Source organism: Rhodococcus sp. H-CA8f, assembly GCF_002501585.1.
GTDB lineage: Bacteria > Actinomycetota > Actinomycetes > Mycobacteriales > Mycobacteriaceae > Rhodococcus_F > Rhodococcus_F erythropolis.
The window spans coordinates 217,668-301,603 of the sequence record NZ_CP023721.1; the positions used below are offsets into that span (position 1 = coordinate 217,668).

Below are 83,936 nucleotides of genomic sequence, written 5' to 3' on the forward strand. Positions count from 1 at the left end.
TGTCGTCGGCGCTGAGCGCCGATAGGCCCCGCCCTGGCAATGCAAAGCGGCGCCCGCCCATCCGTGGAGGATAGGGCGGGCGCCGCTGGTTTAGGCGCAGTCAGCGCGTGTAGATCGCGGTGTACCAGCTCGTGCACTGCTCGGGGTAGATATTCGCGCGGTCGAGGCGGAGTCGCAGCTCCTCCATCAGCGCGTAGTCGCCGTAGTCGGGATTGAAAGCCGCCGCGTGATCTCCGCCGTCGTGAGTGATGATCAGCTGCGAACCGAGACCGTACTCCTCTTCACGGTCCCGCCATTGCTGCGGCGTGTAAAATTGCCCGCCGCCGCCGTGATCGGTGAGGCCCTTCTCCACGAGCAGCGTCCGAATGACCTCTGCAGCTTCCTTGCCTTCTTTGGACAGTCCTGCCGGTATCGGCCAATTGTCTGCCATCTCAATTCCTCCGTGAGAGTCGTGGTGTGTGTCGATGAGCGTAGTGCGAGAACCGAAGCGGTTGTCGGAGTTGGTCAGTGAGGTGTGCGTCGAGAACGCGAGGACGCCGGAACGAGCGCTGCTCCGGCGGCCCCATCGTTCATTCGCTCTGCGACTCGAGTGGTCGGATTCCGGTGTACCAACTCGCGTAGTGCTCGGGCACCAAACCGACTGTGCTCAGGCGGTGTCGCAGTTCGGCCATCAGCGAATGCTGTTCGTACGCTTCGTTGAAGGCAGCGGAGTGCGCTCCGCCGTCGTGGGTGATGATCAACAGCGACTTGCGGCCCCAACGCTGGTTCCACTCCGCCGGTAAGTGAAATCGGTCGCTGTCCCCGTGCTCGGTGATTCCCTTGTCGACGAAGAACTGGTAGATCAGTTCCGCGGCAAGACGTCCTCGCGGATCGAGACCTTCAGGTATAGGCCAATCGTTCGCCATGTGCGCCCCTCCTGGTGCGGTCGTGTCCATGTCAGCGTATCGCGCAATCCGGATATGTTGGCGCCCGCAGCAATTCGGGTGACGCACCGCGGTCCGCCCGTTCCCGTCGGGTGAACCACGGACCGCGCCGATGTGGAAGTCTATGGACGGCAACACGTTGCGCGACGCAATCAACCATGCAATTAGGGGAGACCGGTCCGAATCCGGCGAAGCCCGGTTCCCGCAGGATGACCGAACCGTCCACTATTGGCCCGTACATGCGCGCACCCCTTCACCTGAAAGGCCATACACCGATGGAACAACCACAATCGAAAGGCCCGCTCACCCGAGCCGCTGACGGAACCTACGACCTGAGTACACCCGAACCCCGCGCGGTCGTGACAGTGAAGTTCCGGGGCAAGGCGCCCGGCGGAGGCAATTCGACCTACGAGCGCACCGAACGCCTCCGTGCAGCGAACCAACCCAGCAGCGTGCTCGTCCCGATGCTCGAAGCGATGGGCGTGCACGTCGAGGAGATCCTCGACGTGACGTTGGTCTGCGAGGCCTGCCATTACCCGGCAGACGGACTCGTCCACACAGGCTGCTGACGATGAGCGAAACAGTGAGCGATGTTCACCCCGAAGGATTCATTCCCCGGTCGGCGGACGGCACCTACAACCTGAACACCAACTACCCGAAGGCAGAAGTGCGAGTGCGATTCGTAGCATCGAATCCCACCCCGATCAGCAATAAGTACAGCGGAACCGAATATCTGCGCGCAGCGAACCTGTCCAGCAACACGCTGATTCCGATGCTCGAAGACCTCGGCCACTACGCCGTCCAGATCGTCGACGTCGTCCTCGTCTGCCAGTCATGCCAGTTCCCGATCGACGGCATGACGCACCCCGCCTGCTGAATCGAACCCGAGAAAGAAGACAGATCCCCATGCCTGAGTCATCACCCGTCCGGCGCAGTTCGGACTACACCGTCGAGGAAAAGCAAGCGCTGGTCGGCCCCGGCCTGACCATCAACGGCCACCCAGCCGTCGTGAGCGGATACCAGCACGAATTCGCCACCGTCACCCGCAAGGACGACGGAATGTCCGCCGAATTTGCCTGGGGCACAATCGAACGAGCCCGATCCGCCGGAGCCGACCTCACCACCTGAACACGCTGGCAGCAGTAACCGCACCCCGACACACGAGAATGAGGCTGCCTATTGCGGCCGACACAGAGCGAATGACCACAGTGTGTGCGTGTCGAAGCCCGGATGCGGTGCGGCCGGATCGGGAGCGGGATGTGGAGACGAAAGGCGCTGAACTGCGAAGCTGGGCTCAGCGCCTTGTCGTCGCGGGTGGCGCGTCGGTGGAGCTCACCGTTCGCGGGTCACGACGCGTCCGGCGAGGTCGCTGATGGACACACGAAAATGTTGCTCGCCGTCAGGAAACTCGTCGTCGAGGTGAGCGACGGTGTCCGGAACATCGACGGACAGGACCGCATCGCCATAGCCGTCGGCCTCACCGCCGGACTGGGCGCTGGAAAAGTACACCTCCTGAGTGTTTTCCCTGCTCACCCATGATTGCGCCGCGACGATCGCGTCGGCCGCGGCCTCCGTAGTGCGGTGATAGAGCTTCATATGGCGATCCTCCGGCTGAATGGTTGGGCGTCGTCCATTATCGCTGTGCACTTTCGCGGCCGAGTGGGCGGGATTCGTCGTCGGCATCCGAGTGGGGCGGCGATGGGTTGGGGCCGAGCGGCTCTCCGTCCGTACCGTCGTCGAAGTAGCGAGTGAGCCGCCCTCGCCGTGGGTGGAGAGTGAAGGCCGACAACGGGATACGCGTTGCGCGGTATGGTTGTTGTTCAGTCGCTTGATCTTTGACAGAACTCGGGGGCGGATAGATGAACAGTCGATGGACAACGCGAGCAGTGACCACAGCGATTGCACTGACCCTTCTCGGGGCGACAAGCGCGTGCTCGACTCCCGGCACCGCTGCACCCGAATCGACACGTGGCGCGACGCGCCCTTCGGCGCCGGGCGCAGCGGCGATCACCTTGCCGTCGTTCTGGGATGGCCAGGACGGGGGAGTGTTCGAATTCTCCTCGAGCAAAACGGTGTACACCCCCGACGCCGTCCTGACCATCGGGTCCGCGAAGACGCCGGTCCTGTGGAGTTGGGACGGACAGTCGACCGCGCTCGCACCGGCCAGCACCGGCGACAGTGCGATCGAGGACTCCTACATCTTCGACCGCGACGGACAATGGCTTCTGGCGACGCTCTGGCGCGGCACCATACCTGCAGTCGGCGACACCCCGGCCGGTTCGAAGGTGACGCTCAACATCTCGACGTGGAACAGCAAGGGTCAGAGTCTCTTCCAAGGCCCAGTGGACAAGATCGATGTCAGCCTCGATCAGAGCGCACCCTGGTCGGCCTCGGGTGGGATGCTCGTGCGCGGCGCGGGTCTCGCCGAGAAGTCGTTCGGCGATTCGCGGGACGTGCAGATCAGCCCGCTCACCGGGCAGGTCAGCCGCGGGCCGGAACGCGTTCACGGCGACAGCGATGCTCCGTTCTCCGCCGACAACGGGCGCTCAGGAACGAACCCGAACCTGATGATCGAGCACGCAGGCGCCGCCGCGCCGTGGCGGATCACGAACACCACGACCGGCGCTGTCACCGATCTCCCCACTGTCGACCCCTGCGAGCCCACTTCCACTCCGACAACGCTCGTATCGTCCTTCGACGGGCGCTACCTCGCGTTCGGGCGCAACGTGATCGACAGCAAGGACGGCACTGCTGCATGCCTCGACGGCGGTGGATCCGCGAACTTGACCGCCATCACCTCCGGCGGCGTCGGGTACGGAACCGATACCCGCAACGGACAGAACGCGACCGTCTCGTACGACTTCGCCCGCGCTGAGACGACACAGCTCAACGAGCAGGCCATCGCCCCTGTCTTCGTCGGCCCCGATGACGTCGCTGTCGTCGCCGGATCCGCGACGAACGGTGCGTTCAGTGTGTACCGGACCGCCGAGTGAGCGCGATGAGCAGCAATGTCGTTGCTTTCGCCGGGGACTGGCATCTGTCGGGGAACTGGGCCAGGCACCGTATCGCCGAGGTCGGTGCCCGCGGGGTGCGGACCCTCTTCCACGTCGGTGACTTCGAGATCAGAGCAGGCCTGCCCGGCGAACGGTTTCGCGCGGTCGTCGACGAGGCCTGCCGTGAGCACGACGTCACGATCTATGTCACGCCCGGCAACCGCGAAGACTGGCCGATGATTCTGGGTGCCTCAGTGGACGAACGCGACGACTTCGGCCCGCTGGCGTGGTTCGGTGACCGGATCGCCGTTTTGCCCCGCGGACACCGGTTCACGCATGGTGGCCGCAGCTTCGTCTCACTCGGAGGTGCGCCGTCGATCAACTTCGAAACGTGCGTTCGAGGTGTGGACTGGTTTCCGGAGGAGATGATCACCCGGGACGATGTCGCCGCTGTCGTCGCGGGCGGACCGGCAGAGGTGATGATCGCGCACGACGCTCCGGATGCCCCGTGGCAGACCGGGAAGGTCGAGGGGATCTGCACGCACAACCCGGGCGGCTGGTCGGCGATGGCGTTGGCGTACGCGGCGATCGGGCGGCGCCGCATCACCGAAGCATTCTTAGCTGTAGCGCCGGAACTGTTCGTCCATGGGCACTACCACGTCGACGAGTCCCGGATTGTGGAGCTGCCCAGCGGCGACGAATGCCGGATGGTGTCGTTGGACTGTGACGGTACGGATGGGAGTCTGGCGTTCGTCGACCTGGACACTCTCGGACCGGCCGCAGGGTCGTAGCCCGGTCCGCTGGGCGTGAGGGGCGCGGCGTTGCTGGGTCAGTGACGCCGCAAAGTAGGGCGTGAGGGGCGTTGAGTTGCGATGCAGCTCAACGCCCCTTCGTCGTTTCTGAGGGAGTTTCGGACCGGAGGCCGTACTCGCGGCTCTTCGCCGTTCCGCGGACGGGCCGATTCGGGAAGGAACAGGGGTCGATCGACCCCTACCCACCCAGGCCCCGGACCTGGATGGGTAGGTGGCTGTGGGGGCTTGACTTCCAGCCTCCCCGATGGGCCGGAAAGTCCGAAAGAGATTGAAATGCAGCGGATTTCGGTACTTGTGTTGTGTCGGTGGGTGTGTCTAGAGTTCGTGGTGTCCCAGTTGATTGCGGGCACTGCCGACTGACCTCCGGCGGTCCCGCCCAGTTGTAAAGGATCTCCGCGATGTCTGTTGAAACTTTGACGTGGCTGAACACGAACACTCTGATCGGTATGACGGATGAGCGAGGCGAGTCGTGGCATTACCGAGCCGAGGAACAAGGGGAGCGTTCCAATCACTATCCGGGGGCGATTCCGGTGGGGGATGTGGCGGATCGTCTGTTCCACTGGGACGCGATCAAGATTCCGGTGTTGGCGGAATTTCCAGCTGATGTGGACACGATGACACGTCTCGACGACCTCGGCTATCCCGTTGAGGTGAAGCGCCTTCCGGCATTGGTGGCTGTGGCGCGCAGCGACAATCGGCATGTCTTCAAGGTGTTCTCCGACGGGTACGAGCCGCATCAGTATCGGGAATGGCTGTTGGGTGCGGTGTCGAACGTGCTCGGGGACACCCTGGTGGTCACGTCGGCGGGACTGCTGCGCAAGGGCGGGCAGGCGTGGGTCGAGGTGTCGGTGCCGGAGACGATGCACGATTCGCGCACGGGGTTCGCGTACCGGCCCAACGTGTTGGCGGCGACCTCGCTTGACGGCAGTCTTGCCACGACCTACGGGCGGACAGTGACGGCGACCGTGTGCGACAACACGATGTCGGCGGCGCTGGCGGAGTCGATCGACCAGCGTGTGAAGTTCCGTCACAGCCGCAACTCGACCTTGCAGAGCGCAAAGGTGCGGGAAGCGTTGAATCTGCTGGAAGTGACGTCGGACGAGTTCACCGAGACGTTGCACCGGCTGTCGGCGATGACGGTCACCGATCGGCAGTGGTTCGCCTTCCTCGACGCGTGGCATCCGTTGCCGGTGGAGGAAGGTCGCTCGCGTACGACGTCGATGCGCATCCGTGACGAGTTGGTCGACATGTACCGCAGCGATGTGCGCGCGAACACCTGGCGTGGAACTGGTCTGGGTGTCGTGCAGGCCGTCAACACATGGGCGCACCACAAGCAGGCCGTCAAGGGCGCTACGCGATCCGAACGCAACCAAGAGGGCGCGATCTCAGGCCGCTTCGAGAAGTTGGATTCGTCGGTGCTGACGACCCTGAATCGGGTTCTCGCAGCGTGACGACACCTCGGGCCGGGCGGTGTGCGAGCGCGCATCGTCCGGCCCTGCTGGCGGGCTGTCAGAACTACCTCGCCAGCTCCACGTACACCGACAAACGCAGTTGTGAAAGGGCGCAGACGATGAGCCAGAACTTGATTATGGTGCTTCACCGTATACCGTTTCTTCCCCGCACCACCGTGGATGGGGAATGGGATCTGTGCGAGCAGTATCGGTCCGCTATCGAGCGCACCGCCCCCCGATGGATTGCCGATGCGATGGTCGCAGATCGAGACTTCGACGTCAGCGACTTCGGTATCGACGACGACGATTTCCACGATGGCGCTGCCGACGCCGTTCGGGAGCTCGAGCAGAATCCGGACGGGATCGCCGCGGCGCGGAGCCGTCTGAACGAGATCGCCGAGACGTATGCGATCGGGTATTGCGGCGCACGGGCTGAGTTCGTGATCTCGGGCATGTGGGTCGCAATGTACGGCGGATTGTCCTGGGGGGATGAGCCGTTCGAGGGGTACGGCCAGGTGTGTGCGCTGGCGGCGTTGCCGGAGTTGGCTGTCGGCGCAACCAGTTACGTCCCGACGGCGTTGCAGGCGAGTGTCGTGGACAGTCTTCTCAACGACGGTTCCCGGCCCGCGGCGCAAACTCGCTGGATCGATGACAACGCGCTATTGGTGTCGGGGTGGATTGCGGCCGAGGTCGATGCCCGTGAAGCGGTGATCGCCGAAACGGTGCGATCGGCAGTTGATTCCGTCGAGTTGGATGTGTTGGTTGCGGTGTCGGAGAAGGTCGCCGAACACTGCGCATAAGGCTCCGGCTGTTGCTGTGCGGCGCCATCCCGACTGTCAGGGGTGGCGCCGCTGCTCGTTCGCGGACTCTGTACAGGGCGACGGTGGCCCGATCACGATTCCGTCGGCACCTCCAGACCATGCGGCCAACCCATTCCCCACGGCCCCGGACCCGGATGGGCTGGCGGCTCGGACACTTGACAGGGGGAGTTGACCATGGCGGATGTGCGGCTTAAAGCGGTTGGTGGACAGCGGGTTCCGGTCTTGGTGTCTGTCGGTGGGTGTGACTATGGTGTGGGAGTCCCAGTTGGTTTCGGGCGGTTGCCGACCACTTCCGCTCGGAGTAGATCCGCGACGACAGTGCGCGGGAACGGAGAGATCCCATGACGAACTCGACTAGCAGTGCGCCGGGCGCGACGACGAATCTGTGGAGGCTCGGTTACGACCGAGAGGTTGTGAGCGCGTTGATCGACGACGGCGAAATGGATGTGACTGCAGCGATCGTTTCGGCGAACCAGCGCACTTCTGACGGACTCGGTGTGATCCGAGAGATCGTCGAGGCGGTGAGCCGGTGCTCGGCGTGGAAGTGGGGAGACCGTGACACTGATCCCTCTGTGACCGTGTCCGCCGACTTCACTTGCGATGAAGAGGGATTCATTGTCAACGACAGCTATCTGACCCTGTCGGTTCTTCTCCCGACCGGCGTCTGTCTTGCGGACACCGGCCTTCGGCGACTCGGGGATCTGCCGTGGACCCGTTTCGACGACGCCCACGACGTGCTCGCCGGAGTGACCGAACTGCTCACCGACCTGGCTGAACGCGCTATGCGGGCATTCGCCCCGGCGGCAGTGGTGGCCAGCGCAATCGAGTGCTCGTTCCACGACGGAGACGAGCGCAGTCCTCTCGCATGCGTCTGCGCCGACGCGACGATCTCGGCGGGAGAGTAGAGATCATGGGTTACTACGTCTCTTCACGTGGTGGCATCGACCTTCCGGAGGCATCGCTCGACGCGGTGTGGGCTGATCTGGTTGCGGCAGCCGCGGAGAACCGGGTGGACCTCGCGGACGCTGACGATTGGAGGGCCGAGTTCGGTGTCGAGGGAATGATCGCCGTGGTCATCGCGGCTGCGATCGGCTCCGATTGCCCCCGCGAAACCTGGGAACGCGGTGGCAACGAAAGCACGGTCCATTTGGAGGTCTGGGGTGACGGCGATGTCGGCGAAGCGATGGAGGTGCTCAGCATCGTCGCCGCAGGTGGCGGCGTGGGTGTCATCTATTCCGACAGCGACGGCAGCAAATGGCGCTGGCGGCTGGAAGATGGCGAGGCGCACGACGAAACAGGGCGCACGTGTTACGGCGACGAGGTAGACGCGACCGCCTGGGTTGTCCAACTTCAACGCCCAGGACAGGGGGCTCTCGATCGTGTCGCGGTGGTGGCGTCGGAGGCCGCTGCGACGGCGCAGCTCGCTGCCTGGGTTCGCCACGACTATCCGGAGTGGAACCAAAGTGGTGAGGGCGGGGCTGATCCGATCGACTCCCAGTCCGATGCCGCGGTCCTCGAAGCTATGTCCGTCATCGGCGGCGGTATCGGCAGCCACATGATCCGCATCGGCGATATGGTCCAGAACGTCCCCGCCATCCCCATTGAAAGGCAAACACAGTGAGCGGCAACGAAACACAGAACCTCCGAGTAGTTCTGGACACCCTCGACGCATTCTTCGCCGGGGGTGCCGAGGACATCGAGTCATTGGATGGACTCCGCGACAAGGTCCGCACAAAACTGGCGTCATCCGACTAGCAAGCAGGCTCGCGCGGTCCGTTCGGCGCCGAGCGGACCACACGAGCGACTCGGCCACTATGGTCTGTGCCGAGGATACTCACGCGATCAAATGGAGGAGTAGACAATGGAATTGACGATCACAGGCGAATGGAAGCGACCACTTCCCGAGGACGTGCTGCACTTGGAAGTCGGCAATTACACGGCCATCGCCCACGACAAAGGTGACGTCATCGAGTGGTCGGCGAAGCGCGCTGGCGTCGAGTTCGCATCCGGTGTCACCGACGACATCGTGGACGCCCAGGATGCAGCCGAAACGGCGATCCGCACGGACAATGCCTGACACTGTGATGCGGAGCTGACCGCCGCTAGGCGAACGCTGGCGAGGGCCGGACCCGGGCAGAGGAAACGTAGCTTCGGGTACGGCCCTCGTCGCTGCCACTGACGACTTTCGATGGCTGTGGCCGCGCCATCCTTCTGCGCTCAGAACACACACATGCGAGGGGGTGGAGTTGCGCCGGAATCGATCAGGGCCGCGGTGCGGTGCTCGGGCGGGACAGGTTGGCGCAGCGCCTGATTGTTTATTGCCGTCCCGCCATCAGGACCTTCTCGCAGCGGGGCGCAACTGCGAGCTGAACCAACTCCGCGTCCCCGCGACGGTCAGGCCCTGCTTCGCGACGTCGCGAAGTAGAGGTTCACCGGCGGCTGTCGCAGCACGGAACTCGTCCTCGGCGTACGCGACGATGCGACCGTCGTTGCCAGTCCACATGGTGACCAGTCGGGCGAGTTCGGTTAACCGTTCTTCCCACGCATCGTCCCCGCCGTGGACAGGGGCAGCGGCGCGCACCAGAAGCAGGTCGATGTCGCTGTCGAGGTGCATGCGGCCGGTCGCCGCCGATCCGAACACCGCGGCGTACCGCAACGTCTTGCCCCACCCGTCCAGATGCTCTTCCAGGCGCCCGAGGAAGGTGGAGTTCAGTCGCGAGAGCGCCATTATGGGCTCGGCCGCGAGGTGCTCGGAGTTGAGGCGGTAGGTGTTGGTCCTACCCACCTGGTCGTGCAGCACCACACCCTGTGCGACGAGGCGGGTGAGGACCTTCCGGATGCCTTCGCCCGAACGGGTGGCGAGGATGCGCTGGACCTGGCTGACCGTAAGGGTGACGCCCGCGCTCGCCAAGACAGTAAGCACGTCGCCATCCAAGGTCGGCGTCACCGTTGTGAACGGCCGGTTCAGCTGCATGACAGGCGCCTCCTCGGTTCAAACTAAAATTAGACTATGCCCACTATAGTTGGCGTAGTGCGTGAGAAATCGAGCACGACGACAGCTCGGCCAGTTCCGCGTCGGGCACAATTCCCTGACCGGCTCGCGTCAGTCATTGGACAATGGAGAAGGGTTGAGCGGACCCGCTCGACGAGGAAAGTGAGGGTACGTCGGTGGCGAGATCACTGAAAGTGTACGGGTGGCGCGGATTTCGCGACGGCACGCAATCGCGCGAGGTGATCGCAGCTGAGTCCATCGCAGACGTGTTGCGCCGAGCCGGGATCACCCGAGCAGACTGGAAATGGTCCGGCGGCGAGACCGGCAACCCTGAGGAGGTTGCAATTGCGACCGCCAATCCCGGCACAGTGTTCTGGCATCCACTCGACGAGCACCCGACGGACCGAGCATGGCGTGAGGGTTCTGCAACGACGTGACGTGCGAGGTTGCGCCGATACGTGCGCCTCGGATGGACCACGAAAGCCGCCGTCTCCCTGCGGATGACGGCGGCTTCGTCGTTGAACGAGGCAACGGAGACGTCAGTACACCTTCGGCCCGACGGTCGCCCAGTTCCACAGCGCGAAGATGCTCAACATGACCTCGTCGATGCTGCCGAGGTCGGTATCGCGTTGCGCGAGTTCCTCGCCCGAGACTTCGGAGACGGTCAACCACGAGGCAGAACTACCTGTGTGTGCAGTGATGTTCCACGAGCCAGCGCCCTGATTGACGGTGGTCAGGACGCCGTCGGCGTTGACATGAGCGAGCGCGCCGGGGGCATAGTCCAGCGTGGGGTCGCTCTGCGTGATCTCGAAGAGTTGGTCGGCGTGAGCCTGGTTCAGTGGCACTCGCTGGCCTTGTCTGCCCACGAGGTCCAGGTCAGGACGTTCGGCGCTCACGGCCTCGAGGCGAACTGCGAAATCGGTCGGCATACGTGGTCCCTATCGTGCAGTTGGGTGAATAGCCAGGCATGCGTAGTCTATTCGCGTTTCGAGTGCGGTGGCATCCTCGTGGTTTCTGTGGAGGCGTTATGGAATGCGGTGCGCACTCTGGTGGACACTCGGTGAAGTCGGGAGGCGGAGCGGCAGGCGGGCGTCAGTGGACGGCCCGTCGGGGGTTCGGGTGCCGTGCCACTCGTGTTCCGCCGGGAAGTAGTGCTGTGACACAGACCGTTTCGAGTGAGAGCATTGCCCTGGACGGCGCCACTGTGCTCCGGCGTGGAGTGGCTCCGGCGTGGAGTGCGGGTGAGCTCGGCCGGATCGCGCTGATCGGCGTGATCGCAGGATGTTTGGAGGAGAGAAGACAGTGGCAGAGAAGCAATGCGGGTGTGGGCATGGGGAGACGTTGCACGATGAGGACAATCGTTTCACGAACGGGCGAAAGCGTCACTGCAGCGGCAGCAACGGGTACACAACGGCGGGTGGCGAGACCCCATGCCGGTGCAGGGGATTCGAGAAGGCATGAAGTCAGCGTCGAGCGGGAAGGCGGCGACGGACTCGACGGCGGTCCGCAACGGTGTGACGGTGACGGTTCGGCGGTGGGATGGAGGGTCGGTTGTCGAAGCGTCGTGCGAGTGTTTCGGGTTGGCCCTGCGGGTTCACAGCCAGCCGTCCTGCCCGAATCGGCGATCGAGCTAGGTAGCTGATCGTGGCGTGACGCGCTGGCGGTGGTATCGGGTGCCGCTTCGTGTCTGCAGGTGATTCTGCCTCCGGCCCCGGACCTGGATGAGCAGGTGGCGTGTGGGGCTGGTGCAGTCGATGTCTTCTTTCACAATTTGTGAAGTAATCTTCTGCATCAGTGAAGAGAGGTTGGGGGAGGTGCGGCGTGAAGGTGTACTACTGGCGCAAACCGCGCGATCGTCGGCTTTACCTGCAAGCGGCAGTGAACAAGGCCGAGTTGGGGCGCATCAACGCTATGACCCGGAACGACCTGCAGAAGGCCGGATGTGAAGAACTGACGGTCGCAGATGGCAGCGCCGCGATCGGCGACTCCGAGGACGTCAGGACGGCATTGGACCTCGCTCTCGGAAATCCGGGAGTGCGCTTCCAGAAGGCCGTACGAGGCAAGGGGGAATGGCAGGCCGACTCCACTCACACCAGCCCTGCGTTGGCGTGGTCGAGCATGGGTGAGGGACTGCCTGCTGCACTCAGATCGAGGACGGACAAGCCGCAGAAGGTTCAGGCGGCTACCGGCGGTGACGGTGCTGTGTACGTCATCGCAGGCGCGGAGAAGACCAGCGGCGGGGACACCGTCTGGGTGTTGTTCCTCAACGGCCGACTGATTGCCCGGATGCCGCACAACCGCGGCACCTTGACGGGTTTCGCGGAGTGGCTCGCTGATCCGTCGCCGGAGAAGGAGCAGCTCCGCGACCGCTACCGGCACCTGCTCGGACTGCTCGCCGACGCAGACATCGACCGCGCCGAGATGCTCGCGGAGGCGGCACGACTGTTCGGCGCCGAGGAGCAATTGGCCCCGAACGGCATGAAGATCGGACAACGGGTGTGGGCTGGCAGTGACCGTTCCCGCACACTCCGTATTCGCCGTATCGACGCCTACGACTGGACCCGAGTGACGGTCACTCCGGTGGCAGTGATGCCGACGGTGGAGCTGACCAGCGCCATGAGCTGGTCCGAGGGTGAGGCGGATCGGATCGCCGAACACCGTCGAACTCTGCCCCAGTATCGGGACAGGCCGGTGATGTCGCCGAACGGATTGATCGAAGAGGAACCTGTCGTGTGGGGTGACGGATTCCGCGGGGAGATCGTCCGGCTGCGTAAACCGGGTGGTGTGACGGCAACAGTTGCGGTGTCGCAGCGTGGCTCGAGCCTGCTGGCGCAGGAACTGGGCTTCGACGAGTTGACCTTGCCGAACAAGATCAGCCTGCCGTTGTTCCGGTCCGACACTCAAGCTGCGGTGCTCGCTACCCTCTACGCCGATCCCGGTGCGGAACTGACTCTTTCGGAGCTGGCGGAGCGTACGGGAGCGGCATTGTCGGGGATTCACCGCGAGATCGCACGCCTCGCAGACGCGGGTTTGATCTGTGAGCGCAGACAGGGCACGAACCGTCTGGTCCGGCCGAACCTCGAGCACCCTGCATCCGAACCTATCCAAGATCTGTTGGCGCTGGCATTGCCCAGCGAGAGCGGTGAGTAGCCGTGCGAGCGCACCGCTGGTTGCGCTTGCACCCTGGGACTCGGTCCGCACTCATCCGAACCCTCCCAACCCGTCGACAGAGGACGCGTCATGAGCGCGAAGGATGCACGACTCGACAAGGATTCGCCCTCTTCTCCGCTATCCGGAGTGCGGTGTGAATCTCGTACCCGGCACCGCCGCCAAGCGTTGCTCGAGGATTTCAGCACGGTGGCCATCGCCGTCGGAATCCTCGTGACGATGGTGGGGGTCGCGGTGTTCACCATTTCCTCTGTGGTGTGGCTGGCGGAGTCTCGCGATCTGCTGCGGTATGTGGGGATCTCGACCGATGGTGAACCCGGAGGCTTCCGGGATTCCGAAAGCCGGAATATTGCACTTCCTGCCGCGATCGTGGGTGCGGCGCTGCTGGCTGTCGGTCTTGTCGCCGATTCGGTGCGCACGTCGCGGGGCAATCGCACGGACCGGCGGTGGGGTGGCGCGGCGACGAACGTCCCCGTCGATCCATCGCCGGTAGTCCGCACCCCCATGCAAACACGTGGACCCTCCCGAAAAGCTCCTCATCTCGAAATGTCCCCTACCGCTGAACAATCGGCACAGCCGATACGAAGAACGGACACCTGGTCGTGAACAACTCGAACAATACGCCGAAGCCGTCGGTGGAACGAGCGCGATACGTACGGAAGCAACCGCGGGCGATCGCCACCCATGAGCGAGTCGTGTCCGGGTCGGCGAAACTTTTCGACGAGATCGGATTTGCCGCCACCAGCATCACCGACATGATCGACAGCACAGGTCTGTCGAAAGGTGCAGTGTTCTATCACTTTGCGTCGAAGGAGGCCATTGCGCAGCACATTGTCGGGCGGTGGTCCGAGGCCGTCACCGGCGAGTTCGCTGTTGCTGCGCTGAGCGCGGAGTCGGTGCCCACGAAACTGCGGGTCGTCTTCACTTCCCTCGCCGAACGAGTATCCGGCGACGTGCCGTGCCGCGCCGGGCTGAAGCTCGGTCTCGATTCCGGAGTGGAGGGAGCCGCCGACGCGTACCGACACTTCATGGAGATGGCGTCGGCGCTCGTCGGCTGCGGCATCGACGACGGAACATTCCTGGACGAGCCACGCACACGCCGACTCGCCTTCAACTTGTGCAGCGGCTTCACGGCGGCGGTGCTGCTGGGCGGAATGGAGGCGGGCGGACCCGATCTCGTGACCAGAGTCGAGGACGTCGTGACGGCGCACCTGGCGGCGGTCTCTGCGCCCTGAGCGACCCGATGCCACGGCACTGATAACCCCCTTATCAATGCGCGTGGGTTCGGCAAAGATGTTGCGGCGCAGTTCAGGACGTGTATGTAGTCGTGGTCGGCGCACTACACTCATGCGCACCAATCACCGACAAGAAGCAGGAGAGCGCATCATGGCTGTAGAGCGCAGGACCGTCACGATCGTGGCAGTCCAATACATGTCGTCGAACAAAGACGGCAACCCTCGATTCAGAGTGACCACGAACCAGGGCACCTGGACGACGGCGCCAGGGGCGTCGGTGGGCCGTGCGATCGAGAACTCCGAGTATCAGGGAGAGGTCATCGTCACCATCGACGGAGGAAACATCGTCGGGGTCAGCACGGTGGATGGGACGATCACCGCCGGGCGTCAGAGCTAGAACTCTGGCGAAAAGTGGGAGCGCGCACATTATCGAGGATCTGTATATTCGCCCGGGGTGAGCGATCCGAGCTTCCGTGTTCTCGCGGGGTGGGCCGAGGCAGTTGCACCCACTGGTAGGGGTGGACGACTTCGATTGCTTTCTTTGCAGAGGGTTGCCCTGAGGGCGAATATGAGCCGGACGGCAGCGGCCGGAACAGAAGATTCTGTTCTGGGAGATACGCTTTCGTCCGGCTCGTGTGCCATGTCCGAGGTGATGTCAGTACTCGCGGACAACGGTGCGGAATTCGCCGTTGTTGATGCGCAGTTTCGTTCCTGCTCCGCCGTAGTAGCCGACGGACAACATGATGTCGCCGAGGGTGGGGTCGCCGTGGGTGTCGATGGTGGGTGCGGTGAAGGTGACGTCGTTGCCGTCGAGGGTGGATGTTCCGGTTGTTGCGATGACTCGATCGACGTTGTCCCGGAAATCTTTCGCCTGCCCGGGCTCGGGAAAACGGGCGAGGAAGACGGCGTTGCTGACAGTTTGTTCGGGCATGGTGGTGTCCTTCCGTTGGGTGCTGTTTCCGATCGAGGTGTGACGGCCGTTGTGACGACGTCACGTCCGTTTGCGGTCGTGGGGTAGATGTTACGGTCAGAAAGTGGGCCGTGGTCGGGTGTGACGGGTGGCCCGTATTCGGTTGCACTCCGGCGATATTCGGCAGAGTTCGAAGTTGACTGTGGTGCGTGCGATGGGGCGTGGGGCGCGCAGTGTTCGGTCGACTGTGAATGCACGGCTAGAGGATTTGGTCCTATGATGTAACTCTCAAACCGTCGGGTCTGGTTGCCGATTGTTAACGAGTTGTCGTTTACTGACGTATGTAGAACCGGGCATAACACGTACATCGATAGCGGCGAAGATCTTCGCATCGCGAAACGGAAGGTTGCAGGACACATGCCACGCACGTTGAAAGCTGTTGCTGCAACCAGTGTTCTCGCGTTTGTAGCTGCCGGAGCGCTCCTGGTGGTCGACACTGGAGCAGCCGCACCTGCGCGCACTGACCAGGGGGGCGGTGAATCATCGCTCGTCCAGGTAGCCCCGACCGCCACTGGCCTGCCTGTCTCGCAGTGGCTTGCCGGTCTCGCGCAGTGCCCGCCGGGTGAGGTGGACCCGGTGGATCCCTGTGCCGCCCTTGCGGATCTGAACCAGGCATCCTCTGGGGACTTCGAAATCACTGTTCCGGCAGGCGGACACGATCTCTCGGTGATGTACCCCGCGGGATAACACTGCCTTCAGTTCGGAGTCGGCGCCCCGCGGTTCGATGCTGCCGGACTCACGCGATTCTTTCGTTAATTGTTGTTCTCACAGTCAGGAATTCGTCATGCGTCTTCGTCTTGCGCTGGTCGCAGTTGCAGCAGCCGTCATCGGAGTGACGGCCACCGGCGGCGTCGCTGCTGCTGCCCCATCGGTAGCGCTCGGCGGCGGATCGGGCATTGTCCTTCCCGACGCCGACCCCTCCGATCGGGACGTCGTCGGCCTGTGCACCCTCACCGCCGTCGGCTACGACAACAGCGGGTCGCTGGTCGCGTTGACCGCCGGGCATTGCGGTGTCCCAGGCGATCGTGTGATCGCCGAGTATCAGCACGGCGCCGGGGTGATCGGCCGTTTCACGTACTCGAGCCCCGTCTCGGACATCGCTGTCATCGACCTCGACGATGCCAAGGTGGCTCCGCTGCGCACCGTCGGCGGCGTCACCATCAACGGCATCGGAGCCGCTCCCGCACTGGGGACGATCGTCTGCAAAGAAGGACGGACCACCGGCAACACCTGCGGAATCACCTGGGGCTACGACGCGGTCTACGGGGAGATCATCGAGCATGCCTGCTCGATGGGCGGCGACTCCGGTGGTCCGCTCGTCGTCGGTGACCGCCTCGTTGGCCTGGTCAGCAACGGATACACCCCGGGCTGCTTCGATCCCGGCCCGCCGCCGTTCCACGCCCCGATCAACGCGGCAGACATCAATGTCGGTATCGCCGACATCAACGCGCACGGTGGCGGCTTCCGCCTCTTCTGACCCGCTCGTTCGGGTCCTGCCGCCGGTCGAGTGCGCTTCCCCGGCCTCGTGTGAACGATCCCGACTCGAAGGAAGGACTGACTGTCATGACTAACTGGTCGTCGGACCACGGTCCATGGGGTCCGCCCGGACGGACCCCCGCTCAGGCAACACCACCGGTGGCGAGTGCGAACTGGGTGTACGACAACCCCAACTACTCGCAGGTCTACCCGCAAGCGCCGATGCCCACCGAGTACGCGTTCTGGGGTCGCCGCGTCGTTGCATCCCTCGTGGACTCGACCTTCGCCCTCCCGTATCTGGTGTCCTACAGCGCGATGGCCGCGACGATCGACTATGGGACGTACAACTCCCGTACCGGCGTCTTGTCGGGTGGGCACGGCCCCGACGGAACCCTGGCGATCCCGACGCTGATCCTCGCGCTCGCTACCTTCGCCTTCGGGATCTGGAATTTCGTGTTCCGGCAGGGCAAGACCGGATCGTCGATCGGAAAGAGTGTGCTGGGTATTCGGGTAGTCGACGAATTCACCGGTCAGCCGATCGGGCCGGGGAACTCGTTCATCCGCCAGCTCGCCCACATCCTCGACGCGCTCGCCTGCTATATCGGGTACCTGTTTCCACTGTGGGAGTCGAAGCGTCGTACCTTCGCCGACATGATCATGAAGACGGTCGTTGTGCGCGGCATCGACAACACGCGTCCCCCGTACTGACACGACGGGACCGGAGCTCAACGAGTCGTCTCGCGGGCTCACTTCCCTCCGGAGGAGTGGACCGGTCGACCCACCCACACTGAATGGGTTTGTGCGACAGCAATCCCTGCTGCGTGGCGACCTCGGAGAATCCCGAAGCGGGTGCGGCCCTCGACTACCTGCAGCCCCCTGAGGTCGGTGTCGATAGCGCTGCGGTCCAGAAGAATTGGTCGTCGTACCCAGGTGCCGTCCTGTTCCCATGCCGTACGAACTTCGGGGTGGGCATAGTCGCGTGTTCCGATCCAATGCTCGTGATTCTGTGCGTTCTCGGCTATTAACTCGGCTTCGCTCGGTCCGGTCGGGAGGCCGACGAGGGTCGCTGTGGCGATCGCCTCGCACGTCCGGCGGATGGTTGTGAGATCGACGGTCCCGTAGTCCTCGAGGAACGGGATATGGCGACCGTGATCCCAGAGCCAGTCGCGCAGGACATCGTCCGGACAATCCAACATCGACACCTGGTCGTTTCGTCTGAATGTTTCGTACTCGCCGCCGGATCCGGCGCGGGGGATGTCAGAGAGGGAATGCAGTGTGAGCATGATGTTGCCTTTCATGGTCGTTCGGGAGTCTCCCACTATTGCTCGGAGCGTACAAAGTGAGGGTGCACACCGGCGGTGTGGCCTTTTCGTGGCGAGGGATATCGGCCCGGGTGCGGCCGGGATGGGCGGGCGCGAAGGATCCGACCATGCGGCGATATTGTGTGAAAGACTCTGTCGCACAGCGCTACTGCGGCACCCGGGCTCAAGAACCTGTACGGCACGGCTGGTTGCATCAGCGCATCCTGTTCCGATTCACGCCACGGGGAGAAACTGTGAGCATCGAAACCTTGCCCTACCCGGACCCGCGCGTACCCGTCGCGGGTTACACCGCAATCGCCGCTGGGGACGTCATCCGGTATGCCGCGCGAGATCGCTTCGGGGGACCGACCGACACGCAGGACTGCATCGTCCGGGATGTCGAGACAGAGCCGCGCGATTTCGCGACCGGTGCGGCGTTTCCGGCGTCATGCCGCCGACTGCATGTCACGGTCCTTGACGTACCTCCAATGACAGTGCAGCCGCGGACCATCGGTGACGTGCGTGTGAGTGCGGAGTCCACGCTGATAGTCGATGATGACGACGTCTTCGTCCGCGCTGACGAGAAGGATGCGCCGATGCTCGTCAAATACGTGGACTCACTCCGGCGATAGGGCGGCGGACGGCAGGCCCGGACGTTCGACGTGGGCAACGCTTGACGGGCTGCTGACGGCCGGTGAGTTCGGCGAGCTTGCGATGTGACCTGTTACTCAAGGGCGTTGTGCTGCGCGGAACTTGGGCCGGACTGCTCTGCTCGGCACATCGCAGGCAATCGAAACTTGGGCGTGAGGCGGTGCGGACGGATCGGGTGGCGCGATCAACGCATCCGACCCCTATCACATTGCAGTCCAGGTTGGTTCGGACGTCGGCAGATTGGCTACCCGCGCGGTTGCGGAGGAGCGCAACCGGTGACATGCCAATGGGTGAGCGGATCTCGCTACATTGTGGTTACGATGACACGCATTGATGCGCCGGAAATGTCCGCAATGGTGGCACGACCGAAGGCTTGGAGAAGAGAGAAAAAGATGTCGAATCCAGTGCAGGAAAACGTGTTCCGTCTGCAACTCAATCGGTTGATCGATGACTATCCGATGAAGCTGACCAACGCGTTCATCGTGGGCCGACTGGCAGAGCGTGGATGCGTGATCTCCGCTCCGTACCTGTCCCAGTTGAGGACTGGCGTTCGAACAAATCCGTCCGCTGAGGTGGTCGGTGCACTGGCGGACCTGTTCACTGTCCCCACCGAGTACTTCTTCACGGACTCGGATCCGAAGAAGACCGGCGAGGCCCGTGACCGGGACGCGAGCCTCGTGGAACGGATCAGCGATCCGGGTATCCGCTCGCTGCTGAGCCTTGCCTGCGACCTGTCGGACGACGCACAGAGGTTGCTGGTGGGGTTGGCGGTCAAACTGCGTGCCTCGGATCAGTTGGCCGTCGTGCCGCCGGACGCGCACGAGTATGTCCTGCAGGCGCCGCCGCACCCGACACGTGAAAAGGAGGCCGCATCCTGATGGCGGTCGCGAGCAGGTCCGGGGGCGTGTGGCGCGCCGTGGTGGCCGGTGTGTGGCTGGGGGTTGTTGCGGCAGGGGTGAGTTCCTGCGCGTCCGACAGTGCTCGTGGTGAGCTGGTGGCGCAGTCTGATCCCCAGATCGCTTCTGACTGTGGTGATCTGTGTGCGGCCTTCGGGATCGAAGCGGACGTGCGGTGCAGCGTCAGCCCGGCTGACTGTGAGGCGGCGCTGAACAACAAGGCCGCGTTGATCGTCGAATCCCGAGATGCGCTGTCCGTCCACCCGGACCCTGGTTGGGGGCCGAGTGCGGCCGTGACGATCGAGAAGTTTGAGAGCACGGTCGACAGCTACACCGAATCGGGCTGTCCGCAGGGTGGTTCCGAACCTGACGCCTGCGCTTTCCTTGCCGCCAGCGCGGAACATCATTTCCAGGCGATCAGTCTCATGCTCGCGAACTGAGGGTTGCGCGACCTGGATCGGTGTGGGGCAGGGGGGGAGCCTCTTTTGCGGCGGGCGTCAGGTTTCAGTCCGTTGGACCGCATCGGGGAGGTAACGGGACCATAACGGTTGAAGTTTCACGCACCTGGCCGCGGATCCGTTGACCGGCCATGATTCTGAAATAGTGCTTGGTTCAGCAAAGTTCGGCCTGTGACCTGCCTCTCAACCTCGTGTTAGTGGTTGCTGTTTGTTTGCCTGATGGAGTTGACTGTGACAGAGAGAAACAGACAATGCGGTCAGTACGGTTAACTTGGAGAGCCGCACCCGGCCGCTGACGAACAGGACACTCACCATGCGACTTCGCAAGACGCTCACAGCCGCGGCCATCATTCCCGCAGGTATCGCAGCAATCGCGCTCAGCGGCGCTGGCGCAGCATCAGCCATCGCCCCCGTAGCCGAAGGCGGACACTACGGTGTCCAATTCAACGCAGGAGAAACCGCGTTCCTCGGCCAGATCAACGCAGGCGACGCCATCGAATCCGTGACCTCCCGCAACCAGTTCGGTGTCCAGCTCGCTCCGGGATCGCGCTACGACAACGGAACGGGCAAGGTGTACGCGAACCTGGATTGGCTCGTCGACGAAGCTGCCTCTCGTGGCGGTGAAGTGTCCCTCACCGTCAACGACCCGGCACTGTGGCGTAACCAGTTCTCCTTCGCGCAGCACTGGTAGACAACAGGACTCCGCCGCGGGCACGTACACGTTGCCCCGATCGCAGAAATCACGCCTCGCCCAGGTTTGTACCTGCGCGAGGCGTGTTTCGTTTTTCGGTCGCCGATTCTCGTCCCTGTGCTCCTGCTGGCGCTGAGCGCAGCGGCCGAATCCTCACCCCACCGAGACCGCGCCCGCCGCAACTTCTGCGCCGGTGCGGGCCGCGAGCGAGAGAATGGCATCGCTCACCACTTCCGGCTGCTCCAGATGTGCGAGATGACCAGCCCGGGGGATTCGAACGAACTCCGAATTGCAGTTCAGTCCCGACACAAGATGCATCGAATTCCGCAGCGGCGTCACGTAGTCGACGTCACCGCACGCCACAACCGTGGGAATCGCGCTCAAAGTTTCGAGAGCATCGGAAGTGTCCTGGTGTTGAAGCGACTCCAAAAAGCCCCTGCACGTACTCAGTCTGGTGCTGGTGATCACGCGATGCGTGTGACGACGCACCGCCTTCGGGATAGCGCCGCGGCCGTACGTGATGTGGTCCAGGGCAATCGGCGGAATTACCGCGGAGAGTGGACATGAGCCGAGAGGGAGACGAGCGCTGACGGCGCGCAGGGTATTGATGACCGGCGTGTTGACGATCGGAAACAGCCCGGCCGTAGCGAGCCCCCGCGCAGAGGTGGAGATCAGTGCAGCTCCCGCGACGCGCGATCCGATCATCTGAGGGTACTGGCGAGCATGCGAGAGGATGCTCATCCCTCCCATCGAGTGTCCGACGAGCAACGTGGGACCGGACGGAACGAACGCATCGAGAACGGATTGCACGTCGCGACCGAGCTGGTCGATGGTGCACGAGTGCGCCCGTGGAGTCCCCGATTCGCCGTGTCCGCGCTGATCGTAAGCGACGAGTCGCACCTCATCACCCCAGCGGCTGCGCAGGTACGCCAATTGTGGAGCCCACGTTGAGGTCTGCAAGCAGAATCCGTGGGAGAAGACCACCGTGAGCGGGGCGGATCGTGGTCCCCATTCCCTCACTCGTAGCCGCACACCGTCTTCCGTGGCGACGGTCGAAGCCTCGCCAGACATCAGCGTGGTCGTTGCTGTGTGATCGATGACGTTCATGGTCAACTCCTACTGGACGATCGGTGACTTGTTGAAAAATCCAGTGATGCAAGCGAATTGCTTGAAGTCAGTGTTGCAGATTTCGGGGCGCCGTTGTCGTGATGTGGCGCAGAGCGATCGATGCATACCGTGCACGCGAGAGTCGATGTCCGCCGGTGCGTCTAGATCTCGCGTTGCCGCTGGAAACGCGCCCGGCTGTGCGCCCACGGCTGCATGAACCGCGGGCGGCGAGACCTTACTACGATGGTCGAGTGCGGAGACTTGTCCTCACAATGGGGAATCTTGATGATCGAACGGATAAGGGTGGGGCGAGTGGCCGTGTCATTGCGATCCGATATGGACAGTGGGCGTGCGACATTCAGTGTGGTCGTGCAGACGGCGTGTGAAGATGCGCTGTCGGGTGGGGAGGCGATCGAGAACGTGTCCCTGTGGCTTGATGATGGAACGGTTTTCGAGAATGTGACGGTGGAGGCGATCCGCGGGTCGGTGCTTTTCGTCGACGGGTACGGAGGAGAAGTTCAGGAAGTGAACGCGGACAGTGTTATCAGGATGGTCGTCGGCGCTGCCGCGGACGTCCTATGTGGTGGTGTCTCGCGCTAGAAGGCCAACGCGCCAATCCGTTCCAGAAAGTGGGTCACGACATGACGAAAGAGCTCTACACCGGTGTGACGGTCGCAGCGATGGTGTTCGCTGCGGGTATCGTCTTGACGGGGTTCGCCCTGAACGCATGGACGGTCGTCGCCGGGATTGTCGCTATCTGCGCGGGTTTCTTCGCCTGGATCTATGTCCGAGGCGATGTCGAGAGAACCGATCGCAGTGGTGAATTCAGGTTGTCGAAGGAACAGCGAAAGACCGTGAAGAGGCTCGACGCTAAGCGCAAATTTCAGGCGGCGATCCCGCCCGAACAAAGAAAAATGAATCGGACACCCCGGTTCAGTGAGAATTTCGGACCCATCCAAGGCGAGGACGGTGAATGGTACTTCCCGAAATCTCCCATCCGCCCAGGCGACCCGGGTCCGCCCGAGACGAGAGAATAGCCATGTCCCCCAATGAGTGACTCCAGGAAACCGGGATGGATTACCTGCGCTGCCTTCGCGGCGGTTGCACTCACGGGGGCGTACGGATTCCTCGAAGAAACAACCATCCGGACAACCATCGCAGCCGCGGTACTGAGCGGGTTCGCGGCTTTCCATCTCGTCGCAGTGTTCAAGATCCTCCGGCAGAAAGCCAGACCAAGGACGGCAGCCGCTGCATCAGAAGTCGCGCTCGATTCCAGCGTCGTGGCCCGTGCCTCAGTGCCGCTCGTGCATGATCGAGCCGCCTCGCAAACACGGGCGGACGCTCTCGCCGAGATAGGCAGGGGTGATTGGGCATCCTCGAAGGCCGGGTTGCGATGGTTCGTCGAGAACGCGACCGGAGAACAGGACTGGCAGATTCTCGTCGAAGGGCTGCGCTTCCCGAACAATCTCGCGCCGCGGGAGATCGCCGCTGAGGCGTTGGTCAAGCGCTACGGTACCGAAGGACTCAACGAATGCCTGCGGTATCTGGACCGCGAGGATGTCGAGGGGAACACTCACTGGCACATCCAATCTGTCCTCGAAGAGCTGTACCTCGTCGAGGACATTCCGATACGTGCGATGTTGCTCGAGATCAGCACCGCCGCGAAGTACAGCGATCAGAAACCGTACGCTGACGAACTGCTGAACATGCACAACCTGTCTGCAGGCGGGCAGGGCGTCCTGAAGAAGACGACGCAGTGAGCCGCGGTCTTCGTCCGAGGTAATCCATTTGGCGCCATCCGATTTCGGACCGGCCCGCGAGAGGGTCGGATGCGGTTCTCCTGCTGGCGAAGCGACCAGTTTCAGTAAGAGTCGGTCGAGTGTCCCGCATAGGCGCGATTCAGCGCAGGAAGGCGCGGGTTTGAAGTCGTTGCGCGTAAGGCGGGAGCCCTTTCGGTGCAAATGCAGCCAGGCTGATCAGGTGTAGGTAATTCTGTTGTCGGGGCATTTCCGTAGGTGTAACTACCGACTGATAATCACCTACCGGATCGTGCAGGGTGGGGGCTGAGTGACGCCAACGAAGGGGGACGCTAGCTCATGTCCGACAACGCATCAGCAGCCACGGATGACCATCTGACCCACCTCCCAGGGCTGCCCGCTTTCGACCCGAACGACGAGGTCGAAAACGCGATCATCGGTCGGCTCGCATCGAACTGGCACCGACGTGCCGCCGTGAAACGCCACGAACCTGATCTGGACGATCTTTTCGACCTGACCCGCCCCGATTTCCGTGAGGACATGGTCCCGATCAGATCGCACCCTATTTGGGACACCCTGTCAGAGGAGACCCGGTCGCGCCTGCTGAGTTGGGGGTGGGTGTCCTACAACCGAAATACCGTCCTGATTGAGCAGCGGATCGTGAATCCGGCTTTCGAGAAGGTTCTCGACGGAGCGTTTCCGGCTCTCGGAGGACCGGCGCTCGAGATTGCGATAGCCCAAGCGATGGTCGATGAGCAGTACCACTCGTTGATGCACATGAACGGGAGCGCGGTGACGCGGCGAAAGCGTCGGGACAGTTTCTCCGATCATGTGCTGCCTGAATCCCACATCACACAGATTCATCGGCGTCACCGTGACGAACACACCGAGGGATGGCAGAAGAATCTGACGTCGTTGGCGTTCGCCACGGTCGCGGAGATCTCGATCAACGCCTATCTGGATCTACTTGCCAACGATCAGGAGATTCAGACGATCAACTCGACGCTCGTGAAGCTGCACAACAGGGACGAGTACTGCCACGCATCTATTGCCGACGAGATGGCCAAGCAGGTCTACGAGCGTCTTACTGCGGATCAGCAACGTTTCTTCCTGGGGAAGCTGATTGCCGGGATGGAAGCGTTCATTGCGCCGGACTTTCAGACGTGGGAAACGATCCTCGAGTTCGAAGGTGTGAAGGGGTGGGAGCGGGCGGCAGCGGACGTTCGTGCTTCTCAGTCCGGCGTTCACCTCGTGCAGGACCATTCGGGATTGCACACGTTGCTCTCGGAGATGGGGGCCCTCGACGCGGTCGAGTTCGGCTGGCATTCGGTGGGCGTGAAGTAGTTCGTCGGCGAAACGTAAGTAGGAGGGGAACTTTCGTGAACGAACCTGCATTGCGTGAGGAAGCTGACGGTCTTCGTGATCTGTACAGTTTTCTGCACGACCTCGGTTTGGACGGCGACGTGAATCCGTGCTCCGGAGCGATCGGCGTCGTCGACGAGACGCGGTTGGCTGACACGCGACGTTTCCGTGTGTTGGTCGAGCGGTTGGGGTTGTGTGACGCCCTTGCCAACGTCCTCGATGTTGAACCACCGGATGTGCGATGCAGTCTGGTGTATGTGCCGGGCACCGTGGACGGCGACATCGACGACATGACGGCGATCGTGTCGAGCTATCACAATGCGACACCCTTGACGCTGGACGAGGTCGTGCACGTCGCGTGCTGGCGTCACCGTTCCGGGAAGCACGCCGTATTCGTGAAGGTGAATCATCTCATTGCGGACCTTCCCGATGTCACGTATCTGGTGGAAGTGTTCCGGGACTATCTGCAAGGGGTGTACGAGCCGGAGGGCGCCGACGCCGTGCCGCTCGGTGACTACTACCGCGGGCACGGGGAAGCTGTCCGGCGGTACGCGGGCCTGCCTCGGGCAGACGTCGCTGCCGTCGAAACCTCCCTCGGCGGCGATGTGGTTCCTCGGGTGAAGGGCATCCCCACGATCTCCGCCTCGACAGGGTACTGGCTGCCTGTGCGAGAAGGAGTGCGCTTCAACGAGATTCTCAGTGTGGTGAGTGAGTTGCTCCTCGAAACATTCGACAGCGACTTCGTGTTGCAGTACCCGTTTTCGCAGCGGACGATGAACGGCTCAGCCGGTTACTACGGTGAGATCCGGCCACTGGTGATACGCGCGGAGCAACGGGGAACGTACGACGTCGCGCACTTCCGGCGAGCACGCGCCCTCTACGAGTCGGCGGGCCGGTTCACCATGTCGGACCTGCCCGCGTTCGCCGGAGGATTCACCCGCGGACGAGTCCCGCGAATCGTCGTCTCCGACACCACCTTCATGCGTCCGAGGCCGGATCGCTGGGATTGGGTACCGGTCCTGAGCGCGCGGACGTTCGAAGACCTCAAGTTTCTCATCGACAGGTCCTGGCCAGGCCCTCCGCTGATGCGGGTGCAGTACAAACGCAGGTTCCTGCCAGCCGACACAGCCACCACCATGCTCGGCAAGCTCGAGCAACGGATTGGAGTTCAATGCATCTCGCAGAGCTACTGACAGAGGTTTTTCGTCGCCACGGGGACGATGCCGCACTCCGCACCGCGGATCGCGTGTGGTCGTACGCCGAGCTTGACCGGATCACCTCCGCGCTCGCCGATTTCATTGACTCGCACTGCGCACTCGACCAGCGCGTTGTTCTCGTCGGTGATCACTCGGCAGAGGGGGTCGTATGGGCGTTGGCGGCGATGCGCAGCCGCGCGATCTACACGCCGATGAATCCGGAATGGCCTGCGCAGCGTGTGGATGATGCACTCGCGTTGTGTGAACCGGCGCTCGTGGTGTACTTCGACCGCGCCAGCGTCATCGCGTCCGCGTCGACGACTGCGGAACGTGTTTACGCCCCCGAGGTCGGATTGCCCGAGGCTGCGGATGTTGGTTCGGTCAGGCCCGCGCCGCGGTATGCGTACTCGATCTTCACGTCGGGATCGACCGGGGCGCCGAAGTTGGTCAACATCGGGCACGACGGCATCGAGAATCTGTGCCGAGCGTTGCATCGGACTCTCGAGATCGGCGCAGGGGATTCGATGCTTCAGTTTTCGTCGCTGTCGTTCGATGCATCGATCTCGGAGATCCTCGCCGGTCTCTACAGCGGTGCCACAGTCGTTGTGCCACAACAGTCACAAGGTTCCTGGCTGGGGTCTGTGTCCGCGCACCTGAAGGCAGAAGGGTGTGATGTCCTGATGATCGCGCCGTCGATCTATGCGCGGCTCGACGACGATTCGAAGCGCCGGATCGGGAAGGTGCAGTTCTCGGCGGAGGCGTTGAAGAGAGCGCAGTTCGAGGAGGCGAGGAAGTACAGCGCGGTCTACAACGCGTATGGCCCGACCGAGGGATCGGTGTGCTTCTCCATTGCTGCTCTGGACGAGTTCGAGGACACGATCGGTTCGCCGATCGAGGGGTTCGAGGCGTTCGTTCACGCGGAGGAATCCGGCGCACTCGACAACGTCGGTGAAGGGGAGCTCGTCATTGTCGGGGCCGGGGTTGCTCTGGGCTACGAAGGTGCCCGTGAGCAGGACCGCACCGTCTTCACACGGATCGACGGGCGCCGTGCGTACAAGACGGGGGATCGGGTCAGCATGACCGGCGACGGTCGTCTGAGGTACCTCGGCCGCATCGACGAGCAGATCAAGCGTTTCGGGCATCGCGTGAACATCGTGCACGTCGAGGCGGACCTCGCGACGAAGCTGGACCATCCTGTGGCGATGGTGGCGTTCGAGGACGAGCTGGTTCTTGCCTCACCTCCCGGCCGTGGTGATGCGGGCGCTCTGATGAAAGAAGTCCGCGAGATGCTCCCGTTCTGGGAGGTGCCGGACCGGATCGAGATCCTTGACGAGCTGCCGCTGGCGACGAGCGGGAAACTCGACAAGTCCGCGCTGCGGAAACAGCTCGAGAAGGCAGTGGTCGTCACCGCGCCGCTCGGCGACGTTGAGGCGGAGCGCGCTGCGGTCGAGGAAGTTGTCAAAGATGTACTCGGAGAAAGCATCGACCCCGACGCGTCGTTGTTCGACGCGGGCGGCAACTCGCTGGCGATGATGCGCATCCAAGTCCGGCTCGGTGATCTCTACGGCGAAGACGACGTCGAGAACGCTTTCGACGCCATGGAATACGACTTCTCCATCAACGGGTTTCTCCGCTGCATTCACGGTGGGGACGCGCAGGCCCGGCCGTCGACGGTGCAGACGGTGCACGAGAAGGTCGCGGCGCGACTGTCCACGTTGCGCACTGAACTGGCGGACCTCAACAGCGGCAGCGGCGGAGCGGGCACCCCAATTGTGCTGGTGACCGGAATCTCCGGGTTCGTCGGTGGTCACGTTCTCGATCACCTCCTCACGGAGAAGGCCGCTGATGTGCTTGTCGTCAGTGCCAGCGATCCGGAAGAAGGGCTTCGGCGGCACGGTCAGCGGTTCGACCGTCTCGACGGCGAATACCGCAATGTCCGCACCATGACGTACGAGGATCTCGCAGCTGCAATCGAGAACGGCAGTGCCCCGGCGGTTTCGGCGGTCGTACATTGCGGTTACGACGTCAATCACCGGCTCCCGCTCGAACAGCATCTCGCGAGCAGTGTGGAGAACTCGGTGGTGGTGGCGAAGGCCGCAGCTGCAGGTGGTGCTGGGTCGTTCACGTTCCTGTCGGCGGCGTCGGTCGGCGAGGAGTTCGGTCCGTTCACACGGGAAGGGTTGGCGTCCATCGCCGATCCGTACTCGCAGTCGAAATTCGTTGCCGAAGCGTACATCGGTGCTCTACGCGAAGTGGGGTGCGAGGTGAACGTCCTCCGTATCGCTCTGATTTACGGTCACCAGGAAAGTGATCGGCGGTTCCTCGTCGACGATTGGTTCAGCGCGGTGTTGCGTTTGTCGTCGGAGTTGCAGGTCTTGCCACGCTTCGGTGGCTACATCCCGGTCTGCGATGTCCGCACGGTCGCCCGCAGTGCTCTGTCCGCAGCGCACGGGCTTAGCGCCGGGTCCGCGGTGGTCGTACATCGCACGTACTCGCTCGACGAGGTCATGGAGCTGGTGGGGGTCGAGGAATCGGCAGTCGTGCCCGTCTCGGAGTGGCTCGACCGCGTCCGTGATCATCCCGGGACCGATCACCGGCTGGTCCCAGTGCTGCAAGCAGCTCTCGGGGGAAGTGGATGGCAGCATCCGGTCGCCGGTCACGATCTCGACATCTTGACCGATGTGGTTGCCCTGCTGGCCGCCCCGGCACCCGTGTGAGCGCGCGTACCCGCTGCGCTCTGCCCTGACCCACATCACCTGAACCGAAAGAGTTCCCTGATGAACTATTCCTTGCGCTCGAACATCGCGGTCGAGCCCGCGATCGGCGGCTGGTACGCGTGGTCGTACCTGGTTCCGCCCCATACGCTGGCACGCTTCATTCACAACCGCTTCATTCCGATCATCGAGTCGTATCTCGAGGACCCGCAGGTCCACGCCATGGCCGTCAAGCAACCGAAAATGCACGGCGGTCCGTGGATACATGCCTACGAGCACTACGACCAGATCAAGAACTGGTACGAGAGTGTGCGTGGCAGCTATGACAGGCCACTCGAATTGTTCGAAGCGATCAAACACTTGGAAGAGAAGATCCTCCCCGACTACACCGGCGAAAGCCTCGACTCTGTCTATCAACGGCTTCCGCTCGCGTTGGCGGGGCGGGTCGAGGTGTTCTACGGACGCGACAACAAGACGCCGGACTACCGGTTCATCGAGCCGTTGATGTACGCATCGGACTACTACGACGAATCCCTGCAACAGGTGCGATTCCGTGAGATCACCGCCGACGCCCGCGAATTCGCCCTCACCACACCAATTCTCGAGTACACCGACCAAGAGCTCGTCGTCGACGTCCCCTTCAAGTCGCCGTTGCTCGACAGGTTGTTTCGCGGCGATCTCTCGGAGAGCGACCTGACCCAGCTCGAACACGACCTCGCGATACCGGCCGAGCGTTCGGCATTGTTTCGCAGTTACTTCGAAGCCGCGCCGACAGTGAACAACGAAACCGGCAGTGACCGAATGGAATACGTCGGACACGCATCGGTGTACGCCCAGTACGAAGGGACGACCTTCCTGGTCGACCCCGTGTTGAGCTACGGCGGATACGAAGGCGCGGCAGAGGGGAAGTTCTCCTACGATGATCTGCCCGCCGCGCTCGACTATCTCCTGATCACTCACAATCACACCGACCACATGCTGTTCGAAACGCTGCTCCGTATCCGGCACAAGGTAGGAACCATCCTCGTGCCCAAGTCGTCGACGTCGAGCATGGTCGACCCCGGCCTGGCCAGGATCTTGCGGCACCTCGGATTCACCGATGTCATCGAATTCGACGACATGGACACCCGCACATGCGGATCCGTTCAGGTGACCGCTCTGCCATTCCTCGGCGAACACGGCGACCTGCAGATCAGGACGAAGGCGGGTTGGCATCTTCGATTCGGTGAGAAGACGGCACTCTTCGCTGCGGATTCGACCAACATCTCGCCGACGATATACGCGAAGGTCGCTGAATTGATCGGCCGCGTGAACACGGTCTTCATCGGCATGGAAAGCATCGGCGCCGCGGCGAGCTGGATCTACGGTCCGCTGTTCAGCGCGCCGTTGGCGCGGCGGTCGGACCAGAGCCGTCGCTTGAACGGTTCGAACTTCGAACAAGGCCGAGACATCGTCGACGCTCTCGACCCGGACGAGGTCTACACCTACGCGATGGGGTTGGAATCGTGGATGGGGAATCTGATGGCCATCGACTACGACGAAAACCACCCCGCGATCATCGACAGCAACGCACTGACCGACTACGCCGTCAGCAAGGGCCGAACCTCGAAGCGGCTCTTCATCCGAGAAACACTCCCACTGTGACGGCCACCGCCTTCCCCACCGCCGGACCCCACAACCCGACCGATCCGACGACGAGGTGCACGCCGACCATGCGCATACTTCTGATCGACAACTACGACTCGTTCACCTACAACCTCTATCAGTACATCGGTGAGGTCAACGGCGCACCACCGACGGTGGTCCCCAACGACGCCGACTGGGCCGAAATCGGCGTCGACCAATTCGATGCGATCGTCATCTCACCCGGGCCCGGACGACCGGATCGACTACGCGACTTCGGAATCAGCCGAGACGCCATCGTCGACAGTGGCCTCCCGGTCCTGGGTGTGTGCCTCGGACATCAGGGCATCGCGCATCTGTTCGGAGGCCGGGTCGAGCTCGCCCCCGAACCGATACACGGCCGCGTCTCGCAGATCGAGCACCACGGGACCGACCTCTTCGAAGGGATGCCCTCACCGCTCGCCGTCGTCCGCTACCACTCGTTGGCCGTGACCGAACTGCCGCCGGAGTTGGAAGCGACGGCCTGGACTACAGACGGCGTACTGATGGGTTTGCGGCACCGCACTCAACCGATCTGGGGCGTCCAGTTTCATCCCGAATCGATCGAAAGTGACCTCGGCCGTGAGCTACTCACCAATTTCTTCGCCCTCGCCGCAGGTGTGCAGGAAAATCAGCAACCTGCACCAGTCGACTACGAGATCCACCATCGCCGCCTCGACGGGCTGGCCGACAGTGAACTGATCTACCAGGAACTCAGTCGAGGACAGAGCACCGCGTTCTGGCTCGACAGCAGCGCCGTCATCGACGGGACATCAAGGTTCTCCTTCCTCGGCAACACCGACGGCCCCCTCGCCGAATATCTCACCCACGACGTCAGCACCACCACCGTCTCCATCCGCACCGCCGACGGTCAGACCAGAGGGATCCGGTCCACGTTCTTCGACTACCTGGAAACCCAACTGCAGCAACGCCGAATCCCGGTCCCTGACGGGCTGCCCTTCGAGTTCAACCTCGGATACGTCGGATATCTGGGGTACGAACTGAAATCGGAAACGATCGGCGAGGACGCACACACAGCTCAAACCCCCGACGCGGCAATGATCTTCGCGGACCGCATGATCGTCCTCGATCACCTCGACCGCTGCACTTATCTCCTCGCATTGAGTCGCGACGGCTACACCTTTCCTGCGAACGAGTGGCTCGACGAGATGACAGCGCAGTTGGCGACCTTCGCCACGATCTACAGCGACCGCACCCCGACACCGCTCTCGACAGGTGACCCCGACGTTCACAGCTTCGGGCTCGACGTGGAACTGCGGCACCAGAAACAGGTCTACCTCGACCGCATCGACGAATGCCTCACCGAAATCTCGCAAGGCGAGTCGTACGAAATCTGCATGACCAACATGCTCAGCGCACCCTCGGACGCAGATCCGTTCGCCGTCTACCGAGCCCTCCGCAGCATCAGCCCCGTCCCCTACGGGGCGCTCCTCGAGCTGCCGGAATTGTCGGTCCTGAGCGCCTCACCCGAGCGTTTCCTGAGCATCACCGCCGATGGATCCGTGGAATCGAAACCCATCAAAGGGACCAGGCCGCGGGGCAGGACCGCCGCCGAAGACCGTGCGCTGCGCGAGGATCTCCTCGCCCACGAGAAGGACCGCGCCGAAAATCTGATGATCGTGGACCTGCTCCGCAACGACCTCAACCAGGTGTGCGACATCGGATCCGTGCACGTGCCCCTGCTGTTCGACGTGGAAACGTACGCACCCGTCCATCAGCTCGTCTCCACCGTGCGCGGCACCTTGCGCCGAGAGCTGTCCGCAGTCGACTGTGTCCGAGCTGCCTTTCCCGGCGGCTCGATGACCGGCGCTCCCAAACAACGGACGATGGAAATCATCGACAGACTCGAAGACGGCCCACGCGGGGTGTACTCGGGTGCGCTCGGATGGTTCTCCCTCGCCGGAGCGGTCGATCTGAACATCGTCATCCGCACCCTGGTCATGGCAGACGGGCGGGCGAGCTTCGGTGTCGGCGGCGCGATCGTGTCGATGTCGGACCCGCAGGAGGAGTTCACCGAAACGCAGGTCAAAGCGCGGGCCTTGCTCACGGCACTGAGCAGCGCCGCCGTATCCGACTACGTCGCCGACGCTGTATGAACGCGCCCGAACGGTACGTAGTCGTCGGCGGCGCAGGAGCGGTCGGGGCGATGATCACCGAGCTGGCGCGCAGCCGCGGGATGGACACACTGGTCGTCGACTCCACCAGCGCCGTCGACGGACTGCGCGCCGACATCACCGCACCCACTGAAGAATTGAGGAAGGCCCTCGAATCCGCCGACGTCGTCGTTCTCGCAGTACCGGAGGACGTCGCCGTCGCGGCGCTACCCGTGATCACCGCCGGGCTTCGGCCGGGAACACTACTGGTAGAGACGCTGTCGGTGAAAACCGTTCTCACCCCGCATCTGTGCGGGCATCAGGACATCGAAATCGTCGGCATCAACCCGCTGTTCGCGCCGTCCCTGGACCTCCACGGCCGCTCGATCGCAGTCGTCGAAACAGGGTCCGGCCCACGGTCCGAGCGATTCCTGCGCCTGCTCACCGACCGCGGCGCGAGATTGCTGTACACCACCGCCGACGAGCACGATCACGCTGCCGCGACCACACAAGCGCTGACACATGCGGCGGTGTTGAGCTACGGACTCGCCCTCTCTCACAGTGGGTGTGAGATGACCACCCTCCGCGACTTCGCCACCCCACCGTCGACGATGCTTACTGCGCTCCTGGCGCGCATGACGGTGAACCGGCCAGAAGTGTACTGGGACATCCAATCCCGCAACCCCCATGCCCGCCGCGCGCGGGCCGAACTGGCAGAGAGCCTGCGAAGCATTGCCAGCGCCGTCGAATCCGATGATCCCGCCCAGTTCGCAGCGCATCTCGCCACCGTCGAAACCGCGTTCGGCGATCACCTGCAGTGGTACCAGCGGATCTGCGCCGACACCTTCACCGGTCTGACCGATGGCCCCGAATCCGACTTGATCACAACGGAAGTGACTGCCGATGACTGACCACACCACTGCTGTCGACGGACTCGAACTGCTGCGCAGCGAGCTGGACGACATCGATGCGACCTTGCTCGACACCCTGCGACGCCGTCTCGAATGCTGCATCCGGATCGCACGACACAAAGCCGAACACGACATCGCGATGATGCAACCAGCCCGTGTCGGCCTCGTAAAGGACCGCGCCGCGCACTACGGCAGCGAACACGGCATCGACCCCGCCTTCCTCGTCACCCTCTACGGCGTCATCATCGACGAAACGTGCAGAGTCGAAGATCTGGAGATCGCCGATGCGACCGCACACTGACGGCCTCGACACACTCGCACCTGTCGACGGCACCGACCGCGCAGGTGCGCAGCCGGTCGCCGGGTTCCTCCCCGAACGGCGAGGCGTCGTCGCGCAACAGCCGGACTGGCCCGACGTTCAAGCAGTGGCACTCGTCGAGGACCAACTCACCAGCATGGCTCCCTTGACCGCCGACCATGAAATCGAGGCGCTGGCCGGTGGTCTCGCCATGGCGGCGCAGGGCCGGGCGCTGGTCTTCCAGGGCGGTGATTGCGCGGAGCAATTCGTCGACGCGCGCAGAGATCTCGTCCGCCGCAAAATCGATCACCTGCAGGGGCTCAGCGCCGGGATGCGCGCGAGTACGCAACTGCCGGTGGTGACGATCGGACGCATGGCCGGTCAGTACGGCAAGCCGCGTTCGTCCCCGACCGAAATGAGTCGGTCTGGAGAGCTGATTGCCTCGTACCGCGGGGACGCGGTGAATTCCTTCGAACAAGATACCGCCGCCCGCGTCCCGGACCCGACACGGCTGCTGACCGCCTACCGGTGCGCGGCGACGATCCTGGACGAGCTCAGGCAGTCCTGGTCGGGTCGGGACCCACTCGAGCGTGTGTATGCCTCACACGAGTTGCTGCTGATGCCGTACGAGTGCCCGCTCGTGCGGGAAGGTGCCCGCGGCACGTACGCGGGGTCCACGCATTTCGGGTGGATCGGTGAGCGCACCCGCGGACTCGACGGCGCCCACCTCGAATTCGCTCGGTCCGTGATCAACCCCGTCGGAATCAAACTCGGACCCAGCGCCACTCCGGACGATGCTGTGGCGATCAGTCGGCGACTCAACCCTGACGGCGTTGCCGGTCGACTGACGTTCATCGTGCGCGCCGGGGTGGGCCGCGTCGAGGACATGCTGAGCCCTATCGTCGATGCCGTCGCGGCGGACGGACGTCCCGTCGTGTGGATCTGCGATCCGATGCACGGCAACGGTTACGTGCACGACGGGGTCAAGACCCGCGCGTTGACGTCGATCGTCGACGAAATCACTGCCTTCGTACGTGTCATGCAAGCAGCGAGGCAGTGGCCTGCGGGTCTGCACCTGGAAGTGACCCCCGACCCCGTCACCGAATGTGTGGCCAGGGTCGAGGGTGCACATACCTTCACCGACTACCGATCGACCTGCGATCCGCGACTGAACGCAGAACAGTCCGCCGAAGTCGTCTCACGTTTTCTCGCGCTGCTGTAACCGCCGGAACTCAGGAGAAGGAGTCGACGCCGATCGCGTCCGCGGAGTAACGCCACAGGCGAGCGGCCTCGTCGGCGTCGGAGGCGTAGTTGCGGACACCGACGAACGGGCGGTCGTCGTGGGCGGGAACGGCGATGTCGCAGTCCTCGAGGTACAGGCCACCGAGACCGGTCAGGTCGGGTGCGGTGGCCGCCCACACCGCGGTCGCCGCCCCTTGTTCCACGGTTTTGAAGGAGCTGTCGACCGGAATCCCGTCGTCGTCGATCCAGCCGAAATCGACCATTTCCTCGTGTGGGAGATGCCGCAGCAGAGGTGTCATGATCGACCCCGGATGTAACGAGAACGAGCGGACTCCATGAGCACCACCCAGCGCGTCGAGGTGGACGGCGAACAAGGCGTTGGCGGTCTTCGACTGCCCGTACGCGAGCCACTTGTCGTATCCGCTCTCGAACGGCACATCCTCCCACCGCATCGGTGAGAAGTGATGGCCCGAGGACGAGACGGAGACGACCCGTGAAGCGCCCGCCGACACCAAGGCGGGGAACAAGTAGTTCGTGAGCGCGAAGTGGCCGAGATGGTTGATCGCGAACTGAGAATCCCAGCGTCCGATTCGGTTCAACGGGCAGGCCATCGTGGCAGCGTTGTTGATCAAGATCTCCAGCGGCCGACCAGAGGCCAAGTACTGATCGGCGAACTGCCGAAGAGAGTCGATATCAGCCAGATCTGCGTAGCTCACGCTCACAGCGTCACCGAACTCGGCGAGAGCTGTCCGCGCGATGTCAGGACGGCGAGCAGGGACGACGACGTGTGCCCCTCCGGCGACGAGGGCGCGGCTGATCTCGATACCCAGGCCGGAGTAACCGCCGGTGAGAACCGCCGTCTTCCCACTCAGGGCTCCGCTCTCGATGATGTCCGCGGCACGGGTGTAGTGCCCGAAGCGGGTGCCCAACGGACTTTGTCGTGTCAGTGTCACTGGGGTGAAGCCTTTCGTCGGTTGAAAATTCAGGTAAGGACAGTGAGGGGAGTGGGTCAGCTGGCGGCGAGGTGCTTGCTCTGCATCCACCGCGCGACGACACCGGCACGGCTCCGGACGCCGCAACGATCGAACACGCGTTGTAGGTGGGACTCAACGGTTTTCGGTGACATGCCGAGTAGACGTGCAACTTCTTTTCCGGAATAGCCTTCGGCGACCAGTTCGATGATCTGTTCTTGGCGCTTACTTAATCGCATCACGGTCGCCTCATGCGAGGGCGTGGCCGGACGCTGCGGGAGCGACGCACGTCTTGCGTCCAGTGAGGACGTGGGGGTCAGCGCAGTGTTGGTCGTGTCGTTCTCTACAGACATGTTCTGAGTTCTCCAAGGTCGCGGGAATCGAACTCACTGAGCACGTATCGCTGCGCAGAACAGTGAGTTCGCGTGAAAGAGACTGGGGCAGAGCGCCACACACCTGGTGGCGCTGGCCGTCGGTACGACCCGAGTGCGCGGTGACTACTGAGCGTGCGCAGAGCAGCCACCGCGCTCACAGATCCTGGTATCTGGTCAGGCGGGGACGGATTCGTGGACAGAGGCTGGTCGCCGCCAGAGCGACAAGGTGGCTGCGCCGATGACGATCGCGAGTGTCACCAGCGCGGCGCTCGTCCAGAGCGGGGCGCGGTAGCTCAGGCCCATGCCGATCGCCAGCCCGCCGAGTGCCGGGCCCAGTGCAGCGCCGACATTGAACGCGGCCGTCGCGAACGATCCACCCAAGGTCGGCGCCGCGTCGGCGGCGTAGAGCACCTGGGAGATCAAGGTCGAGCCGACCGCGAAGGACAGAGCGCCCTGCACGAACAGCATCACCAATGTCACCGCGGGGTGGGATGCCGTGAGAGCGAAGACGATCCACCCTGCCAACAGTGCTGCGGATCCCACGGCGAGAAGTTGGAACGGCCGGGTGTCGGCGAGTCGACCTCCGACGCTGACGCCGATGAACGATCCGAGCCCGAACAGGCCCAGCAGCAACGGAATCCAACGGGAGTCGAAACCGGAGATGTCGGTGAGAGTGGGCGCCATGTAGGTGAACGAACAGAATGTTGCGCCGTTGATCAGCGCCCCGAGGACAAGCATCAGCTGGAGCTTGCGTGAGCGCAGCGAGGACAGTTCACGCTGGGCGTTCGGTGTGGATTCTGCTGGCGGCTCGGCTGGGGTGGCGAACATGATCGCGACCACTGCAGGGGCGGAGATGACGACGACAGCCCAGAATGCTGCACGCCAGCCCCACATTTCACCCAGGAAGGCGCCGCCGGGAACTCCGGCTACACATGCGATCGTGACACCACCGAGGAGGACGGACGTTGCGCGCCCTTTCATGTCGGCGGGCACCATCGCCATCGCCGCGCCCAGGGCCACCGCCAAGAATCCGGCGTTGGCGAGGGCGCCGACGATGCGTGTGACCAGCAAGACCTCGAAGCTGCTGGTGAGCGCGCCGATGACGTGGACCAGCATGAATGTGATGAGGAATGTCAGAAGAGCGCGCCGCCGGGGCCACCGCATGCTGGCGATAGCCATCAACGGAGCGCCGATGATCATCCCGACTGCGAAGGCGGAGGTGAGGAGTCCTGCGGCGGGAACCGAAACCCCTAGGTCACGGGCCATGTCCGGTATGAGGCCGGACAACATGAATTCGGATGTGCCCTGGGCGAATACGGCAAGCCCGAGGACGTAGATAGCGAAAGGCACTGCGAGACTCCATAAATCTGAGGATGGTCAGGGAGGCCGCGCGGCCGTACCGGAAGTTCGATTCGCTGAATGGAACTGGTAGCCGCGAAGCAGGTGACCTGACAGCGTCACAGTGCGAGATGTGCGCAGCCGAGGCCAGACTCGAAGTTCAGACGGTAGAGGTGTGCCACTGATCGCAAACAACAAAGGAAGGCCACACGAGAGTGTGACGTTCGGGCGCGACGGGATGTGGCCACCGGACTACCTCCGGTGGCTAGAGTCTGGACGCCTTGGGGCTGGACATGGTCTTGAACCTAGCAACGCTGCTGAGCGATGTCCAACTGAAATGCGTAAATGCGCCGCTCACGCGGCATCCGCGTTCGACGGGCGCTGGTCTCGTGTGCGATCGACCGTCCTGGGTATTCGTGCGAGGTGCGATGTGTTCCAGTGCACGTGACGGTACTTCGTTCAGGGGAAAGTGCCTCCCGGTGCACGGTGTTGCATCGGCGGTGTGGAGACTCGGCGGCGAGCGGGGACACCGCTGGGGGCGCAGCAGGAGGTTGTGCGGTGTCTCGTTCCGCCTCGGAATTGTCAGCCGAGCAGTGGTGCAAGTCTGGGGTCGTCCGCCCAGCGTGGGCCGAGGATGCCGATCGCGGACCACAGGGACAGTGCCGGTGTGGACGGCCCTGATAGTTGGAGGGGGACAGCGTTTTCGAAGACGAGGTTGACTGTCCAGCCGTGTAGGTCCGGGTAGAACTCGCTGACGGCGTTGAAGTAGAAGCTGAGCCAGCCCTGGGAATGTGTGTGGCACAGGAAACGGTGGTTGGTGACGATGACCGAAACGTGCTGGTGTTCACGCCAGGTGACTTGCGCGTTGCGTTGCGCTGCTCGTTTGCGTGCGCTGTTGCCGATCGCGGAGGCGGCGAGAGCACCGACGACGAATGCGGGGTTGCCGAACGCGAAGGTGGAATTGCGGAAGTAGGTTCCGTCTCCTCCCCAGAGGCGCGCGTACGTCGCTTCGGTTTGAAGAATGGCGAATTCGTTGTGACCGAGCACGATTCCATGCAGTGGCATTGCCGGTGGTGTGTGTCCGGCACGAGCTTCGCGTGCGGCGAGTTGTGCGTACTGCCACCAGTGTGCGGATTGCTCGGCGGCAGCGGCGCGTGCTGCTTCTATGTGCTTCCCTTTTGCCACGTCGAAATACTATCTACTGTGCGTCTCCAACGGTCGGATGTGTGGGATCTGTTCACTGCGAGTGGTTGTCGCGCCCCGATCAGTGGCCCGCGACCACATCACCTCTGGTTGTGACGGCGAGGACGTAGAGTGGTTCACGTTCAGGGGCGGCGAAGCCGGAAGGGGAGCGAGCGGGCATGGGGAGTATGGACGATGCACTGCAGGATCATCGGCGGCAACATCTTTCGGCGGCTGGACCTTTCCTCATGCGATGGGGTCATTATGTCGATGCGAACCTGAGGAGCTTTGCCGCGACATCTCGCGCCCGCAGGAACCGCTCAACCTCACGTGTAGGTCGCACCGGGTGGCATCTGCATCTTCTATCGATAAGATTTGCGATCGTTGCGCTTCCCTTGCTGTGCGTACTCGCCGCTGTCAGCGTCTTCATCCCTGTTCCGGGGACCACTCTTATCCGTGTTGTAGCTGTAGTTGAGCTTGCAGGTGTCGCGGTTTTGCTGATGTGGTTCAGGCCGACGATGTTGTGGCGCAGTCACGGCGACGAAACTGCGGCCCTGCATGTGAATCGGCTGGCTTCTGGGCGGCGAGCTGTCCATGGATACACGAGATGGCCAGTGCGCACCAAGGCCAAGACGACCGCTGCGGCCACATTGGCGAGCGAAGTGCTGGAAATGGCGATTGCGACCGACACGGTACTCGTCACGTCTTTCGAGGTCGACGAACTCGGAGTCAAATATATCGAGGACTACGGGTTCAGAACGCCCAGTCAAGAGGAGGAGGAAAGGTTCAAGGTGGGTGGCGCGCGTGGGCTGATTTTCGACCCCGCTGCTATTGAACCTGGATTCATCGACCGGCTCGCAGTGAAAATCGCCGACCGTCCGATGTAGGGGCCATGCCCGCTCACCGATAAGACGGTAAGTTGCTCGGCTGCAACGTGATCGGGTCGTTGGCGCGCTTCTATTGGGCGCGGACGGTGGTCGGCACCACGGCTGGCGGAGCTGGTGTTCGCATAAAGGCCGGTCCCCACCAGTTCGCGTTGCCCATCAACGTGACCAGGGCCGGGACGAGAAGCATCCGCACTAGGGTGGCGTCGAGTGCGAGGGCGATGATCATGCCGATTCCGATGAAGCGCATCGGGGTCAGCTCGGAGAGTGTGAAGGCGCCGGTGACGAGGATCAGCAGGGTGGCCGCTGCGGTGACGACGCGGCCGGTTCGTGTTGCTCCGATGAGGATCGCTTCGTCGGTGCTCGCTCCGGCGTGTTTGGCTTCGACCATGCGGGAGATGAGGAACACCTCATAGTCGGTGGAGAGTCCGAAGACGACGGAGATCACCAGGACGACCATTCCCGCGGCGAGTGGGCCTTCGCTGACACCGAGCAGGTGGGAGAGGTGCCCGTCGTAGAAGATGAGGGTGAGGATCCCGAAGGTTGCACCCAGGCTCAGGAATGCTACGGCAATTGCTTTGAGGGGCAGGACGATCGATCCGAAGGCGAGCAGCATCAGCAGCAGGGTTGCTCCGGCCATGATGGCGATCATGACGGGAAGCCAGTCGATGATGGCGTCGACGCCGTCCGCGGTGATCGCGCTGAGTCCGCCGATCTGCAGGTCGACACCGTCTGGGGCGGGGAGGTCGCGAATGTCTTCGACTGCCGCCATCGCCGCTTGTGATCGATCGGGGACCGACAGCTGCGCTTGCAGGACGGTGACCGCTTCGTTGGCGCCGACGACGGCGATGTTGGTGACGCCGTCGACGTCGGCGACGGCGCCGCGCAGTGCGGTGATCGCGTCGCTGGGTGGGGTGGTGTCGTCTGTGCCGGTGGCGAGGATCAGGACGCCGCTGTTGGCGGCGGGGAATGCGGCGGCGACGGTTTCGGCGCCGATCCGAGCCGAACTGTCCGGCGGAAGGGCGGTGTGGTCGACGTCGCCGAGTTTGATGCCGGTGACCGGCGCCGCGAGGAGCAGTAAGGCCGTGATGATTGCGGCGGCAATGACGCCGGGGCGGCGTAGGACTGCGGAGGTGACCGTGCCCCAGAAGCGTTGGGCTCTGGCCTCGCCGTGTTCGAAGGCGTCGGTGCGCCAACTCCACGTGCTGATGCGGTGGCCGAGCAGCGCTAACGCCGCCGGGAGCACGGTCAGGGACATCGCGGCGGCAACCGCGACGGCGGACATGGCGCCGAAGCCCAGGGATTTGAGCATCGATTGTGGGAAGACGAGTGTTCCGGCGAATGCGCACATCAGGAGCAGTGCGGAAAACGCGACGGTGCGTCCGGCGGTGGCCAGGGTGCGGGTGATCGCAGTGGGTGTGTCGGCGCCCTCCCGGGCGAGTTCTTCGCGGAAGCGGCTGACGATGAAGAGGCCGTAGTCGATGGCCAGGCCGAGACCGAGGAGTGATGCGATGTTGACGGCGAAGACGTTGACGTCGACGAACTCGGAGATCAGGCGCAGGGAGGCCAGCGCGCCGAGGACGGACAGGGCACCGACGAGGACCGGGAGGGAGGCGGCGACGAGTCCGCCGAAGACGAGGACGAGCACGGCGAGAGTGACAGGCAGGGACAGTGATTCGGCGAAGACGAGGTCGCGTTCGGATTGGTCGTTGATCGCTGTTGCGAGAGCGGTGAATCCGGTGACGTCGGTGTCGATGCCGGGGACACGCAGGTGCGGTTCGATCTCGTCGAAGGCGGCGATGCGTTCGTTCTCGTCTCCGGCGGCGAACACGACCGCCAACGCCTGGGTGCCGTCGTGCGAGCGGAGGTACGGGGCGGCGGCGGGGGTGTTCCAGTAGGTCAGGACCGGCCGGTCGAGGAGGGATGGGTCGATCGAGTCGAGACTGCGGCTGATGTCGTCGCCGATGTCGTCGAGGGTGTGCCCGTCCGGAACGGTGTACACGGCAACGGCATCGGGGGTCTGCCTGCCGAAATGTTCTTGCACGATGCGCTCGACCCGCATGGACTCGCTGCCGGGGTCGGAGTAGCCGCCCGCGCCGAGTTTGTTCATCACCGTCGATCCCCACGCTCCGGCGATGAGGACGAGCGCGATGGTACCCAGCAGGACCGTCCAGCGGCGTCGAAGGATCACTCTCGCCCACACGTTCACGAGCGCTCACTTTCGGTGGTGGGAGCAGCTGCGAGAGCGGCGACCAGGTCGGGGTAGAGCGGGGTGAAGACACCGAGATTCGCGGCGCGCGGGTATTCGGGGTTGGCGCGGTGTCCGGTCAGGTGAGGGAGCCGCGATCTCCCGAAGTAGTCTCCGCCGAGGGCGCGCGGTGTGATGGGGGTGAGGGCGTCCGCGAGGACGGCGTCGAGGTTGCGTTCGAAGAGGGTGTGGCAGGCGCGCAGGCCGCTCATCATCACGTCTTGGAAGCCGTCCTGAGGGTCGATCGGGAAGTCCTCGGTGTCGAACACGGCTCCGGTGTCGATGCCGGTGTCGACGGCGTGCAGGGTGGCACTGTAGGTGGTTTCTCGGGCGAGGATGGCGTGCACGATCGCGATCTCGGGCAGTCCGCGGTATGTGGGCAGGGGGCCGTTGTGGATGTTGAAGATCCGCAGGTCCGAGCCGACGAGTGGTGCCCGCAAGATGGTGGGGTTGTTGATGGAGAACACCACGTCGTCGGTGGCGGCGCCGCTGAGGATGTCGTAGTCGTTGTTGACGTCGTCGGTGCGCAGGATCCGGTGATCGCCGGGGACGTTTTCCTGGTCGTCGACACAGACGAGATCGACGGTGTGCCCGGCGCTGTCGGCGAACCGGACGGCGCGCCAGAGCAGCGATCCGCCGCCGATGAAGATCACGAGTTCACTCCTGCGCGTGCGGCGCTCGCGGCGGCGTGGACGCGGCCGAGGGTCAGGTGGTGGAGCAGGCCTTCGAGTTGGGCGATGAAGACCGGTTCTGCTGCTGCGCCGACGACGGTGCGGGAGACCTTGGCGAGCATCTCCACCGAGGCGAGGGAATCGCCGCCGAGGGCGAAGAAGTCGGAGTCGGCGCTCAGGGTGTCGGCGTCGAGGCGCAGGATGTCGGCCCAGATCGTGGTGATCGCGGTCAGGTCGTCGTCGACGTCGGGGTCGACAGCGGCCGGTGTTTGTGCGGTTGCCGGTGCGGGGGATGCGCCGGGCAAGCGGGAGGCGTCGAGTTTGCCGTTCGCGGTCAGGGGCAGCTCGTCGACGAAGTGCAGGGTGGACGGGATCATGTAGGCGGGCAACCTCTCCGAGAGGAAGCCCCGGACCGTGTTGTCGTCGCAGTGGTCGGAGTCGTCGGCGATCACGTAGGCGACGAGGACGTTTCCGCCGCCCTCTCGCGCGCGGCCGAGGACGGCAGCGCGGCTGACACCGGGGCAGTGCTCGAGCACCGATTGCACTTCGCCTGGTTCGACGCGGTTGCCGCGGATCTTGACCTGGTGATCGGCGCGACCCACGAAATCGAGTTCACCGCTCGGCAGGAGCCGGGCGAGATCCCCGGTGCGATAAGTGCGTTCACCGCCCGGCAGATGCACGAAGCGTTGCGCTGTCAGCTCGGGGCGCGCGAGGTAGCCGCTGGCGACTTGCCGACCACCGAAGTACAGTTCGCCGACTTCCCCTGCCGGTACGGGCTGTTGGTGTTCGTCGAGCAGGAAGACCGGGGTGTTCACGGCGGGGTGTCCGATCGGGATCGACGGCGCCGCCGGGTCGGGGGAGCCGATGACGTGTGAGGTGCACACGATGGACAGTTCGGTGGGGCCGTAGCTGTTGAGCAGGTGCGCGTCGGGGCCGAAGAACGTGCGTGCTTTCGCCGCGAGCGCGGGGTGTAGTTGTTCGCCGCCGATGATGACGGTGCGCGGGGTGGGAACGTCGATCTCCAGACGCACGATGACCTCGAGCAAGCTCGGGGTCAGTAGGAAGGTGTTGGCGCCGGAGTCGCGCAGCATGGTCTGCAGGGTGAGGTGGGAGATGTCGTCGGGGATCAGGGTGACGGCGCCGCCGGTGAGCAGGGGACTGAAGAACGCTGCGCAGGCCATGTCCGCGGCGGGGGTGTGATAGTGCGCGAAGCGGGTGTCGGGGCCGAGTTTGTACCAGTCGCTGGCGGATTCGAGATAGTTCACGATCCCGCCGTGGGGGACGAGTACGCCTTTCGGTCGTCCGGTCGATCCGGAGGTGTAGGTGACGAAGGCGATGTCGTCGGCGGTCACCGGGACGTGGACGGGTTCGTCGGTGTCCTGGTCGATGTCGTCGACGATGACAACGTCGATGTCGGTGCTGACGAGATCGCGTAGGTGTGGCCGCGTCAGCAGCAGCGCCGCGCCGGAGTCGGCGACGGTGTCGGCGAGGCGGTCCGCGGGGTGTTTGGGGTCGAGGGGCAAGAACGCGGCCCCGGCACGCAGGATCGCCACTTGCGCGACCATCCCTTCGACGGATCGGTCGGCGAGTACGGCGACGATCGATCCGCGGCCGATGCCGCGGCGCAGCAGCTCTGCGGCGACAGCGTCGGCCCACCAGTCGATTTCGGCGTACGTGTACTCGCTGTCGGGGGCGACGACGGCGACGGCGTCGGGTCGGGCGCGGACCTGCAATTGGAACAAGCTGTTCACGTTCTGCCGGTTCGCCGGGCCGTTGATACCTCGCGCTGGTGGAGCGGGTAGGGCGGCTCCGGGATCGAATTCGGCGACGATCCGATCGAGCAGCGCCTCCAATCGTTCCGCGATGCCGCGGCCCGCCCGGCAGGAGACGGTGATCTCGGTGCGCGTGCCCGACTCGACGACGACGAACGAGATCGGCACCAACCCGGTGTGCACCGGCAGTGCCCGCACCGCGGTGGCCGCGAAACCGGGCACAGACAGTGCCGCAAGGTCGATCTTGCCCGCGTGGGAGACGATCGCAGAGACCAGGTTTCGGTTCGCGCGAGCACCGAAGGCGTGCACGGATGCGAGGATGCGGCGGGTGATCGGGGCGGGGATTTTCGCCAGTCCGCCGTTGTCCATCTCGTTGAGTTCACGCTTTTCGACCATGCCGACGAGCAGGCGTGCGTTGATCTCCGCTGCGCTCTGCCCCGGATCCGCGTCGAGGAACAACGGCAGCGCCAGGTTCGCGGTCGATCGGATCGCCGGATCGTGGCGGCGCAGATCCACCGGCACCATCAGCCGGACCGGGCGGCCGGTGGTATCGGCGAGGACCGCGGCGATCCGGGCTACCGCCGACAGGTGGGTGCCGTCGACGCTGCGGTGGCGCCACAGGAACTGTTCGCCGCCGCGAACGGGTGCCCCGGCGCCGAGGGGGGATCGGTACGTCGGCAGCAGCGGTGTGGGGGTGCCGGGTGCGCCGATGCGGTCGACGAGGGTGTGATCGGCGGTGGTGTCCGGCGCGCCCAGCGGCTCTTCGCCGCGCAGGACCCGGAACACGTCTGCGGCCCAGGTGCCCAGGCCCTTGGCGTCCATGACTCCGTGGAAGGCGCGGAAGATGACGGTCGTCGGGTCGGAGGTGACGAGCACGACCTCGGTGGTGGCGTCCGCGGTGACACCGAGCGGGCGGTTCAGGATGGGGTTCGCATCGAGTGCGGTGAAGTCCACGCCGCCGTGTTCGACGATTTCGAGGTGCGGGGCGAGGCCGCTGTCTACCCAGCTCTTGCCCCGGCGGACCAGCCGTGCGCCGGGGCAGGCGTGCGAGGCGAGTTCGACGGCGCGGCGAAGTGCGTCGACGTCGATGTCACCGGCGCCTTCGACGACGAGTTGGATGGCGAACGGTTCGGCCAGGGGCTCGGTAGCCAGGTACAACCGTTCGGTCGCCGAAATCGGTCGTGTGAACACGGGGGTGGTCGATGTCATGGGTGCCTCGGAATATGTTGGGGGACTGGGCGGCTGTATGTCACTTCAAGGTTCGGGTGATCTCGGCGATGCCGCCTTGCGACTGGACCCAGTCCTGGAATTCGAGCAGTCCGCTGTCCCGGTCGACGACGGGGACGTATCCGAAGTCGCGGTGCGCGGCAGTGGTGTCGAACGTCGAGGTCCGGGTCATGAGCGCGAGGACATATGTCGAGAGGGGAGGGGAGTACCTCACGGCGAGATACGGGATCTTCCAGATCGTGTCGAGGACCGTGACGGCGGCGCGGACCACTGCCATGTTCGCCGCGCGGGTGGGTGCGGCGAACCCGAACGATTCGGCGACCTCCCCCATGAACGGCCAGATGTTGGTGATCTCGGCGTCGGCGATGAAGTAGGCCTTGCCGCCGACGTTGTCGGAGGTGGCCGCTTTGACGCAGGCGTCGACGATGTTGTCGGCGTGGCACAGCGAGGCGTACACCTCGCGCCCGCCGGACAGGTTCGGCAAAGTGCCCGCCTGAGCGCGCCCGAGCAGCCGCACGATCGGCCCGGACCGATCCCCTGGCCCCCAGATCGCGCGCGGTCGGAGCGCGCAGGTGGTGAATCCAGGCTCGTTCGCGGCCAGCACTGCCTGCTCGGCAGCGGCTTTCGTCTCGGAGTAGAGGTTCAAGAATCTGCGCGGATACGGGACCGATTCGTCGATGTCGATCTGGTCGCCGCCGTCGTATTCCATCAGCGCGCTCGGGCTCGAGATGAACACGAATCGGCTGACGCCGTTGCGGCGCGCGGAATCCAGAAGGGTGGTGGTGGCGGTGACGTTCTCTTCGACGAATTGTGCGCGGACGCCGCGTTCGTCGACGCGGGCGGCGCTGTGGATGACGACGTCGATGCCCTCGGTGGCGCGGGCGAGGGACTGCGGATCGGTGAGGTCGCCGTAGACGAGGGTCAGGGCGGCGGTATCGCCCAGGTCGCGTAGATCGCTGGTCGGGCGGACCAGGATCGAGATGTCGTGCCCGCCGTCGGCGACGAGCCAGCGCACGAGACGTCCACCGAGGAAACCGGAAGCGCCGGTGACCAGTACCTTCATCGTGTTCTCTTCTCAACGTCGGGGTCGGGTTGGGTTGTCCACCAGGTCATTCCGAAGATCAGCGTCAGTGCTGCGGTCGCTGTTCGGGAGCGGTGGCCGTCGGCGCGGTGCAGCGCGGCCGGGATCTGAGCGGGATGGACGATCAGGGACAAGAACGCGTCGATCCACCAGGCAGCGCGGATCAGGGGATGCCGGAGGCGGTGACCACGGAGCTGGGTGAGGGCGCCGTAGGCCAGGAGGATCCATCCGAGGATCGGGATGGTGCGCAGTGCAATGGTTTTCATGCTGTCACCGTGGTGTCGAGTTTTCCGGCTGCCCAGACGGTGAGCTTCTCGCGGCCGATCTTCGCGTTGTGCCGGATGTCGACGGGGAAACCGGGATGGAACAGGAAGTCGGCGACCGGTGCGGTGAGCGGGAACTCGGCGCCGCGTCGGCGCAGTGCCTTGGCGATCGCGTCCTGGTCGTGGCCGGGTTGCAGTTCGACGCACAGCACGGGGCGTTGCCGACCGCGGGCACCGACACCGACCAGGGCGGTGCGGGCGACGCCGTCGACGGTGTTGAAGATCTGCTCGACCTGCACCGAGTACATCGGTCCGTCGCTGGTCTCGAGCCGCTGGCTCTTGCGTCCGCAGAACCAGATGCGGCCCTGATCATCTACCCAGCCGACGTCGCCGGTGCGGTGCCATATCCGGTCACCATCGGTGATCTTGCCGGTCAGATTCGCAGCTGGGGGCCAGTAGTAGCGGGCGCTGACATTCGGGCCGGACACCACGATCTCCCCGATGCCGCTGCTGATCTGCAGCGAATCGGACCAGCGGGGTAGCGGGTCGTCGGTCACGGTGATGATGCGGACCTCGAGCCCGGGCGCCGGGCGTCCGATGCAGGTGCCTTCGCCGTTGCGGGTGCGGTCGACGAGTCCACCGAGAAGCTCGCGTGATTCGATCGAGGACATCGGCAACGCTTCGGTGGATCCGTACCCGGCGTGGACCTGAGCGTGCTCGGGCAGCACCTCACGCAGGCCGGTCACTACGTGATCGGGAACCGGTGCGCCGCCGGAGAACACCGACCGCACCGTCGGCATGAGTGATCGGTGCCGCCGGGCGTGATCGAGCAGTGGGCCCAGGACGGCGGGGGAGGCGAACAGTGTGTGGACCTGGAATCGGTTGATCGCGTCGACGACGTGCAGTGGGTCGGTGGCGCCGACTTTGCTCGGAGTCAGCGGCGGCAGAACCAGACTCGATCCCAGCAGCAGATCGAGTACTCCGAACATCGGCAGCGTCACGAGGGATGTCTCGAGGTCTTCGCGTGCCGCCAAGGTTCGGGTCTGCTCGACCATCGCCTCGAGGTTGCCGTGGGTCATCTCCACCGCTTTCGCGGGGCCGGTGGATCCGGTGGTGAAGGCGATCATCAACAGTTCGTCGTCCCCGGCGATGCGGGGCGACCCGGTCGAGGTCGACGGGGTGCGTCCCAACATCGCCAGCGTCTGCCCACCCCACAGCCAGCGGCGACCGACCGTGATCGAGGTGTGAACCCCGCGGAAGGTGCGCCGGAACAGCACCCGCACCGCATGCGCCTGCGGGATCCCGATGAACGCTTGTGGATCGACCGCGGCCAGGCACCGCAGCATCGGGCGCAGCCCCATCCCTGGGTCGATGACGACGGGGACGGCTCCGGCCTTGAACAGTCCGAACAAGATCGCGTACAGCTCCGGACCGGGGGTGACCAGAACGATGGTGCGGGTACCCGCCGTGATGCCCGAGGCGGTGAAGCGCTGCGCCAAGGCGTCGGACCACTGATCGAGTTCGCGGTAGGTGATCTGTTCGTAGTCCGGAAGCGCCCCCGTCGGGGCGCCGGTCGCGTAGGTCACCGCGGGGCGCTGAGGGTGCTGCGCGGCGAGGTCGCGGAACAAGTCGATCGAGCCGCAATAGGTGGGGGCGGTCATTTCGCGTCGGCACCTGCCGTGAGGCGGTACACGGTCGCGGCGGCGCTCGGTCCGGCTCCGGCTGCGACGAACAGGATCGTCGAGTACTCCCCGAGCAGCTTGCCTTGCACCGCGTGGTGATACGCCACAGGCAGTGCGGCGGTGTGGGTGTCACCGCCGAGTGCGGGCAGCGCCGCCGAGTCGAGTGCGGTGATACCGAGCTTCGCGGCGAGCAGGGCAGGAAAGCCCGGCGTGGGAGTCGATGCGATCAGCACCGTCGACGACAGGTCCGGATCACTGGCGTCGATTGCGGCCGACGCTGCAGCCAGGGCGACGTCGAGCAGTCGTTCTTCGGCGTCGGCGTCCCGCTCGACGGTGATGAGGTTGCGGCCGTTCGCGCCCATCGTTTTCGTCTCGACGAACCCGTCGATGACCGACGGGCCGTCCGCGAGTTCGGTGTGAACCGAGCCGAAACCTTCAGCGCCCTCGCTGCGTTCGAGGAGGAGGGCCGCGCCGGAGGTGGCGTAGGGGAAGCCGCCGCGGGCGCCGGTGGCGACGGCGCTGGGGTGCGTGTCCCCTGAGACGACCAGGACACGGCCGGTGCTGCCGGTGGAGAGGATCGCGTCGGCGACCTGCACGGCGTTGAGGACGCCGCACGCACCGTTCATCAGGTCGAAGGAGAAGGTGCGGGGATCGTGTTCGCCGTACTCGAGACCGATACCGGCGTCCTTCTGAATCAGGGCGGCGATCGCCGGTTCGACGGTGTTGGAATCGCGGTAGACGCCCGTGTTGATCAGCACGCCCACCTCCTGCGGCTCCACGGCGGCGCTGGTGAGCGCCTGCCGGACCGCTCGCGCCGCGTGGGTGACGACGCTGCCGCTGTCGCGGTCGTAGCTCGTGCCGACGGATGTGATGACGACGCCCATGTCAGGCCTCCAGGGAAGAGATCGTGGCGGACAGGAAGCCGGTGACGATGCCCGATGCCGCGGGCACCATGAGAATCTTCGACTCTGCCGCGATGGCGTTCTGCTGCAGCTGATCGTGCAGAACGATGAAGTGCGAGGTGGTGGAGGTGTTTCCGTACTTTTCGACCACGTTCAACGCTTCCGGCATCGGTGTGCCGAACTCTCGCTCTCCGAGAGCGTTCATGAACGTGACCGCCGACGCGCCGAACTGGTGGTGGATGATGTAGTCGAATTCCTCCTCGGCGAAGGTCGTGCCGCTGGCGGCGAGGTGGTTACGCTGACTGTTCGTCCACAACTTGAACCGGTCTTCGTTGTGCATGCGCCGGTTGTCGGTGTAGAGGGCCACGCCCGGGTTCTTGTCGCTCGGCATCCCCAAGCAGGCATCGGCGTACTCCGATGCGGTCATCAGTTCGATGTAGTCGATGCGATCGCGCTCGTCGACGGATTCGTCGACGACCAACGCGCACCCGGAATCGCCGACGGAGAGGGACGCGAACTGCAGGTCGTAGCCGCCGGTGATTTCCTTGACCGCCGTCTCGGAAATGGCCGTGATCGCTTCGCCGCTGACGACCAACCCGTTGCGGACGGCTCCGGACCGAATCATCCTGTCCAACACGTAGGTTCCGGTCATCATGCCCGCGCACGCGTTCGACAGGTCGAAGTGAATGGCCCCGGTGGCGCCGAGTTCCTTGGCGATCATCGCCGCGAAGGACGGCTCGAAATACACCTTCGACTCGTCCTTGCTGCGCGAGATCGAGGTGGAGATGACGACATCGAGTTCGTCTGCGCCATAGCGTGATCGGGACAAGCAGTCCCGTGCGGCCTTGAGGGCGAGTGTGAAGGAATCCTCGAAATTGCCGGGTGTCTTGTCGTGAACTCGGCGCTCCTGAACTCCGGTGATGGCAGCGAGATCGAAGGTGGGTTTCTGTGCGAGTCGGCCGATCAGCTCCTCGGTGGTGAGAACCTCGTCGGGCAGGTATGCGCCGATGGATTCGAATCGTGAATGCGGCAATGCAGCTCCTTGATTAGACGTGAAAGCCGAAAAGGGCACGGAAAAGCCAAGATTGGTGAACGTCCCCCGACGGCACCGCAGCAAGTCAGGTGTGCGCCGATGTCGCATTCGCCTGGTTGTGGGTGCGGCTCAAACCTTCCATCACGGTGCGAGAAAAGTACAGTGGCTCGATTGTCGTGACTCGGAAATCCGCTGCACGAGAGGCGATCCAGAACACACCGCGATGATGTGACGAACGGTATCTGATACCGGCGGAGACAGAAACAGGCGCACGGGAGGATGGAGGGGTGGCTACGGCTGCGTAACCGGACCTACCCAGCGGTAACTTAGCGCGAAGCCCGAAATCGGCACCAGTCGCGGCAGGCTGCGACTACTACTTTAGGTGGAGGTACGCCTGTGGTTGAAAGTTGAAACAAGCACGCACGGAATAGTATTCGATCGCCACTTCGTGAGCTTGATCACGAGATCACACCGTGAGACGCGCTAGGCGCAGGCCTGGTCCATCGGCTAACATCGGCTGACTGGGGACCGGGAGTGACGGCTCAGCAAATCGAAACCATCCGCAACGCAGCGCATTTCGCACACGCACAGCATCGCCCGCGACCGCGAGCGCTGTGCCGGGCCCCGCCCCACATCCACCGCAACGAAGGGCGCAACGACCATGTCACGACTCCAGGCCGCACTGCTCGCACTCGCGCTGCCCGTGCTGTGCGCCTGCGGCACAACCGCACCCATCTCCGGCGACGACCACACCTCCGATACCGGCACGCCCACGACATCATCAGCTGCGGAACACATCCCAGGAGCGGCGAGCGTCCCGGACGTCCCGGACCCCGCGCCCTCACTCGCAGGCACGCCACAGCTACGCGACTACCTCGCCGCGCTCATCGCAGCCGACATCGCAACCGACCCCGCCGACCTGAACGCCATCGCCGACTACACGCCCAAGATGTGCATGATGAAACGACTGACCAACGCCTCCGACGAGGAAACGACGTCACACGCCGTCGACGACCTTTCTGCCCTCGGTATCTCGCTCGACGCACACCAAGCCGATGTGCTCGTCTCGGCCGCGAACGACTACATCTGCCCGAAACCTCCCCGCTAGAGGCCGGTACGACGAGCTACTCACCTCGGTCGTCCGCAGGAAAAGGCTCGCAGACTAGGACGATCGCTCAGCCTGAGCGCGACGCAACGGCGGCGCCCCGAAGAGAAACCAGACGCCAGCTCCGACAAAAGGAATCACGACAACAAAGCTCGACCACCAAAACTTGGACGCCATCCGGTCATGCGGCGTACGAAAGATCGAAACCAGAGCAGCGACCGTCAAGGCAACACAGGCCGCTACCAGCGCCGTCCACGTGAGGTCGTACGCGAGTGGGATGGTCGGCGTCTCGACAGATCCGGTCAGCTGCGTCATCAATGTGTCCCCTACTGCTCACGGCGAAGACTTCGAGCATAGCCATCGACCATTGCGATACCCGAACGAATGGAACTGTCGCAGAAAACCGCTAACGGCCAGAGCACCACAGCGTCGCGCTGATGAGAAACCAGACCGTACTTCGACAATGAAATAGGACGCATCATTGAAAGCCTTCATCGACGACATCAGCGACCTACTGTGCATGATCTGGATGTTGATCACGCACGGGCTCGGCGCACCGGCCGTCCAGTAAGCGCTACCGTGAGCGCACCAACACCTCCACCGATGGACAGGGAAGGAGCCGCTCTCCGGGAACCGGCCCATCAGGGTGGTGCGACCTCGACGGGAAAGTGAGAGGGAAAGACGATGGCGCTACGACCATACGAACAATCACGGCCTATTCACCTCAAAGAACTCATCTACCAGTCGGAGATCGTGGACGCGGGCATCGCCAGGATCCAAGCAGCGATTTCGTCCGAGAGTCAGATCGCAGGTCTCGAGGATCACGCACGAAAGCGGCAGAACCTCGTCGAACTCGGCGCCGGAATCCAGTCGGTTCTCGGGGCTGGTGCTCTGGCGTCGAAAATCCTGCGTCCGGTTGATAAGTCGGGACAGTGGGCCAAGGGACGCGGTGATGACCTACGAGCGACACTCGCGCTGGGCGACGATGTGCTGAACTCTCGGAGCGTGCGAGACTCGCTCGAGCATTACGATGAACGGCTCGATTCGTTCACAAAGAAGGACTACAACACCGTCATCATGACGTCCTGGATGGTGATGTCTCAGAACACCCCCTTAGGCAACGGAAATGATCGCCCGATCTTGCGGTCGATCGACCCGAAGACACTCACCGTCCGATTGCCGGGCCGCGACCCGAAACCTGGCGAAGACTACAGCGCAGGGGAAGGTGTGATGCTGAGCTTGTATGACCTCCAAGCAGAGATGCACGATGTGCGCCGATCCGCAGAGCGGGCGCTCGGGATTGCCGAGACCGACGCCGGTTGAGCCAGGCCTCCGCGTCAGCCCGTACCGAAGATTCTGTCCCGCCTCGCAGACGGCTCAAATGAGCTGACCGCGTGTGCGGGGAGTGTGAGCGCTCCAACTCTGTGATCTGACTCTCAAGTAAGAAACGTCGGTTGCTACTTGTTTGCAGGATATCGTTGACTGGATGCCGGGAACCCGACAATCCGGGTTACACGTTGCGCAATGCGCGGCGTGGTACAGCCACGACGAAGGAGTCCACGATAAAGAAGACGCTCGCGGCATTGGTGCTCAGTGCGACAGCGCTCCTTCCCGTCGTGGCAGGCTGCAGCAGCAGCGCTGAAGGATCGTCGGGCGGTGCCCCAGAGGTAGATGCGCAGCATTCCCGCGGAACCGAATTCGTCAGTCAGCCAGGAGAAGTCGGACCGCCGAGGTGGTCGGTCCTCAAACCTGACGGCTGGGCCGTCGACGACGACACACCGGGTTTCGACGACACGCTCAGCTTCACCCGGAAAAGGACTGCGACAAGTCCCGCAGCACGAGATGTCGCGGGCTTCGCATCGAAGAACGCACCTAACCCGGATGTCGGCTCTGCCGAACTGCTTCAGGTCGGAATCGACATGGTCACCTCTGTCGCGAAAGGCGCCGAGGTGACATCCACGCCGACAACAATCGACGGACACGACGCGATGGTCATCGAGACACGCGGGGACTTGGGCTATCTCACGCTCGCCTCCAAGTCGACGGTGATAGCGGTTCCTCGCATCGACGGACCGGGCTTGGCGATCCTCTTCCTGACGACCACTGTCTCCGACGGCGCCACTCAACAACAGATCGACGACTTCGAACAGCTTCACGACACCATCAAGATTCTCTGAAAGGGAGGCGACCATGTTCGACTTGATCGGCGAGCTGACATTCCCGGACACCACCGCGTTCACTGACGAGCAGCTCGACTCTGTGACTCGCAGCGCCGAAGCGGGCGACGTCGGCGCCATGACCACGGTGGCCCTAGTGATGTGTTCGCGTGACGATTTCAGCGGCGGCGCAGTATGGTTCACCCGCGCAGCGGAGGCCGGTAGCTCCATCTCGATGTTCTGGATGGGACTCATCTCGATGCGAGCAGATGACTTCGTCGCCGCGAGAACGTGGTTCGAGGCAGCGAACAATGCCGGAGATACGCGCGCTCACGACATGATCCTTCGACTACCGATGATGATGGTCAGCGACGACCCCGACGCAACCCGGACCGCAGCACAGGCAGGTGATCCGGACTCGATGTACAAGCACGGCCGCGATCTGAGCGTCGACGGACATCGCGACGAAAGTTTCGACTGGGCCCGTAAAGCGGCCGAAGCGGGTCAGATCGACGCGATGACCGAAGTCGGTGCCCAGCTTCTCGATACCGACCAACGCACCGGGCTCGCGTGGTTGGAGAAGGCTGCCAGCGCCGGTCACATCCGGGCGGCGAACCTTTTGGGCGGTCATTTCATCAAGGCACGTCTGCACGGCCGGGCACGGGTGTGGTTGGAGAAGTCAGCCGCAGCGGGTAGCGGTGAAGCGATGTATCTGCTGTCGGCGTCGTATCTGGCAAGTGGGGACACGGAGAAGGGACGGCGTTGGATGACAGCTTCCGCTGATGCCGGGTACGCGCGGGCTGAGCAGTTGCTGAAGGAAAAGGGCTACCCCCGTCCCTGACTGCGCTACACGAATCACCGACCGGAACAAGCGGCCCGTGAACCGCTACGACAAACCGGGCTGCACACCCACCGCATTCGGGACCGATGAAGGAGCCGTGCCATGACTGATCCGTACAAGGACCTCCCGGAGGCGCTGTACGCGCAGTGGGAGCGGCGATGGGGTTCCGTCGCATTCCTCGGCGTGATGATCATGAGCGTCATCGCTGGCGTCGGGGCGATCGTGATGTACGAGGCCACCTCCACCGCCCCGTACGCACTCGGTATCACCGGGGCGCTGTGCGGCATGCTCGCCGGTGTTTCCATGTTGACCGTGGCGGCGCTGCGCCCAAGAGCGGCAGACGTATCCGGTGTGGTCGGCAGCGGCGGAGCGTTCACTCTCACGGCAGCGAGACAGTGGGCGGCGTCGGGCTGGCTGTGGTCGGCGATGCTCGGCCTGGGATTGCTGTTCCTCGGCATCGGCCTGAACTACGTAAGCCGCGCCGACACTGTTACCGGCCGAACCGATCTGGTGATCGGTTCCTTCAACACCAACTGGTGGATGGTGATGAGCGCGTTCTCCCTCGCGGTGACCCCCGTCATCTCGCTGCGGTACCTCGGCGCGTTCCGCATATCGATCGATGACGACGGGATGCAGATGGAACTCGGCCGCGCCTATCGCGGCTACCTCCGCTGGAGTGACGTGCACACGGTGCAACGAGCTGCGCGCGGACAGTACGCGATCGATATCATTCTCAAACCCGATGCCCGCGTGGAGAACACCTCACCCGGCTCGCCGCTCTTTCGCCTCGCTCCGGGAATCATCACCGAAGACTCACCCTTCCAACCCGGCTACGTGCACCTCGAGTGCGGCGGATGGAGCGGTACCGAAAGCACGCTGGTCGAGGAGATCGTTCACCATGCGCGCGCCGAAAACACAGAAACGCGGTCAGATGACAACCTCTGAGCCGCGTCCCTGCCGTCCGATGTGGGAGCCGCAGTGGCCGCAGAAAGTGCCCTGGTTGGGCGATGGCGACTGCTCGACCACAGGTGCTGGAATGATCTGTACTGCAGCGCATTAAGAGATTTCCGACCTACTTTGAGGTGAACGAATGAGCTTGACCGGAAAACAGATAGCGATCATCGTGACCTCCACTGCCCTCGGACTGGTCGTGGTGCTGTTTATCGGAGTGTATGTTGCGGCATCCTTCGCGAGACGGGTGCTGCCGTCGTACGCAGCGGTCTCCGAAACCAGTCAGCGATTGACCGATACGAACACGCAGTTCCCGGAGATCGACTGCACGCCAGTCGAATGGCGCGATGACATCACCCGCCAGAAGCGGTACGCGGAGGGCCTGATGAGCTGTCTGGACGAGATGTGGAGTCCGGTCGTGGACAAGGCGCTCGACGGCGGCAACTTGGTGACACCTCACGTGGACATGCGCTTCTACGGCGACGATGCACCCATTCTTTGCGGCGAAGGCGCCGAGGACTACGGGGTCAGTTTCTACTGCTCCCGCAACCGCACCATCCGCATCTGGACGTACGACGGTTTCAGCGAACTCGACCTCGTCAGAGTTGCCACCCACGAGTACGGTCATCATCTTCAGGAGGCGATGGGGCTCCATTCACAGCTGTCGATGCTGTCCAGACTGGAAGAGGACCCCTGGGTGGTGATGTTGTGGACCAAACGGCTAGAGGCTCAGGCCGAATGCCTCTCCGGTGTCAGCGCGAATCACATCCTGCCCAACCTCGCCGAAGAGTCCGTCATGGAAGACGACATCGACATCCCCGGCGAAGACCCCGAGGACACTCACCCGAGTCAGGCGAACAACAGAATGTGGTTCGACCGCGGGATGCAGGAAGGGCTCAGCTCCTGCGACACGTGGAGCGCACCGGAATCAGAAATTCGTTAGCACCCGATGCGGGGGCTGTTCGGTTTGACGACCGAAGCTCTCCAAGGGTTTTGACTGGACGAGTGTCGATAGCGAAGCAGGAAATCGGCGAGGTTTCGGCCGACGACGGGCCAGTCCTTGCGCTCCTCGAGCATTGAAGCCAGCAGTATGGTGTATTCGTCTCTCGTGGGGTCGAAGACGAGAAGTTCGGGTTCGACGAGCAGAGTTCCGAAGATGATGTCGTCTTTAGCCAGGCGGCGGTCGTCGATGCCCCAGAACATCAGTTCCCTGGCTGTCAGTGCCTTCGATGCCGACGGTGACAGAAGAGTGATGCTCTCTCGCCGGAGTCCATTGTCGTGGTGGAGCCTACATTCGGCGGTACTTGTCCATAGATTGAGGAGATCGTCGGGAAGGGCGTCCAGGTCCCAATTTTCGGCGATGCCGGGTATCTCGCAGGGCGGATCGAACAAGGTGGCGTCGCCGACCGGCTGGCGTGGATGGGTCGAGATGTGGGTCTGTTGCCCACTGAAGTATGCGTTCAGAACGTCGGTGATCGAAGTGGTCATGAATCCCTCGCTATCGTGATGTGTTCTGGCAGAGGGCCGAGGCAGCGGTCCTCAGGTGCGCGTCCACGACGTCGTCGATACGGGTGACGAGGTTGAAGTCTTCCGCGCCACCGGTCTGGGCGTGGGCGGCGCCGATGACTCCTGCGCACAGGTTCCACGCCAGTCGGCGGGTCAGTGGATGATCGTCGAGTTCGTGTGCGGTAATGGCGGTTTGGATGAGGGCATCGATCTCGCGTATCCAGTAGGTGAAGGCGGCGTTGTCGATCGAGGGTTCGAGGGTCAGCTTCATCCCTGCGCGAAGGTGGGTGTTGTGCGCGACGCTTCGAGCGATCACGGAGAACACACACCGGATGCGTTCGGGCGTGGACGTTCTCGTATCGGACGCAGCAATGGTCTCGAGGAGGGTGCGCGTCCAGTCGTCGATGAGGTGCTTGGCGATGGCTTCTTTGGACGAGAAGTGAAAGTAGATAGCGCCTTTGGTGAGTTCGCCGGTGGCGATGATGGTGCTGATGCTTGTTTCTGCGTAGCCGAGGACATCGAATTGATGTGCTGCGGCGTCGAGGATCGCAGCTCGGGTCTTCTGGGCGCGAGCCTGTATCGGTGGGTGTTGTCCGTGTGTGGGGTGGTCTGCCTCCGGGAAAGTTCGGGTCACTTTTTGCTCCTTTCGTCCGGGGTTTTCTCGCGTGCATGTGGAGCTGGACCGTGGGTGTTGGCGCTTTAGTGTTGCGGGGCGAGTAGCAGTGTGAGGGTGTGGAATTGTTGTTCGACGCTGGCGGCGAGGAATGCGCATCGGTCTGCGTCGATCTGTGGGTCGAGCGTGGGAGTCGGTGAACTCGCGGCGTCTGCACATCCGAGGGAGAGGTACTGCTCGAGGCTGCGGTTGAAAACATCGACGGGGGAGGAGTTCTGGCCGGTCCACTCCAGTGGTGTGGTGGTTTTGTCGATTTCGCGGACGAGGTTGTTCTTGCGGGTCAAGGCGTCTGCGCAGAGCTGCGCCTCGAAGCGGCAGGAGATTTCGGCTTCTGCGCGGAAGTCGGCGCACAACTGCGTGCACGGTGTCTTCACGGTTTGGTCGTGAACGGTCATGATGGAGTCCTCCCCGCGGGCGCACCCTGGTAGCGACATCACCACCATTGCGAGAGCACCGAGCATCAGCAGACGGTGTGCACCACCACGCTGTTGCTTCATCTCCCATCCGTCCGGTGTCTTCCGAAGTAGCCGTATTCCCTGTGAGAGCGGCCGGTTCAGCATGTGTTGACGACTCCCATCCCGAAAAGGGCGATCGCGAGCGCGGCCGTTGCGACGGCGAGGTTCGTCACGAGACGGCGATCGCCGTGGTCTTCGATGAGTAGAACCGTGAATCGCAGTGCCGCGGCGATGACCGCGGTGAGGAACCCGGCGATGTAGAAACACTGACTCTGTGCCACCGGATCCCCCGGAGTTTCTGAATCGCGTTCTTTACCAGCCGCTTCCGGCGTAGAAGATGTTTCCCAGGTTGGTGGCGGGGTCGACGAGGTGGATGCCGACGGTCCCGTCGGGGTGCGATGCCGCTTCGTCGAAGAGCTGATCGCCGGTGACCGGAGTCCACCCCCCGCCGGTGCTCCAGATCGAATCGTCGGGCAGGCCGACGGTCCAGGCGTCGCCGAATGCGAGGTTGATCAAGTTTCCGGCGTTGATCTGGCTGGCGACGACGGTCTCGTTGTGATCGAGAATGACTCCGACGTAACCGTTTCCGGATACCGGTGTCGCGGCCGAGGCCGATCCGGCGCCGACAATGGCGAAGGCCCCCGCTGCCGTGGGGATGGCGAGGCTCGCGAGGATTTTGTGTGTGCGATTCATGGACGATCCTTCTCTCGGTCCGGGCGTCGGCTCACGGCCGCATGCCGGAAATGTCGGAACGGTAGGTTCCTTGGCCATCCAGTGAACGCAAACGGCAAATAATTGGCAACTCCTAAGTGGCGCTGGAGGCTCAGATCACACTAGGTAGGGCGTGAGCCTCTCATGCGCGTGAGGCCCTGAGCTGTTCTGCGCCTGTCGGAGGAGGGGTACGGCAACTCAATAAGCATCAATGGCGCCCACCCATACTGGGTGAGCGCCATTCATACTGCTGCGCAACAGCTTCCGGCCATCCGATGACGACGCCGCAAGGGTTGCGCCGGACGGCGATTTAGTTGTAGGTCGGTGCGTAGTTGAACACGAGATCGCCGACGGTGATCAGATCACCGATAGTGAAAAGCTGGTTCAGGAAGTCGAGTCCGAGGGTGATGGTGGGCATCTGATCTTCTCCGGTGTTTGCTGGAAACTGGCTAGTTGAATATTTACCGCCAGCATGTCGCGTAGATGATCTAAGTATGAACGCACGGTTACATGAACCGAGATGTGACAGACGGAACACTGTTGTGGTTGTGGCGGAAGCTGACTGGGCGGGCGGTGGACTTTGTTAGCCGGATAATTGCAAGCTCGCGACGATTATCATCGCAGGTGGGCGGGCATAAGGGACTAACGTCATCGCCGTGTGGATTTCGTGACGACCTGCGGGGTTGCTAGCTAATAGCACCTATCGGTTACTGTGTGTGTTGATGAAACCGGACTTAACAGCTACCTGTCGACCACGGCTCGTGGTCGCCGCGAAACCGAAGGACACCCACCTATGTCACGCACGTTGAAAGCTACTGTGGCAGCGGCCGTTCTCGCATCGATCGGAACAATGGCAGGGATCGCGGGCGGCGGTGTTGCGTCGGCGGCGCCGACGGTGGCATTGGGCGGCGGCTCCGGAATCGTTCTGCCCGACACTGATCGCGCGAACCCCCATGTGAGCGGGCTGTGCACCCTCACTGCCGTCGGCTACGACAACGCCGGGTCGTTGGTGGGCTTGACGGCCGGGCATTGTGGTGTCCCCGGCGATCGTGTCGTCGCCGAATACGACGAAGGCGCTGGGGTTGTCGGTCGGTTCCGGTACTCGTCTCCGGTGACCGACATCGCGGTGATCGACCTCGACGACGCGATGGTCACTCCGTTGCGGACGGTGGGCGGCACGACAATCAACGGCATCGGCGCTGCTCCGGCGCCGGGATCGATCGTGTGCAAGGAAGGCCGCAAGACCGGCACCACGTGCGGTGTGACCTGGGGATACGACCAAGTCTACGGGGAGATCGTCGAGCACGCGTGCTCGATGCACGGTGACTCCGGTGGACCAGTGGTCGTAGGGGACCGGCTGGTGGGCGTGGTCAGTAACGGCTTCCGGCCGGGATGCTTCGATCCGGGACCGCCGCCGTTCCACGCGCCGATCAACGCTGCGGACATCAACATCGGGATCGCCGATGTCAATGCACACGGCGGTGGATTCCGGCTGTTCTGACAGACATCGGCCAATCCCCACCCACCTCGCAAAAGGAAACAACCGTGACGTACCCGCCACAGCAACCCGGGCCAGGTCCCACCGATCCCGTTGCCGGTCACAATCATTGGGTCCCACCGCGCTCACCGCTGCCTGGTTGGCCAAACAACTCACCAGGGGCCGGTCAGCCGTACTTCGCGCAGGACCACCAACTCCGACCTCCAGCGCAGCGCATCGAGTACGCCTCCTGGGGGCGCAGGGTGCTGGCGACTCTCGTCGATTTCGCGTTCAGCATTCCGTATCTGATTTCGTACACGGCGATGACGACAACGATCGAATACGGTTCCTACGATCCCCGCACCGGCGCATACGTTCGCGGTCACGGACCCGATGACACTCTGATGGTTCTGACCGTGATCCTCGGACTCGCCACCTTCGCCTTCTGGATCTGGAACACCATTGTCCGGCAAGGGAAAACGGGAGCTTCGATCGGAAAGCGCGTTCACGGCATCCGCGTCGTCTCCGAAGAGACCGGCCAGCCGATCGGGGTGGGCCAGAACTTCGCGCGCCAGCTCGCCCACATCCTCGACGGTCTGCCCTGCTACATCGGCTACCTGTTTCCGTTGTGGGAAGACAAACGACGCACATTCGCCGACATGATCATGAAGACCGTGGTCTTGCGGGACCCGAATGAGGCACCCCCCACTCCGGCAAACGACGTGGACACGCTGTATCGCTGATACGGATCGAGGCGTTCACATGCACTCTGCACAACCAGGCGACGCGGCCATCTCAGCGGCCGAGACGAACCCGGTTGACCGCCAACCGGGCACGGTGGACGCAGTTGAACGCAAAGGCTGCCTCGTGTACGGGATTGCAACGGCCGCACTGGTCGTCGCCGTCATCGGTGTGAGCGCGGTGATCGGCAGCGTCGTCGATGTCTGGGCCGGGAGAGCGCCAGCAGGTGCAGTGGTCTTGCCGTGTGCCTCGATGTCGTGGATTGGGCTGCACGCGGTGCGGATTGCGGTCGTGTTCGGTTTCGACGGCTTCGATCGCCTTCAGGGGTGGCTGTGGGCGGCCTCGTACTGTGTCGTTTTTCTGGCGGGGCCATTGGCGTTGCTGCTGTACGGCGCCGATTTGCGGTGGACCGGCCGCGCGCCTGACCGCGTCGGGGGAATCGCTTCCTCGCTGATCGCTGGGCTTCTGATCGGAGTCGTCGCGGGCGCGGCGGTCACGAAGCGTCGTAGCAAAGACTCAAGCGAAAGGGTGTGAGTATCGCGTGGTGGGACGGGTGACGGAGGAGAACGTCTTCCAAGTTCGGCTCAACGAGTTGTTTGCTAGATCGAGTCGCCGGTTGACGAACAAAGCTGTGGTGAACGGCATGGCCGCTCACGGCGTCGGCATCTCGACCCCGTATCTGTCGCAACTGCGAACAGGTATGCGGGACAGCCCATCCGATGAAGTAGTTCTGGCGCTGGCGAAGTATTTCGATGTGTCGCCCGGGTACTTCTTCTCGATCCCGTGGAGCGGTGATCGTGAGGCCGCGTACGGCGAGGACGAGGGAGTCGTCGGGGGTCTCGAGGATCCAGACCTGCAAAAGCTGTTGTCGACTTCGAACGGTCTCTCGTCGGGGTCCTTGGATCTGCTTGCCGACGTTGCTACGAAGCTCAGAGCTGCAGAAGCGAGATACGTCATCCCGGTGGATTCGTCAGCGTATGTGCGGCTGGCTGAATCGAGGCGGCGAAAAAGTTAGCGGCGCAGCAGGTTCGGTGTCCGATGTAAATCCCCGGCACCCACCGAGTTATTTGAAGTGGTGTCGATTGTCGTGGCGGTGGCATCGCCTGGACGTGCAAACGCTGCGGCTCCCGGAGCGGCTTCGGGTTGCTTGAAGTCCTTCGGCGTCTATTCGAATCATGTTGTCACCGGTGTGGGCGTCTCCAAAGGGCTCATCGCGGCGATACGGGCGCACCCGAGTTTGTCGGCGGAGGACACAACCACTTGCGATAGATGACGGCCAAGATGTGAAACCAGCAGCTCCGAATTGGCTATGGTTCAGTGCTGACGCGATTGTCTCCCAGGAGCAGATATGACCAGGATCCCTCTCGAACCGGCGGAGGAGAACAACCCCCACGGCGTGGGTTCGTTGACCGATGCCGAGGTCTCGGAGTTCAGCGCGGCCGTCGACCACCTGCGCTCCGTCATTCCTACCGCGTTCGGGTTGGAGTGGAACGATGCAGTGTTCTCCGGTGACGGATATGTCGTGACCGAAATGCAGCGTGGAAGTAGTGGGTACTTTAGCGGCTATCGTGGGGTACGAAAGACCGCGAATGGGTTCGCCGTCATGTCAGGGGATGAGCGGCGCTACGAAGGAGCGTCGGTGACCTTCAGTCGGTTCGAAGACGCGGTGAAAGGTTATGCGGCAGAGGTGATCGGATCGTTTCGGATGCACCGCAGTGGCCGTTACCTGGGTTTCGTGGCGTGGATGTGGAATGGCACGACCGGACCTGGTGTCGTTGCCCAACCGCTGAATCGGTCCAATACGGAATTTCACTATTCCCTCGAAGATGATCCGAGTATCTGGCTCGAAGGCAGAACGACGGCAGCGACACTTTCGCACGGATTGGGCATGTCGATTCCGGCGTTCATTGCCGCCGTCATCGCTCACCCGAAGGTGACCGGCAAAGATGCGACGGCCTGGCCGAAACCGGTACAACCCTGAGCCGTGGGCGATGGTCCTTGGGTACGCGACGGAGTGCCGCATGAACGTTGTTCGCGTTGTCGCCGCCGATCGAGCAGGAAGTGGCGTGGTGGGCTCGCTATTGAGCCAAAGAGCTGACCCGGTAGGTGATCTTGTTGGTGGTCGTTGTGGGCATGTCGTTGAGATACGAACTGAGCGCACGCGCGGCGTCGTTCGCGAGTGCCGTTGCAGCGCCGGGTGTTCGTGCGCGAGCAGTCACCGCGATCCCGGCGATGTCGGAGGCGCCAGCAATGGTCAGATCTGATTCGTAGTCTTCTGCAGCACCGCCGCGTGTGTGTGTGCGAGGAGTTCAGCGGTCTTGGCGAGGTCCTCGGGGGTTGTCTGAATGCCGACGAAGACGTAACTCGTGGTTCCGGCATCGGGTTGCGTCGGTGTAACACTGAACTCGACGAGAGCCGTGCGGGTGAATGCGATTGTCTTCGTCCACCACAACCCGCCGAATACTGCGAGTATGACGACTGTTACGAGGACGATCAGGCGTTGCGGGCGTGTCACGGACTGCTCCTTCGTTCCTACGGCCGTCGGCGACGCGCGTGCGTCCCAGTATTCATCACGGGGTTGTCGGGGCGAGCTTCCGCTACCGCCCCGGGGGCCGTGGACGGAGTCGTGGACTGTGCAGTGGTGTGGTGCCGCATTGACAGGCGGGGGCTGTGTGAGGGTGAGAGTCCGTGCGGTCCGGTCAATCCCGAGTAGTCCTTTGGGGCTAATACTTTTGGTGGGGAACCGCTTACGGTGTCGACCCGGCGGGGAACGTCCTGCACCTCGGAATGCATGGATATGACCGTGTGAAGGGTGGACAGAGAAGTTAGTCGGTGAACACCATGAACGCGACACGCGCCTGGCCGGTGTGCGCGAAGACCGCTTCGTTGACCAAATCGCAAAGGGCCACGGCGCCGTAGTTCGCGATCCGCTGAGTCGAGAGTGGCGTCCGGCCGCGGGCGTACACCACCTTCCCCGCGACGGCCGTTGTGTCCTTGATGGTCAGGCTCGACTCGTATTCGGATCTGTTGCCGCCGTATGTGTTTACGATCCGCTCTGCGACAAGTCTCACGATCTCGTCGTTCGAGAACGGAAGGGCCGCGATCACTGTGGAAGTGATGTCAGAAGGATCGCCGCGCGGAACGTAGGCGAAGGGCTCGGCCGTGAACGCGACCGGTGACGAGCGGGTGAAGGCAATTGTCTTCGTCCACCACAGTCCACCTATCGCGACGATCACGACAGCGACAACGATCAGAATGCGGTGCCGAACGACCAGACGTCTCGTCGGTTAGTTGTACCGTGCCGGACGCACTCGACAGGTCAACGTGGCCAGCGGCATTCGCGTCGGTGCGAGTCGATATGGTGCACGACATGATTCGCTACCGCTTCGGCGCTTCCACAATCATGTTTGGCGACGACCTGTCACTGCGGCGCGGACGTAGGTCGAACTGATGGCCGACGCACCAGAAACTCTCGACGAAATGCACAAGCAGATCGCCGACATCCAGGACAAGATCCGGCGGTTACGCCGGGAGCGGATGGACACCGAGAACACCACCCCGAATCCTCAACCGCTCAGCGTGGCCATCCGTCAAGCGCACCGGGACCGGGACGCCGTGGTCAATCCGAAAGTCGAGGACTTGCGCTCACGAGCGGGTGAACTGACGGACGCGATCGACGAAGTCTGGGCGAGCTGCGACCATATTCGATGGTCGCTCTACCGCTTCGACCGCACCGGGGTCATCGCGAGGATGTCGTCCTACGGCAAGGACACGCTCAACTCGCTGCAGCAGTCCTTGGAGGAGGAAGCGGTGATGCGGACCCAAACCCTCGAATCGCTCGAAGCGCAGGGCGTCTCGGAGTTCCCGGTACCGAAGCCGTTTGCCATGTACCCGGCGAACCGTAGGGAGTTCTGATGGCGCGCGGCAAGCACCGTCAGGCCAAGCACAACCGCGACATGCGGGATGCGCAGGACAAGCTCGCGGCTGTCCGGGCGGAACTCGCCGAGGAAGAGCGCCTGCACGAGGCGGCGTTCAAGGCGCGCGCCGAGGCGGATGAACTCAAACGCGAGTTGGACGCTGCGTGTGCGGATCGGGACAGGGCGTGCCAGGCGGAAGTCGATCGACTCGGCATCGAGATCGCCGCGCTCGGCCCATGGGTGAAGTCCCATCGTGCGCTGTATCAGCGGGTCCACGATCGCTGGGGGAGGATGCTGGATCCCATCACCGACGCCCTGGGGGGTGGCAAAACCGAGAGCTTGGAAGCGTTCATGGCGGTGATCAGCGCCCAAGACAGCGTGATTCTTCAGCTCGATGTCGCCGACCGGCGACAGATCTCGCAGGAAGCAGCCACCGCGATTCAGCGCGCCCGCGGCGGTCGACGATCGGCTCAACCGAAAAAGCACTACACCGAGGCCCAGAAGCAGATGCGGAAGGAGCTACTCGTCTCACGGTTGCCTGCGGATGATCATCGCGCGGACGCCGACGTCGACGACGAAACACGGCAGCGCGCTCTCGGTACCCTCTTCGATCGCACTCCGGCGGCGGTCAGTGCTTGGCATCCGGCCTCGTGGATCGCCGAGCCCAGCCCTGAGTCGGCTGGGTCGGCGCAGGCTCTGGGGCTGGTCCTGGGCGAGGAACACACCGACTTCCCGGAAGGGCCTTCCATCCCGACGCAAGCGCACGCGACACTGAGTGCGGCGACACGCAATGCGTTGTCCGGGTTGCCGCCCCGTCAAATATTTACGACGTGGCAGCGTGCGTACAGTGCGGGAACCGAGCAGGCTCTCGATTCCCGGATTCGCCTCCCCATCGCTGCGATGCCTCGTCACCCCATTCCCGCGGACGCGGCCTCGCTGCAGCACTGGTACACAGCGGCAGCATGGGGGAGTGCGCTCCGCTACGTCGGTGGCGCCGGGTCGTGTGCACCGTCGAGGATCGCGGTCGCCACACAAGCGGCCGTCCCCTTCTGGCTCCCACCCGGACACACACTCAACTACGCAGATTCGGAGCCGCTCTCAGCCGAAGACCGCGCCGACATCCGGTTGCCGTATGCGCAGGTGTTCCTCGCCTTCGCCGATCCGCTCCGACTCGACGCCGCGACACCGTCGACACCTGAGGTGGACGAATCGTGGGAGTGGATGACGCGCGTCGTCACGGACATCTTGGGCCGCGGTCAGACAAGGTCCCTGGGATCGATGTTGCTGGCCGGAACGCGAGGATTCACCACCGACCGGGTCGACCTCTGCGACATGATCGAGCAGCGCGGGGCAAGGATCGAAGGCCTCGTCCTGCTCGCCGACGCCGTAGGCCGACTCGACGACGAGTTCGCCTGGTGCATAACGATCCCCGCCAAGTCCGGCGGTGTGCTCGGGCGATGGACCCTCCCCGCGTCGTTGGACAGTACCGCGTTCCGCGACCAGGTGATCAACCTGGCGGCGGTCGCGGCATGGGGCGATTGGCACAGCGCAGCTGAGGAAACCGACGGGCGTGTCACAGTTCGGGAGTCTGCGGACGGCGAGTCAGCCGCCCGCAAGGACGCCGCGGTGCGGGTCCTGAACGTGAAGGCAACCGGGCGTGCGGAGTCCGGGGCCGCGCAGGGGACCGGCGCGCAGGTGGCGCCTCATATCCGGCGTGGGCACTGGCGGCGGCAGCGGTACGGGCCGAAGCGCTCACTCGAACGGCGAGTGCGCATCGCGCCGGTACTCGTCAACGCTGCACGCGGCGACATCGGCCCTCGCGTGTACCGGTTGCCGTCGTTGCCGCGCGAGGGCGCGGCTGTGACGCGTCAGCGGTGAGCGCGCGAGCACTACGGGTGAGTCAGGCATCTCTGGCGATCTCGGTGGTCCTGCTGGTGCTGGTCTATTTCTGGGATCTGCTGTCGTTGCGACTCCAACACCAACCCAGCTGGTGCATCGATCACTACGGAACCCCGGCGCGGTTCGCCAACATGCTGCCCGACCGCGCGGAGCGGGTAGCGGCAGGAGTTACAGACTTCTGGGGATGGCTCCCGCCAGGTGTGAGCTGCACCTTCACCGACGTACTGACCAAAGAAAGCGAGACCCTGACACCGGCCGCGGACAGGTCGTACTTCGTCGTGGTCCTGGTGGCGATGGTCCTGATCTCAACTGCAGGCATCGTTGTCGCCCGGCGAAGGCACTGAACACCCAGCAGCGTGGCCCGAGCCCCGTCGGCACTGTGGTGGCCGCGGGGCCACGCCGACTCCGCGAAGTCACTGAATCGCGTGTAGAAATAGTCACGAAAGACCCACCCGTAGAACGAGAAAGGATCCGCACATGGGGACCTACCATCATGTGGTTTTGCGTTCGGCGGCTGGCGAATACGTCGCCAGAGTGAGGCCGAGCGCATTCGGATGCGACATCAAACTCGGTAGTGGAGGATACTTCGATCAGAACGTCCTCCCTGCTGTGACGGCATTCGCGGAGAAGCATTTCGGCACTTCCCTCACTCCCATTTGGGTTGACGACATGTCTTGTGACGGTTGGGAATACAACCCAACACTCGTCGCTCCCTGGGACGGCCCGGTGTCCCTGGACGACGAACCGGAACTTCCCCACCTGGTGCCAGCCAGTCAACAGGGTGCTGCTGTCCGCGCACATCCGGACATCATCGTCGCCGGTATGTAGCCGCCCCCCGCGGGCCGGTAACCAGGAAACCGCGGATACATCGCACGCAGTGCGTTCTAGGTTCCGTTCAACGGGGCGACGGATTGCTCGTGTTGCAGTTTGGTGTCGACGGGCTCAAAGCAGTTGGGGGAGAATGTATGAACGGCCCGACAGCCGTTCCGATTCATCAACTTCGACTGCTGGGAGATCAACGCCAATGCGCAACTGGATTGTGTACGACGACGAGAACAATCACATTGGTACGGTGACCGCCGACGACAGGTATTCGGCGCAAGACAAGGCGCAGGAGATCGAGGGTTGCTCCTGGATCGAACCCGAAGATGCACCGCACACACCGGTCCCCTAAACGGGCCGCGCTCACGCAATAAGGGGATTCGAACCTATTGGTTCGAGTCCCCTTTTCTCGGTGCATATTTGGGTTATGCCGTCGCGCGCTGGCCAAGGCGGCACCCAGGGTGCGGTCGTTAGCGGAGGCATGGGATCCAAGAAAACCGGTCCAGTTGGTCTCGTTTCATGTCAAGATTAGTCGACGACATTTGATGCTGAACGAGAAGGAGATTCGATGCGTTCGATCACGCGCGCGGCCCTGGTTGGTGCTGCAGCTCTTCCCTTGGCTATGGCGGCTCCCTCGCTGGCCTCGGCCTCGACGGCTGCCGACGTCACCTTCGCTTACAGCGCGTCCGGGTCCACTGTGAGCAATACCATCACCAACAACTCGGGCGGTCCTCTGCAGTGCACCACGGGCCTCGGGGACGCCCCTGGTGGCGTGTTGCCGCCGATCGAAGACACGATTGGACCAGGACAAACGATCTACGAGACCGGCGTGATCCCGACGGGCAGAACAGTTCAGACAGTCACCGGTATCCCGGACGGCGCTTACGTCGTCTTGGCGTCCTGCGGCAGCCTCGACGAACCGATGAGCATGTGGGCCTCGGACTACCCAGGACTCGAGACATACCTGGCGATGTTCCCGTTCACCACCTACGCCGTGCAGCAAGCGTCCTGGGTGGTCACGTTGCCCGCCGCTGGAGCGCCCGCAGTAGCCCCAGGCGTGAGCTTAGGGAGCTGACACCGGCAGTAGATCTTTAGAACGGCGCGCGTCACCGACGGACGAGATTTCGTCGGCGATGCGCGCCGCTTTCATTGGTGGCTACACGGAAAAGCCCAAGGGATGGGACGATCGCGACGGCTTTAGGTGTCTGACATTCAACCGCGACAACGCCGTTGATTCCGGCCGTGGTGTCGCAAATGTTTACCGGGTAAACGCTATGGCGTTGCAACCGGTGCGCTTCGTCCGTCAATCATGCTGCGGTCCAGTGCAAGTAGCGGTGGATCCGGCCACAAAAATGACCCCTCCGAGAAGGCTCGGAGGGGTCACATCTGTTCGCGGTCGGCGCTAGCGCGTCACATCGGGCACGGCGGAGGGAGGGCTCACACTACGCCAGGCACCGACGCGTCCGGGTACTTGGCGCGGATTTTCTGCTTCGCATCGTCGGACAGGGATGAGCGCCAGGTCTGTTCCACCGGATCGTAGAAGGGCCGATCCGTTGCCATCCGCGACACAAAGGCCCAACCTCGGCCGATGTTGTCGGAGTCGTTCGACACCAGCCGGTACCCAGCTCGCCCGAGCTGGTTGTCGAGGTCGTCGGATGGTTCGATCGGAAACGGTGCGGTGATGAACCTGTTGGGATCGTTGTCATCCCAGCAGACGGAGACCTGAAACCTGTTGCCGTCCTCGGCGATGAATGCTTTGTAGGTGCTCATGAACCTGTCTTTCGTATCGTAGCGAGCGGGGGTGAGGCTACCGGCCGAAGGGAAAGCGGACAGAGTCAGGAAGATCGTCGCCGTAGGCGTCACAGCACAGTCCGTACCACGCCTCGTCGTCCGTGTCGGGACCACGGATGATCACGACCTCGGTCTGTCGACCGCAGGACGAACAGTGCGCGATGTCCTTCCCAGGCGTCACCTTGCGAAACGGGCCGATCGCGTCGACGCCGTCCTCGACCTTGTCGTCGCTGTTGATTGTGTTGTCCGACATCAGAAAAGCCTCTCTCGGGGACGAAGGTAGATGAAAGTCTAAAGGGGAAAGTGGATGCGTAGTCATGCGTTCACCACTGAGGAACCACGGATTTCGATCACGGGTAAGTGTTCGCATGCGACCTAGTTCTCGTCGGCGAGTTCCTTTCCGAGATGGTCGAACTGGGTGGCCATCCGGTACATCGCCTCGACTTCCTGCGAGGCTTTGCTGTCGAGGCCCTGCCTCCATGCGATGACGGCTTGCCGCGATATGGCGTTGTACGTGTCTGTCCACGAGTCGCACCAGACGACACCGTTCCACCGGCGATATCCGTACGGCACTGGTTCGTCACTGGTGATGCCCGGGGGAAGCCCGTCTCGAACAAAGAAGTCTTCTACTGCCATGTGGGTCCTTCAGTTCTATCCGAAAGCTGCGCGGAGGTAACGCATTCCGTCAGCGTAGCCAGAATAGCCGCGGCGTGGGCACAGTCAGCGTGGCGATCCTATCGGGTGGATAGGTAGAGATAACCTCGTAGCTCGCGATCTGCGACAGAGCAGGCGGCCGAGGACGTCAAATTGGGTGAGCGCGCGCGGCGAGCGGCAGATAGTGTTTCGCCCGGACGGAATCATTGTGTGAAGCAAGAGAGGTACGAGATGTCGAAAGTTGTTATTGCGGAAGTGAACAAGGTCGAGCTGACCGGAGATGGATCATCCGAGGTCGTCGAGACCCACTTGATCGTGGCGGGCGAGGATTCCGTGACCACTCAGTCGTCCGAATAGGCGCTCCGTCGTCGGTCGACACAGGACCGGGCGGCGGCGGCGCGTCTTCCAACCTGTCGTTCGACGGCGAAAACCATTGCACCAGCCCGTGTTCCCGTGGGCTGGCGCACTTTTCTGTAAACGCTGATAGCGAGCGCATTGTCGCAGGAGATTGGCTGCGGAACGCATCGGCCGGGCAAGGGGGAAGGTCAGCCCACGGTGGGCGCGAGAACTGGCACCGCTTCTGTATATTCGGACGAGTGAGTGGTCCGAGCTTCCGACTTCGATCGGTAGCTGGTCAGGGGCAGTTGCATCGCAGGCAGGCGAACGACAGTTTCGACCAGTCATAGTGGTGAGACAGACAGGCGAGTCGAACGAAAGCAGCACGAGCGGTCGCAATACGTTCCGCGAAAGCTGCTTTCGTTCGGCTCGTTTCCTGTTCGATACGCTCGGATCGTCCGCATTGGTGGCTAGCGAATATGCATCCAATATGTCTGAGCCGACGTCTGGTTCATCGTTGTGGGAACCACCATGATCGACGTTGGGAAGCGTCCACGTCGGTTGGGGTGTTTACGAACCGAACGCGAGGGAGCCGGTAGGTTCAGGTCTCGGTTCAGACCCGACCAGAATTTCGTACTGGACTCGTTCGGAAAGTTGCCCGGAGCCCCACATCCATCCGCCCCCGTGGCTCATTTGACCGCATAGTCCGAACAGGCTGTATCGACCCTGGGGGAGGCCAGATCGCGTCACCGTGACCGTCTGTCCTGCCTGAGGATAAATGGTGGCGTCAGTGGGGTCTGACGGGTGGGTTTGCCAGTCGGGGTTTTCGAAGGGGAGGACGGAGTCGCTGAAGCCTTCGGGGCTGCCGTCAATCGACAGTGTGCAGGTGCGCGTGTACCCCTTTACGACACGAGGTCCATTCGGGTTTGTGATGGTCGCGGTAATTGACGAGTCGTCACTGGTAAGCGTCACCACCGGAGGCAGTGTCGAATCAGTCGGTTGGGCACTCGCCACAGCAGGGAAGGCAAGCGGCGCGAGCGCTGCCATGGCCACAACAAAGGGTCTTTTCATGGGTATTTCGTATCACGCTTGATCATCGAGAGAGGGGATGGCCGGTTTTCTACTGCTCCCTCGCGGCCGTCGTCGTCTCCATGTGTACAAATGGGGCCCGCGCGGCTCCGATGCGCCCTGGCGGCGAGATTTCGGGACGGCGGCATTCGCTGTCCGGGGTCGGGTGGTCGGTGCCGGTTGGTCGGGAGCAGCGAGGTGTTCTTATCGTGGGGGATCAGATTTGGCGACGCTCGAGAGCGAACACACGTAGATCGCGTGCTGTGCGAGTCTTGTACACCGCGTACGTAGGGTTGAATTCGACGAATTGTTCGAAGACGCTCTCCGCCTCCGGTCCTGTTAACAAGGTCGTGTTTACAGGGATCTCGACCCCTCCAATTGTCACCCTCGCCTCCCGATTGGCCAACAGGTTCTCGGACCATGCGGGGTGGTCGGGTCGTCCGAAATTACGACCGACCAGAAATAGACGGTCCGCATCACGCATATAGGTGAGTGGCGTCGTCCGGGGCTGCCCCGTTTTCCTTCCGGTCGTGGTCAACAACAGCAACGGCACCCCCATCGGCCCGAAGATAGTCCATCGGCCTTGCTGTGCGCGAGCAGTTTTCGGTCGACCGGCGTCAATTTTCGGAGATACCAGGATCCGATCCGTGACGATGCGAAAGCATTGAGTGGCTTCTTGAGCAACCGCCGATCGTGACCCCACCGACTGTCGGGAAAAGTGTCAGTGCCCATATCTGATTGTCTCTCTATCAGTGTCATATGTACACCGTCTCGGTGGGTGTTGATCGTGTGACTCTGAGTGCTTGTTTGGTTGAGTTGAATTGGCACGGTTGGAGATTTCAGAAGGGGCCGATGTCGGGTGCCGGTGGACAAAGTGTTGGTTTCGGGACGTAGCCGGTTCGGTTCTCATCGGGGTCATGTCGTATGGGCTTGAATAGCGTTGTGTCTCAGCAATTCAGAAGCGGTTCGAAATCGCGAGTTGCGTGAACTGTTTACATCTACCTTGAAGAACTCCTCCGCGTCGACCTCTCGTGGTCGTCCACACGGTTCACCGATCTACTCCCACCGGACACGATCGGCGATGCAGTGGAGGTGAACGGCCGCCCGGCATGGGAATTCGCGATTCCACCGGACGGACTCGGCCTCGATTCCACACTCGCGTTCGACGCACAAACAGGTATCCCCCCTGAGGTGGGTGGACAAGTCATTCACGCTCGAACTCTCGGACGTGGAAACCGACATTCGCGTCGACGACGACTTCTTCACCGGCCCTTGACGACCGACAGGGGCGATCGCGCAGGTGGGACTGGGACCGTCCTTCTGCGTGATTCCGCGTGCACGTAGGTACTCCTGCCATCCGCGCTCGGGGCAGCTGACCCGATATTCGAACATGTCGTTGCCTTCGCGGCCGAGCGATTCGACGATCGTGTCGGCATCAGCGCTACTCGGGCAGGCGTTTCCGGTGAAGTAGCCCTGCCCCACTCGGATGGCCACAGCGATCGACTTCTCGTGAAATCTCGTGCCTGGACTGCGTTCACGTGTGTCGTCATTGCTGTGATTCCAGCGTCCATGCGGGCTGGTCGGTCACTTCCGGGCCATTGTGCAGCACCCAGACAGACGGCTCGGAGATGTAGGTGGCAGCGTCGGTGAACCAGTATGTTTCGTCGGGTACCCAACCCGCGATGACGCTCGCCGTGTCGGCATCGACGTCGATCGCGGTTCCCGCCGCCGCCAGGTATCCCGTCACGGTAAGGTGCACTCCCTCAAAACTTTCCGCGACCTGCACCCAGTCCGGGATGACCCACCTGCCTGATCGGCCGGTCGTCCGGTACCAATCGTGCCGCTTCTCCGCGGTGACCTCGAGTGGGAACCGTCTGCACAGATCCGACCAGGCGTGCGCACTGTCGATCTCGTAGATGCGTGCGCCAGTCGGTGGCCGCAATGCTCGGACGACAGCCCGGTTCCATCCCATGCTGTCTTCGACGAACCACAAGCCCGCCGCAGTCCCGTCGAAAAGTGCCCGTGTCGAGAACCTGGCGGGCGGGTGTGACCACCAATGGCCGGTCCAGTTCGCTTCAGGGTCCACCGGGCGGTCACGTTCGGCTCTCGCTTCCGATTCCAGGGTGCTCTTGCGCCACTCGCTGAGGAGTTGTTGCGCAGCAGGCACTTCGTCTGTGTCCGGAGAGTCGTCACCTCGGCTCATGATCGACCGTTGGTCGGACGCAGCAAGCGAGGTTGACCACCACTGCGCGTATTCGGAACCCGCGATGTGCTCGGCGACGCGTCGAAGCTCATCTCGCACCACCTCGGTGGCGACGAGCACGTCTTCTCCGTCGGGATCCTGCCAGTAACGCGCCGCATCGACCGCTTCTGCGAGGGCGGAGCGTAGATCGACGGCGGTAACGTCGGGGAGCGATATTTCCGAGAGGCTACGCGCCACATCCTCAGCGGTGACTATGGTCTGCCGGGCCTCTTCGGCGCCCGGGCCGAACAACACTCGGGAGGTGCCTTGTCCGACGTCGAGGTGATACGCCGCAAGGCGAGTGTTGATGCGGAAGGTGCCGTCGCCTGGCTCGGGCCGGAGGGTGCGTTCGGCGTCGATCGCGTACGCGAGCAGCATCCGGCGCCCGCGCGGGCCCGCCAGTAAATTATCCGCAGTGAGCATCAGTTCTCCCGTTTCCCCGGTTCAGGTGACGGTAGCCGAGGTCGGCGAGAGAGAGAATTCGCTCCCCGCATTGACGGAGCATTGGACCCTGTCGTCACGAGTAACGCAAGGACCGACACCGGTCGGCAGAGAATCCGGCACAGGGAAAGCGCATCTACTTTTCCGGCTCGGCGCGGGTTCGAATCGGATCGACATTCTCAGGGCACGCATGATTGTGACAGAAGCGATGAACTCCGCATCTTCGAACACGAAGCCCTACATGCGGGGTGGCGCTCAGTGTCCGCGCCGTGGGAGGGCGGCGCAACGCTGCACGCGAATATCTCAGGGACACAGCACGGATGCGTGTCTAACCTGAGGGTGAATTGACCCTGACCGACTTGGGTTGATGGCAGCGATACACGTGACAGTGAGCCGATGGACGTGCAGGGGACCATGGCGGCACCGACAGAACGGACTCGAACTTCACATCGAGGGACACGAGTTCACACAGACACACACGGAACGAGAGATCTCGACGTCGCGCGAATGACGGTCCTCGACCACCTCGCCACCATCGAGCCCCTTCGCTCGGTAGGCCACCGAGCGTTTGCCGACAAATGACTGCACCGCGTATGGCGTCATCGTTTCGTGACCATGACGCTCGTCACACCTCCCCGAAGAACGAACCGCCTGGTCCGGGCTTCTCGGTGATATTTCCGTAACTCGGAGTACGACTTTAGGTGGACTGATTCGGACATTGGAGGCTAGTCGGGCATGTGTGCGGTGTTGTAACGTCCCAGTCAGACGCTCAGTTAAGTTCTGGCAATCGTTGAGTTTGCCGAGATTTCGACTCATCCCCAGGGAGACCGACCATGGCTACCACCACCGACGAGACCGCCCGCACGTTGACAAGAAAGCGCCGCGTCGGAAAGGCAGTGGGCGCATGTGCTGCGGTGTCGTCGGTATTGATGGCGAGCGCACTCGCGTTTGCCGGTACCGCGTCGGCGACCCCGACGGCACTGCCGGACAAGTTTGCAAGCACGGTCACCGACGACGGCTGGACCCTCGACCTCGCTGCTACCAAACTGTCGGCGAACCCCGTTCCCAACCTTGCGACGACTGCTTTCACGCGTGAGGGTTTCGTGTCGGCGAAGGTCACCGGCACCATCTCCGGTGCGGGCGATACGGCCGTCAAGACCGGATATATCGAACAGGGGTTGCAGATCGGTTGCCAAATCGACGTCTCCTCCGGACTCGGCCTGGGACTCGGATTCTCCCTCGGCCCGTCAGCGGGTGTCTCCATCTCCGGGGTTCCGTCGGCGAACATCGGCGTGAACGCCTCGGTGAACCCGAGCATCCAGACGACGATTGCACCGGGCACGATCACCACGATCCCGCTCGGGAAGAAGGATCTCGAAGCCGCGAAGGCATCGATCACGGCGGAGAACGTGCACGTCAAGGTCGATGCGTGCATGGGCCCGGTCACGATCCGCTCCTACGCACAGTTCGCCGTCTCGACGGCGACGTCGGACAACAGTGTGTTCGTGTACTCCGATCCGACCTGGCTCTGACAGAACTCTCGTACCACTCGGATGTCCGAAGAAGCTGTAACCCAACAGCGTTCGAGCTCATCGGACCTGTCTTTCCAAGGGAGAACCCCGTGACCCACGCACGTATGAAGAAAATCGCGGCAACGACCGCAGCAGCCGCGACTGCGATCGGCGGCGTTCTGCTCACCTTCGCTCCGGCAGCATCGGCGGCGCCCACTCTCGCGGAACTGGGTGCCCCCGTCGTGCAGATCCCCATCAATCGCGCTGTCACGGTCGCGGCCCGCGACAGCGGCATCCCGGCCGCCCTGGCGAATGCGAATGTGATGGTCCCAGTTCCGGGGTGGGAGAGGGTGATCGACTCCTCCGCGAACGTCCTGGCAATCGAAACGGCCCGGGCTGCGCAGTACCCGAACGGCTGCGCTTCCTACGAGTTCTACCTTCCGTCGAACGGGAAGTGGGTAGCCGGAGCCACCTCGTACATCAACTGCCCCTGGTAACAACTCACAGCTTGCTGCCCACTGATTCGTCACCCGCCAGCATCTCGCCCGATGCTATCCATGCGGGGTGACACGCATCTCGAGACTCGCGTACCCGCTTGGCGGGGAAAGGCATTCACCTCCGATGGCTACCTCACCGAACGCCCCGATGACTTCACCCACCCGCCGCGACATCGCGGCGGAGAACGCGTTGCCGTACATCCCACCCGGATCCGGTCGGGAGTCGTCCGCCGATCCCGGCCGATCAGGCGCTGAAGCCTCGAGGCAGGAGTGGGACCGCGACAGTGAGTTGAGCCAGATGTCGAAAGCGGTCATTGCCACCGCCTTCGGGCTCGCATTGTTGATTGCCGCGTTCGCGGTGATCGGGCGACTCGGGGGCTGGGCCGCGGACTACGGGACGGTCCTGGTGTATCTGGCGTTCTTTCTGTGGATGTCGATCGCGGGCAGAGTGTTCTGGTGGGGCGCAGACACCCTCATCGCCGAGCTTCGGAAGAAGTCGAACACGAGTGGTGATCGACGGTGAAGTCCGCACTGACACTCAAGCGGCCATTGGCGGGGTTTCTCGCTGCCGGAGCACTGTTGACCGGGACCGCCGGAGTGATCGGTGCCGGGCTTGCACTCACTGCCGGACCGGCGCATGCGACACCGGAAGAGGATTGCGCGGCGGTGCGGGCACGTGATCATCAGATCTACCTGAATCTCATTGCGTCGCTCCCACCTGGTGCGCCCATCCCGCCAGAGATCATCAACCCGTGCCTGAGCGCGCCGTCCACGACGGCGACAGCTGCGCCGACGACCACCGTCGGGCTCCCCGGTGCGCAGGCCCCGGGTGGTGGCCCGAATGTCGGGGCGAATGCTCCGACGAACTTTCCCACCTACAACGGCACCCCCATCGTTCCCGTACCCGGCGCAGCGCAACCCGGGCAGCCGAACTCGCCGACACCTCCAAGCATCGAGAACCCTGCAGGAATTCCGGTTCCGACAACCACCAGCGGCCCTGCCCCGGCTACGCCGCAGCCTGCAGGATCGACCGCACCCACGGCGACGACCGATCGTGGTCCCGGACCAGTACCCACAGAAACCCCGAATACTGCTCCTGGACAGCATGAATCGACTCCCACCGTCACTAACGCGGAGCTCAGCGAGGACGATGGCCGCGACCGCTACCTCGAACTGGTCCTCGTCGGTGCCGCAGCGTTCACCGCCGCCGGAATCGGAGTGCGCGGTCGGCCGGGTCCATTCAGTCCCCGCACGCCCGAATCAGTCCTCTCACAGGTAGTCGGAACCATCGCTTCACCGCTCATGGCGTATGCACCTGGCGGGCAGTCCTCGTTGCGGGTGTTCGATCCAATCGCCGACGGATACCGGTTCTTCTTCCTGATCCACGACCAGGCGTCGTCGCACGAATCCGTGATTCCGGTGACGGTGCCGCCCGGCGGTCACATGAGCGTCAACCCCGATGGCACGGTCACCGTCTTCGACGCCGACGGAAACCCGGTCTCGACTATCGACGCTCCGTGGGCGTACGACGCCAACGGCACACCCATCCCGACGCACTATGAGATCCGGGACGGACAACTCGTCCAGGTCGTCGACACCGCCGGTATCGAAAACATCCTGTATCCGATCCTCGCGGACCCGCTCTACGGCGGAGACAACGTCGCCTCCGGACAGTCGATGACGGCGACCGCACTGCCGAACGGGCAGGAAGCGATCTCGGGTCAGCCGGACGGCGTCGCGGTAGTGGGCACCCCCGACCCTGGCTACACGGCGTACGTACCGAACCAGGACACGATGAAGCCTGGATCCGAAATGACAGTCGATCAGGGGGACGGCACCACCAACCGGTACAACAATCCTGTTGATTCGGCCGATGCCGAGTTGGAGGTCACCACGGTGCCCACCACTGAGGCCCTCGACACGATGGCCGCCGCGCAGGAGAACGCCAACCAGGAATCCGCAGTTGCAGCGGCGCAGGCCAAGGACGACCGCGACGAGTGGCTCCGTGAAACCGCTGCAGAACGCGCACGGGACGACTGGTTCAGTGAACAAGGATCCATTCTGACGTCGTTGTTCCGGTTCAGCCAGAATGTGCGCGGCGCCAACGGAATCGACGGTCTCGCCGAGGCGGGGTCGGATCTTCTCGGTCTGGGGAAGTCCGTCGCCCAAGCCGTTGTCGCCTACAACCAGGACCCCAGTGGTACCACCCGTGACGTACTCGAAAGCGCCCTGCGGCTCGATGCGCTGCGGGAAGAAGGTCCGCAGTACTGGTATCAACAGATACAGCTCGATGCCGGTGCAGCGGTGCTGACCGGTCCGTTCGCCGAAGCCGGACTGGGTACGCGCGTGGCGTCCACCGCAACGCGCGTCGAGGCTGGTATCGCCCGCACTGCTGCCGACGACGTGATTGAGGGGATCGGGCGCACCGGTGTGGATGCCGGTGCCATCGCGCCGGTGAAACCTCCCGCCACTGCGCCGGTGAAGCCTCCGACAACGTCGGCTGCCGATCCTGGCCTGGCGCCCGGTAGGCCCCCGGTCGGGGCGATCGACCCCGCTACACCTACTGCCACCCCGGCACTGCCGCCAGCCACTCCGGCCCTGAGCCCGTCGCCGAAACCCACCGCCGGTATCGGGGCATACCCCGACCCGGCCGGGATCGACCCTCAAGCGGTGCGCCTGTTCCCGCCGGACGCCACGCCTTACGGTCCGGGAGGGACGCTGGCGACGTGGGAGGCGACGTTCATCGACCCGACGACGGGACGGTGGGGCTGGCCAGATCACCTGGGGTTCGCAATCGACCCGGCTACACGACTGCCGGTATACGAAATGTTGCCGCAATTCCCACCCGGGACCGCATTCGACCGCTTCGGCCAGCCCCGCGGAGAGTTCCTCGGCGCGGACGGGGACATCTTTCCGGCTCGGAGCCTTCCTCCGCAGAACGCTGTACAGCCCTACTACCAGTACGCTCTCGATCAACCCTTGCCGGACAACCTCGCGGTACTGACCGGACGGATCGCCCCCGAGTACGCCGCGCCTGGGGGTGGAACCCAATTCCTGGTGATCCGCGTCGACCCAGCGACCGGACTCCCGATCCTGACGAGTGGTGCCGACTACACCAACATCGAAACCTTTGCCCGGCTGACCATCGAGGAAATGATCGCTGCGGACATCATCAAACAGATCTACCCACCCTTCACCCCCTGACCGGCGGCCTCGCCCTCATCCGGCCAAGCGTCGGCAGTGAGAAGTATCCTCAGACCACACCTACCCAGGAGCAGAAATGACCAGGAACCCTCTTCTCGAGGCGGAAGAGAACAACTTCCTTGGAACCGGATCGCTGACCGATGCCGAGGTCGCCGAGTTCAAGGCGACCGTCGACTACCTGCGTGCTGTCATTCCTGCCGCGTTCGGGTTGGAATGGAACGATCCAATATTTTCCGGTGACGGATACGTAGTGACCGAAGTGCCTCGCAGTAGCGGTGGGCGGTTCTTCGACGGGTATCGCGGTGTCAGGAAAACTGCGAAAGGGTACGTTGCGATGACCGCGTCCGAGCGCAATAGCGAGAGCGGGTCGGTGACCTTCAGCCGGTTCGAGGACGCGGTGAAGGGCTATGCGGCAGGGGTGATCGGTTCGTTTCGGATGGAACTCAGTGGCCGTTACCTGGGGTATGTGGCGTGGATGTGGAACGGTACGACCGGCCCGGGTGTTGTCACCGAGTCGTTGAATCCGCCGTACGACACGGATTTCCGCTTCTACCTCAGAGACGATCCGAGTGCGTGGCTCGAAGGTGACAAGGTTGCGGCGACGCTCTCACACGGTTTGGGCATGTCGATTCCCAGTTTTATTGCCGTCATCATCGCGCACCCCGCTGTAACGGCAAAGGACGCGACGGCGTGGCCGAAACCAGTACGACCCTGAGCTCCGCGCCACCGGATGTAGCGCCTCTCCAGTTTCAGCACGAATGGAGCTGACATGGCCAGGAACCCTCTCCGGTGCTTGGTGATCCGACCACCCGAACATGAGAACGCCCGCCAGGCACAAGGCCAGGCGGGCGCTCGTCATTGTCAGGTGCTACTCGGCAGTGTTCATATCGAACGTGAAGTGAAAGTTAGTCGCTGTGTTTCACGGCGTCTGCAGCCTTCAACACCCGTTCCCCTGCAGAGCCGCGCCCCTTCCTCGGGGTCGCCGTTGCCAAGCCAACGATTCTCTCGAAAATGGAAGCCAACTTCGCCCTCCGGTGTATCAAACGATTGAGCGCTGCCAGTAGTTTTCTCCAGGTAAACCACGATAACGTAGCAAGAAGTCGGAAATGTTCCGCCCCACGACGGGCCAGTCCTCACGTCCGTCGAGAGTTGAAGCTAACAGAACATTGAAGTCGTCTTTTCTTATGTCGAATACAATGAAATCTGGCTCGGCCACCATTGTTCCGATTATTATGTCATTTTTCAAGAAACGCCCGTCCTCGTCATCCCAGAATTCCAGCTCGCGTTCCGTAACTTCTCGAGATTTGGGCGGAGAAAGGAGTGTTATTCCGTCCTTTTCTGAGCCCCTATCGTGGTGAAGTCTGCATTCTCTCGCGCTTCTCCATAAATCGAAGAGATCTCTCGGCAGGGTATCTAGGCTCCAATGCTGAGACACCTCTTCAGTTCCTGCAGGCGGATCGTAGGTGTTGTAGACGTCGAATGATCGGCCTGGATGCGTTGGGACCAGGACCCGCTGGACGTCGGGATAGGACTCCAGCGCATCAGATATAGATAGCGACATAAAATTCCTGCCATCGAGTTGAGAGTGCACGTATAGAAGTGCGCATAGGAACTAGATTCCAGAAGTCATTCGTACCTCCCTCCAAAATCTGGTTCAGGTGACGGTGGCGGAGGTCGGCGAGACGGAGAATTCGCTCCCCGCGTTGTCGGAGCATTGGACCGTGTCATCACGAACGACGCAGGCGTAGTCACCGACGCGGAGAGTTTCGTTGTTGTTCAGGACAGTTGCGGTACTGCCGCTGGCGTACCGCTGCCGTTCAGCTTGCTGGATGCCTTTGGAAGTGGCGGAGATGAAGATCGTGTTCGGGGTGCAGTCAGCGCCGGGGGACGTGCCGCCGACAGAGCACGCGGCGTTCGCGGGGATCGCGCCGTGACATCCTGCGCCTTCTGCGATTCCGGACAGGTTGATCCCGCAGGTGAAGTTTCCGTCGCCGGTCGTGAACTGGTACGACCCTGCTTTCGACGGGTTCGCGAATGGGTCGGGATCGACTGCGGCAGAACGCGGTTCCGTCTCGAACGTGTTAGTGAATGCGCCGCCGTCCATAGCAGTACTTGAGTCGGTGGCGGTGCAGTTCTGGGTTGCGAACATGAACAGCCCCATATTGCTCGGGCCGGTCTTTGGTGGGCCGCCGTTGGGGCCTTCTATCGCCGGGCGGTATGGATCGCGCGGGATTGCTTGATTGCTCGAGACCTGAACGTCTGGAACGAAGACCGGCTCGCGCAAGACTGCCGGGAACTGAGCTAGATCGACCTCGGCGATGAGGTCGTTGCCGATCACACGGACTGAATCCACAGTGCCGACGGCACTTTCCAGATCGAATCCCGATTTCGCGCGTTCTGGGGTAAGCGTCCGGCCTCCGCTGACCGTCCAGACGTTCTGCGTATCTCGTTGGAAGAACAAGTCGTAGTCATTTGGTCCGTTCATCCCACTCGGGTACACCGCAAACGAGAAGTCGACGGAGCCTGGCTGTGCGATCGTCTGGCTTCCGACCCCGGGTATCTGAAGGGGCGGCGCGGGAGGCGGAGCCAGAAACGACAAGCTGATCTTGACCCGATCACCAGTGGTGTGTTCGACGGTCGCTGCACGGACCTGCACTTCCGCGGGCGGAGGCGTGTTCGTCGCGAACGAATCGGGATCCGGGTTCGTCCACATGCTGCATTCGGTGGCGAAGGTGGACGGGAGGGAGTCCCAGTCCAAGGCTTCGGCGTCGCTGCTTCCGGAGCTGCAGCCCGCGAGGAGCGCGACGGACACGATTCCGATCATGGCAGCCGGAGCGAGTCGGCGGCGTAACTTCCGCAGGGGGGTGAACGCTGTAGGAATGGGCACGCATGATTGTGACAGACAGGGCGCACTGGCCTTGTGGGATGAACACGAACATGCAAGTCGCACAGGCACACGCAAGAGCGGCATCTCACCGACCGCGGCGTGGGCGAGCAACTCGGCGCTGCACCAGCATGCCCCAGAGGTGTGCCGATAGGTGCGGGTCGCACACTCCGATGACCCGGACCTGCCAGACTGGGTTCATGGCAGCGATACATGTGGCAGTGAGCCGATGGACCTGCAGAGGTCCATGGTGGCGCGGCTGGCGCCGACAGAACGGACTCGAACTCCACATCGAGGGACACGGATACACGCAGACATACGGAACGCGAGATCTCGACGTCGCCCGAATGATGGTCCTCGACTACCTCGCAACAGTTGACGCGCCAGCTCCGCACGACGCGGAGATTCGGTGGACCGACAGCGGAAAGTAGCGCACCGCAGCCATAGATGGATGAGGAAAATCGTATGCCGCTGTCGACCGCTGCATAACGAAAGACTGCGAGTACTGGCCGGTGAAACGTAGGCATGAAATCCAGGCACCTACAATCTGCGATAGTTTGATCACCAGCTCGCAAGTCTCACAGTCCGCTTCGACGCCGATCCAACGGAATGGGAACATACACATGGCCTTTGAACTACCCGCACTGACCGAAGAGCAAAAAGAAGTAATCGACCATTGGCAGGACCAGTCTCCCGCTGGCGACTGCTTCGTCAGCCCGGCGAACAGCGACGGCGCAGTGAAATTGCTGAAGATCACTGACGGCCGCGAATTGATGTGGATCATCAACCCTGACGGATACTTCATGCCGAAGTCTCGGAAATCGGGCGGCGCGTGGGAGGACGTCCTCTGACGACGCCGGGGGGAGGCCAGTGATGACAAAGAACGAAGCCGGGGAGTATGACGAAAGTTGCTCTCGGATCTGGTTCTATCTTCAGTAACCCGAAGCCCTTGTTGATATTTCATTGTCAACAAGGGCTTCGGGTTTTGTTCGGCAGATAGCGTTCGCACGCCGCTGACTGTTCGAGAAATCAGAAAGCTACTGCTGTGGTTTGAGCGCAGTTCCGGCCTCGGTCGTGAGGTAATACGGGCACTGGATATCAATGAAAAGTGTTGAGACCTAGTAGGATTCGAACCGCTTAGTAAACAAGCTCCGCGGCGGCGACCTCGTTCGCAACCGGTTCGAGCGCGCACCGAGATTCAAGATCGTCGACATTTCAGGAAGAG

At 63.1% G+C, this 83,936-nt stretch carries 98 protein-coding genes (1 of these 98 only partly in view); 61 read left to right on the top strand and 37 right to left on the bottom strand.

The window, feature by feature from the left end; genetic code table 11:
* Positions 1 to 25 carry the final stretch of a helix-turn-helix transcriptional regulator gene (locus tag CPI83_RS30105; RefSeq protein WP_097388512.1) on the top strand. 398 nt of this gene lie to the left of the window's left edge, so 25 of the gene's 423 nt are visible here — the last part of the coding sequence; the start codon falls outside the window, past its left edge; its stop codon occupies positions 23 to 25.
* Positions 26 to 100: 75 nt separating this feature from the next.
* Here CPI83_RS30105 and CPI83_RS30110 read toward each other — a convergent pair whose 3' ends face one another.
* Together CPI83_RS30110 and CPI83_RS30115 are read right to left on the bottom strand one after the other, a co-directional pair.
* Positions 101 to 430, bottom strand: a complete 330-nt coding sequence (locus tag CPI83_RS30110; RefSeq protein ID WP_097388513.1) for a hypothetical protein — start codon at positions 428 to 430, stop codon at positions 101 to 103.
* A gap of 139 nt (positions 431 to 569) precedes the next feature.
* A complete protein-coding gene (locus CPI83_RS30115; RefSeq protein WP_157920698.1) occupies positions 570 to 905 on the bottom strand; it encodes a hypothetical protein in 336 nt (111 codons plus the stop codon).
* A gap of 293 nt (positions 906 to 1,198) precedes the next feature.
* On the opposite strand from CPI83_RS30115, the gene CPI83_RS30120 reads away from it, so the two are divergent.
* Genes CPI83_RS30120 through CPI83_RS30130 form a run of 3 tightly spaced genes read left to right on the top strand, consistent with a single transcriptional unit; the run spans position 1,199 to position 2,051 of the window.
* Positions 1,199 to 1,492: a hypothetical protein gene (locus tag CPI83_RS30120; protein ID WP_157920699.1), complete on the top strand. Its 294-nt coding sequence runs from the start codon at positions 1,199 to 1,201 to the stop codon at positions 1,490 to 1,492.
* A gap of 2 nt (positions 1,493 to 1,494) precedes the next feature.
* Positions 1,495 to 1,800 carry a hypothetical protein gene (locus CPI83_RS30125; protein ID WP_097388516.1) on the top strand — a complete coding sequence of 102 codons (306 nt, stop codon included), beginning with the start codon at positions 1,495 to 1,497 and terminating at the stop codon, positions 1,798 to 1,800.
* 29 nt (positions 1,801 to 1,829) lie between these two features.
* A complete protein-coding gene (locus tag CPI83_RS30130) occupies positions 1,830 to 2,051 on the top strand; it encodes a hypothetical protein (protein ID WP_097388517.1) in 222 nt (73 codons plus the stop codon).
* Between the two features lie 204 nt (positions 2,052 to 2,255).
* On the opposite strand, the gene CPI83_RS30135 is transcribed toward CPI83_RS30130, so the two are convergent.
* Positions 2,256 to 2,519, bottom strand: coding sequence for a hypothetical protein (locus CPI83_RS30135; RefSeq protein WP_097388518.1), 264 nt, complete (start codon positions 2,517 to 2,519; stop codon positions 2,256 to 2,258).
* Between the two features lie 290 nt (positions 2,520 to 2,809).
* Here CPI83_RS30135 and CPI83_RS30145 point away from each other — a divergent pair, with 290 nt between their 5' ends.
* The 8 genes from CPI83_RS30145 (at position 2,810) to CPI83_RS30175 (ending at position 9,077) form a co-directional block, all read left to right on the top strand.
* A complete protein-coding gene (locus CPI83_RS30145) occupies positions 2,810 to 3,916 on the top strand; it encodes a hypothetical protein (RefSeq protein ID WP_157920700.1) in 1,107 nt (368 codons plus the stop codon).
* Between the two features lie 5 nt (positions 3,917 to 3,921).
* Positions 3,922 to 4,707 carry a metallophosphoesterase gene (locus CPI83_RS30150; RefSeq protein ID WP_157920701.1) on the top strand — a complete coding sequence of 262 codons (786 nt, stop codon included), beginning with the start codon at positions 3,922 to 3,924 and terminating at the stop codon, positions 4,705 to 4,707.
* Between the two features lie 419 nt (positions 4,708 to 5,126).
* A complete protein-coding gene (locus CPI83_RS30155) occupies positions 5,127 to 6,179 on the top strand; it encodes a DUF932 domain-containing protein (protein WP_097388522.1) in 1,053 nt (350 codons plus the stop codon).
* Positions 6,180 to 6,433: 254 nt separating this feature from the next.
* Complete coding sequence (locus CPI83_RS30160) at positions 6,434 to 6,979, top strand: hypothetical protein (protein WP_157920702.1); 546 nt, start codon at positions 6,434 to 6,436, stop codon at positions 6,977 to 6,979.
* A gap of 362 nt (positions 6,980 to 7,341) precedes the next feature.
* Entirely contained in the window at positions 7,342 to 7,905 is a 564-nt protein-coding gene (locus CPI83_RS30165; RefSeq protein ID WP_097388524.1) for a hypothetical protein, read from the top strand.
* Complete coding sequence (locus CPI83_RS30170; protein WP_097388525.1) at positions 7,866 to 8,621, top strand: hypothetical protein; 756 nt, start codon at positions 7,866 to 7,868, stop codon at positions 8,619 to 8,621. Before CPI83_RS30165 ends, CPI83_RS30170 begins: the two co-directional genes overlap by 40 nt.
* Positions 8,618 to 8,755 carry a hypothetical protein gene (locus tag CPI83_RS30905; RefSeq protein WP_157920703.1) on the top strand — a complete coding sequence of 46 codons (138 nt, stop codon included), beginning with the start codon at positions 8,618 to 8,620 and terminating at the stop codon, positions 8,753 to 8,755. The genes CPI83_RS30170 and CPI83_RS30905 overlap by 4 nt, the downstream gene beginning before the upstream one ends.
* 106 nt (positions 8,756 to 8,861) lie before the next feature.
* Positions 8,862 to 9,077: a hypothetical protein gene (locus tag CPI83_RS30175; RefSeq protein WP_097388526.1), complete on the top strand. Its 216-nt coding sequence runs from the start codon at positions 8,862 to 8,864 to the stop codon at positions 9,075 to 9,077.
* A gap of 255 nt (positions 9,078 to 9,332) precedes the next feature.
* Here CPI83_RS30175 and CPI83_RS30180 read toward each other — a convergent pair whose 3' ends face one another.
* Positions 9,333 to 9,974, bottom strand: a complete 642-nt coding sequence (locus tag CPI83_RS30180) for a nucleotidyltransferase domain-containing protein (RefSeq protein WP_097388527.1) — start codon at positions 9,972 to 9,974, stop codon at positions 9,333 to 9,335.
* Between the two features lie 194 nt (positions 9,975 to 10,168).
* Between CPI83_RS30180 and CPI83_RS30185 the strand changes: the two genes are divergently transcribed.
* Positions 10,169 to 10,429, top strand: coding sequence for a hypothetical protein (locus CPI83_RS30185; RefSeq protein ID WP_097388528.1), 261 nt, complete (start codon positions 10,169 to 10,171; stop codon positions 10,427 to 10,429).
* A gap of 102 nt (positions 10,430 to 10,531) precedes the next feature.
* On the opposite strand, the gene CPI83_RS30190 is transcribed toward CPI83_RS30185, so the two are convergent.
* Positions 10,532 to 10,921, bottom strand: a complete 390-nt coding sequence (locus tag CPI83_RS30190; protein WP_097388529.1) for a hypothetical protein — start codon at positions 10,919 to 10,921, stop codon at positions 10,532 to 10,534.
* Positions 10,922 to 11,813: 892 nt separating this feature from the next.
* Here CPI83_RS30190 and CPI83_RS30195 point away from each other — a divergent pair.
* The 4 genes from CPI83_RS30195 to CPI83_RS30210 all read left to right on the top strand — a co-directional run bounded on the left by CPI83_RS30195 (position 11,814) and on the right by CPI83_RS30210 (position 14,792).
* A complete protein-coding gene (locus tag CPI83_RS30195) occupies positions 11,814 to 13,142 on the top strand; it encodes a winged helix-turn-helix domain-containing protein (protein WP_097388530.1) in 1,329 nt (442 codons plus the stop codon).
* A gap of 90 nt (positions 13,143 to 13,232) precedes the next feature.
* Positions 13,233 to 13,766 (top strand): hypothetical protein, encoded by a 534-nt coding sequence (locus CPI83_RS30200; RefSeq protein WP_097388531.1) that lies wholly within the window; start codon positions 13,233 to 13,235, stop codon positions 13,764 to 13,766.
* The gene (locus CPI83_RS30205) at positions 13,763 to 14,395 is read left to right on the top strand and encodes a TetR/AcrR family transcriptional regulator (RefSeq protein ID WP_157920704.1); all 633 of its coding nucleotides are present in this window, start codon (positions 13,763 to 13,765) and stop codon (positions 14,393 to 14,395) included. The genes CPI83_RS30200 and CPI83_RS30205 overlap by 4 nt, the downstream gene beginning before the upstream one ends.
* Positions 14,396 to 14,546: 151 nt before the next feature.
* Positions 14,547 to 14,792, top strand: a complete 246-nt coding sequence (locus CPI83_RS30210) for a hypothetical protein (protein ID WP_157920705.1) — start codon at positions 14,547 to 14,549, stop codon at positions 14,790 to 14,792.
* 258 nt (positions 14,793 to 15,050) lie between these two features.
* On the opposite strand, the gene CPI83_RS30215 is transcribed toward CPI83_RS30210, so the two are convergent.
* Positions 15,051 to 15,326: a hypothetical protein gene (locus CPI83_RS30215; protein ID WP_097388534.1), complete on the bottom strand. Its 276-nt coding sequence runs from the start codon at positions 15,324 to 15,326 to the stop codon at positions 15,051 to 15,053.
* 396 nt (positions 15,327 to 15,722) lie between these two features.
* Here CPI83_RS30215 and CPI83_RS30220 point away from each other — a divergent pair, with 396 nt between their 5' ends.
* The 3 genes from CPI83_RS30220 (at position 15,723) to CPI83_RS30230 (ending at position 17,549) form a co-directional block, all read left to right on the top strand.
* Positions 15,723 to 16,052 carry a hypothetical protein gene (locus tag CPI83_RS30220; RefSeq protein ID WP_097388535.1) on the top strand — a complete coding sequence of 110 codons (330 nt, stop codon included), beginning with the start codon at positions 15,723 to 15,725 and terminating at the stop codon, positions 16,050 to 16,052.
* A 97-nt stretch (positions 16,053 to 16,149) separates the two neighbouring features.
* Complete coding sequence (locus tag CPI83_RS30225) at positions 16,150 to 16,842, top strand: S1 family peptidase (protein ID WP_097388536.1); 693 nt, start codon at positions 16,150 to 16,152, stop codon at positions 16,840 to 16,842.
* Positions 16,843 to 16,928: 86 nt separating this feature from the next.
* Entirely contained in the window at positions 16,929 to 17,549 is a 621-nt protein-coding gene (locus CPI83_RS30230; protein WP_097388622.1) for an RDD family protein, read from the top strand.
* A 38-nt stretch (positions 17,550 to 17,587) separates the two neighbouring features.
* Here CPI83_RS30230 and CPI83_RS30235 read toward each other — a convergent pair whose 3' ends face one another.
* Entirely contained in the window at positions 17,588 to 18,124 is a 537-nt protein-coding gene (locus CPI83_RS30235) for a hypothetical protein (protein ID WP_157920706.1), read from the bottom strand.
* Between the two features lie 272 nt (positions 18,125 to 18,396).
* On the opposite strand from CPI83_RS30235, the gene CPI83_RS30240 reads away from it, so the two are divergent.
* The 4 genes from CPI83_RS30240 to CPI83_RS30255 all read left to right on the top strand — a co-directional run bounded on the left by CPI83_RS30240 (position 18,397) and on the right by CPI83_RS30255 (position 20,838).
* Positions 18,397 to 18,774, top strand: coding sequence for a hypothetical protein (locus CPI83_RS30240; RefSeq protein ID WP_097388538.1), 378 nt, complete (start codon positions 18,397 to 18,399; stop codon positions 18,772 to 18,774).
* A gap of 411 nt (positions 18,775 to 19,185) precedes the next feature.
* Complete coding sequence (locus CPI83_RS30245; RefSeq protein WP_269801288.1) at positions 19,186 to 19,671, top strand: helix-turn-helix transcriptional regulator; 486 nt, start codon at positions 19,186 to 19,188, stop codon at positions 19,669 to 19,671.
* The gene (locus tag CPI83_RS30250; RefSeq protein WP_097388539.1) at positions 19,671 to 20,129 is read left to right on the top strand and encodes a hypothetical protein; all 459 of its coding nucleotides are present in this window, start codon (positions 19,671 to 19,673) and stop codon (positions 20,127 to 20,129) included. The genes CPI83_RS30245 and CPI83_RS30250 overlap by 1 nt, the downstream gene beginning before the upstream one ends.
* 331 nt (positions 20,130 to 20,460) lie before the next feature.
* Positions 20,461 to 20,838, top strand: coding sequence for a hypothetical protein (locus tag CPI83_RS30255; RefSeq protein ID WP_097388540.1), 378 nt, complete (start codon positions 20,461 to 20,463; stop codon positions 20,836 to 20,838).
* A 153-nt stretch (positions 20,839 to 20,991) separates the two neighbouring features.
* Here the strand turns inward: CPI83_RS30255 and CPI83_RS30260 are convergent, their stop codons facing one another.
* Positions 20,992 to 21,945, bottom strand: a complete 954-nt coding sequence (locus CPI83_RS30260; RefSeq protein WP_097388541.1) for an alpha/beta hydrolase — start codon at positions 21,943 to 21,945, stop codon at positions 20,992 to 20,994.
* A 312-nt stretch (positions 21,946 to 22,257) separates the two neighbouring features.
* Here CPI83_RS30260 and CPI83_RS30270 point away from each other — a divergent pair, with 312 nt between their 5' ends.
* The 11 genes from CPI83_RS30270 (at position 22,258) to CPI83_RS30320 (ending at position 35,181) form a co-directional block, all read left to right on the top strand.
* A complete protein-coding gene (locus CPI83_RS30270; protein WP_097388543.1) occupies positions 22,258 to 22,545 on the top strand; it encodes a hypothetical protein in 288 nt (95 codons plus the stop codon).
* A 41-nt stretch (positions 22,546 to 22,586) separates the two neighbouring features.
* Positions 22,587 to 22,982, top strand: a complete 396-nt coding sequence (locus CPI83_RS30275; protein ID WP_157920707.1) for a hypothetical protein — start codon at positions 22,587 to 22,589, stop codon at positions 22,980 to 22,982.
* A gap of 12 nt (positions 22,983 to 22,994) precedes the next feature.
* Positions 22,995 to 23,705 (top strand): hypothetical protein, encoded by a 711-nt coding sequence (locus tag CPI83_RS30280; RefSeq protein ID WP_097388545.1) that lies wholly within the window; start codon positions 22,995 to 22,997, stop codon positions 23,703 to 23,705.
* Positions 23,706 to 24,041: 336 nt separating this feature from the next.
* Positions 24,042 to 25,046 carry a diiron oxygenase gene (locus CPI83_RS30285; protein WP_097388546.1) on the top strand — a complete coding sequence of 335 codons (1,005 nt, stop codon included), beginning with the start codon at positions 24,042 to 24,044 and terminating at the stop codon, positions 25,044 to 25,046.
* A gap of 35 nt (positions 25,047 to 25,081) precedes the next feature.
* Positions 25,082 to 26,257: a hypothetical protein gene (locus CPI83_RS30290; RefSeq protein ID WP_097388547.1), complete on the top strand. Its 1,176-nt coding sequence runs from the start codon at positions 25,082 to 25,084 to the stop codon at positions 26,255 to 26,257.
* Positions 26,236 to 28,977 carry an AMP-binding protein gene (locus CPI83_RS30295; RefSeq protein WP_097388548.1) on the top strand — a complete coding sequence of 914 codons (2,742 nt, stop codon included), beginning with the start codon at positions 26,236 to 26,238 and terminating at the stop codon, positions 28,975 to 28,977. The genes CPI83_RS30290 and CPI83_RS30295 overlap by 22 nt, the downstream gene beginning before the upstream one ends.
* Positions 28,978 to 29,037: 60 nt before the next feature.
* On the top strand, positions 29,038 to 30,618 hold the full coding sequence (locus CPI83_RS30300) for an MBL fold metallo-hydrolase (protein ID WP_097388549.1): 1,581 nt from the start codon (positions 29,038 to 29,040) through the stop codon (positions 30,616 to 30,618).
* On the top strand, positions 30,615 to 32,753 hold the full coding sequence (gene pabB / locus CPI83_RS30305) for an aminodeoxychorismate synthase component I (RefSeq protein ID WP_343229962.1): 2,139 nt from the start codon (positions 30,615 to 30,617) through the stop codon (positions 32,751 to 32,753). The genes CPI83_RS30300 and pabB overlap by 4 nt, the downstream gene beginning before the upstream one ends.
* Positions 32,750 to 33,661, top strand: a complete 912-nt coding sequence (locus CPI83_RS30310) for a prephenate dehydrogenase dimerization domain-containing protein (RefSeq protein WP_097388550.1) — start codon at positions 32,750 to 32,752, stop codon at positions 33,659 to 33,661. Before pabB ends, CPI83_RS30310 begins: the two co-directional genes overlap by 4 nt.
* Positions 33,654 to 33,962: a chorismate mutase family protein gene (locus tag CPI83_RS30315; RefSeq protein WP_097388551.1), complete on the top strand. Its 309-nt coding sequence runs from the start codon at positions 33,654 to 33,656 to the stop codon at positions 33,960 to 33,962. Before CPI83_RS30310 ends, CPI83_RS30315 begins: the two co-directional genes overlap by 8 nt.
* A complete protein-coding gene (locus CPI83_RS30320) occupies positions 33,946 to 35,181 on the top strand; it encodes a 3-deoxy-7-phosphoheptulonate synthase (RefSeq protein WP_097388552.1) in 1,236 nt (411 codons plus the stop codon). Before CPI83_RS30315 ends, CPI83_RS30320 begins: the two co-directional genes overlap by 17 nt.
* 10 nt (positions 35,182 to 35,191) lie before the next feature.
* Here the strand turns inward: CPI83_RS30320 and CPI83_RS30325 are convergent, their stop codons facing one another.
* The 4 genes from CPI83_RS30325 to CPI83_RS30340 all read right to left on the bottom strand — a co-directional run bounded on the left by CPI83_RS30325 (position 35,192) and on the right by CPI83_RS30340 (position 39,069).
* Complete coding sequence (locus CPI83_RS30325; RefSeq protein WP_097388553.1) at positions 35,192 to 36,154, bottom strand: oxidoreductase; 963 nt, start codon at positions 36,152 to 36,154, stop codon at positions 35,192 to 35,194.
* A 56-nt stretch (positions 36,155 to 36,210) separates the two neighbouring features.
* Positions 36,211 to 36,525: a LuxR C-terminal-related transcriptional regulator gene (locus tag CPI83_RS31275; RefSeq protein ID WP_232816952.1), complete on the bottom strand. Its 315-nt coding sequence runs from the start codon at positions 36,523 to 36,525 to the stop codon at positions 36,211 to 36,213.
* Positions 36,526 to 36,720: 195 nt separating this feature from the next.
* The gene (locus CPI83_RS30335; RefSeq protein WP_097388554.1) at positions 36,721 to 37,896 is read right to left on the bottom strand and encodes a Cmx/CmrA family chloramphenicol efflux MFS transporter; all 1,176 of its coding nucleotides are present in this window, start codon (positions 37,894 to 37,896) and stop codon (positions 36,721 to 36,723) included.
* Positions 37,897 to 38,466: 570 nt separating this feature from the next.
* On the bottom strand, positions 38,467 to 39,069 hold the full coding sequence (locus CPI83_RS30340) for a hypothetical protein (protein WP_097388555.1): 603 nt from the start codon (positions 39,067 to 39,069) through the stop codon (positions 38,467 to 38,469).
* A gap of 611 nt (positions 39,070 to 39,680) precedes the next feature.
* Between CPI83_RS30340 and CPI83_RS30910 the strand changes: the two genes are divergently transcribed.
* A complete protein-coding gene (locus tag CPI83_RS30910) occupies positions 39,681 to 39,953 on the top strand; it encodes a hypothetical protein (protein WP_157920708.1) in 273 nt (90 codons plus the stop codon).
* Positions 39,954 to 40,023: 70 nt separating this feature from the next.
* Here the strand turns inward: CPI83_RS30910 and CPI83_RS30350 are convergent, their stop codons facing one another.
* From CPI83_RS30350 to CPI83_RS30385, 8 genes are read right to left on the bottom strand one after another with little or no spacing between them, the layout of a single operon-like run.
* Positions 40,024 to 42,159 carry an MMPL family transporter gene (locus tag CPI83_RS30350; RefSeq protein WP_097388557.1) on the bottom strand — a complete coding sequence of 712 codons (2,136 nt, stop codon included), beginning with the start codon at positions 42,157 to 42,159 and terminating at the stop codon, positions 40,024 to 40,026.
* Positions 42,156 to 42,851 (bottom strand): formyltransferase family protein, encoded by a 696-nt coding sequence (locus CPI83_RS30355; protein WP_097388558.1) that lies wholly within the window; start codon positions 42,849 to 42,851, stop codon positions 42,156 to 42,158. Before CPI83_RS30355 ends, CPI83_RS30350 begins: the two co-directional genes overlap by 4 nt.
* Positions 42,848 to 45,850: a non-ribosomal peptide synthetase gene (locus tag CPI83_RS30360; RefSeq protein ID WP_097388559.1), complete on the bottom strand. Its 3,003-nt coding sequence runs from the start codon at positions 45,848 to 45,850 to the stop codon at positions 42,848 to 42,850. Before CPI83_RS30360 ends, CPI83_RS30355 begins: the two co-directional genes overlap by 4 nt.
* 40 nt (positions 45,851 to 45,890) lie before the next feature.
* On the bottom strand, positions 45,891 to 46,931 hold the full coding sequence (locus CPI83_RS30365) for an NAD-dependent epimerase/dehydratase family protein (protein ID WP_097388560.1): 1,041 nt from the start codon (positions 46,929 to 46,931) through the stop codon (positions 45,891 to 45,893).
* Positions 46,928 to 47,215, bottom strand: a complete 288-nt coding sequence (locus CPI83_RS30370) for a hypothetical protein (protein WP_097388561.1) — start codon at positions 47,213 to 47,215, stop codon at positions 46,928 to 46,930. Before CPI83_RS30370 ends, CPI83_RS30365 begins: the two co-directional genes overlap by 4 nt.
* On the bottom strand, positions 47,212 to 48,873 hold the full coding sequence (locus CPI83_RS30375; RefSeq protein ID WP_097388562.1) for a fatty acid CoA ligase family protein: 1,662 nt from the start codon (positions 48,871 to 48,873) through the stop codon (positions 47,212 to 47,214). The genes CPI83_RS30370 and CPI83_RS30375 overlap by 4 nt, the downstream gene beginning before the upstream one ends.
* Entirely contained in the window at positions 48,870 to 49,778 is a 909-nt protein-coding gene (locus CPI83_RS30380) for a hypothetical protein (protein WP_097388563.1), read from the bottom strand. Before CPI83_RS30380 ends, CPI83_RS30375 begins: the two co-directional genes overlap by 4 nt.
* A gap of 1 nt (position 49,779) precedes the next feature.
* Positions 49,780 to 50,829, bottom strand: a complete 1,050-nt coding sequence (locus CPI83_RS30385) for a 3-oxoacyl-[acyl-carrier-protein] synthase III C-terminal domain-containing protein (protein WP_097388564.1) — start codon at positions 50,827 to 50,829, stop codon at positions 49,780 to 49,782.
* A gap of 661 nt (positions 50,830 to 51,490) precedes the next feature.
* Here CPI83_RS30385 and CPI83_RS30390 point away from each other — a divergent pair.
* On the top strand, positions 51,491 to 51,937 hold the full coding sequence (locus tag CPI83_RS30390; RefSeq protein ID WP_097388565.1) for a hypothetical protein: 447 nt from the start codon (positions 51,491 to 51,493) through the stop codon (positions 51,935 to 51,937).
* A gap of 54 nt (positions 51,938 to 51,991) precedes the next feature.
* Here the strand turns inward: CPI83_RS30390 and CPI83_RS30395 are convergent, their stop codons facing one another.
* Positions 51,992 to 52,249: a PLD nuclease N-terminal domain-containing protein gene (locus CPI83_RS30395; protein ID WP_097388566.1), complete on the bottom strand. Its 258-nt coding sequence runs from the start codon at positions 52,247 to 52,249 to the stop codon at positions 51,992 to 51,994.
* A 369-nt stretch (positions 52,250 to 52,618) separates the two neighbouring features.
* Here CPI83_RS30395 and CPI83_RS30400 point away from each other — a divergent pair, with 369 nt between their 5' ends.
* The 5 genes from CPI83_RS30400 to CPI83_RS30420 all read left to right on the top strand — a co-directional run bounded on the left by CPI83_RS30400 (position 52,619) and on the right by CPI83_RS30420 (position 56,825).
* Entirely contained in the window at positions 52,619 to 53,257 is a 639-nt protein-coding gene (locus tag CPI83_RS30400; protein ID WP_097388567.1) for a hypothetical protein, read from the top strand.
* 155 nt (positions 53,258 to 53,412) lie between these two features.
* Positions 53,413 to 54,111, top strand: coding sequence for a hypothetical protein (locus CPI83_RS30405; protein WP_157920709.1), 699 nt, complete (start codon positions 53,413 to 53,415; stop codon positions 54,109 to 54,111).
* A 13-nt stretch (positions 54,112 to 54,124) separates the two neighbouring features.
* Positions 54,125 to 54,931, top strand: a complete 807-nt coding sequence (locus CPI83_RS30410) for a tetratricopeptide repeat protein (RefSeq protein WP_097388569.1) — start codon at positions 54,125 to 54,127, stop codon at positions 54,929 to 54,931.
* 102 nt (positions 54,932 to 55,033) lie between these two features.
* Entirely contained in the window at positions 55,034 to 55,876 is an 843-nt protein-coding gene (locus CPI83_RS30415) for a hypothetical protein (protein ID WP_097388570.1), read from the top strand.
* Positions 55,877 to 56,021: 145 nt separating this feature from the next.
* The gene (locus CPI83_RS30420) at positions 56,022 to 56,825 is read left to right on the top strand and encodes a neutral zinc metallopeptidase (RefSeq protein ID WP_097388571.1); all 804 of its coding nucleotides are present in this window, start codon (positions 56,022 to 56,024) and stop codon (positions 56,823 to 56,825) included.
* Here the strand turns inward: CPI83_RS30420 and CPI83_RS30425 are convergent.
* The 5 genes from CPI83_RS30425 to CPI83_RS30445 all read right to left on the bottom strand — a co-directional run bounded on the left by CPI83_RS30425 (position 56,822) and on the right by CPI83_RS30445 (position 59,209).
* Positions 56,822 to 57,370 carry a hypothetical protein gene (locus CPI83_RS30425; RefSeq protein WP_097388572.1) on the bottom strand — a complete coding sequence of 183 codons (549 nt, stop codon included), beginning with the start codon at positions 57,368 to 57,370 and terminating at the stop codon, positions 56,822 to 56,824. The genes CPI83_RS30420 and CPI83_RS30425 overlap by 4 nt on opposite strands.
* Positions 57,371 to 57,380: 10 nt before the next feature.
* Complete coding sequence (locus tag CPI83_RS30430; RefSeq protein ID WP_232816953.1) at positions 57,381 to 58,022, bottom strand: TetR/AcrR family transcriptional regulator; 642 nt, start codon at positions 58,020 to 58,022, stop codon at positions 57,381 to 57,383.
* Positions 58,023 to 58,087: 65 nt separating this feature from the next.
* Complete coding sequence (locus CPI83_RS30435; RefSeq protein ID WP_097388573.1) at positions 58,088 to 58,558, bottom strand: hypothetical protein; 471 nt, start codon at positions 58,556 to 58,558, stop codon at positions 58,088 to 58,090.
* Between the two features lie 56 nt (positions 58,559 to 58,614).
* Positions 58,615 to 58,797: a hypothetical protein gene (locus tag CPI83_RS30440; RefSeq protein ID WP_097388574.1), complete on the bottom strand. Its 183-nt coding sequence runs from the start codon at positions 58,795 to 58,797 to the stop codon at positions 58,615 to 58,617.
* Between the two features lie 31 nt (positions 58,798 to 58,828).
* Complete coding sequence (locus tag CPI83_RS30445; protein ID WP_097388575.1) at positions 58,829 to 59,209, bottom strand: hypothetical protein; 381 nt, start codon at positions 59,207 to 59,209, stop codon at positions 58,829 to 58,831.
* 811 nt (positions 59,210 to 60,020) lie between these two features.
* On the opposite strand from CPI83_RS30445, the gene CPI83_RS30450 reads away from it, so the two are divergent.
* The 5 genes from CPI83_RS30450 (at position 60,021) to CPI83_RS30470 (ending at position 63,426) form a co-directional block, all read left to right on the top strand.
* Entirely contained in the window at positions 60,021 to 60,728 is a 708-nt protein-coding gene (locus CPI83_RS30450) for a S1 family peptidase (protein WP_097388576.1), read from the top strand.
* A gap of 44 nt (positions 60,729 to 60,772) precedes the next feature.
* Positions 60,773 to 61,447, top strand: a complete 675-nt coding sequence (locus tag CPI83_RS30455; RefSeq protein WP_232816954.1) for an RDD family protein — start codon at positions 60,773 to 60,775, stop codon at positions 61,445 to 61,447.
* A gap of 19 nt (positions 61,448 to 61,466) precedes the next feature.
* Positions 61,467 to 61,979, top strand: coding sequence for a hypothetical protein (locus tag CPI83_RS30460; protein ID WP_097388578.1), 513 nt, complete (start codon positions 61,467 to 61,469; stop codon positions 61,977 to 61,979).
* An 82-nt stretch (positions 61,980 to 62,061) separates the two neighbouring features.
* Positions 62,062 to 62,460 (top strand): helix-turn-helix transcriptional regulator, encoded by a 399-nt coding sequence (locus CPI83_RS30465; protein WP_157920710.1) that lies wholly within the window; start codon positions 62,062 to 62,064, stop codon positions 62,458 to 62,460.
* A gap of 333 nt (positions 62,461 to 62,793) precedes the next feature.
* The gene (locus CPI83_RS30470; RefSeq protein ID WP_097388580.1) at positions 62,794 to 63,426 is read left to right on the top strand and encodes a hypothetical protein; all 633 of its coding nucleotides are present in this window, start codon (positions 62,794 to 62,796) and stop codon (positions 63,424 to 63,426) included.
* Between the two features lie 97 nt (positions 63,427 to 63,523).
* On the opposite strand, the gene CPI83_RS30915 is transcribed toward CPI83_RS30470, so the two are convergent.
* The 3 genes from CPI83_RS30915 to CPI83_RS30480 all read right to left on the bottom strand — a co-directional run bounded on the left by CPI83_RS30915 (position 63,524) and on the right by CPI83_RS30480 (position 64,681).
* Positions 63,524 to 63,664, bottom strand: coding sequence for a hypothetical protein (locus CPI83_RS30915; protein ID WP_157920711.1), 141 nt, complete (start codon positions 63,662 to 63,664; stop codon positions 63,524 to 63,526).
* 35 nt (positions 63,665 to 63,699) lie between these two features.
* Positions 63,700 to 63,960 carry a hypothetical protein gene (locus CPI83_RS30475; RefSeq protein WP_097388581.1) on the bottom strand — a complete coding sequence of 87 codons (261 nt, stop codon included), beginning with the start codon at positions 63,958 to 63,960 and terminating at the stop codon, positions 63,700 to 63,702.
* Positions 63,961 to 64,270: 310 nt separating this feature from the next.
* Positions 64,271 to 64,681 (bottom strand): hypothetical protein, encoded by a 411-nt coding sequence (locus CPI83_RS30480; protein ID WP_097388582.1) that lies wholly within the window; start codon positions 64,679 to 64,681, stop codon positions 64,271 to 64,273.
* A 214-nt stretch (positions 64,682 to 64,895) separates the two neighbouring features.
* On the opposite strand from CPI83_RS30480, the gene CPI83_RS30485 reads away from it, so the two are divergent.
* The 6 genes from CPI83_RS30485 (at position 64,896) to CPI83_RS30505 (ending at position 69,158) form a co-directional block, all read left to right on the top strand.
* Complete coding sequence (locus CPI83_RS30485; protein ID WP_097388583.1) at positions 64,896 to 65,360, top strand: hypothetical protein; 465 nt, start codon at positions 64,896 to 64,898, stop codon at positions 65,358 to 65,360.
* Entirely contained in the window at positions 65,360 to 67,240 is a 1,881-nt protein-coding gene (locus tag CPI83_RS30490; protein ID WP_097388584.1) for a hypothetical protein, read from the top strand. Before CPI83_RS30485 ends, CPI83_RS30490 begins: the two co-directional genes overlap by 1 nt.
* A 17-nt stretch (positions 67,241 to 67,257) precedes the next feature.
* Complete coding sequence (locus CPI83_RS30495; RefSeq protein WP_157920712.1) at positions 67,258 to 67,605, top strand: hypothetical protein; 348 nt, start codon at positions 67,258 to 67,260, stop codon at positions 67,603 to 67,605.
* Between the two features lie 133 nt (positions 67,606 to 67,738).
* Positions 67,739 to 68,089: a hypothetical protein gene (locus CPI83_RS30500; RefSeq protein ID WP_097388586.1), complete on the top strand. Its 351-nt coding sequence runs from the start codon at positions 67,739 to 67,741 to the stop codon at positions 68,087 to 68,089.
* Positions 68,090 to 68,285: 196 nt separating this feature from the next.
* The gene (locus CPI83_RS30920) at positions 68,286 to 68,435 is read left to right on the top strand and encodes a hypothetical protein (RefSeq protein ID WP_157920713.1); all 150 of its coding nucleotides are present in this window, start codon (positions 68,286 to 68,288) and stop codon (positions 68,433 to 68,435) included.
* Positions 68,436 to 68,651: 216 nt separating this feature from the next.
* A complete protein-coding gene (locus CPI83_RS30505; RefSeq protein WP_097388587.1) occupies positions 68,652 to 69,158 on the top strand; it encodes a hypothetical protein in 507 nt (168 codons plus the stop codon).
* 362 nt (positions 69,159 to 69,520) lie between these two features.
* Here CPI83_RS30505 and CPI83_RS30510 read toward each other — a convergent pair whose 3' ends face one another.
* From CPI83_RS30510 to CPI83_RS30520, 3 genes are all read right to left on the bottom strand, one after another.
* Entirely contained in the window at positions 69,521 to 69,853 is a 333-nt protein-coding gene (locus CPI83_RS30510; protein ID WP_097388588.1) for a hypothetical protein, read from the bottom strand.
* A 37-nt stretch (positions 69,854 to 69,890) separates the two neighbouring features.
* Positions 69,891 to 70,127 (bottom strand): hypothetical protein, encoded by a 237-nt coding sequence (locus CPI83_RS30515; protein ID WP_097388589.1) that lies wholly within the window; start codon positions 70,125 to 70,127, stop codon positions 69,891 to 69,893.
* 122 nt (positions 70,128 to 70,249) lie between these two features.
* Positions 70,250 to 70,510, bottom strand: coding sequence for a hypothetical protein (locus CPI83_RS30520; RefSeq protein WP_097388590.1), 261 nt, complete (start codon positions 70,508 to 70,510; stop codon positions 70,250 to 70,252).
* Between the two features lie 249 nt (positions 70,511 to 70,759).
* On the opposite strand from CPI83_RS30520, the gene CPI83_RS31370 reads away from it, so the two are divergent.
* Entirely contained in the window at positions 70,760 to 70,885 is a 126-nt protein-coding gene (locus CPI83_RS31370) for a hypothetical protein (protein WP_269801289.1), read from the top strand.
* A 1,264-nt stretch (positions 70,886 to 72,149) separates the two neighbouring features.
* Here CPI83_RS31370 and CPI83_RS30530 read toward each other — a convergent pair.
* The 3 genes from CPI83_RS30530 to CPI83_RS30540 all read right to left on the bottom strand — a co-directional run bounded on the left by CPI83_RS30530 (position 72,150) and on the right by CPI83_RS30540 (position 74,597).
* On the bottom strand, positions 72,150 to 72,491 hold the full coding sequence (locus tag CPI83_RS30530) for a nitroreductase/quinone reductase family protein (protein ID WP_232816955.1): 342 nt from the start codon (positions 72,489 to 72,491) through the stop codon (positions 72,150 to 72,152).
* Positions 72,492 to 72,988: 497 nt separating this feature from the next.
* Positions 72,989 to 73,426, bottom strand: a complete 438-nt coding sequence (locus CPI83_RS30535) for a hypothetical protein (RefSeq protein WP_157920714.1) — start codon at positions 73,424 to 73,426, stop codon at positions 72,989 to 72,991.
* Positions 73,427 to 73,478: 52 nt separating this feature from the next.
* Entirely contained in the window at positions 73,479 to 74,597 is a 1,119-nt protein-coding gene (locus CPI83_RS30540; RefSeq protein ID WP_097388593.1) for a hypothetical protein, read from the bottom strand.
* Positions 74,598 to 75,544: 947 nt separating this feature from the next.
* Here CPI83_RS30540 and CPI83_RS30550 point away from each other — a divergent pair.
* From CPI83_RS30550 to CPI83_RS30570, 5 genes are all read left to right on the top strand, one after another.
* Positions 75,545 to 76,147 (top strand): MspA family porin, encoded by a 603-nt coding sequence (locus CPI83_RS30550; protein WP_232816969.1) that lies wholly within the window; start codon positions 75,545 to 75,547, stop codon positions 76,145 to 76,147.
* Between the two features lie 89 nt (positions 76,148 to 76,236).
* On the top strand, positions 76,237 to 76,623 hold the full coding sequence (locus CPI83_RS30555; RefSeq protein ID WP_097388596.1) for a hypothetical protein: 387 nt from the start codon (positions 76,237 to 76,239) through the stop codon (positions 76,621 to 76,623).
* 124 nt (positions 76,624 to 76,747) lie between these two features.
* Positions 76,748 to 77,146, top strand: coding sequence for a hypothetical protein (locus CPI83_RS31280; RefSeq protein WP_232816956.1), 399 nt, complete (start codon positions 76,748 to 76,750; stop codon positions 77,144 to 77,146).
* Positions 77,143 to 79,827 carry a TNT domain-containing protein gene (locus CPI83_RS30565; RefSeq protein ID WP_097388597.1) on the top strand — a complete coding sequence of 895 codons (2,685 nt, stop codon included), beginning with the start codon at positions 77,143 to 77,145 and terminating at the stop codon, positions 79,825 to 79,827. The genes CPI83_RS31280 and CPI83_RS30565 overlap by 4 nt, the downstream gene beginning before the upstream one ends.
* A gap of 76 nt (positions 79,828 to 79,903) precedes the next feature.
* Positions 79,904 to 80,542, top strand: a complete 639-nt coding sequence (locus tag CPI83_RS30570) for a hypothetical protein (RefSeq protein ID WP_097388598.1) — start codon at positions 79,904 to 79,906, stop codon at positions 80,540 to 80,542.
* Positions 80,543 to 80,866: 324 nt separating this feature from the next.
* Here CPI83_RS30570 and CPI83_RS30575 read toward each other — a convergent pair whose 3' ends face one another.
* Both CPI83_RS30575 and CPI83_RS30580 read right to left on the bottom strand, forming a co-directional pair.
* On the bottom strand, positions 80,867 to 81,388 hold the full coding sequence (locus CPI83_RS30575) for a hypothetical protein (protein ID WP_097388599.1): 522 nt from the start codon (positions 81,386 to 81,388) through the stop codon (positions 80,867 to 80,869).
* 93 nt (positions 81,389 to 81,481) lie between these two features.
* Entirely contained in the window at positions 81,482 to 82,639 is a 1,158-nt protein-coding gene (locus tag CPI83_RS30580; protein WP_157920715.1) for a hypothetical protein, read from the bottom strand.
* A gap of 272 nt (positions 82,640 to 82,911) precedes the next feature.
* Here CPI83_RS30580 and CPI83_RS30585 point away from each other — a divergent pair, with 272 nt between their 5' ends.
* Both CPI83_RS30585 and CPI83_RS30590 read left to right on the top strand, forming a co-directional pair.
* The gene (locus tag CPI83_RS30585; RefSeq protein ID WP_097388601.1) at positions 82,912 to 83,142 is read left to right on the top strand and encodes a hypothetical protein; all 231 of its coding nucleotides are present in this window, start codon (positions 82,912 to 82,914) and stop codon (positions 83,140 to 83,142) included.
* A gap of 192 nt (positions 83,143 to 83,334) precedes the next feature.
* Positions 83,335 to 83,562: a hypothetical protein gene (locus CPI83_RS30590; RefSeq protein ID WP_097388602.1), complete on the top strand. Its 228-nt coding sequence runs from the start codon at positions 83,335 to 83,337 to the stop codon at positions 83,560 to 83,562.
* Positions 83,563 to 83,936 lie beyond the last annotated feature (374 nt).

Bases quoted from the DNA above. Each gene is read 5' to 3' on its own strand.
- CPI83_RS30110 (WP_097388513.1), bottom strand. From the start codon at position 430: ATGGCAGACAATTGGCCGATACCGGCAGGACTGTCCAAAGAAGGCAAG.
- CPI83_RS30115 (WP_157920698.1), bottom strand. From the start codon at position 905: ATGGCGAACGATTGGCCTATACCTGAAGGTCTCGATCCGCGAGGACGT.
- CPI83_RS30120 (WP_157920699.1), top strand. From the start codon at position 1,199: ATGGAACAACCACAATCGAAAGGCCCGCTCACCCGAGCCGCTGACGGA.
- CPI83_RS30125 (WP_097388516.1), top strand. From the start codon at position 1,495: ATGAGCGAAACAGTGAGCGATGTTCACCCCGAAGGATTCATTCCCCGG.
- CPI83_RS30130 (WP_097388517.1), top strand. From the start codon at position 1,830: ATGCCTGAGTCATCACCCGTCCGGCGCAGTTCGGACTACACCGTCGAG.
- CPI83_RS30135 (WP_097388518.1), bottom strand. From the start codon at position 2,519: ATGAAGCTCTATCACCGCACTACGGAGGCCGCGGCCGACGCGATCGTC.
- CPI83_RS30150 (WP_157920701.1), top strand. From the start codon at position 3,922: ATGAGCAGCAATGTCGTTGCTTTCGCCGGGGACTGGCATCTGTCGGGG.
- CPI83_RS30155 (WP_097388522.1), top strand. From the start codon at position 5,127: ATGTCTGTTGAAACTTTGACGTGGCTGAACACGAACACTCTGATCGGT.
- CPI83_RS30160 (WP_157920702.1), top strand. From the start codon at position 6,434: ATGGTCGCAGATCGAGACTTCGACGTCAGCGACTTCGGTATCGACGAC.
- CPI83_RS30165 (WP_097388524.1), top strand. From the start codon at position 7,342: ATGACGAACTCGACTAGCAGTGCGCCGGGCGCGACGACGAATCTGTGG.
- CPI83_RS30170 (WP_097388525.1), top strand. From the start codon at position 7,866: ATGCGTCTGCGCCGACGCGACGATCTCGGCGGGAGAGTAGAGATCATG.
- CPI83_RS30175 (WP_097388526.1), top strand. From the start codon at position 8,862: ATGGAATTGACGATCACAGGCGAATGGAAGCGACCACTTCCCGAGGAC.
- CPI83_RS30180 (WP_097388527.1), bottom strand. From the start codon at position 9,974: ATGCAGCTGAACCGGCCGTTCACAACGGTGACGCCGACCTTGGATGGC.
- CPI83_RS30190 (WP_097388529.1), bottom strand. From the start codon at position 10,921: ATGCCGACCGATTTCGCAGTTCGCCTCGAGGCCGTGAGCGCCGAACGT.
- CPI83_RS30200 (WP_097388531.1), top strand. From the start codon at position 13,233: ATGAGCGCGAAGGATGCACGACTCGACAAGGATTCGCCCTCTTCTCCG.
- CPI83_RS30210 (WP_157920705.1), top strand. From the start codon at position 14,547: ATGGCTGTAGAGCGCAGGACCGTCACGATCGTGGCAGTCCAATACATG.
- CPI83_RS30215 (WP_097388534.1), bottom strand. From the start codon at position 15,326: ATGCCCGAACAAACTGTCAGCAACGCCGTCTTCCTCGCCCGTTTTCCC.
- CPI83_RS30220 (WP_097388535.1), top strand. From the start codon at position 15,723: ATGCCACGCACGTTGAAAGCTGTTGCTGCAACCAGTGTTCTCGCGTTT.
- CPI83_RS30225 (WP_097388536.1), top strand. From the start codon at position 16,150: ATGCGTCTTCGTCTTGCGCTGGTCGCAGTTGCAGCAGCCGTCATCGGA.
- CPI83_RS30230 (WP_097388622.1), top strand. From the start codon at position 16,929: ATGACTAACTGGTCGTCGGACCACGGTCCATGGGGTCCGCCCGGACGG.
- CPI83_RS30235 (WP_157920706.1), bottom strand. From the start codon at position 18,124: ATGCTCACACTGCATTCCCTCTCTGACATCCCCCGCGCCGGATCCGGC.
- CPI83_RS30245 (WP_269801288.1), top strand. From the start codon at position 19,186: ATGTCGAATCCAGTGCAGGAAAACGTGTTCCGTCTGCAACTCAATCGG.
- CPI83_RS30250 (WP_097388539.1), top strand. From the start codon at position 19,671: ATGGCGGTCGCGAGCAGGTCCGGGGGCGTGTGGCGCGCCGTGGTGGCC.
- CPI83_RS30255 (WP_097388540.1), top strand. From the start codon at position 20,461: ATGCGACTTCGCAAGACGCTCACAGCCGCGGCCATCATTCCCGCAGGT.
- CPI83_RS30260 (WP_097388541.1), bottom strand. From the start codon at position 21,945: ATGAACGTCATCGATCACACAGCAACGACCACGCTGATGTCTGGCGAG.
- CPI83_RS30275 (WP_157920707.1), top strand. From the start codon at position 22,587: ATGACGAAAGAGCTCTACACCGGTGTGACGGTCGCAGCGATGGTGTTC.
- CPI83_RS30280 (WP_097388545.1), top strand. From the start codon at position 22,995: ATGAGTGACTCCAGGAAACCGGGATGGATTACCTGCGCTGCCTTCGCG.
- CPI83_RS30285 (WP_097388546.1), top strand. From the start codon at position 24,042: ATGTCCGACAACGCATCAGCAGCCACGGATGACCATCTGACCCACCTC.
- CPI83_RS30295 (WP_097388548.1), top strand. From the start codon at position 26,236: ATGCATCTCGCAGAGCTACTGACAGAGGTTTTTCGTCGCCACGGGGAC.
- CPI83_RS30300 (WP_097388549.1), top strand. From the start codon at position 29,038: ATGAACTATTCCTTGCGCTCGAACATCGCGGTCGAGCCCGCGATCGGC.
- CPI83_RS30310 (WP_097388550.1), top strand. From the start codon at position 32,750: ATGAACGCGCCCGAACGGTACGTAGTCGTCGGCGGCGCAGGAGCGGTC.
- CPI83_RS30315 (WP_097388551.1), top strand. From the start codon at position 33,654: ATGACTGACCACACCACTGCTGTCGACGGACTCGAACTGCTGCGCAGC.
- CPI83_RS30320 (WP_097388552.1), top strand. From the start codon at position 33,946: ATGCGACCGCACACTGACGGCCTCGACACACTCGCACCTGTCGACGGC.
- CPI83_RS31275 (WP_232816952.1), bottom strand. From the start codon at position 36,525: ATGTCTGTAGAGAACGACACGACCAACACTGCGCTGACCCCCACGTCC.
- CPI83_RS30360 (WP_097388559.1), bottom strand. From the start codon at position 45,850: ATGACATCGACCACCCCCGTGTTCACACGACCGATTTCGGCGACCGAA.
- CPI83_RS30365 (WP_097388560.1), bottom strand. From the start codon at position 46,931: ATGAAGGTACTGGTCACCGGCGCTTCCGGTTTCCTCGGTGGACGTCTC.
- CPI83_RS30370 (WP_097388561.1), bottom strand. From the start codon at position 47,215: ATGAAAACCATTGCACTGCGCACCATCCCGATCCTCGGATGGATCCTC.
- CPI83_RS30375 (WP_097388562.1), bottom strand. From the start codon at position 48,873: ATGACCGCCCCCACCTATTGCGGCTCGATCGACTTGTTCCGCGACCTC.
- CPI83_RS30380 (WP_097388563.1), bottom strand. From the start codon at position 49,778: ATGGGCGTCGTCATCACATCCGTCGGCACGAGCTACGACCGCGACAGC.
- CPI83_RS30390 (WP_097388565.1), top strand. From the start codon at position 51,491: ATGTCACGACTCCAGGCCGCACTGCTCGCACTCGCGCTGCCCGTGCTG.
- CPI83_RS30395 (WP_097388566.1), bottom strand. From the start codon at position 52,249: ATGACGCAGCTGACCGGATCTGTCGAGACGCCGACCATCCCACTCGCG.
- CPI83_RS30400 (WP_097388567.1), top strand. From the start codon at position 52,619: ATGGCGCTACGACCATACGAACAATCACGGCCTATTCACCTCAAAGAA.
- CPI83_RS30410 (WP_097388569.1), top strand. From the start codon at position 54,125: ATGTTCGACTTGATCGGCGAGCTGACATTCCCGGACACCACCGCGTTC.
- CPI83_RS30415 (WP_097388570.1), top strand. From the start codon at position 55,034: ATGACTGATCCGTACAAGGACCTCCCGGAGGCGCTGTACGCGCAGTGG.
- CPI83_RS30420 (WP_097388571.1), top strand. From the start codon at position 56,022: ATGAGCTTGACCGGAAAACAGATAGCGATCATCGTGACCTCCACTGCC.
- CPI83_RS30425 (WP_097388572.1), bottom strand. From the start codon at position 57,370: ATGACCACTTCGATCACCGACGTTCTGAACGCATACTTCAGTGGGCAA.
- CPI83_RS30435 (WP_097388573.1), bottom strand. From the start codon at position 58,558: ATGAAGCAACAGCGTGGTGGTGCACACCGTCTGCTGATGCTCGGTGCT.
- CPI83_RS30445 (WP_097388575.1), bottom strand. From the start codon at position 59,209: ATGAATCGCACACACAAAATCCTCGCGAGCCTCGCCATCCCCACGGCA.
- CPI83_RS30450 (WP_097388576.1), top strand. From the start codon at position 60,021: ATGTCACGCACGTTGAAAGCTACTGTGGCAGCGGCCGTTCTCGCATCG.
- CPI83_RS30460 (WP_097388578.1), top strand. From the start codon at position 61,467: ATGCACTCTGCACAACCAGGCGACGCGGCCATCTCAGCGGCCGAGACG.
- CPI83_RS30470 (WP_097388580.1), top strand. From the start codon at position 62,794: ATGACCAGGATCCCTCTCGAACCGGCGGAGGAGAACAACCCCCACGGC.
- CPI83_RS30485 (WP_097388583.1), top strand. From the start codon at position 64,896: ATGGCCGACGCACCAGAAACTCTCGACGAAATGCACAAGCAGATCGCC.
- CPI83_RS30490 (WP_097388584.1), top strand. From the start codon at position 65,360: ATGGCGCGCGGCAAGCACCGTCAGGCCAAGCACAACCGCGACATGCGG.
- CPI83_RS30500 (WP_097388586.1), top strand. From the start codon at position 67,739: ATGGGGACCTACCATCATGTGGTTTTGCGTTCGGCGGCTGGCGAATAC.
- CPI83_RS30920 (WP_157920713.1), top strand. From the start codon at position 68,286: ATGCGCAACTGGATTGTGTACGACGACGAGAACAATCACATTGGTACG.
- CPI83_RS30505 (WP_097388587.1), top strand. From the start codon at position 68,652: ATGCGTTCGATCACGCGCGCGGCCCTGGTTGGTGCTGCAGCTCTTCCC.
- CPI83_RS30510 (WP_097388588.1), bottom strand. From the start codon at position 69,853: ATGAGCACCTACAAAGCATTCATCGCCGAGGACGGCAACAGGTTTCAG.
- CPI83_RS30515 (WP_097388589.1), bottom strand. From the start codon at position 70,127: ATGTCGGACAACACAATCAACAGCGACGACAAGGTCGAGGACGGCGTC.
- CPI83_RS30520 (WP_097388590.1), bottom strand. From the start codon at position 70,510: ATGGCAGTAGAAGACTTCTTTGTTCGAGACGGGCTTCCCCCGGGCATC.
- CPI83_RS31370 (WP_269801289.1), top strand. From the start codon at position 70,760: ATGTCGAAAGTTGTTATTGCGGAAGTGAACAAGGTCGAGCTGACCGGA.
- CPI83_RS30530 (WP_232816955.1), bottom strand. From the start codon at position 72,491: ATGGGGGTGCCGTTGCTGTTGTTGACCACGACCGGAAGGAAAACGGGG.
- CPI83_RS30540 (WP_097388593.1), bottom strand. From the start codon at position 74,597: ATGCTCACTGCGGATAATTTACTGGCGGGCCCGCGCGGGCGCCGGATG.
- CPI83_RS30550 (WP_232816969.1), top strand. From the start codon at position 75,545: ATGGCGAGCGCACTCGCGTTTGCCGGTACCGCGTCGGCGACCCCGACG.
- CPI83_RS31280 (WP_232816956.1), top strand. From the start codon at position 76,748: ATGGCTACCTCACCGAACGCCCCGATGACTTCACCCACCCGCCGCGAC.
- CPI83_RS30570 (WP_097388598.1), top strand. From the start codon at position 79,904: ATGACCAGGAACCCTCTTCTCGAGGCGGAAGAGAACAACTTCCTTGGA.
- CPI83_RS30575 (WP_097388599.1), bottom strand. From the start codon at position 81,388: ATGTCGCTATCTATATCTGATGCGCTGGAGTCCTATCCCGACGTCCAG.
- CPI83_RS30585 (WP_097388601.1), top strand. From the start codon at position 82,912: ATGGCAGCGATACATGTGGCAGTGAGCCGATGGACCTGCAGAGGTCCA.
- CPI83_RS30590 (WP_097388602.1), top strand. From the start codon at position 83,335: ATGGCCTTTGAACTACCCGCACTGACCGAAGAGCAAAAAGAAGTAATC.